Annotated in this window: 110 protein-coding genes (1 of these 110 cut by a window edge); 48 read left to right on the top strand and 62 right to left on the bottom strand. The window is 63.9% G+C overall.

What is annotated here, in order from left to right:
• The 9 genes from AC1DMA_RS17045 to AC1DMA_RS17005 all read right to left on the bottom strand — a co-directional run.
• The coding region (locus AC1DMA_RS17045; RefSeq protein WP_478128708.1) for a GTP-binding protein at nt 1-281 on the bottom strand (281 nt) is incomplete at its 3' end.
• Nucleotides 282-394: 113 nt separating this feature from the next.
• Nucleotides 395-2,497: an elongation factor G gene (gene fusA / locus AC1DMA_RS17040; protein ID WP_478128811.1), complete on the bottom strand. Its 2,103-nt coding sequence runs from the start codon at nt 2,495-2,497 to the stop codon at nt 395-397.
• Nucleotides 2,498-2,580: 83 nt separating this feature from the next.
• Nucleotides 2,581-3,054 (bottom strand): 30S ribosomal protein S7, encoded by a 474-nt coding sequence (gene rpsG / locus AC1DMA_RS17035; RefSeq protein WP_077002363.1) that lies wholly within the window; start codon nt 3,052-3,054, stop codon nt 2,581-2,583.
• A 143-nt stretch (nt 3,055-3,197) separates the two neighbouring features.
• Entirely contained in the window at nt 3,198-3,575 is a 378-nt protein-coding gene (gene rpsL, locus AC1DMA_RS17030) for a 30S ribosomal protein S12 (protein ID WP_028249584.1), read from the bottom strand.
• A gap of 174 nt (nt 3,576-3,749) precedes the next feature.
• Nucleotides 3,750-4,919: a D-alanyl-D-alanine carboxypeptidase family protein gene (locus AC1DMA_RS17025; RefSeq protein ID WP_478144931.1), complete on the bottom strand. Its 1,170-nt coding sequence runs from the start codon at nt 4,917-4,919 to the stop codon at nt 3,750-3,752.
• Nucleotides 4,920-4,967: 48 nt separating this feature from the next.
• The gene (locus AC1DMA_RS17020; protein ID WP_478128813.1) at nt 4,968-5,600 is read right to left on the bottom strand and encodes an alpha/beta hydrolase; all 633 of its coding nucleotides are present in this window, start codon (nt 5,598-5,600) and stop codon (nt 4,968-4,970) included.
• Between the two features lie 10 nt (nt 5,601-5,610).
• Complete coding sequence (locus AC1DMA_RS17015) at nt 5,611-5,964, bottom strand: (2Fe-2S) ferredoxin domain-containing protein (protein ID WP_478144930.1); 354 nt, start codon at nt 5,962-5,964, stop codon at nt 5,611-5,613.
• A 59-nt stretch (nt 5,965-6,023) separates the two neighbouring features.
• Nucleotides 6,024-7,139 (bottom strand): VanZ family protein, encoded by a 1,116-nt coding sequence (locus AC1DMA_RS17010; RefSeq protein WP_478128815.1) that lies wholly within the window; start codon nt 7,137-7,139, stop codon nt 6,024-6,026.
• Between the two features lie 5 nt (nt 7,140-7,144).
• The gene (locus AC1DMA_RS17005) at nt 7,145-7,573 is read right to left on the bottom strand and encodes a CopD family protein (RefSeq protein ID WP_478128816.1); all 429 of its coding nucleotides are present in this window, start codon (nt 7,571-7,573) and stop codon (nt 7,145-7,147) included.
• 302 nt (nt 7,574-7,875) lie between these two features.
• On the opposite strand from AC1DMA_RS17005, the gene hemB reads away from it, so the two are divergent.
• Nucleotides 7,876-8,880, top strand: coding sequence for a porphobilinogen synthase (gene hemB, locus AC1DMA_RS17000; protein ID WP_478128817.1), 1,005 nt, complete (start codon nt 7,876-7,878; stop codon nt 8,878-8,880).
• 97 nt (nt 8,881-8,977) lie between these two features.
• On the opposite strand, the gene AC1DMA_RS16995 is transcribed toward hemB, so the two are convergent.
• Together AC1DMA_RS16995 and AC1DMA_RS16990 are read right to left on the bottom strand one after the other, a co-directional pair.
• Nucleotides 8,978-9,346 (bottom strand): DUF4148 domain-containing protein, encoded by a 369-nt coding sequence (locus AC1DMA_RS16995; protein ID WP_478128818.1) that lies wholly within the window; start codon nt 9,344-9,346, stop codon nt 8,978-8,980.
• A gap of 208 nt (nt 9,347-9,554) precedes the next feature.
• Nucleotides 9,555-9,905 (bottom strand): alpha/beta hydrolase, encoded by a 351-nt coding sequence (locus AC1DMA_RS16990; RefSeq protein ID WP_478128819.1) that lies wholly within the window; start codon nt 9,903-9,905, stop codon nt 9,555-9,557.
• Nucleotides 9,906-10,056: 151 nt separating this feature from the next.
• On the opposite strand from AC1DMA_RS16990, the gene AC1DMA_RS16985 reads away from it, so the two are divergent.
• Nucleotides 10,057-11,010 carry a LysR family transcriptional regulator gene (locus tag AC1DMA_RS16985; RefSeq protein WP_478128820.1) on the top strand — a complete coding sequence of 318 codons (954 nt, stop codon included), beginning with the start codon at nt 10,057-10,059 and terminating at the stop codon, nt 11,008-11,010.
• Nucleotides 11,011-11,022: 12 nt separating this feature from the next.
• Here the strand turns inward: AC1DMA_RS16985 and AC1DMA_RS16980 are convergent, their stop codons facing one another.
• Nucleotides 11,023-11,709 (bottom strand): dienelactone hydrolase family protein, encoded by a 687-nt coding sequence (locus tag AC1DMA_RS16980; protein ID WP_478144929.1) that lies wholly within the window; start codon nt 11,707-11,709, stop codon nt 11,023-11,025.
• Nucleotides 11,710-11,711: 2 nt separating this feature from the next.
• Entirely contained in the window at nt 11,712-12,332 is a 621-nt protein-coding gene (locus AC1DMA_RS16975) for a DsbA family protein (RefSeq protein ID WP_478128822.1), read from the bottom strand.
• Nucleotides 12,333-12,404: 72 nt separating this feature from the next.
• Here AC1DMA_RS16975 and AC1DMA_RS16970 point away from each other — a divergent pair, with 72 nt between their 5' ends.
• Together AC1DMA_RS16970 and AC1DMA_RS16965 are read left to right on the top strand one after the other, a co-directional pair.
• Nucleotides 12,405-13,151: an SDR family oxidoreductase gene (locus tag AC1DMA_RS16970; RefSeq protein ID WP_478128823.1), complete on the top strand. Its 747-nt coding sequence runs from the start codon at nt 12,405-12,407 to the stop codon at nt 13,149-13,151.
• A complete protein-coding gene (locus AC1DMA_RS16965) occupies nt 13,152-13,808 on the top strand; it encodes a MarC family protein (RefSeq protein ID WP_478128824.1) in 657 nt (218 codons plus the stop codon).
• Nucleotides 13,809-13,816: 8 nt separating this feature from the next.
• On the opposite strand, the gene AC1DMA_RS16960 is transcribed toward AC1DMA_RS16965, so the two are convergent.
• Genes AC1DMA_RS16960 through AC1DMA_RS16940 form a run of 5 tightly spaced genes read right to left on the bottom strand, consistent with a single transcriptional unit; the run spans nt 13,817 to nt 18,015 of the window.
• Complete coding sequence (locus AC1DMA_RS16960) at nt 13,817-14,281, bottom strand: metallophosphoesterase family protein (RefSeq protein WP_478128825.1); 465 nt, start codon at nt 14,279-14,281, stop codon at nt 13,817-13,819.
• An 18-nt stretch (nt 14,282-14,299) separates the two neighbouring features.
• Nucleotides 14,300-14,989, bottom strand: coding sequence for an ABC-type transport auxiliary lipoprotein family protein (locus AC1DMA_RS16955; RefSeq protein WP_478144928.1), 690 nt, complete (start codon nt 14,987-14,989; stop codon nt 14,300-14,302).
• Between the two features lie 10 nt (nt 14,990-14,999).
• Nucleotides 15,000-15,986 (bottom strand): MlaD family protein, encoded by a 987-nt coding sequence (locus AC1DMA_RS16950; RefSeq protein ID WP_478144927.1) that lies wholly within the window; start codon nt 15,984-15,986, stop codon nt 15,000-15,002.
• 5 nt (nt 15,987-15,991) lie between these two features.
• Entirely contained in the window at nt 15,992-16,849 is an 858-nt protein-coding gene (locus AC1DMA_RS16945; RefSeq protein ID WP_478128828.1) for an ABC transporter ATP-binding protein, read from the bottom strand.
• Complete coding sequence (locus tag AC1DMA_RS16940; protein WP_478128829.1) at nt 16,849-18,015, bottom strand: MlaE family ABC transporter permease; 1,167 nt, start codon at nt 18,013-18,015, stop codon at nt 16,849-16,851. The genes AC1DMA_RS16945 and AC1DMA_RS16940 overlap by 1 nt, the downstream gene beginning before the upstream one ends.
• 165 nt (nt 18,016-18,180) lie before the next feature.
• Between AC1DMA_RS16940 and AC1DMA_RS16935 the strand changes: the two genes are divergently transcribed.
• The 3 genes from AC1DMA_RS16935 (at nt 18,181) to AC1DMA_RS16925 (ending at nt 22,449) form a co-directional block, all read left to right on the top strand.
• A complete protein-coding gene (locus tag AC1DMA_RS16935) occupies nt 18,181-19,692 on the top strand; it encodes a CoA-acylating methylmalonate-semialdehyde dehydrogenase (RefSeq protein ID WP_478144943.1) in 1,512 nt (503 codons plus the stop codon).
• A 146-nt stretch (nt 19,693-19,838) separates the two neighbouring features.
• The gene (locus AC1DMA_RS16930) at nt 19,839-21,467 is read left to right on the top strand and encodes a GMC family oxidoreductase (RefSeq protein WP_478144926.1); all 1,629 of its coding nucleotides are present in this window, start codon (nt 19,839-19,841) and stop codon (nt 21,465-21,467) included.
• 223 nt (nt 21,468-21,690) lie between these two features.
• On the top strand, nt 21,691-22,449 hold the full coding sequence (locus AC1DMA_RS16925) for a sulfite exporter TauE/SafE family protein (protein ID WP_478128831.1): 759 nt from the start codon (nt 21,691-21,693) through the stop codon (nt 22,447-22,449).
• Between the two features lie 36 nt (nt 22,450-22,485).
• Here the strand turns inward: AC1DMA_RS16925 and mrdA are convergent, their stop codons facing one another.
• The 4 genes from mrdA to AC1DMA_RS16905 all read right to left on the bottom strand — a co-directional run bounded on the left by mrdA (nt 22,486) and on the right by AC1DMA_RS16905 (nt 27,161).
• Nucleotides 22,486-24,462: a penicillin-binding protein 2 gene (mrdA, locus tag AC1DMA_RS16920; RefSeq protein WP_478128832.1), complete on the bottom strand. Its 1,977-nt coding sequence runs from the start codon at nt 24,460-24,462 to the stop codon at nt 22,486-22,488.
• 76 nt (nt 24,463-24,538) lie between these two features.
• Nucleotides 24,539-25,060, bottom strand: a complete 522-nt coding sequence (gene mreD, locus AC1DMA_RS16915) for a rod shape-determining protein MreD (RefSeq protein ID WP_478128833.1) — start codon at nt 25,058-25,060, stop codon at nt 24,539-24,541.
• Nucleotides 25,057-26,043: a rod shape-determining protein MreC gene (gene mreC / locus AC1DMA_RS16910; protein ID WP_478128834.1), complete on the bottom strand. Its 987-nt coding sequence runs from the start codon at nt 26,041-26,043 to the stop codon at nt 25,057-25,059. The genes mreD and mreC overlap by 4 nt, the downstream gene beginning before the upstream one ends.
• A gap of 74 nt (nt 26,044-26,117) precedes the next feature.
• Nucleotides 26,118-27,161, bottom strand: coding sequence for a rod shape-determining protein (locus AC1DMA_RS16905; protein ID WP_028249609.1), 1,044 nt, complete (start codon nt 27,159-27,161; stop codon nt 26,118-26,120).
• A 230-nt stretch (nt 27,162-27,391) separates the two neighbouring features.
• Between AC1DMA_RS16905 and gatC the strand changes: the two genes are divergently transcribed.
• From gatC to gatB, 3 genes are read left to right on the top strand one after another with little or no spacing between them, the layout of a single operon-like run.
• Nucleotides 27,392-27,691, top strand: a complete 300-nt coding sequence (gene gatC, locus AC1DMA_RS16900; protein ID WP_478128835.1) for an Asp-tRNA(Asn)/Glu-tRNA(Gln) amidotransferase subunit GatC — start codon at nt 27,392-27,394, stop codon at nt 27,689-27,691.
• A complete protein-coding gene (gene gatA, locus AC1DMA_RS16895) occupies nt 27,688-29,178 on the top strand; it encodes an Asp-tRNA(Asn)/Glu-tRNA(Gln) amidotransferase subunit GatA (protein ID WP_478128836.1) in 1,491 nt (496 codons plus the stop codon). The genes gatC and gatA overlap by 4 nt, the downstream gene beginning before the upstream one ends.
• A gap of 15 nt (nt 29,179-29,193) precedes the next feature.
• Entirely contained in the window at nt 29,194-30,681 is a 1,488-nt protein-coding gene (gatB, locus tag AC1DMA_RS16890; protein ID WP_478128837.1) for an Asp-tRNA(Asn)/Glu-tRNA(Gln) amidotransferase subunit GatB, read from the top strand.
• A 332-nt stretch (nt 30,682-31,013) separates the two neighbouring features.
• Here the strand turns inward: gatB and AC1DMA_RS16885 are convergent, their stop codons facing one another.
• On the bottom strand, nt 31,014-31,688 hold the full coding sequence (locus AC1DMA_RS16885) for a DUF4124 domain-containing protein (RefSeq protein ID WP_478128838.1): 675 nt from the start codon (nt 31,686-31,688) through the stop codon (nt 31,014-31,016).
• Between the two features lie 24 nt (nt 31,689-31,712).
• Nucleotides 31,713-32,396: an orotate phosphoribosyltransferase gene (pyrE, locus tag AC1DMA_RS16880; protein WP_478144925.1), complete on the bottom strand. Its 684-nt coding sequence runs from the start codon at nt 32,394-32,396 to the stop codon at nt 31,713-31,715.
• Between the two features lie 14 nt (nt 32,397-32,410).
• On the opposite strand from pyrE, the gene AC1DMA_RS16875 reads away from it, so the two are divergent.
• Nucleotides 32,411-33,214 carry an exodeoxyribonuclease III gene (locus AC1DMA_RS16875; RefSeq protein ID WP_478144924.1) on the top strand — a complete coding sequence of 268 codons (804 nt, stop codon included), beginning with the start codon at nt 32,411-32,413 and terminating at the stop codon, nt 33,212-33,214.
• Between the two features lie 6 nt (nt 33,215-33,220).
• Here AC1DMA_RS16875 and AC1DMA_RS16870 read toward each other — a convergent pair whose 3' ends face one another.
• Nucleotides 33,221-34,129, bottom strand: coding sequence for a LysR family transcriptional regulator (locus tag AC1DMA_RS16870; protein ID WP_478144923.1), 909 nt, complete (start codon nt 34,127-34,129; stop codon nt 33,221-33,223).
• 131 nt (nt 34,130-34,260) lie between these two features.
• On the opposite strand from AC1DMA_RS16870, the gene AC1DMA_RS16865 reads away from it, so the two are divergent.
• On the top strand, nt 34,261-35,526 hold the full coding sequence (locus AC1DMA_RS16865) for a flavin-dependent oxidoreductase (RefSeq protein ID WP_478144922.1): 1,266 nt from the start codon (nt 34,261-34,263) through the stop codon (nt 35,524-35,526).
• A gap of 26 nt (nt 35,527-35,552) precedes the next feature.
• Nucleotides 35,553-36,515 (top strand): tripartite tricarboxylate transporter substrate binding protein, encoded by a 963-nt coding sequence (locus AC1DMA_RS16860; protein ID WP_478144921.1) that lies wholly within the window; start codon nt 35,553-35,555, stop codon nt 36,513-36,515.
• Nucleotides 36,516-36,534: 19 nt separating this feature from the next.
• On the opposite strand, the gene AC1DMA_RS16855 is transcribed toward AC1DMA_RS16860, so the two are convergent.
• From AC1DMA_RS16855 to atzF, 14 genes are all read right to left on the bottom strand, one after another.
• Nucleotides 36,535-37,281: a GntR family transcriptional regulator gene (locus AC1DMA_RS16855; RefSeq protein ID WP_478128844.1), complete on the bottom strand. Its 747-nt coding sequence runs from the start codon at nt 37,279-37,281 to the stop codon at nt 36,535-36,537.
• A 10-nt stretch (nt 37,282-37,291) separates the two neighbouring features.
• The gene (locus AC1DMA_RS16850; RefSeq protein WP_478144920.1) at nt 37,292-37,957 is read right to left on the bottom strand and encodes a cysteine hydrolase family protein; all 666 of its coding nucleotides are present in this window, start codon (nt 37,955-37,957) and stop codon (nt 37,292-37,294) included.
• A gap of 538 nt (nt 37,958-38,495) precedes the next feature.
• The gene (locus AC1DMA_RS16845; RefSeq protein ID WP_478144919.1) at nt 38,496-40,106 is read right to left on the bottom strand and encodes an ABC transporter ATP-binding protein; all 1,611 of its coding nucleotides are present in this window, start codon (nt 40,104-40,106) and stop codon (nt 38,496-38,498) included.
• Nucleotides 40,107-40,125: 19 nt separating this feature from the next.
• Nucleotides 40,126-40,839: a biuret amidohydrolase gene (biuH, locus tag AC1DMA_RS16840; protein WP_478144918.1), complete on the bottom strand. Its 714-nt coding sequence runs from the start codon at nt 40,837-40,839 to the stop codon at nt 40,126-40,128.
• A gap of 21 nt (nt 40,840-40,860) precedes the next feature.
• Nucleotides 40,861-41,781, bottom strand: a complete 921-nt coding sequence (locus tag AC1DMA_RS16835; protein ID WP_478144917.1) for an ABC transporter permease — start codon at nt 41,779-41,781, stop codon at nt 40,861-40,863.
• Complete coding sequence (locus tag AC1DMA_RS16830; protein ID WP_478144916.1) at nt 41,778-42,863, bottom strand: ABC transporter permease; 1,086 nt, start codon at nt 42,861-42,863, stop codon at nt 41,778-41,780. Before AC1DMA_RS16830 ends, AC1DMA_RS16835 begins: the two co-directional genes overlap by 4 nt.
• Nucleotides 42,864-42,999: 136 nt before the next feature.
• The gene (locus tag AC1DMA_RS16825) at nt 43,000-44,121 is read right to left on the bottom strand and encodes a BMP family ABC transporter substrate-binding protein (RefSeq protein WP_478144915.1); all 1,122 of its coding nucleotides are present in this window, start codon (nt 44,119-44,121) and stop codon (nt 43,000-43,002) included.
• Nucleotides 44,122-44,233: 112 nt separating this feature from the next.
• Entirely contained in the window at nt 44,234-44,614 is a 381-nt protein-coding gene (hpxZ, locus tag AC1DMA_RS16820; RefSeq protein ID WP_478144914.1) for an oxalurate catabolism protein HpxZ, read from the bottom strand.
• A gap of 20 nt (nt 44,615-44,634) precedes the next feature.
• Entirely contained in the window at nt 44,635-46,059 is a 1,425-nt protein-coding gene (locus AC1DMA_RS16815) for an AtzE family amidohydrolase (protein WP_478144913.1), read from the bottom strand.
• Nucleotides 46,056-46,265 carry a DUF4089 domain-containing protein gene (locus AC1DMA_RS16810; protein ID WP_478128570.1) on the bottom strand — a complete coding sequence of 70 codons (210 nt, stop codon included), beginning with the start codon at nt 46,263-46,265 and terminating at the stop codon, nt 46,056-46,058. Before AC1DMA_RS16810 ends, AC1DMA_RS16815 begins: the two co-directional genes overlap by 4 nt.
• 10 nt (nt 46,266-46,275) lie before the next feature.
• Nucleotides 46,276-47,106, bottom strand: a complete 831-nt coding sequence (locus AC1DMA_RS16805; protein WP_478128569.1) for an ABC transporter ATP-binding protein — start codon at nt 47,104-47,106, stop codon at nt 46,276-46,278.
• Nucleotides 47,103-47,894 (bottom strand): ABC transporter permease, encoded by a 792-nt coding sequence (locus AC1DMA_RS16800; protein ID WP_478144912.1) that lies wholly within the window; start codon nt 47,892-47,894, stop codon nt 47,103-47,105. The genes AC1DMA_RS16805 and AC1DMA_RS16800 overlap by 4 nt, the downstream gene beginning before the upstream one ends.
• A gap of 4 nt (nt 47,895-47,898) precedes the next feature.
• Nucleotides 47,899-48,918, bottom strand: a complete 1,020-nt coding sequence (locus tag AC1DMA_RS16795; protein WP_478144911.1) for an ABC transporter substrate-binding protein — start codon at nt 48,916-48,918, stop codon at nt 47,899-47,901.
• 36 nt (nt 48,919-48,954) lie between these two features.
• Nucleotides 48,955-50,652, bottom strand: coding sequence for an allophanate hydrolase (atzF, locus tag AC1DMA_RS16790; protein ID WP_478144910.1), 1,698 nt, complete (start codon nt 50,650-50,652; stop codon nt 48,955-48,957).
• A 103-nt stretch (nt 50,653-50,755) separates the two neighbouring features.
• Here atzF and AC1DMA_RS16785 point away from each other — a divergent pair, with 103 nt between their 5' ends.
• The 7 genes from AC1DMA_RS16785 (at nt 50,756) to AC1DMA_RS16755 (ending at nt 59,421) form a co-directional block, all read left to right on the top strand.
• A complete protein-coding gene (locus AC1DMA_RS16785; RefSeq protein WP_478144909.1) occupies nt 50,756-52,126 on the top strand; it encodes an AmpG family muropeptide MFS transporter in 1,371 nt (456 codons plus the stop codon).
• A 109-nt stretch (nt 52,127-52,235) separates the two neighbouring features.
• Nucleotides 52,236-53,429, top strand: coding sequence for a beta-ketoacyl-[acyl-carrier-protein] synthase family protein (locus tag AC1DMA_RS16780; protein WP_478144908.1), 1,194 nt, complete (start codon nt 52,236-52,238; stop codon nt 53,427-53,429).
• On the top strand, nt 53,426-54,265 hold the full coding sequence (locus AC1DMA_RS16775; RefSeq protein ID WP_478144907.1) for a beta-ketoacyl synthase chain length factor: 840 nt from the start codon (nt 53,426-53,428) through the stop codon (nt 54,263-54,265). Before AC1DMA_RS16780 ends, AC1DMA_RS16775 begins: the two co-directional genes overlap by 4 nt.
• 7 nt (nt 54,266-54,272) lie before the next feature.
• Nucleotides 54,273-55,907: an NAD(P)/FAD-dependent oxidoreductase gene (locus AC1DMA_RS16770; RefSeq protein ID WP_478144906.1), complete on the top strand. Its 1,635-nt coding sequence runs from the start codon at nt 54,273-54,275 to the stop codon at nt 55,905-55,907.
• Nucleotides 55,908-55,980: 73 nt separating this feature from the next.
• Nucleotides 55,981-56,694, top strand: coding sequence for a response regulator (locus AC1DMA_RS16765; RefSeq protein WP_478144905.1), 714 nt, complete (start codon nt 55,981-55,983; stop codon nt 56,692-56,694).
• A gap of 40 nt (nt 56,695-56,734) precedes the next feature.
• A complete protein-coding gene (locus tag AC1DMA_RS16760) occupies nt 56,735-57,919 on the top strand; it encodes a sensor histidine kinase (protein ID WP_478144904.1) in 1,185 nt (394 codons plus the stop codon).
• A gap of 224 nt (nt 57,920-58,143) precedes the next feature.
• Nucleotides 58,144-59,421: an O-antigen ligase family protein gene (locus AC1DMA_RS16755; RefSeq protein ID WP_478144903.1), complete on the top strand. Its 1,278-nt coding sequence runs from the start codon at nt 58,144-58,146 to the stop codon at nt 59,419-59,421.
• Here the strand turns inward: AC1DMA_RS16755 and AC1DMA_RS16750 are convergent.
• Together AC1DMA_RS16750 and AC1DMA_RS16745 are read right to left on the bottom strand one after the other, a co-directional pair.
• Entirely contained in the window at nt 59,387-59,599 is a 213-nt protein-coding gene (locus AC1DMA_RS16750; RefSeq protein ID WP_478144902.1) for a zinc-finger domain-containing protein, read from the bottom strand. The two genes, AC1DMA_RS16755 and AC1DMA_RS16750, sit on opposite strands and share 35 nt — an antisense overlap.
• Before the next feature lie 5 nt (nt 59,600-59,604).
• Nucleotides 59,605-60,543 carry a branched-chain amino acid transaminase gene (locus AC1DMA_RS16745; protein WP_478144901.1) on the bottom strand — a complete coding sequence of 313 codons (939 nt, stop codon included), beginning with the start codon at nt 60,541-60,543 and terminating at the stop codon, nt 59,605-59,607.
• 247 nt (nt 60,544-60,790) lie between these two features.
• Between AC1DMA_RS16745 and AC1DMA_RS16740 the strand changes: the two genes are divergently transcribed.
• A complete protein-coding gene (locus AC1DMA_RS16740) occupies nt 60,791-61,777 on the top strand; it encodes a recombination-associated protein RdgC (RefSeq protein WP_478144900.1) in 987 nt (328 codons plus the stop codon).
• Here the strand turns inward: AC1DMA_RS16740 and AC1DMA_RS16735 are convergent.
• Nucleotides 61,774-62,265 carry a glycerate kinase gene (locus tag AC1DMA_RS16735; RefSeq protein WP_478144899.1) on the bottom strand — a complete coding sequence of 164 codons (492 nt, stop codon included), beginning with the start codon at nt 62,263-62,265 and terminating at the stop codon, nt 61,774-61,776. The genes AC1DMA_RS16740 and AC1DMA_RS16735 overlap by 4 nt on opposite strands.
• A gap of 298 nt (nt 62,266-62,563) precedes the next feature.
• On the opposite strand from AC1DMA_RS16735, the gene AC1DMA_RS16730 reads away from it, so the two are divergent.
• On the top strand, nt 62,564-62,974 hold the full coding sequence (locus tag AC1DMA_RS16730; RefSeq protein WP_478144898.1) for a hypothetical protein: 411 nt from the start codon (nt 62,564-62,566) through the stop codon (nt 62,972-62,974).
• A gap of 40 nt (nt 62,975-63,014) precedes the next feature.
• Here AC1DMA_RS16730 and AC1DMA_RS16725 read toward each other — a convergent pair whose 3' ends face one another.
• From AC1DMA_RS16725 to AC1DMA_RS16705, 5 genes are all read right to left on the bottom strand, one after another.
• Nucleotides 63,015-64,040, bottom strand: a complete 1,026-nt coding sequence (locus tag AC1DMA_RS16725; protein ID WP_478144897.1) for a diguanylate cyclase domain-containing protein — start codon at nt 64,038-64,040, stop codon at nt 63,015-63,017.
• Between the two features lie 99 nt (nt 64,041-64,139).
• Nucleotides 64,140-64,553, bottom strand: coding sequence for a PaaI family thioesterase (locus AC1DMA_RS16720; protein ID WP_478144896.1), 414 nt, complete (start codon nt 64,551-64,553; stop codon nt 64,140-64,142).
• A 696-nt stretch (nt 64,554-65,249) separates the two neighbouring features.
• The gene (locus AC1DMA_RS16715; RefSeq protein ID WP_478144895.1) at nt 65,250-66,359 is read right to left on the bottom strand and encodes a hypothetical protein; all 1,110 of its coding nucleotides are present in this window, start codon (nt 66,357-66,359) and stop codon (nt 65,250-65,252) included.
• Complete coding sequence (locus tag AC1DMA_RS16710; RefSeq protein ID WP_478144894.1) at nt 66,359-67,939, bottom strand: DUF3696 domain-containing protein; 1,581 nt, start codon at nt 67,937-67,939, stop codon at nt 66,359-66,361. The genes AC1DMA_RS16715 and AC1DMA_RS16710 overlap by 1 nt, the downstream gene beginning before the upstream one ends.
• A gap of 1,547 nt (nt 67,940-69,486) precedes the next feature.
• The gene (locus AC1DMA_RS16705; protein ID WP_478144893.1) at nt 69,487-69,708 is read right to left on the bottom strand and encodes a hypothetical protein; all 222 of its coding nucleotides are present in this window, start codon (nt 69,706-69,708) and stop codon (nt 69,487-69,489) included.
• A 511-nt stretch (nt 69,709-70,219) separates the two neighbouring features.
• On the opposite strand from AC1DMA_RS16705, the gene AC1DMA_RS16700 reads away from it, so the two are divergent.
• Nucleotides 70,220-71,362, top strand: a complete 1,143-nt coding sequence (locus AC1DMA_RS16700) for a hypothetical protein (RefSeq protein WP_478144892.1) — start codon at nt 70,220-70,222, stop codon at nt 71,360-71,362.
• 51 nt (nt 71,363-71,413) lie between these two features.
• Here AC1DMA_RS16700 and AC1DMA_RS16695 read toward each other — a convergent pair whose 3' ends face one another.
• On the bottom strand, nt 71,414-71,869 hold the full coding sequence (locus AC1DMA_RS16695) for a hypothetical protein (RefSeq protein WP_478144891.1): 456 nt from the start codon (nt 71,867-71,869) through the stop codon (nt 71,414-71,416).
• Between the two features lie 168 nt (nt 71,870-72,037).
• Entirely contained in the window at nt 72,038-73,429 is a 1,392-nt protein-coding gene (gene radA / locus AC1DMA_RS16690; protein ID WP_478128547.1) for a DNA repair protein RadA, read from the bottom strand.
• Nucleotides 73,430-73,520: 91 nt separating this feature from the next.
• On the opposite strand from radA, the gene AC1DMA_RS16685 reads away from it, so the two are divergent.
• Both AC1DMA_RS16685 and AC1DMA_RS16680 read left to right on the top strand, forming a co-directional pair.
• A complete protein-coding gene (locus tag AC1DMA_RS16685; RefSeq protein ID WP_478128546.1) occupies nt 73,521-73,916 on the top strand; it encodes an MAPEG family protein in 396 nt (131 codons plus the stop codon).
• Nucleotides 73,917-73,998: 82 nt separating this feature from the next.
• Entirely contained in the window at nt 73,999-75,927 is a 1,929-nt protein-coding gene (locus tag AC1DMA_RS16680; protein WP_478144890.1) for a hybrid sensor histidine kinase/response regulator, read from the top strand.
• Between the two features lie 101 nt (nt 75,928-76,028).
• On the opposite strand, the gene AC1DMA_RS16675 is transcribed toward AC1DMA_RS16680, so the two are convergent.
• From AC1DMA_RS16675 to AC1DMA_RS16665, 3 genes are all read right to left on the bottom strand, one after another.
• Nucleotides 76,029-76,175: a hypothetical protein gene (locus tag AC1DMA_RS16675; protein ID WP_478128544.1), complete on the bottom strand. Its 147-nt coding sequence runs from the start codon at nt 76,173-76,175 to the stop codon at nt 76,029-76,031.
• Complete coding sequence (locus tag AC1DMA_RS16670) at nt 76,168-76,653, bottom strand: helix-turn-helix domain-containing protein (RefSeq protein ID WP_478144889.1); 486 nt, start codon at nt 76,651-76,653, stop codon at nt 76,168-76,170. The genes AC1DMA_RS16675 and AC1DMA_RS16670 overlap by 8 nt, the downstream gene beginning before the upstream one ends.
• 62 nt (nt 76,654-76,715) lie before the next feature.
• A complete protein-coding gene (locus tag AC1DMA_RS16665) occupies nt 76,716-77,645 on the bottom strand; it encodes a LysR substrate-binding domain-containing protein (RefSeq protein WP_478144888.1) in 930 nt (309 codons plus the stop codon).
• A 71-nt stretch (nt 77,646-77,716) separates the two neighbouring features.
• Here AC1DMA_RS16665 and AC1DMA_RS16660 point away from each other — a divergent pair, with 71 nt between their 5' ends.
• The 14 genes from AC1DMA_RS16660 (at nt 77,717) to AC1DMA_RS16595 (ending at nt 89,851) form a co-directional block, all read left to right on the top strand.
• Entirely contained in the window at nt 77,717-79,411 is a 1,695-nt protein-coding gene (locus tag AC1DMA_RS16660) for an FAD-dependent oxidoreductase (protein WP_478144887.1), read from the top strand.
• On the top strand, nt 79,408-80,394 hold the full coding sequence (locus AC1DMA_RS16655; RefSeq protein ID WP_478144886.1) for a Bug family tripartite tricarboxylate transporter substrate binding protein: 987 nt from the start codon (nt 79,408-79,410) through the stop codon (nt 80,392-80,394). The genes AC1DMA_RS16660 and AC1DMA_RS16655 overlap by 4 nt, the downstream gene beginning before the upstream one ends.
• 94 nt (nt 80,395-80,488) lie before the next feature.
• A complete protein-coding gene (gene hpaR / locus AC1DMA_RS16650) occupies nt 80,489-80,920 on the top strand; it encodes a homoprotocatechuate degradation operon regulator HpaR (RefSeq protein ID WP_478144885.1) in 432 nt (143 codons plus the stop codon).
• Nucleotides 80,917-81,540: a fumarylacetoacetate hydrolase family protein gene (locus tag AC1DMA_RS16645; protein WP_478144884.1), complete on the top strand. Its 624-nt coding sequence runs from the start codon at nt 80,917-80,919 to the stop codon at nt 81,538-81,540. Before hpaR ends, AC1DMA_RS16645 begins: the two co-directional genes overlap by 4 nt.
• Complete coding sequence (locus tag AC1DMA_RS16640; RefSeq protein WP_478144883.1) at nt 81,537-82,289, top strand: fumarylacetoacetate hydrolase family protein; 753 nt, start codon at nt 81,537-81,539, stop codon at nt 82,287-82,289. The genes AC1DMA_RS16645 and AC1DMA_RS16640 overlap by 4 nt, the downstream gene beginning before the upstream one ends.
• A 37-nt stretch (nt 82,290-82,326) precedes the next feature.
• Nucleotides 82,327-83,787, top strand: coding sequence for a 5-carboxymethyl-2-hydroxymuconate semialdehyde dehydrogenase (gene hpaE / locus AC1DMA_RS16635; protein WP_478144882.1), 1,461 nt, complete (start codon nt 82,327-82,329; stop codon nt 83,785-83,787).
• Entirely contained in the window at nt 83,784-84,755 is a 972-nt protein-coding gene (locus tag AC1DMA_RS16630) for a tripartite tricarboxylate transporter substrate binding protein (protein WP_478144881.1), read from the top strand. The genes hpaE and AC1DMA_RS16630 overlap by 4 nt, the downstream gene beginning before the upstream one ends.
• Nucleotides 84,756-84,769: 14 nt before the next feature.
• Nucleotides 84,770-85,105 (top strand): aromatic ring-opening dioxygenase subunit LigA, encoded by a 336-nt coding sequence (locus tag AC1DMA_RS16625; RefSeq protein WP_478144880.1) that lies wholly within the window; start codon nt 84,770-84,772, stop codon nt 85,103-85,105.
• Complete coding sequence (locus AC1DMA_RS16620; protein WP_478144879.1) at nt 85,102-85,953, top strand: DODA-type extradiol aromatic ring-opening family dioxygenase; 852 nt, start codon at nt 85,102-85,104, stop codon at nt 85,951-85,953. Before AC1DMA_RS16625 ends, AC1DMA_RS16620 begins: the two co-directional genes overlap by 4 nt.
• 13 nt (nt 85,954-85,966) lie before the next feature.
• A complete protein-coding gene (locus AC1DMA_RS16615) occupies nt 85,967-86,371 on the top strand; it encodes a 5-carboxymethyl-2-hydroxymuconate isomerase (protein WP_478144878.1) in 405 nt (134 codons plus the stop codon).
• Between the two features lie 32 nt (nt 86,372-86,403).
• On the top strand, nt 86,404-87,204 hold the full coding sequence (gene hpaH, locus AC1DMA_RS16610; protein WP_478144877.1) for a 2-oxo-hept-4-ene-1,7-dioate hydratase: 801 nt from the start codon (nt 86,404-86,406) through the stop codon (nt 87,202-87,204).
• Nucleotides 87,205-87,213: 9 nt separating this feature from the next.
• Nucleotides 87,214-88,026: an aldolase/citrate lyase family protein gene (locus tag AC1DMA_RS16605; RefSeq protein WP_478128530.1), complete on the top strand. Its 813-nt coding sequence runs from the start codon at nt 87,214-87,216 to the stop codon at nt 88,024-88,026.
• A 12-nt stretch (nt 88,027-88,038) separates the two neighbouring features.
• Nucleotides 88,039-88,830, top strand: a complete 792-nt coding sequence (locus AC1DMA_RS16600) for a class II aldolase/adducin family protein (RefSeq protein ID WP_478144876.1) — start codon at nt 88,039-88,041, stop codon at nt 88,828-88,830.
• 43 nt (nt 88,831-88,873) lie between these two features.
• Nucleotides 88,874-89,851, top strand: a complete 978-nt coding sequence (locus AC1DMA_RS16595) for a 2-dehydropantoate 2-reductase (protein WP_478144875.1) — start codon at nt 88,874-88,876, stop codon at nt 89,849-89,851.
• A gap of 15 nt (nt 89,852-89,866) precedes the next feature.
• On the opposite strand, the gene AC1DMA_RS16590 is transcribed toward AC1DMA_RS16595, so the two are convergent.
• Entirely contained in the window at nt 89,867-90,769 is a 903-nt protein-coding gene (locus AC1DMA_RS16590) for a LysR family transcriptional regulator (RefSeq protein WP_478128527.1), read from the bottom strand.
• A 242-nt stretch (nt 90,770-91,011) separates the two neighbouring features.
• Between AC1DMA_RS16590 and AC1DMA_RS16585 the strand changes: the two genes are divergently transcribed.
• From AC1DMA_RS16585 to AC1DMA_RS16565, 5 genes are all read left to right on the top strand, one after another.
• Nucleotides 91,012-92,235 carry a M20 aminoacylase family protein gene (locus AC1DMA_RS16585; RefSeq protein WP_478144874.1) on the top strand — a complete coding sequence of 408 codons (1,224 nt, stop codon included), beginning with the start codon at nt 91,012-91,014 and terminating at the stop codon, nt 92,233-92,235.
• A gap of 15 nt (nt 92,236-92,250) precedes the next feature.
• Nucleotides 92,251-93,585 (top strand): MFS transporter, encoded by a 1,335-nt coding sequence (locus AC1DMA_RS16580; RefSeq protein WP_478144873.1) that lies wholly within the window; start codon nt 92,251-92,253, stop codon nt 93,583-93,585.
• Between the two features lie 19 nt (nt 93,586-93,604).
• Nucleotides 93,605-95,017 (top strand): amidase family protein, encoded by a 1,413-nt coding sequence (locus AC1DMA_RS16575; protein WP_478128524.1) that lies wholly within the window; start codon nt 93,605-93,607, stop codon nt 95,015-95,017.
• Between the two features lie 77 nt (nt 95,018-95,094).
• On the top strand, nt 95,095-95,520 hold the full coding sequence (locus tag AC1DMA_RS16570; protein WP_478128523.1) for an Lrp/AsnC family transcriptional regulator: 426 nt from the start codon (nt 95,095-95,097) through the stop codon (nt 95,518-95,520).
• 138 nt (nt 95,521-95,658) lie between these two features.
• On the top strand, nt 95,659-96,744 hold the full coding sequence (locus AC1DMA_RS16565) for an ornithine cyclodeaminase (protein WP_478128522.1): 1,086 nt from the start codon (nt 95,659-95,661) through the stop codon (nt 96,742-96,744).
• Nucleotides 96,745-96,801: 57 nt separating this feature from the next.
• On the opposite strand, the gene AC1DMA_RS16560 is transcribed toward AC1DMA_RS16565, so the two are convergent.
• Nucleotides 96,802-98,406, bottom strand: coding sequence for a tannase/feruloyl esterase family alpha/beta hydrolase (locus AC1DMA_RS16560; protein ID WP_478128580.1), 1,605 nt, complete (start codon nt 98,404-98,406; stop codon nt 96,802-96,804).
• Nucleotides 98,407-98,788: 382 nt separating this feature from the next.
• Here AC1DMA_RS16560 and AC1DMA_RS16555 point away from each other — a divergent pair, with 382 nt between their 5' ends.
• Nucleotides 98,789-99,298 (top strand): MarR family winged helix-turn-helix transcriptional regulator, encoded by a 510-nt coding sequence (locus AC1DMA_RS16555; RefSeq protein WP_478128521.1) that lies wholly within the window; start codon nt 98,789-98,791, stop codon nt 99,296-99,298.
• Nucleotides 99,299-99,322: 24 nt separating this feature from the next.
• On the opposite strand, the gene alr is transcribed toward AC1DMA_RS16555, so the two are convergent.
• Nucleotides 99,323-100,411, bottom strand: a complete 1,089-nt coding sequence (gene alr / locus AC1DMA_RS16550) for an alanine racemase (RefSeq protein ID WP_478128520.1) — start codon at nt 100,409-100,411, stop codon at nt 99,323-99,325.
• Nucleotides 100,412-100,581: 170 nt separating this feature from the next.
• Between alr and lplT the strand changes: the two genes are divergently transcribed.
• Genes lplT through AC1DMA_RS16535 form a run of 3 tightly spaced genes read left to right on the top strand, consistent with a single transcriptional unit; the run spans nt 100,582 to nt 103,290 of the window.
• The gene (gene lplT, locus AC1DMA_RS16545; RefSeq protein ID WP_478128519.1) at nt 100,582-101,886 is read left to right on the top strand and encodes a lysophospholipid transporter LplT; all 1,305 of its coding nucleotides are present in this window, start codon (nt 100,582-100,584) and stop codon (nt 101,884-101,886) included.
• A gap of 19 nt (nt 101,887-101,905) precedes the next feature.
• Nucleotides 101,906-102,808: a DMT family transporter gene (locus AC1DMA_RS16540; protein WP_478144872.1), complete on the top strand. Its 903-nt coding sequence runs from the start codon at nt 101,906-101,908 to the stop codon at nt 102,806-102,808.
• Nucleotides 102,805-103,290 (top strand): glutathione peroxidase, encoded by a 486-nt coding sequence (locus tag AC1DMA_RS16535; protein WP_478128517.1) that lies wholly within the window; start codon nt 102,805-102,807, stop codon nt 103,288-103,290. The genes AC1DMA_RS16540 and AC1DMA_RS16535 overlap by 4 nt, the downstream gene beginning before the upstream one ends.
• A 24-nt stretch (nt 103,291-103,314) precedes the next feature.
• Here AC1DMA_RS16535 and AC1DMA_RS16530 read toward each other — a convergent pair whose 3' ends face one another.
• From AC1DMA_RS16530 to AC1DMA_RS16500, 7 genes are all read right to left on the bottom strand, one after another.
• Entirely contained in the window at nt 103,315-103,728 is a 414-nt protein-coding gene (locus AC1DMA_RS16530; protein WP_478128516.1) for a carboxypeptidase regulatory-like domain-containing protein, read from the bottom strand.
• A gap of 86 nt (nt 103,729-103,814) precedes the next feature.
• Nucleotides 103,815-105,053 carry a glycolate oxidase subunit GlcF gene (glcF, locus tag AC1DMA_RS16525; protein WP_478144871.1) on the bottom strand — a complete coding sequence of 413 codons (1,239 nt, stop codon included), beginning with the start codon at nt 105,051-105,053 and terminating at the stop codon, nt 103,815-103,817.
• A gap of 41 nt (nt 105,054-105,094) precedes the next feature.
• A complete protein-coding gene (gene glcE / locus AC1DMA_RS16520) occupies nt 105,095-106,201 on the bottom strand; it encodes a glycolate oxidase subunit GlcE (protein ID WP_478128514.1) in 1,107 nt (368 codons plus the stop codon).
• Nucleotides 106,202-106,226: 25 nt separating this feature from the next.
• The gene (locus AC1DMA_RS16515) at nt 106,227-107,147 is read right to left on the bottom strand and encodes an SMP-30/gluconolactonase/LRE family protein (protein ID WP_478144870.1); all 921 of its coding nucleotides are present in this window, start codon (nt 107,145-107,147) and stop codon (nt 106,227-106,229) included.
• A gap of 209 nt (nt 107,148-107,356) precedes the next feature.
• Entirely contained in the window at nt 107,357-108,889 is a 1,533-nt protein-coding gene (locus tag AC1DMA_RS16510) for an ammonium transporter (protein ID WP_478128512.1), read from the bottom strand.
• A 27-nt stretch (nt 108,890-108,916) separates the two neighbouring features.
• Nucleotides 108,917-109,255, bottom strand: a complete 339-nt coding sequence (glnK, locus tag AC1DMA_RS16505) for a P-II family nitrogen regulator (protein WP_162565354.1) — start codon at nt 109,253-109,255, stop codon at nt 108,917-108,919.
• Between the two features lie 56 nt (nt 109,256-109,311).
• Nucleotides 109,312-109,465: the 3' portion of a TorF family putative porin gene (locus tag AC1DMA_RS16500; RefSeq protein ID WP_478128579.1), read on the bottom strand. It continues 719 nt past the right edge of the window; the window shows 154 of its 873 coding nt (coding positions 720-873); its start codon lies off the right edge, out of view; the stop codon is at nt 109,312-109,314.

The raw sequence follows: 109,465 nt of genomic DNA, 5'->3' as shown, positions 1-109,465 counted from the left end.
GTGATCATGTTCTTCACATAGTCAGCGTGCCCCGGGCAGTCCACGTGCGCATAGTGACGGTTGGCCGTCTCGTACTCCACGTGCGCGGTGTTGATCGTGATCCCGCGCGCCTTCTCTTCGGGCGCCGCGTCGATCTGGTCGTAGGCCTTAGCTTCGCCGCCGAACTTCGCCGACAGCACCGTCGCGATCGCCGCCGTCAGAGTCGTCTTGCCATGGTCAACGTGACCAATCGTGCCCACGTTCACGTGCGGCTTCGTGCGGGTGAATTTTCCTTTTGCCATTTTCTATCCTTGAAGAGCAGGCCCGTGTAGGGTTTTACGTCTGCACTGTGTTGCTGCTTCCCTCGCCACGGGCAACGAGGGGCACACAGTCGCAGACAACTGAAAATTCGAGCTTACTTGGCGCGGGATGCAACGATGGCTTCAGCAACGTTGCGGGGAGCCTCGGAATAGTGCTTGAATTCCATCGTGTAGGTGGCTCGACCTTGGGTCGCCGAGCGCAAAGTAGTCGAGTAGCCGAACATTTCGGACAAGGGGACTTCGGCCTTGATGACCTTGCCGCCACCGATCATGTCGTCCATGCCCTGGACCATGCCACGGCGAGAGGATAGATCGCCCATCACGTTACCCGCGTAATCTTCAGGCGTCTCGACTTCCACCGCCATCATCGGCTCGAGGATCACGGGGCTTGCCTTGCGGGCCCCTTCCTTGAAGCCGAAGATTGCGGCCATCTTGAATGCCATCTCGTTCGAGTCCACGTCGTGGTACGAGCCGAAATGCAGCGTGACCTTAACGTCTACGACCGGGTAACCCGCCAACACGCCTTGGCCCAGGGCTTCAATGACACCCTTTTCAACCGCGGGGATGTACTCGCGCGGCACCACGCCGCCCTTGATTGCGTCGACGAATTCGAAGCCCTTGCCAGCTTCGTTCGGCTCAAGCTTGAGCACAACGTGACCGTACTGTCCCTTACCGCCTGATTGACGGACGAACTTGCCTTCAGCATCTTCGACGGTCTTGCGGATGGTTTCGCGGTAAGCAACCTGCGGCTTGCCGACATTGGCTTCAACGCCAAACTCGCGCTTCATGCGATCAACGATGATTTCGAGGTGGAGCTCGCCCATGCCCGAAATAATGGTCTGCCCAGATTCTTCATCGGTTCGAACGCGGAACGATGGATCTTCCGAGGCGAGACGCTGCAGTGCGATGCCCATCTTTTCCTGATCGGCCTTGGTCTTCGGCTCCACAGCCTGCGAGATAACCGGCTCTGGGAACTCCATGCGCTCGAGGGTAATGACGGAGTCGGGATCGCAGAGCGTTTCGCCGGTAGTCACGTCTTTCAGTCCCACACAGGCGGCGATGTCGCCAGCGCGAATTTCCTCGATCTCCAAGCGCTCGTTAGCGTGCATCTGGACGATACGACCGATGCGCTCCTTCTTGCCCTTCACCGGGTTGTAAACCGTGTCGCCCTTGCTCAGCACGCCGGAATAGACACGCACGAATGTGAGTTGACCCACGTATGGATCGGTCATCAGCTTGAACGCCAAGGCAGAGAACTTTTCGGCGTCGTCCGGCTTACGATTTACTTCCTTTTCGTCCTCGTCGGTGCCTCCGACGGGCGGAATATCCAAAGGCGAAGGCATGAGCTCGATCACTGCGTCGAGCATGCGCTGCACACCCTTATTCTTGAACGCACTGCCGCACAGCATCGGCTGAATCTCGCCGGCAATTGTGCGCGTACGCAGACCCAGAGTGATTTCGGCCTCGCTGAGGTCGCCCTCTTCAAGGTACTTGTTCATCAGCTCCTCGGAAGCCTCGGCCGCGCTCTCGATCATCTTCTCGCGCCACTCCTTGGCCGACTCCAGCAACTCGGCGGGGATGTCGCGGAACTCGAACTTCATACCCTGCGAGGCCTCGTCCCAGAAGATTGCCTTCATCTTGCGCAGATCGACGACTCCCTGGAACTTGTCCTCGGCACCGATGGGGATCACGATTGGCACGGGATTGGCGCGTAGACGATCAACCATCATCTGACGAACGCGGAAGAAGTTGGCGCCGACGCGGTCCATCTTGTTCACAAATGCGAGGCGCGGCACCTTGTACTTGTTTGCTTGGCGCCAAACCGTTTCGGATTGGGGCTGCACGCCGCCGACCGAGTCGTACACCATCACGGCGCCGTCCAGCACGCGCATGGAACGCTCCACCTCGATCGTGAAGTCCACGTGACCGGGGGTGTCAATGATGTTAATACGGTGCTCGGGGAAGGAGTGGTCCATGCCCTTCCAGAAACAGGTCACGGCGGCAGACGTGATCGTGATGCCGCGCTCCTGCTCTTGCTCCATCCAGTCGGTGGTCGCCGCACCATCGTGCACCTCGCCCAGCTTATGGGTGACACCCGTGTAGAAAAGAATGCGCTCGGTCGTGGTGGTCTTGCCGGCGTCGATGTGCGCGGAAATACCAATGTTGCGGTAGCGCTCGATGGGGGTCTTGCGTGACATGAAATTACTCCATTAACGGATGAAAGCCCGCCCACCGCATCGGTGGGTCGGGCTTCCAGCCAGCCTGATTAGGGGACGACTCTTTAGAAGCGGAAGTGGCTGAAGGCCTTGTTCGCCTCGGCCATGCGGTGCACTTCGTCACGCTTCTTCATAGCACCACCACGGCCTTCGGTGGCTTCCATGAGTTCGTTGGCCAAACGCAGGGCCATCGACTTTTCGCCGCGCTTGCGGGCGGCCTCCTTGATCCAGCGCATCGAGAGGGCGAGACGGCGAACCGGACGCACTTCAACAGGCACCTGGTAGTTCGCACCACCAACCCGGCGCGACTTCACTTCGACCATCGGCTTCACATTGTTGATGGCGATCGTGAAGGCCTCCAGCGGGTCCTTGCCCGGGTTCTTCTTCTCGATCTGGTCCAAGGCACCATAGATGATGCGTTCTGCGACCGCCTTCTTGCCGCCTTCCATGATCACGTTCATGAATTTCGACAGCTCGACATTGCCGTACTTGGGATCCGGCAGGATTTCACGTTTGGGGACTTCGCGACGACGTGGCATATTTCTAACCTCTTTGCTTCAGTTGGCACCGGCTTCCGGCACCGCGAGAGCCGACTAGAGCCCTCACTTACTCGACCCAAAAGCGGGTCACTTCGCTCGATTGCCCGCCAAGGCAATTGAGCACCGCTGAACGACAGAAAGCGTTAAGCCTTCTTAGGGCGCTTTGCGCCGTACTTGGAGCGCGACTGCTTGCGATCCTTCACGCCCTGCAGGTCCAGGGAACCGCGAACGATGTGATAGCGAACTCCGGGCAGATCCTTTACACGACCGCCACGAACCAGCACGACGCTATGTTCCTGGAGATTGTGGCCTTCGCCGCCAATGTAGGAAATGACTTCGAAGCCATTGGTCAGGCGCACCTTGGCAACCTTGCGCAATGCCGAGTTCGGCTTCTTCGGGGTTGTGGTGTAGACCCGGGTGCAGACGCCACGACGTTGCGGCGAGTTCTGCATGGCAGGGCTCTTCGACTTGATCTTTTCGACCTCGCGACCCTGACGCACCAGTTGATTGATGGTTGGCATGAATGAATAAGTCCCAAAACACCCCGGCCAGATTCCTCTTCATGACGTGACATGGTGTAAGGAGGCCGGGAATAACGAAAACGTGAAACCCTTCGGATTTTTCCGAAAAGCCCGCGAGTATAGCAAGGCGGCAGATCCAGGGCAAATCAAAGACGATCGATTTCGCCGGGACTGCTACTTGATCCAGAGGCGGATTGCATCCCATGCACGGCCAAGGACACCTGCCTGATCAACTGCGCCAAGCGCCACCAGTGGCACGTCGGCGAGGGATTGATCTGCTAGCGTGATTTTCAGTGACCCGACCGGCTGATATTTGGCAAACGGGGCGACCAAAGGATCTGGACGGACCACTTGCGTCTTGATCTTGGTTGCGGAGCCTGCAGGAACTGCCACCACGATCGCCTCGGGCCTTCCCAGCTGGACAGTGCTCTCCTTGCCCTTCCAGACAGCAGGGGTCGCCACCGGTTGATTGGCCTCAAACAGGAGGACGTCATCAAACGACGTATAGCCCCAGTTCAAGAGCTTCTGGGATTCGTTGGCGCGCGCGTTTTCGCCGGAGGCCCCCAGCACGATCGAAATCAGGCGCCGCCCGCCGCTGAGGTTCGGGAAGTCGCGCTTGGCAGTCGCCACCAGGCAATAGCCCGCGGATTCGGTATGGCCTGTCTTGAGCCCATCGACCGTCGGATCGCGAAACAGCAGCAAATTCCGGCTGGTGTCGTTGGTGGAGGGTGTTCCCGGAAAGCGATACTTCTTGATCGCAAAGAAATGCATGTACTCGGGAAAGTCACGGATCAGTCGGGTCGCAAGGACGCCGAGATCACGCGCCGTGGTGGCTTGTCCCGGTGCCGCAAGCCCTTCCGGGTTCTTATAGACGGTGTTCTTTAGTCCGAGGACCTTGGCCTGATCGTTCATCGATTCGACGAAATGCTCGACGGTGCCTCCCACCGCTTCGGCCAGGACCATCGTGGCGTCGTTCGCCGACTGGACGATCATTCCCTTGATCAAATCTTCGGCCGGCACGTGCATTTTCGGATCGATGAACATACGCGAACCAGGCATCTTCCAGGCTCGAGCGCTGACTGGCAGTGGCTGTTCAAGAGTGATCTTCCTGGACTTCAGTGCATCGAAGACGAGATAGGCGGACATCAGCTTGGTCAGCGAACCGGGCTCGACAGGACTGTCGATGTCCTTCTGCGCCAGCATCTGGTTGGCCGTTACGTCCAGCAACAAGAAGCTGCGCGCAGCCACCTCCGGTGGTGCGGGCACTTGGGCGACCGCAGCTAGACAAAGGGAAGCGGCAGCGGCTACTGCAAACGCGCGCAGCGCCTTGACGAAGCGATTCATGAGGATGCGAAAAAGCGGACGCGGAAATTCGGGAATGCGAGGAGGAAGCTAGCCCGCGCGTAGGTGGCGGGTCACGAGATTCTTGAGCAGCGGCAATTGTCCGTGGAAGAAATGTCCGCCGCCCGGAACGACTGTCACAGGAAGTGCCTGCGGCCTTGCCCAGTCCATTACCGCAGCCAGCGGCACGGTGTCGTCCTGCTCGCCATGAATGACGAGAGCGCGTTCGTGCCACTCCGTCGGCAAACTGGAGACCGAAAATCGCGAGGCGGCCGTTCCGACGAGGACGATCTGGGAGATGTCCCGCGATCCCGAGAGCTTTTCGACGGCGCAACTCGCCACGAAGGCTCCGAACGAAAAACCGGCGATCGCCAAAGGCTCGCCAAGCGCCACTTGCTCGATCACGGAAAGCATGTCTTCGCATTCGCCGCGCCCTTCATCGTGGACGCCCTCGCTGGCCCCGATGCCGCGAAAATTGAAGCGCACCGCAATCCAGCCGCAGGCAACGAAAGCGCGAGCAAGCGTCTGGACGACCTTGTTGTCCATCGTCCCGCCAAAAAGCGGGTGAGGATGCGCGATGACTGCCACACCGCGCGGCGGGATTCCTTCAACCGCCGGGTCGCGGAGGACCTCGATGGCGCCAGCTGCGCCATTCAGCAGGAGTCTTTCAGTGTGCGAATTCATTGGCGGGAGATCAACGACCTACGTCCGGCGGGAGCAGCAGGCGCTCGACGATCTGGCCGTTTTTCAGGTGAGACTCGACGATTTCGTCGATGTCGTCCTTATCGACGAAGGTGTACCAGACGCCTTCCGGATAGACCACAGCCACAGGGCCGCCGGCGCATCGATCCAGGCAGCCCGCCTTGTTGACGCGGACCTTTCCCGGCCCGGACAATCCCGCCTCCTTGACGCGCGCCTTGCAGCGATCGAACCCGCCCTGGGCGTTGTGCTTGGAGCAAGAGTCTTCGCTGCTCTTGCGTTCGTTCAGGCAGAAGAAGATGTGGCGGCCGTAGTAACTCGCTGGCGCGGGGGGGCTTGTTCTGGACATCGGGTCATTGTAGGGAGCGCGGCAGCGCCGATGCATTCACGGGGACAAGGTCGCTCCGCCTAGGAGACTCCCCGTGAGCGACCCGACAACACCGCCAGGACATATCCCAAAGTGGCAAAGGGCCAGATCCATCCCAGCCACTGCGCCAGTCCATGGAATCGTATGAACCGCCCCTGCTCCCAAGTTGCGAGGGTCTGGGCAAAGTAGGCACTTTCCGGCGCCTGGTTCAACAGGCTGAGATGCACCACGACCGCCACAAGAAGCAATGCCGCGCAAAGCCGTCGCTTCGATGGCAGGAGAAGAACGCCCACGAAGAGCGCGGCCGCGATGCCGATCTGGACCGGCAGACTCAGCCAAGCCCACGCGTGCGTCGGACCGTAACTCAGGGCTGCCGACAAAGCCGTTGTCGCAATACCGACCAGCAGCGTCAGCGGCAGCAGTATTGCGCGGCGCACGATAGAGCGCGTGATCAAAAAACCGAGCAGGCAAGGCACCAATGCGCCCAGCATGACGCAGAGCATTTCCACGCCTGGGACCAGCGGCTCGAGCTCGAACTGGCGGACAGGCAGCCAGTCGATAAATGGCGTGTCCACAAGCCATTCGGAGATTCCGTTTTCGACACGCTCGAACACTTGCCCGAGGCCGAACGTTACCGCAGCGGGAAACAACAATGCGGGTGGCCAGAGTGCAAGCAGGACAAGGCCCCCGCGAGACTCTTCGACGAACCACGTGGAGCGGGTCCGATGCCAGTGCGCAACAGCGCCAAAGTGCTCGAATGCCACTGCGAGCACCGCTCCAAGAAGGGCTCCGGCGGTGTTCAGCCCCAGGTCGACGTTCGAGGGAATGCGCGCGGGCAGATAGCTTTGCAGAGTCTCCATTGCGAAGGAGACTGCCGCACCCACAGCTGTCGCGCGAAAAATGGTTGGGGCTGCGCCCGTTCCGGGCCGAGCGCGGACGATGGAGACGGCCGCCAGGAAACCCAATGGCAAGTAGCCCACGACGTTGATTCCAAAATCAAACGCTGTCCAGTATCTGGGCCATGGGGCAGCCAGGTATGCCCACGGAGCAATCCCCTGGTCGCGCCATTCGGAGAAAGGATAAAGGCTTGCGTAGACGATGAGCGCCGCGTACGCCAGTGTCAGCGGAAGGGCGACGGATTTGTGCGGCGCTGCCACGGGGCTCAGAAAGGCTTGACGACAACCAGCACTACGATTCCGAGCAAAAGAAACACCGGCAGTTCGTTGAACCATCGGTACCAGCGGTGACTGCGCCGGACATCGCCAGCCAGGAAGTGGCGCAAGAGCACGCCGCATGCGTGGTGGTAACCGATCACGAGAAGCACCAGCGCCAGCTTCGCGTGCATCCAGTCGTTGCCGGGACCGCGGCCAATGCCATAGCCGAGCCATAGCCAGGCGCCGAAGCCGATTGCCGGGACCGCGAGGAATGTAGTGAAGCGAAAAAGCTTTCGCGCCATGAGCAAAAGCCGCGCACGTTCCGAAACTGACTCGGGCGCGACCATCGCCAGATTGACGAAGATTCGCGGCAAATAGAACAGGCCCGCAAACCAGCTGGTGATGAAGACGATGTGCAGCGATTTGACCCAAAGCATGGTGCTGCAGTGTAGTGGGTGTGCCTGAAGGCAAAAAAAAGCCCGGCGCCAAAAACGCCGGGCTGGGAAGCCCTTTTGCTGTCACACATCAAGGCACCCGCTCAGGGAGGAAAAGCGGGGAGCGGCAAGCCGCCCAAGACAGAATTTAACAAAGGCAAAACAACCTATCAAGCTAACGGTGACTTTTTTCGAACATTCGGCTTGGAAACGCAACAAGAAGAGTTCGTTTTCGCGCGATTTTGTTTGGAGCTGACTCAAAGAGGCCAAAGAGTTCTCGGATGTCTTGGGGCACAATTTTCGACATGACCCTTCATGCCCCCTTCCCCGCAGGTCGGCCGCGCCGCCTTCGCCGGGACGCCTTCACGCGCAACCTGGTACGCGAGCACAGGCTCTCGGCGCACGACCTGATCTATCCCGTTTTCGTGCAAGAAGGGGAAAAGCGACGCGACGCGGTCCCCTCGATGCCGGGGGTGGAGCGGCTGAGCCTGGACACCCTTTTGCTCGTGGCCGAGGAATGCGTTGAACTGGGCGTTCCGGTGATCGCCTTGTTTCCCGTGATCGACCCAAGTCTCAAGACGCCGGGAGGCGATGAAGCTTGCAATCCGAACGGCCTGGTTCCGCGGGTGGTTGCGGCGTTGAAGGCAAGGTTCCCGGAACTCGGAGTGATGACCGACGTCGCGCTGGACCCTTACACCAGCCATGGCCAGGACGGCCTCCTCGACGAGACCGGGTACATCCTCAACGATCCCACAGTAGAAGTACTGGTCAAGCAGGCACTCACGCAATCGCAGGCAGGCGTGGACATCGTGGCACCAAGCGACATGATGGACGGCCGGATCGGCGCGATCCGCCATGCGCTGGAAGCGCGTGGCGACATTCACACGCGGATCATGGCCTACAGCGCGAAGTACGCCAGCGCCTTCTATGGGCCATTTCGCGATGCGGTCGGTTCGGCCACAAACCTTGGCAAGAGCAACAAGAAGGTCTACCAGATGGACCCCGGCAACAGCGACGAAGCCTTGCGCGAAGTCGCGATTGACATCGCCGAGGGCGCGGACATGGTGATGGTCAAGCCCGGGATGCCGTACCTCGACATTGTTCGGCGAGTGAAGGACGAGTTCCATGTGCCGACATTCGCCTACCAGGTAAGCGGTGAATACGCGATGCTCAAGGCGGCGGCACAGAACGGTTGGCTCGACCACGACGGAGTGATGCTCGAGAGCCTCCTGGCATTCAAGCGGGCCGGGGCTGATGGTGTGCTCACCTATTTCGCGCTCGAGGCAGCGCGGCTGCTGAAGCAGGGTTGAGAGGCAAACGAGGCTGCAGCAGGCACATAAAAAAAGAGCCGGTCGGCGCTCGCGCGCCGTCCGGCTCTTTTTTTATTTGCTCAGCAGACAGCCAGAATTACTTGGCCGTGGCTGCGCCTTCCTTTTGGGCTTGAACGCGCGGCTGAGCCTGATTGTTCATGGTCGAGATCACACGGCTGTTCACGCGCGAACCAGCCGATACGTTCTGGTCCGGAGCGCTCGCGGTGGCGATGGCTTGAGCGCGAACCGTGGCCGAATCAGCGACTGGCTTGAACGGCTCCGCACCACGGGAACCGCGGGGGATGTTCTGGTCAGCGGCGGAAGCGGCACGAATGGCTTCGGCACCGACTTCGTCGCGGCTCTTTGCCGAGACGCTCGTTTGCACGCCTTGGTACGTTTCGGCCTGAGCGCCTGCGGCAGCGAGGATCGAGAGAGCGGCAGCGGCGAGGATTTTCGAGGTCTTCATTTTTCAGTTCCTTTGATTCGTCGGAGTTTTTGAGCCAGGCTCGCTGTCGCTGGCCTGTGCGTTGAAGTTTCCGGTGAATCACCATGGGGAAAACACTGAGAAAAGAGACACGGCGTTTCCTCGGCGGAAACAATGTTGTGCCCTATTGCAGCCAGCCTGAAGCTGGACCCGCGCGCTTGCGAGATCCGGCTCCGTCGCGATCCGAGGATCAGAGACCAGCTTGTTGCGTCACCGGACGCACGATGTTGTATTGCGACGGAATGACGCTGTTCACAAAAGCTTTGCGATCCAGGTTCTGGTTCGCTTCGTGAGCCGTCGCGACTGCTTGGGCGCGGATGGCCGAGCGATCAGCAGAAGCGGTCAGTGCAGGTGCCACGCGCGACGACGTTGCTTCGGCATACGGGTTGTCGGTGCGGGCTGCAACGACGGCTTGCGCATTCACGTCGGCGCGGCTGTTTGCAGACACCGGTGCGTGAACGCCGTCATAGGTTTCGGCTTGCGCACCAGCGGCGGCGAGAATCGAGAGAGCGGCTGCAGCGATGATCTTCAAGGCGTTCATTTCAGTGTTCCTTCATTGACTTGGGAGGGATGTCGTTCATCCAGATCAGCCTTCGCTGTTCTGTGAGGTGGAAGCTTACGACTGAAGAGTAGGTATAAACCCCTATGAAAATGAACCGCCGTGTTCGTCAAACAGAAACAATAGGAATTGAATGGACGGTCTTGATCTACTCAAAACCTTTCGCGAAGTTGCCGCCCGAGGCAGCTTTTCGCGCGCGGCAACCGCGCTCGGCATGTCCAAGGCTAACGTCAGCAAGTACGTGGCCCATCTCGAAGAGCGGTTCGGCGTACGGCTGCTCAACCGCTCGACGCGCTCCGTCAGCTTGACCGACGCCGGCCACTTGCTGCTCGAGCGTAGCAAGCCGCTGATGGAAATGATCGAACTCACGCAAAGTGAACTGCAGGATCACGCCGGCCATCCGCGTGGACGGCTGCGGATCACGGCGCCGCACGGGCTCGCCCAGAGCACATTCCCTGACTTGGTTGGCGAGTTCATGTCCATGTACCCGGATGTGCACTTGAGCCTGCACATGAGCAACCGTGTCATCGACCTGGTCGAGGAAGGCGTCGACATCGCTCTGCGCCTCGGACGCATCCGAGACGAAAACCTGATCGTCCGGCGATTGCAGGTGATGGATCTGGCGCTTTGCGCCACACCCAGCTATTGGGCCAAGCGCGGCCTGCCCGAAAAGCCGGACGACATGCGCCAGCATGACGTCCTGACGTACTCATTGCTGGGCACCACGCCGAGCCTGCCGTTCGAGGTCGACGGAGAGCCCTACAGCGTTCCGGTGTCCAGCCGCATGGACGCCAACGACACCGCCTTGCTGACGGCCATTGCGCTCACCGGACTCGGCGCGGTGTGCGTTCCGATGGCGATGGCTCAGCCCCACATCGAGCGCGGTGCGCTCGTGCCGGTGTTGAAGGACTACATGCCGACCGATCTATGGCTGTATGCGGCATATACCCAGCGCCGCCACAACAGTGCCGCACTGCGCGCGCTGCTCGACTTCCTGGAGTTGCGCATCCGAAAGTCAGAGCGACCGATCAAATCGACGCGGCGCATTGCGCCCCGGCGCCGCAGCCCGGCAAAGGCGCCGAGCTGAGGCTCCCTGCGCTCAAACAGCGAGATGCTTGGCGAAGAAGGCGACGGTCCGTCGCCGTGCAAGCTTGGCGGCTTCGGCGTCATAGGAGCCGCGCTGATCGCAGTTGAAACCGTGTCCGCATTCGTAGACATGCACCTCGACGTCAGGATGCGCCTTCTTGAAAGCTTCAACTGTGTCGAGTGGGATCCAGTGGTCATTGCTGCCGAAGTGCGCGAGCACCGGCACATTCGGTTTGAGCGCGCTTTCCTCCGGCGTGGTCATTCCGCCGCCGTAGTAAGGCGCCGCGGCCGCGAGGCCGGACACCTTTGCCGCGGCGCGCCACGTCAGCAGGCCGCCCCAGCAATAACCCACGATGCCGACCTTGCCGGCCTTCGCTGCATAGTCGACTGCCGCCTGCAAGTCCTGCAGCACGCCCGGAGCCGGAAGGGCTTCGACGGCCGTCTTCAGCGCGAAGCCGGCCTTCATGTCGTCTTCCGAGTAGCCCAGCTCGACGCCCTGCTTCACGCGGTGGAAAGTCGCCGGCGCGACCGCCAGGTAGCCATCGGCGGCATAGCCGTCCGCCACGGAGCGGATGTGCGAATTCACGCCAAAAATCTCCTGAACGACCACCACGGCGCCCTTGGGCTTGCCGGACGGCTCCGCGACATACGCGGGAAACTTGAAGCCGTCTTTGGCGGTGAGTTCGATAAATTGACCCATGGTCATGCTCCTGCGGTTGATGGTTGTTGTTTGAGGGCTCGTTCGACGAACTCCAGGCGATCCTGGCCCCAGAAGATTTCGCCATCGACGACATAGCTGGGTGCGCCAAAGACCTTGGCGTCGATCGCCTGCTGTGTGTAGTCCTCGTAGCGCTCCTGCACGGCCTGGCTGAGCGACTGCTCGACCCGGCGCGGCGAAAGCCCGTGCTCGGTGACGAGCGCCTCGAGCACCTTCGGATCGGCAATGTTGCGCTCTTGCACCCACACAGCGGCAAAGATGGCGCCGCAGAGCTTCAACGCGACTTCGGTGCCGTCGTGGAGGTCTACCGCGATGATGAGCCGTGCCGCGTCGTCGCTGGCAACAGGAAAGAACTTGGGCTTCAGGTTCAGCGGAATGTCCAGGTGACGCGAAAAGCGGGCGAGTTCGACCAGCCTGTAGGCCTGCCGCTGCGGCGCGCGCTTGCCCAGAGGGAGGCCCCCGGAAACCGGAAAAACCGCGCCGACGTCGATCGGCCTTATCCGCACATCGGCATTGCAGGACTTTGCAATGTCGGTGAATCTCGCATGCCCGAGATAGGTCCATGGGCTTTGCGGCGTGAAGTAGTAGTCGATGCTGCGGCTCACGGGCGTCTCCTCGGTGTGTAATCCATGCGGTCGTTTTTAACTGAGGCACGGCTTCCGTGCAGGAGGTGGGATTTGAACCAGGTGCTTCTGATCACCGGCGGCAGCCGTGGAATCGGCGCCGCTACCGCCCTGCTGGCTGCGCAGCGAGGGTACGCGGTCGCGATCAACTACACGCGCAATTCGCTGGCCGCCGACGAGGTCGTCCGAACCATCCGCGCAGGCGGCGGAACCGCAATCACAGTGCAAGCCGACGTGGGCGATGAAGCGCAGGTGCGGGCCATGTTCGAGAAGGTGGACGCCAAGCTCGGCCCGCTGACCGGGCTGGTCAACAACGCCGGTGTGGTCGACATGCAGGCGCGAGTGGACGAGATGACGGTGGAGCGTCTGGAACGCATGATGCGCATCAACGTGATCGGCAGCTTCGTGTGCGCCCGCGAGGCCGTCCGGCGCATGAGCACGCGGCACGGCGGGAGCGGCGGCGCCATCGTGAACCTCTCCAGCGCCGCGGCGCGGCTCGGATCGCCGGGCCAGTACGTCGACTACGCGGCGAGCAAGGGCGCCATCGACAGCTTCACCATCGGCTTGGCCAAGGAGGTTGCCGATGAAGGCATTCGCGTCAATGCCGTGCGGCCTGGGCTGATCGACACTGAGATCCATGCGTCCGGCGGACTTCCCGATCGGGCTGCGCAGCTCGCACCGACTGTCCCCATGAAGCGCACAGGCAGCGCCGAAGAAGTCGCCAACGGAATTGTCTGGCTGCTTTCGGCAGAGGCGAGCTACGTCACGGCAACAATTCTCGATGTGACAGGCGGGCGCTAGATGGCCAACCAGACGATGGACCTGATCAAGCCGCTGATCACGCTGCTGGCCATCGTGAACCCCCTGGCGATCGTGCCGTTCTTCATCCACTATACGCACGGTTGCACCGAACAGCAGCGCAGGCGCACAGCCTGGGTGTCCGCTTTCAGTGCGTTCGTCGTGATAGCGGTCAGCGCGCTATTGGGGCTGCAGCTGCTTTCGTTCTTCGGCATCTCGATCGCGAGCTTTCAGGTCGGTGGGGGCATGTTGCTGCTGATGAGTTCCCTGAGCATGCTCAACGCTCAGCCGGCCGAATCGAAATCCACTAGCGACGAAATCCGCGCAGCCGAAGTGAAGGCTTCACTCGGCGCCTCCATTGCGGTGGTGCCGCTCACCATTCCGTTGCTGACCGGACCGGCGACCATGTCGACGGTGGTCATCTTTGCCGAAAGAGCGCAGCACGTCTGGGAACTCGCGGTCCTGGTCGGCTACGGCGTCGTGATCGGTGTCGCGACCGGCGTCACGTTTTCGCTGGCGGAGCCGATCGCGAGAGTGCTTGGCAAGACGGGCATCAACGTGATGACGCGTTTGATGGGGCTTATCCTCGCCGCCTTGGCGGTCGAAGTGATGTCCGTCGGACTCAGTACGCTCTTCCCGGTGCTTCGTCGGACCCTTTGAAGCTGCGGTTATCGCGCTACCAGTTCGACGATCCGAGACGTGACGGCGCCGCCATCCAACAGAAGTTCGGCCGCCGAGATCGGCAGCTTGAACCGCCTGGGTCCTGCGCTGCCGGGATTGATGTACAGGACGCCGTCTCTTTCCCGTGCAAGCGGCCGATGCGAGTGCCCTGACATCACCACACGCACGCCTGCAGCGGCGGGATCGATGTCCAGTTGCCCCAGGTCGTGAATCGCATACACGCGCACGCCATCGATTTCGATCACCGCCGTGTCCGGCACGTCCTTCGCCCACGGCGCCATGTCGTTGTTGCCGCGCACTGCGGTCACCGGGGCAATGGCGGCCAGTTCGTCGAGGATCCGTTGCTCGCCGATGTCGCCGCCATGAATGATGTGCTGACAGCCGCGCAGGAAGGCCAGCGCTTCGGGCCTCAGCAGGCCATGGGTGTCAGAAATGAGTCCGATACGCTGCATGCCGCGGCTCCGGTCGATTCAGCGAGCCTGCGCCACCCAGGCCACCAGATCTGCAACGACGGCATCGGTGGCCGCGGCGAGCGCTTTCACTCCTCCGGGCGCGTCGTTGCTCGGCGCGGGCCTCCGCGCCGCGAAACTTCGTTGCGCGAGGACGCGATCGCCGCCCGCGTTGCTGCGTATGAGCGTGGCATTCACGCGAACCCATCCTGCGCTCTTGTCCGGCGATTCGAAGAAATGGCTGAACTCCTCAAGCGATACACGCAGCGTGTCGGGCACCCGGCCTTGGGTGCGGGCGATCATCGCGCTCTCCTCCGGGCCGAGCACGGTCCGGTCCGCGGCCAAGGCGTCGCGCACGCGCTGACGCAGCAATTGGGCGGGCGGCTGGCTCCAGCGCGATTGACCGTAGGGGTGAACTTCGTTCGCATCGGCATAGCCAAGGCGGTAGAGCATCTGAGTGCCGTCCAGGCGTGACGAGGCGTCGAAATCGGCCAGTGCTAGCGTCGGCAGCGCCGGCGTGGCCGCTGGTGCTGCTGCGGGCGTTGTCGCCAGAGGTCCGGGGCCGAAATCGTAAAGCGTCGCACGAGCGGGCTTGTCGGGCAAAGCGCCGCACCCCCCCAAGGCGATGAGGGCCGCGAAGCTGCCGATCGCCAACAAGCGACCTGCACCAGATTCGGCCGCGGCGATCTTCAGTGCGTCACGTATTTTCATGATGGTGTCTTCAATGGCGGGCGGTCGAACCAGACGGCGACGTGAAGCCTGGCTCACCCGGTCCCGCGTCCACGCCGCCCGTACCGAACAGCAGCGATTGTGGGTTCTCGTTGATGCCCTCCGCCGCGCGCCCGAGGCGGCGCACGGCCCTCGAAGTGTCGTCCGCAACTCGGTTCACGCGTGGCAAGGTGGCCGTGTTGAATGAATCCACCGCCTGCGACAGAGCCTTCGTACCTTCGCCCAGTCGATCGATCGGCCCGTCCGCGGCATTGAGGCGGCCGACGGTGGTATTGAGATTCTTGGCAACGCGCGAAACATCACCGGCCGCAGCCTTGACGGTGATCATCGTGTCCTTGGTGCGATCCACCAGCGGCGGGAGCGCCTTGAGCGCCGGGTTCAGGCCCGTCTTCACTGTGTTGTCCAGCGAGCGCGTGAGTTCATTGGCACTGGCCGCCGCCTGCGAGATGTTCTCGAGCGCGTCCGCAATGCGCTTCTGGTTCTCGCTGCTGAAGAGCGTATTGATGCGGCCCGTCGCTTCCTCGACCTTGCCGATGATCGCCTCGCCCCGGTCCTGCAGTTGAGCAAGCAGCGATGGCTTGAGCGGAATGCGCGGCGGATTGCTGTTGTCGGGCACCAATGCCACCTGCGACTCTCCCTTGTCGTCGAGCGCAATGAAAGCCAGCCCGGTCACGCCTTGATAGCTCAGGGTGGCAAAGGTCGACGTCGTGAGCGGCACGCGTTCGTCAACGGTGATGCGCACGCGGACATTGCCCTTGACCTTGGGGTCGAAGTCGATCGATGCCACCTTGCCGACCGCGATGCCGCGATAACGGACCATCGCCTGCGGCTGCAGTCCACTGACCGCGTCGCGGGTGGACAGCTCATAGATGTTGCGCACGGTGTCGTCGCGCGTGAGCCAGACCACCAGGGCGACAAGCACCGCGATGAGGCCGAGCACAAAGGCTCCGGCGGCGAGGGCGTGGGCCTTGTTTTCCATGGCAGCTACCTTTCGAACGAGGGGGCCGCACCGCTGCCCGTGCGAGCAGCAAGCGGCGCTGGCGCGGAGTGGTCATGCAGCGCCTCCATGGCGCGCTGGCCACGGCCGCCGAGAAAGTATTCGTGGATGAACGGATGGGGATAGGCGATCACGTCGCGTGCCGTTCCGGCGACGATGACCTTCTGGTCCGCCAGCACTGCAATGCGCGTGCTCAGCTCGAAGAGCGTGTCCAGGTCATGCGTGACCATCACCACCGTGAGTCCGAGTTCGCGATGCAATCCGAGCAGCAAATCGCAGAAGCCGTCGGCCCCTTCGGGATCGAGGCCGGCCGTGGGTTCGTCGAGCAACAGCAATGGCGGGTCCATGATCAAAGCCCGCGCCAGTGCCACCCGCTTGATCATCCCGCCGGACAAATCGGCAGGGCTCTTGGACGCGTGCTTCGGATCCAGGCCGACCATTTGCAACTTGACCAGCGCGGCGTCCCGGATCAGATCGTTGGGCAGCAGCTTGAGCTCCCTCAGCGGAAACGCGATGTTGTCGAGAACGCTGAATGCGGAGAACAGCGCTCCGTGCTGAAAGAGCATGCCGACATTGGCGGCTTCCTTGGCGCCGAGTTGCCCCGGTAGATGTCCCAGCACGGTGACCTCGCCCTTGGTCGGATGCTCGAGCCCCAGAATCTGGCGCAACAGCACGGTCTTGCCGGTGCCCGATCCGCCCACGAGCGACAGGACTTCTCCGCGCTGGATCGTGAGGTCGAGATCGCGATGCACCACCTGTTCGCCATCCGGCGACTTGAAGACGGTCCAGAGCTTGCGGATATCAACCACAGGCGAGGACGCATTGCCGCTTGTTGCTTCGGCCATCAGCGAAACCCCACGCCTTTGAAGAGCACCGCGAACAGTGCATCGACGAGGATCACGACCGTGATGGACGCCACCACCGACGATGTCGTGCCCCGGCCGAGGCTCTCGGTGTTCGGTTTGACTTTCATGCCGAAGTAGCAGCCGATCAGCGCAATGAGAATGCCGAAGACGGCCGACTTCGCCATTGCCAGCCAGAGGTTGGACATCGGCACCGCGCGCGGCAGCGCCGACATGAAATATGCAGGAGAGATGTCGAGCGAGAGATCGGCAGCGATCATTCCGCCGGACAGCGCCGCCATCGAGGTCCACATGCTGATGAGCGGCATTGCGATCGCCAGCGCCAGCACGCGGGGCATCACGAGCCTGAAGCCGTGCGGAATGCCCATCACGCGCATGGCGTCGAGTTCCTCGGTCACTCGCATGACGCCGATCTGCGCGGTGATGGCCGAGCCGGAACGCCCGGCGATCAACACCGCGGCCAGCACGGGGCCGAGTTCGCGGATCAGTGACAAGCCAAGGATGTTCACGATGAAGGTTTCAGCCCCGTACTGCCGCAATTGCTGGGACGTAAGGTAAGCCAATACCACCCCGATCAGGAGGCCCACCAGCGCGGTGATCGGCAATGCCGTGGTGCCGAACTGATAAATCTGCCCCGAAAAGTCCCGCCAGGGGCCGCGATGCGGCGCCCGCACAAGCCTGCCGATGTCCAGTGTGAGTTGCCCGATGAGTCGTAGAAAATCGCGCGCCACGAACATCATGCGCGGGCCGTTGTGCGCAAAGGCCTTGAAACGATCGGCCAGCGTCAAACCGGGTTCGGCAGGTGCGCTGCAGGTGTACAGGGCGACCTGGTCCAGCACGGCCTTGTGCTGCGAGTCCATCTCGACCTTCGCCGGCCACGCCTGGTGCCAATGGTTCCAGAGCAATTGCGCGCCGATGTGGTCGAGCTGCTCGATCGGCCGCAAATCCCAGAGCCGATCGTCGTTGGCCGGAACGCCGGCGAGATTGCTCGACAGCGCGTCCCAGGTTCGGCGCGAAGACATCGCGAGCGCCGTCCAGCGGCCGCTGGCCACGGCCCAGTTTCCGTCGTCCTGTCGGCGCTCCTCCACGCGCGGCCTGATGCTTTCGGCATCTTGCGCTACGGCGGGCGACAGGGACTCGGAGGGCATGCTGTGGTGGTTGGGAAAGACAGTAGCGTGCAACATCGTAACCGCGCGAGTCGGCAGCAGGACTCGGGGCCAACGTTTGCCACAATCAATGGTTGAATCGATTTCCGGTCGATTTCCCATTCACGCAATCAGCCGGCCCGGCGCCGGTAGGAGAACGTCATGCAGATGAGCAAGACCCCCATCCATCATTACATCGGCGGCCGCGTCGCTGCGCCGAAGTCTACGCGCAGCCAGGACGTCTTCAATCCGGCGACCGGCGTGGCAACGGGCACTGTGGCGCTGGCCGGCCGCAGCGACGTCGACGCGGCTGTAGCCGCCGCACAGGCGGCGTTCCCGGCATGGGCCGACACACCGCCGATCCGCCGGGCCCGCGTGATGTTCAAGTTCCTCGAACTTCTCAACAAGCACAAGGACGAACTCGCTCATCTGATCACCGCCGAGCACGGCAAGGTCTTCACCGACGCGCAAGGCGAAGTCACGAGAGGCATCGACGTCGTCGAATTCGCGTGCGGCATCCCGCAGCTTCTCAAGGGGGACTACACCGATCAGGTCTCCACGGGCATCGACAACTGGACGATGCGCCAGCCGCTGGGCGTGGTCGCCGGCATCACGCCCTTCAACTTTCCCGTGATGGTTCCGATGTGGATGTTCCCGGTCGCCATCGCCGCGGGCAATACCTTCGTGCTCAAGCCCAGCCCGACGGATCCGAGCCCTTCACTGCGAATGGCCGAATTGCTCAAGGAAGCCGGACTGCCCGACGGCGTGTTCAACGTGGTCCAGGGCGACAAGGAAGCGGTCGACGCGCTGCTCGAACATGCGGACGTCAAAGCCATCAGCTTTGTCGGTTCGACGCCCATTGCCAACTACATCTACGAGACCGGCGCACGGCACGGCAAGCGCGTGCAGGCCTTGGGCGGCGCGAAGAACCACATGGTGGTGATGCCCGATGCGGACATCGAGCAGACGGTGGACGCGCTGATTGGTTCGGGCTACGGGTCGGCTGGCGAGCGCTGCATGGCGATCAGCGTGGCGGTGCTGGTCGGCGGTGTGGCCGACAAGATCATGCCGCTCCTTGCCGAACGCGCCAGGACGTTGAAGATCAAGAACGGCACCGAGCTGGATGCGGAGATGGGGCCGATCGTCACCCGCGCTGCCCACGAGCGCATCACGGGCTACATCGCCCAAGGCGAGAAGGAAGGCGCGAAGCTGGTAGTGGACGGGCGCGGCTTCAGCGGCAAGGCGGCTGGCGAAGGCTGCGACGATGGCTTCTGGATGGGCGGCACGCTGTTCGACAACGTCACGCCCGACATGCGCATCTACAAGGAAGAGATCTTCGGCCCGGTGCTTTCGTGCCTGCGCGTGCACGACCTGAAGGAAGCCGTCGACCTGATCAACGCCCATGAGTTCGGCAACGGCGTCTCGTGCTTCACGCGTGACGGCAACGTGGCGCGCGAGTTCTCGCGGCGCATCCAGGTCGGGATGGTGGGCATCAACGTGCCGATCCCGGTGCCGATGGCATGGCATGGCTTCGGCGGCTGGAAGAAGAGCCTGTTCGGCGACATGCATGCCTACGGGGAAGAAGGCGTGCGCTTCTATACGAAGCAGAAATCGATCATGCAGCGCTGGCCGGAGAGCATCGGCAAGGGGGCCGAATTCGTGATGCCGACGGCTAGATGATTGGCCCCCCGGCTTTTCACTGCGCTTCGCTTCGTGTAACTCCACCCCCCGAGGGGGAGGCACGGCTCGCCTTGGGGCGGCCCGGCGGCGGCCGCATACTGGCGCCCGCGTATAGACCACAACTACATTGAGACAAGCACGCCGCAATGAGCGACACCACATTCGACTACATCATCATCGGCGGCGGCACGGCCGGGTCGCTCATGGCCAATCGCCTGAGCGCGGACAAGCGACGCCGCGTGCTGCTCATCGAGGCGGGCAGGAGGGATGACTATCACTGGATTCACATTCCGGTGGGCTATCTGTATTGCATCGGCAATCCTCGAACGGATTGGCTCTACAGCACGGAGCCTGACGTGGGGCTCAACGGCCGTACGCTGCGCTATCCGCGCGGCAAGACGCTGGGCGGCTCGTCGAGCATCAACGGGATGATCTACATGCGAGGCCAGTCGCGCGACTATGACCAATGGGCGCGCATCACGGGTGACGACGAATGGCGCTGGAGCAATGTCCTGCCCGCCTTCAAGAAGCACGAGGATTACTACCTTGGAGCCGACGACATGCACGGCGCCGGCGGCGAATGGCGGGTGGAGAAGCAACGCCTGCGCTGGGACATCCTCGATGCTTTCGCCGAAGCCGCAGTACAAGCTGGCGTGCCTCACAGCACTGACTTCAATCGCGGCAGCAATGAGGGCGTCGGTTACTTCCAGGTCAACCAGAAGAACGGATGGCGCTGGAACACGGCAAAGGCGTTTCTTCGCCCGACCTGCTATGGCCGGCCGAACTTCGAGCTCTGGACCGGGGCGCATGTGTCGCGGCTCCTGTTCGAGCCGCAGCGCGACGGCAGCCCGCGCTGCACCGGCGTGCAAGTGTGGGATGGGCACGAAATGGTGGTTGCCCATGCCACGCGCGAAGTGCTCCTTTGCGCCGGCAGCATCGGCACACCGCAGATCCTGCAACTCTCCGGCATAGGACCCGCCGAGCTTCTGCGTCGGCATGGCATCGACGTGATGCTCGATGCGCCCGGCGTCGGCGCCAACCTGCAGGACCATCTCCAGATCCGCGCGGTCTACAAGATCCAGAACGCAGAGACGCTCAACGTGCTGGCCTCTTCGGTGTACGGCAAGGCAAAGATCGGCATGGAATATCTCTTCAAGCGAAGCGGCCCCATGAGCATGGCGCCTTCGCAGCTCGGTGCCTTCACGCGCAGTTCCCCGGCCTATGAATGGCCCAACCTCGAATTCCACGTGCAGCCGCTCTCGCTCGACGCCTTTGGGGAGCCGCTCCACAGCTTTCCGGCCTTCACCGCGAGTGTTTGCAACCTCAACCCGACCAGCCGCGGCAGCGTGCACATCAGGAGCCCGCGCTTCGAGGATGCGCCAGCCATCACCCCCAACTACCTGAGCACTGACGAGGACCGCAAAGTCGCGGCCGATTCGCTGCGCGTCACGCGGAACATCGCGTCGCAGCCCGCCCTGGCGAAATATTGCCCCGAGGAGTGGAAGCCCGGGCCGCAATACCAAACCGACGAAGAGCTCGCCCGGCTCGCCGGCGATATCGCGACCACCATCTTCCATCCGGTCGGCACCACCCGGATGGGCGCCGACGGCGACCCGATGGCGGTGCTGGACGGACGCTTGCGTGTGCGCGGCGTCGCAGGACTTCGGGTGGTCGACGCAGGCGCCATGCCCACCATCACCAGCGGCAACACGAACAGCCCCACGTTGATGATGGCCGAGAAGGCGGCTGCATGGGTGCGTCAAAACGACGCCTGATTCACAGCGTTTCCAGTTGTTGCAGTTTGACGGGTAATCCCCGATGCACTGCACCGGTGCGCCGAATAAAGTCACGGCACTCGCAAACGGGCCTGCCCGGTGCGCGGGGGACCGAGGAGACATCTTTCGTAGAATCAGAACAATCGACAAAAGGCATCCGGACGAGATGCCGTTTTTTTGAACAAGGCGCCGCTGGTCGGCGCCTTTTCTTTTGGTCCCTCTCATGGAAATTCTGGTGCTCACCCTGGCCTCGCTGTTCGCGGGCTTTGTCGATTCGATCGTTGGCGGAGGCGGATTGATCCTGGTGCCGGCACTGTTCAGCGTGCTTCCTGGCGCTGCGCCGGCCACCTTGCTCGGCACCAACAAGAGCGCCTCGGTCTGGGGCACAGCCGCGGCCACTGCGCAGTTTCATCATCGGGTCGGGCTGCGCTGGCGCACCTTGATTCCCGCTGCCGCCCTCGCCTTTTCCGGCGCACTGGTCGGCGCATGGGGCGTGACGGTGGTGCCAGGCGATTTCCTGCGCAAGCTGCTCCCCATCATTCTGGTGGTGCTGCTTCTCTATACCCTCGCGCGCAAGGACATGGGCCATCACCATGCGCCGAACTTCAGTGGCCGAGCAGAGTTGGCTGCAACAGCGCTGATCGGCTTCACCCTCGGGGTCTACGACGGATTCTTCGGCCCCGGCACCGGGAGCTTTTTCGTCTTCGTCTTCGTGCGCTGGCTCGGTTACGACTTTCTGAATGCGGCTGCGTCGGCCAAGCTGCTGAACACGATGACCAACCTGGGCGCCCTGCTGCTGCTCGGCCTCAAGGGACACGTGATATGGCGCTACGGCCTGGTGATGGCGGTCGCGAACGTCGCTGGAAGCGTGATCGGCGCTCGCGTCGCGATCAAGCATGGCGCGGGTTTCGTCCGAAAGGTTTTTATCGGGGTGGTGAGCGTGCTCATCCTGAAAACCGCATACGACGCTTTTCTGCGCTGAGCTCCCGCGTTGAAGCCTGCGGGTCGGCTTGCGATCTCAGGGAGCCGCTGACGCCGGAGCGGGAGAGCCGTCGGCAGGCCATGCGACCTCGCTGGCGACGCGCGGCTTGCCGATCGGAGCGGTGGCCTTGCCGACCTGGATGGCGGCGAGATCGGCCTCGCTCGGATACTGATTCATCAACCAGTAATCGAATACCCGGCGCGCAAGAGGCGCCGCCGCGCCTGCGCCCCAGCCGGCATTCTCGACAACGACCGCCACCGCGATCTTCGGATCATTCACCGGCGCAAAGGCCATGAAGAGCGCGTGATCGCGCTGGTGCTCTTCAAGTGCCTTGGCGTTGTACTTCGTGTTCTGCGCCTGGGTCACGGCCTGCGCCGTACCCGTCTTGCCGGCGGCCTGGTAGCCAGCGCCAGCAAACACACCCCGTGCCGTACCGGCGGTCACAACGGCAACCAGGCCGTCGCGCACCACGCCGATGTTCGCGCTCGTGAGGCCAATGTTCTCAGCTGGCGGCTGCTCGACGGGCTTGACCTGTCCAGTCACGGTGTCGCGCACCGCGAGTGCCAGATGCGGCTTGTGCTTCAGGCCGCCGTTCGCGACGATGGACGTCGCCTGCGCCAATTGCAGCATCGTGAACGCGTTGTAGCCTTGTCCGATGCCCAGCGAAATCGTTTCACCCGCATACCACTTCTTCTGCTCGGGGCGCTTGTAGGCATTGCGCTTCCATTCGGTGCTCGGCAGCACGCCGCGTACCTCGCCGCCGATGTCGATGCCGGTGATCTGTCCGAATCCCAGCGGCTTCATCGAATCGTGGATCAGGTCCACGCCCATTTCATTGGCCAGCGAGTAGAAATAGATATTGCTCGACAGTTGGATCGCGCGCCGCATGTCGACGCCGCCGATGTTGCCTTCGGGACTACCGAAGCGGTGGCCCCCAAAATTGAAATAACCCGGGTCATTGACCACCACGCTCGGACCGCGTTTGCCGGTCTGCAGCGCAGCCAGCGCCATGAAGGGCTTGTAGGTCGAGCCCGGCGGATAGGTGCCCCGCAGCGCGCGATTGAGCAATGGCTTGTCGATCGACTCACTGAGCTCCTTCCAGCTTTCGGTGTCGATCCCTTCCACGAAAAGATTCGGATCGAAGGTCGGCTTGCTGACGAAAGCCAGGATTTCCCCAGTCCTGGGGTCGATAGCGACCAGCGCTCCACGCCGGTCACCGAACATGTCCTCCACCAGCTTCTGCAGCTTGATGTCGATCGAGAGCATGACGGTGTTGCCCGGCGTTGCGGGATGCGCCGCAAGCCGCCGCACCGCGCGGCCGCCCGCCGACGTTTCCATCTGCTCGACACCGGTCTGGCCGTGCAGCGTTTTTTCGTAGCTCTGTTCGATGCCGAGTTTTCCGATGTACTCGGTGCCCTTGTAGTTGGCCAGGTCCTCGTCCTCCCAATCTTCCATGGCCGTCTTTTCGGCCTGGTTGATGCGGCCGATATAGCCCAGCACATGGCTTGCCAGTTCGCCGTTCGGGTAGTTTCGGAACAAGCGCGCCTTGATTTCGACGCCGGGGAAGCGATAGCGCTGCGCGGCAAAGCGGGCGACTTCCTCGTCGCTCAGGCGCGTGCGAATCGGCACCGAATCAAAACTGCGCGAGTCTTCGCGCAGGCGCTTGAACCGGCGCCGGTCGCGCGGCGAAATCTCCAGAACCTCACCAAGGCTGTCGATGGTTTCTTCGAGGTTGCCGACCTTCGAAGGCGTGATTTCGAGCGTATAGGCTGAATAGTTCGAAGCCAGCACGATGCCGTTGCGATCCAGAATCAGGCCGCGATTGGGCACCACGGGAACGATGGCGGTCCGATTGCTCTCAGCCTGCTCCGCCAAATCTTCATGGCGCACCACCTGCAGATAGACCAGCCGCATGCAAAGAAGGCCGAAACACGTCAGCACCACGAGGCCGATCACGACTACCCGGCGCTTGAAGCGCGAGAGGTCGGCGGCGACGTTTCTGATTTCGGTCATGACTGGATCAGCTTAGACGGGAGCAAGAACGAAAGCAATTGCTCACCTCGAAGTTCACTGGCGCAGGCAACTTCATCTAGAGCGGCCGGTTTGCGTCGGGTTCAGGCGCGCGGCGCTGCGGCGCCAGCAGGAGGAGGCTCACGAAAGGCCAGAGCACTGCCTCGATGACCGGCGCGATCAGCAGCGTCCAGCCGGGGAACACGCCGCCGCCGATCATCCGGATCGCGAGCTCGATGAGGTGGGACACCGCGAAGAGCGGCAGCACCTGCAGCGCCTGCGATACCACGGGAAACCACAGGAGCCGGCGGTGGATCATGATCGCGAAGAAACCGAGCGTCGTGTATGACAGCGCGTGCTGCCCGAGCATGGCCGACTGGTGCACGTCCATCAGAAGGCCGAACACGAAAGCAGCCCCGATGCCGATGCGCGCAGGCTGATGCACGCTCCAGAACACGATCACCAGTGCCAGCAGGTCGGGCGTCCATGCAGCCCGGCCGATCGGCACCATGTTGATCAGGAGCGCGACGACGAGGCTCGCCCACATGAACAATGGGCTGACGGGCAGCAGCAGCTGCTGTTGACCAGGGCGCATGATCATCGCGTGCGCCTCTCTTTCTTGTCGCCTTTGTCTGCCTTGGCGTCCGCCTTGGCATCGGCCTTGTCCGCCTTCTTCTTGGCGGCGGCGGCTGCTGCGGGCGCGACGGGGGCCGGCCGCGGCAAGGCCAGCACGCCCGCGGGTGCCAGCACGAGCACATAGCGCGCAGAGCTCACGTGTCCGACGGGCGCACTGTGAATGCGCGCAAAGGCGGATTCGGCACGGCGCTCGATGCGGTCGATCTTGGCGACGGGCAACCCCGGCGGATAAACACCATCGACCCCGCTGGTCGTGAGGACGTCGCCTTCCTGCACATCCGCATTCGCCGCGATGAAACGCAGTTCAAGTCCGCCCCCGTGCGCGCTGGCATCGCCGAAGGCAACGCTTCGGGCGCCGGTGCGCGTGTTCTGCACGGGAATGGAAAGGTCGCGGTCGATGACCAGCGTGACCTCGCTCGTGAACGGTTGCACCTGCGTGACCTGGCCGAGCACGCCGTTCTCGTCGATCACAGGTGAGCCCGCAGCGATGCCGCTGCTCAGCCCCTGGTCGATGATCAGCTTGCGGGTGTAGGGGTCGGCAGTGTCATAAAGCACCTCTGCCACCCGGCCCGGAGTCTGCGTGGTCTGGCGCAGTTCGAGCATCGCGCGCAGTCGCGCATTTTCCTTGGCGAGCGTGTCCGCCTGGCTTGCCCGCTCCGACTGCAGCGCGAGCGCCTTGCGCGCCTCTGCCTCGTTGTTTTGCGCGGTCTGCAGGTCTTCGAGGTAGCGTCCCCCACCGGCGACGAGTTGCACCGGCTTCAGCGCAAGCCATTGGATCGGATAAAGCACGGCGCCGATGCCGGTTCGCACCGGCTGCACGATGTTGAAGCGCGCGTCGGCCACCATCAGGAACAGCGCAAGCGCGCTGAAGAAGATCAGCTTGCTGAGCGCCGAAGGCCCCTGGTTGAACAAGGGCGGCGCGGTGCGATCTAGCGTCCCGAGCGGCATGACGAGAAGAGTGCCTTAAATTGAAAAAGCCGGCCCTGCGCAGACGCGGGCCGGCCATTTGCGCAACAGCCGCATTATTCGCTGGTAAAGATGCTTCCGAGCCGGTCCATGCGTTCCAAGGCGATGCCGCAGCCTCGCACCACGCAAGTCAGCGGATCTTCGGCCACGAGGACGGGCAGGCCGGTCTCTTCGGCCAGCAGCCGGTCGAGGTCGCGCAAGAGTGCGCCGCCGCCGGTGAGCATCATTCCGCGCTCGGCAATGTCGGCGCCCAATTCCGGAGGCGTTTGCTCCAGCGCGTTCTTGACGGCGGAAACGATGTTGTTGAGCGGATCGGTCAGCGCTTCGAGCACTTCGTTGCTGCTGATCGTGAAGCTGCGCGGCACGCCTTCGCTGAGGTTGCGGCCCTTGACTTCCATTTCCTTGACTTCGGAGCCAGGGAAAGCCGAGCCGATGCTCTTCTTGATGACTTCAGCCGTCGGCTCGCCGATCAGCATGCCGTAATTGCGGCGGATGTAATTGATGATGGCCTCGTCGAAGCGGTCTCCGCCGACGCGGACACTGCCCTTGTAGACCATGCCGCCCAGCGAGATCACGCCGACTTCGGTCGTACCGCCGCCGATGTCGACGACCATCGAGCCGCTGGCTTCGGAAACCGGCAGGCCGGCACCGATCGCGGCGGCCATGGGTTCTTCGATGAGATAGACCGACGTGGCGCCAGCAGCTTCGGCCGCGTCCTTGATGGCGCGGCGCTCGACCTGGGTCGAACCGCAGGGCACGCAGATGATGATGCGCGGGCTGGGCGTGAGCAGCGATCGCGGGTGCACCATCTTGATGAACTGCTTGATCATCTGCTCGGTGATCACGAAATCGGCGATCACGCCGTCCTTCATCGGGCGAATGGCTTCGATGTTGCCGGGCACCTTGCCCAGCATGGCCTTGGCTTCGCGGCCGACCGCCTGGATCACCTTCTTGCCGTGCGGACCGCCTTCATGGCGGATGGCGACGACCGAAGGCTCGTCAAGGACGATGCCCTTGTTGCGAGCGAAGATCAGGGTGTTCGCGGTGCCAAGGTCGATCGCGAGGTCGGTAGAGAAGTACCGACGGAAAGCTCCAAACATTGTGGAATCCTCTGGAGCACGGCATGCGCGTCGGCAGCCGTCGCCCTCTTGCTGGGTCGTTTTTGACGGGGTGGCTTGAAACGTTTTTGCGGCAAATGCCGCCGCGGTCGCGGGGGGTTGCGGCAAAGGCGGGATAATAACCGAATCCCTTGACGCTCCTAGCGTTTTGGCGCACCTTTTACAGGGTGCCATGGGCCTCGTTTTCACGTTCGCCAAGGCTTCTTTCTCCGATGTCCCTCACCACTTCCGATATCGCGCGCATCGCGTCCCTCGCGCGGCTCCAACTGGCTCCCGATGAAAGCGAACGCATGCGCGGCCAGATCAATGGCTTCTTCGACCTCGTCGAACAAATGCGTGCCGTCGACACCACCGGCGTCGAGCCACTCGCCCACCCCGTTGCGACCATCGAGGACGTGACCCTCCGGCTGGCCGAAGACGCCGTGACCGAGCCCAACAATCGCGAAGCCAACCAGCGCAGCGCGCCGGCCGTGGAGAACGGCCTGTTCCTGGTCCCCAAGGTGATCGAATGAGCGCCGCCCCGTTGCATCAATTGAGCGTGACCGAGCTCGCCAAGGCGCTGCGCGATCGCAAGGTGTCCGCCGTCGAAGCCGCCACCGAGCATCTGGCACGCATCGCGCAACACAAGGAACTGGGTGCCTTTGTCGCCATCGACGAAGAAGTGACCATGGTCCAGGCGCGCGCCGCCGACGCAAAGATCGCGGCCGGCCAAGCTGGCGCGCTAACGGGCGTGCCGATCGCCCACAAGGACATCTTCGTCACCGCCGACCTGCCCACGAGTGCAGGCTCGCGCATCCTCTCGGGCTATCGATCGCCTTTTGACGCCACCGTGGTGCGGCGCCTCGCCGAGGCCGGCGCAGTCACGCTCGGCAAGCTGAGCTGCGACGAATTCGCAATGGGTTCGGCCAACGAGAACGTGGCCGTACCCGCTGTCGGCTTTGATCATGCGGTGCCGGTGCGCAATCCATGGGATCCCACCCGCATTCCCGGTGGCTCGTCGGGTGGCAGCGCCGCCGTGGTGGCGGCACGGCTGGCGCCGGCTGCTACGGGCACTGACACCGGCGGTTCGATCCGCCAGCCCGCCTCGTTCTGCGGCATCACCGGCATCAAGCCGACCTACGGCCGCGCTTCGCGCTATGGAATGGTGGCGTTTGCCTCGAGCCTCGACCAGGCTGGTCCGATGGCAAGGTCGGCGGCCGACTGCGCACTGCTGCTCTCCGCGATGTGCGGACCCGACCCGGACCGCGACTCCACGTCACTCGATCGACCCGCCGAAGATTTTTCGCTTCGCCTGGACGAATCGCTTGAAGGCCTTCGCATCGGCGTACCCAAGGAATTCCTTGGCGACGGCGTCGCTCCTGGTGTGCGCGCAGCCATCGAATCGGCGCTCGCCGAGTACGAAAAGCTGGGCGCTCGCCGCATGGAGATCACGCTGCCGCGCACAGAGCTTTCCATCCCCGTCTACTACATCATTGCGGCCGCCGAAGCATCGAGCAACCTGAGCCGCTTCGACGGCGTCAAGTTCGGCCATCGCGCCAAGGACTACCGCGACCTCGCCGACATGTACGGCAAGACGCGCGAGGAAGGCTTTGGTGACGAAGTCAAGCGGCGCATCATGATCGGCACCTACGTGCTGTCGCATGGCTATTACGACGCCTATTACCTGCAAGCCCAGAAGGTCCGCCGCATGATCGCGGACGACTTCCAGCAGGCGTTCAGGCAATGCGACGTCATTGTCGGTCCCGCGGCACCTACGGTCGCCTGGAAGCTCGGCGAGCATGGCGGCGACCCCGTGGCGGACTATCTCGCAGACATCTTCACGCTGCCCGCATCGTTGGCGGGCCTGCCCGGCATGAGCGTTCCGGCCGGCTTCGACGGTGGCATGCCGGTCGGCCTGCAACTGATCGGCAACTATTGCGACGAGGCCCGGTTGCTCAACGCGGCACACCGCTTCCAGCAGGCCACCGACTGGCACCAGCGCGCACCGGCCGGCTATTGATGGCGAAGAATTGACATGAGCGAAATCAACACTTTCGAAGCCGCGCAGAGCGGACGTCCGACAGGGCCGCTGGTGCGCGGCTATGAAGTCATCATCGGCTTCGAGACCCACGCGCAACTGTCCACCGCATCCAAGATCTTCAGCCGCGCATCGACGGCCTTCGGCGCGGAGCCGAACACGCAAGCGTGCGCGGTCGACCTCGCGCTGCCCGGCACGCTTCCGGTGATGAACAAAGGCGCGGTCGAACGCGCCATCAAGCTCGGCCTGGCGCTGGGCTCGCACATTGCGCCTCGCAGCGTGTTCGCGCGCAAGAACTACTTCTATCCCGATCTGCCCAAGGGCTATCAGATCAGCCAGTTCGAGATCCCCGTCGTGCAGGGCGGCTCGGTGAGCTTCTTCCTCGGCGATGAAAAGAAGACGGTGCGACTGGTACGCGCCCATCTCGAGGAAGATGCGGGCAAGTCGCTGCACGAAGATTTCATCGGTCAGTCGGGCATCGACCTGAACCGCGCCGGCACGCCGCTGCTGGAAATCGTGACCGAGCCCGACATGCGCTCGACCGCCGAAGCCGTCGCCTACGCACGCGAATTGCACAAGATCGTCACCTGGATCGGTATCTGCGACGGCAACATGCAGGAAGGCAGCTTCCGCTGCGACGCGAATGTCTCCGTCCGCAGGCCCGGCGACCCGCTGGGCACGCGCCGCGAGATCAAGAACCTGAACAGCTTCAAGTTCATGCAACAGGCGATCGACTACGAGATCCGCTGGCAGATCGAAGAGATCGAAGACGGCCGCGAGATCCAGCAGGCGACGGTGCTCTTCGACCCCGACACGGGCGAAACACGCGCCATGCGAACCAAGGAAGACGCGGCCGACTACCGCTACTTCCCCGATCCCGACCTTCCACCGCTTGCGATCGCCGCCGAATGGATCGAGCGCGTTCGCGCGGAGATGCCCGAATTGCCTCGCGCGATGGCCGAACGCTACGTGCAGGCGCACGGCCTGTCCGAGTACGACGCCACCCAGCTCACCCAAAGCCCGGCGCTCGCACGTTACTTCGACGACGCCGCGAGCGCCGGCGCCTCACCCAAACTGGCCAGCAACTGGATCACCGGCGAAATCGCCCGCCGCCTGAACCAGCAGGACATCGCCATCACCGAAGCCCCCGTGAGCGCGGCGCAACTGGCAAAACTCATCCAGCGAATCAGCGACGGCACCGTATCGAACAACGCTGCACGCCAGGTATTCGACACCCTCTGGACCGGCGAGGGGCAGGACGTCGACGCGGTGATCGAAGCCAAGGGCCTGAAGCAGATGAGCGACACCAGCGCCCTCGAAAAAATCATCGAAACCGTCCTCGCCTCCAACCAGAAGAACATCGACGAATACCGCGCCGGCAAGGACAAGGCCTTCAACGCCCTCGTAGGCCAAGTCATGAAAGCCAGCCAGGGCAAAGCCAACCCCGCCCAAGTCAACGCCCTCCTGAAAGCCAAGCTAGGCTAGTGAGTCAGCCGCGGCGCGCATAAAACGTGAGCCCTTCTTCGCGAAACACCGCGGAACCGGCTCCGCCGGGCCGCTGGTGTTGCCCCCGGTAGGGGGTAGGCGAAGCGACACGAAGTGCGCATAGCCTGGGGGCGAGCAACAGAAACACCGCGGAACCGGCTCCGCCGGGCCGCTGGTGTTGCCCCCGGCAGGGGGTAGGCGAAGCGACACGAAGTGCGCATAGCCTGGGGGCGAGCAACAGGAACCCCGTGGAACCGGCTTCGCCGGGCCACCGGGGTTGCCCCCGGTCAGGGGGTGGAGAGCGACACGAAGTGCGCGAACCTGGGGGCGAGTTACGTTTTCCAAAGCGGCTTAAGCCGAGCCAACTCTTCATCGAAGCGCGCATTGACGCGCTTCTTCTCTTCTTCCTGTTCCGCAATGAACCGGTTCTGCACCTCGACGCTCCGGGCGTTGTCTTCGGCCTTGCGCCGGATCGAGCCCGGCGCCTTGGACGGGTCGGCCTTGTAGAACTCGAGTTCCTCATCGACTCTCTTGCGCTCGTCAGCCAGTTCGCTGAGGCGCTTTTTGGCGGCCAGGATCACCGCATCGATCTGCACCAGCGCCTCGGCGCGTTCTCGGTTGTGCGCAGCCGCATTGGGATAACGGATCAGCAATGCACGTTCGCGCCGCCGCTCTTCGATCTGGCGTGACGCCAGGAGCTGCGCCTGGCGCTCGCGCTCTTCGCGCTCTGCCTGCTCGCGCGGTGTGTAGGTCGGTTCGACCTTGCGCCGTATCGTGCCACTCGGGTTCAGTTCGCGCTGCTCCCGGTCGATGCAGTCGGGAATAGGCCGGTCCGCCGTGATGGTGTGGCCTCGCGAATCGACGCAACTGTAGATTCCGGCATTGCTGCCGGCGCCGCCAGTGCCGCCGGCCGGCGAGCGCGCTGCGCCGGCTTGTTGCGCCTGGACTTCGCCGGCAATGACCAGCGTGAGCGCCAGGAATCCAATCAGTGCATAGGTTCTCGCCAACGTGAGTCCTTCAGGCGGGTTGAATCAACGCGCGCCGTATCGGGTCCTGTATGCCAGCACCGCTTGGTGATGGGCGCCCAGTTCGCCGTCGGCGCGGCCTGAGAGGTACTGTAACAAGTCGTCCAGCGTTGCGATCGCAATCACGTGCAGTCCGAGTTGATTACGTACATATTGCACAGCGCTGTGGTCCACGTCCTGTCCGTTCTCGGTCGCCTTCTCTTGACGATCGAGCGCGATCGCCACCGCGTGCGCGGTTGCGCCGGCGGCCTGGATCGCAGCAATGGACTCCCGCACGGCGGTACCCGCAGACATCACATCGTCGACAATCAGCACGCGCCCCTTGAGCGGCGCACCGACAAGCGAGCCGCCCTCGCCGTGGTCCTTCGCTTCCTTGCGGTTATAGGCAAACGGCACGTTGCGTCCGCGGCGCGCGAGTTCAGCGGCCAATGTGGCGCCAAGAGGAATGCCTTTGTACGCAGGCCCGAAGATCATGTCGAATTCGAGCCCGCTGGCGATCAGCCGGTCTGCATAGAATCCGGCGAGTCGCGCGAGCTTGGCGCCATCGTCGAACAGGCCCGCGTTGAAGAAATAGGGACTCATGCGGCCAGCCTTGGTCTTGAACTGACCGAAGCGCAGCACCCCCGACTCCAGAGCGAACTGCACAAACTCCTGTGCCAGTTCGCCGCCCTCTTCAATCTCTCCAGCCATAGGGAATGTCCTTCGTGTTCAAACTGACCAGCCTCAACCTCAACGGCCTGCGATCGGCTGCCACCAAAGGCGTGGCCGACTGGGTGGCCGAACTGGCGCCGGATTGTATTTGCATGCAGGAAATCCGCGTGCAAGCGAGCGACATCGAAGGCAGGTTCGAGGAAATGGCGGGCTTGAAGGGCTACTTCCATTTCGCGGAGAAAAAGGGCTACGCCGGCACTGCGGTCTATGCGAAGCATGCCCCGAGCGACGTCATCGTGGGCTGGGGCGATCGCGAGTTCGACGCCGAGGGCCGCTATCTCGAATTGCGCTTCGACACGCCCCAACGCAAGCTGTCGATCATCAGCTGCTACTTTCCGAGCGGCTCGTCAGGCGAAGAGCGGCAAGCCGCGAAGTTTCGATTCCTCAAGGGCTTCTTTCCGCATCTCGTGGCGCTCAAGCGGGAGCGCGAATTCGTGCTTTGCGGCGACATCAATATCGCGCACAAGGAAATCGACCTGAAGAACTGGCGTGGCAACCAGAAGAACAGCGGCTTCCTGCCCGAAGAGCGCGCGTGGATGACCAACCTGCTGGACGCAGGCGCTGAAGGCGCCGGGCTCGTGGACGTCTACCGGATGCTCAAGCCCGAGACGACCGAAGAGGCCTACACGTGGTGGAGCAACCGCGGGCAGGCCTATGCCAAGAACGTGGGCTGGCGGCTGGACTACCACCTCGCAACACCGCAAATTGCCACGCTCGCGCGCAACGAATCGATCTTCAAGACGCTGAAGTTCAGCGATCACGCGCCGATCACGATCGAGTACGACCTCGCGCTGTAGCAGCGGCTATCGGGAGAGCGCCGGCAGCGCCTTGACAAGCGTTTCGCCGAATGACCGCATCGCTTCGCTCTCGTACGCGCCGCGCTTGGTGATGCGAAAGAAATCCATGCCGACCTTCGGCTTGACCAGCACATCCGTACGCACCCGGTGACGCCGGCATGCCGCGAGGGCGAAAGTGGGCATCACGGCAGTTCCGAAACCCGCCTCGACCATCGAGATCATCGTGCCGAAGAAGTTGAACGACTGCCGCTGCTGCGCATCGGCACGGCCGATCGCGCCGAGATGAACGTCGATGACTCTCTGGATCGGATTGTTCTGCGGCAGTGCCACCAGCTCCGCGGAACGCAGCGCCGACCATGACACCGTGCCCGTGGTCGACGAAACATCCTCCGATTCGGCCGGCGCGACGCGCATCAGCTGAAAGCGGCCCACGGGCGTCCGGTCGAGTTCTGGCGCCGCCTTGAAGAAAAACCCCAGGCCCATGTCCGCTTCGCCGCTGACAACCAGCTCTTCGACGTTGCGCAAGTCGGCGTCGAAGAGGCGCAGGTTGACCGACGGGTGGTCCTCGCGAAACTGACGGAACACCTGCGGCAACAGGTTGGACGACACCAGCGGCGTTGCCGCGATGCGCAAAGTCTGCCGAGCGGCATCGCCCTCGATGCCGAGCCGCGAGGTGACATCGTCGAGATCGGTGACCACGCGCTCGACCACCGGCAGCAAGCGGCGGCCGGCCGACGTCAGACTCACCATTCGCGTGGTGCGATCGAACAGGCGACAGCCGAGCTGGCGCTCCATCTCGCGCACGAGAGTGCTCAGCCCTGCCTGGGTCATGTGCGCTTGCTCGGCGGCTCGGGTGAAGTTTCCGATGCGGGCCACATGAAGAAAGGCGCGCATCTGACGGACCGACAGATTCATATGGTTTCATGATAGATCCATACGACATCTAAATTTCCCAAATGACCGTCACCTCGGTCTAATTCGCCTTTTGAGGTCCGGTGTCGGTGTTGACACCGGACTGGATAAGGGAGACAAGGATGAGCGTGAGCATGAGCAAGGACAAGCAACCCCAAGTGATCGTGCTGGGGGCTGGTATCGGCGGCTTGACCTTGGCGCTGAGCCTGCACCAGGCAGGCATCGCGTGCCGCGTGTACGAGGCGGTGCCCGAACTGAAGCCGCTGGGCGTCGGCATCAACCTTTTGCCACACGCGGTCCGCGAACTGACCGAGCTTGGCCTGGCCGGCGCACTCCAGGCCGTGGGCGTCCGCACGCAGGAATCGGTCTTCTTCAATTCGCACGGGCAACTGGCATTTCGCGAAGCGGCAGGCAGCGCGGCGGGCTACGACTGGCCGCAATACTCGATCCATCGCGGCGACCTTCACAGCATCCTTCTCGCTGCCACGCTGGAGCGCCTCGGCGCCGATTCCGTGGTCTGCGGCCACCGTTGCGCCGGCGTGGACCAGGACGACACCGGCGTCACGGCGCGTTTCACTGCGCCGAACGGGGCGCCACTGGCCAGCGCGAGAGCCTCCGTGGCGGTGGGCTGCGACGGCATTCACTCGGTGCTGCGCAAGCAGTTCTATCCCGATGAAGGCGCGCCGCGGTATTCGGGCGTCAACATGTGGCGCGGCACGGCCGTGCACAAGCCCTTTCTGTCGGGCGCGAGCATGGTGCGCGCAGGCTGGCTCGATCAAGGAAAGATGGTGATCTATCCGATCCGCAACAACGTGGACGGCCAGGGAAACCAACTGGTCAACTGGGTCGCTGAAATCCACGCGCCAAAGCCCGCGCTGCAGGACTGGAGCCGCCCCGGCCGCCTCGAAGACTTTCTGCCGGCGTTCGAGAACTGGCATTTCGATTGGCTCGACATCCCGGCGCTGATCCGCTCTTCAGACTCGATCCTCGAATACCCGATGGTCGACCAGGACCCTCTGCCGAAGTGGACGCACGGGCGCCTCACATTGTTGGGCGATGCGGCGCATCCGATGGTGCCGCGCGGCTCGAACGGCGCCGGCCAGGCCATCATCGACGCACGCTATCTCGCGGGCGCACTGCACAAGCGGGGCGTGGGCAACTCGGCCCTCGAGGACTACGACCGCGTGCGCGTGAAAGCCACCACAAACGTCGTGCTCACCAACCGCAGCAATCCACCGGACACGATCCTTCGCGAAGTCTTCGAACGGACCGGCGGTCGGCGCTTTGAACAACTGGACGAATTCGTGACGCAGCAAGAGTTGCAAACCATTTCGGACAACTACAAGCGCGTCGCTGGCTTCGACCCGGTCGCGCTGAAGGATCGTCCTTCATACCTTTGATTTTCGAAAACCAGAAGGAGACAACCATGCGCAAACTGACCCGATTCCTTGGCGCCTTTGCCATGGCTGCCAGCGCTGTCGCTGCCCATGCATGGCCCGATCAGCCGATCACGCTCGTCGTGCCGTACACGCCCGGCACAGGCATCGACCTCGTCGCCCGACAGTTGTCGGCGCGGCTTCCCGCGTTGCTGGGCCAGCCGGTCGTTGTCGAGAACATCGCCGGCGCCAGCGGCAACATCGGCAGCGAGAAAGTGGCGCGCGCCAAGCCTGACGGCTACACGCTCATGGTGCAAGTCAACACGCTGGTGATGAACAAGAGCCTGTACAAATCGCTCTCGTACGACCCTGTCGCCGACTTCACGCCGGTGTCTCTCACGTCGTGGGGCACATTGCTGCTGGTGACCAACCCCAGTGTGCAAAAGACCACTTCCGTTTCGCAGATGGTGGCCGCTGCCAAGGCCAATCCGGGCAAGCTGAACTACGCCACACCGGGCGTCGGCACACCGCACCATCTCTCGATGGCGATGCTCCTGCAAAGCTCCGGCGCGGAAATGCTGCACGTGCCCTACAAAGGCACCGCCGGGGCCGTGACCGATCTGCTCGGCGGACGCATCGACTACATGTTCCTGCCCGTGCATGTCGCGCTGCAGCACATCCAGGCCGGCAAACTCAAGGCCATCGCCACGGGCAGCGAAAAGCGCCTGCCCCAGTTGCCGGACGTACCGACGCTCGCTGAAGCCGGCATCAAGGGCGGCAACGTCGACATGTGGTACGGGGTGCTTGCACCCAAGGGCACGCCGCCCGCTGTGGTCGCACGACTCAACAAGGAAATCGGCGCTGTGCTCAAGCAACCGGAAGTCGCGAAAGCCTTCGAAGCACAGGGCATGGTGCCCGCGTCATCGACGCCTGAGGAATTCGGCGCGCTGATCAAGAAGGATGAGAAGCGCTGGGCCGAGGTGGTTCAGCGCGGCGGCATCACGGCAGACTGACGGCAGTCAGCGTCGATGGTCATCGCTCAGGCCGGCGGGCGCGGCCCGCGTGCCTCGCCATGTGCATTTCATGCAGCGTGATCTTGCGCACCTCCGACTGACTCGTCTCGATGTGCGCGCGCAGCAGCATGGCGGCCTGATCGCCACGGTTGGCGCGAATGGCCTTCAAGATCTTCGCGTGCTCGTCATAGGTGGCGTCGATACGCGGCTGCTTCGTGAAGTCGAGCCGACGAATGATGCGGATGCGGTCGGTCACGTCGCGGTGTACGCGCGCCATTTCGGCGTTGCCTGCTGCTTCGACCAGCGAGCAGTGAAAGGCCTCGTCCCACTGCGCGACCTGCACCGTGTCTGCGCTGCGCTGCGCAGTGGGCACGAGCCAGATGCCCGCGAGGCTGTCGAGCAGGCTGCGATCGACCCGATGATCGCTTTCGCACAGGCGATGCACCGCAGTGGTCTCCAGCACCATCCGCAAGTCATACAACTGCTCGAACTGATCGAAGTCGAATGGCAGCACCCGCCAGCCGCTGCGAAACAGAACTTCGACAAAGCCTTCCTGCTGAAGCCTGAAAAGCGCCTGCCGCACCGGCGTGCGCGACACGCCGAGTCGCTCACTGATTTCGTTCTCGGTAAAACGATCGCCAGGCACGAGGCTGAATTCGGCCACGTCACGCTTGAGTTGCGCATAGACCTCATCCGCGCGCGTACGGAACGCCGGTTCATGCAAAGCGGCTTGCGATGGAGCGATGGGGGATCGAACGGTCGGCACGTGGCAGATGTTAGTGCTTGCCGAGCGCAGCAAGCAACGAGGAACTCAGAGCCGTCCATCCGACGATGGCCCCCTGCGCACGAATCATTTCGAGCGCAGCCGCCTTGAAGGCGGGAAAGTAGCTTTCGGTGCAATCTTCAAGCAGAAGGCAGTCGTAGCCGCGATCATTGGCCTCACGCATGCTGGTCTGCACACACACTTCGGTGGTCACGCCGCCGAAGAGCAGATGCGTGATACCGCGCCGTCGAAGCATCTCGTGCAGCCCGGTCGCGTAGAACGCGCCCTTGCCGGGTTTGTCGACAACGATTTCTCCCTCGATCGGAGCGAGCGCATCGATGATCTGATTGCCCGGTTCACCCATCACCAGGATTCGGCCCATGGGTCCTTGATCGCCGATGCGCAAGCTCGGGTTGCCGCGATTGCGCTTGGCCGGTGGGCAATCGGAAAGATCCGGGCGGTGTGCCTCGCGGGTGTGAACGACAAGGCCGCCAGCATCTCGCCAAGCCTCGAGGGTTTTCTTGGTCGCCGGGACGATGGCTTCAAGCAACGAGACGTCGTTGCCCARACTCTCGCCGAAGCCACCCGGCTCGATGAAGTCGCGCTGCATGTCGATGAGGACCAGGGCCGTCTTCTGAAGGTCGAAGTCGTAAGGGAAGGGGGTGGCGGCTACCTGCATTTCGTGTCTTCGGTAGGTTGGGGGTGGCGGAGGCGGGCGGTGTGCCTTGAGCCGGCCGACGTCACCGGCCCTTCGGGCTGCCCTGCGCTGCTCACGGTACGCGGGGTCTCGCTCAAACTCGCCTGCGGCTCAAACAGTCGCGAGCCCTGATCCGCGTACCGCTGCGCTGCTCGGCGGTGCCTCAACGGCCGGCCCAAGGCACACCGCCCGCCTCCGCTGAGAGGGTGGGGGTGATTTGTCCGCTTCCCGCACTGCGATGGACTCGCAGGCTGCAGACGCTCGAAGCGCGCGCGTCCCCAGCGCAACCACTGAGCCCGGTATGCGGTGCGGGCTGTGCGACCCTTCTGCGCCGCCGAAGCGCGCAGAGTCAGGCGGATCAGGGCCGCGTGTGTCTGAGCGCAGCGAGTTTCACGCGGACCCCGCCTGAGTCGAGCACTGCAGGGAAGCCCGAAGGGCCGGCGCAGCGGGGTCGCACAGCCCGCACCGCATACCGGGCGGCCCCCCCAAGCAACAGAAACCGGCACAAACCCACGACGCCTCATGAAGCCACCACAGCGTGCTCCCCGCCCCCCATATGTGCCCCCAGCACATGCCTCTCAGCCGTAGCAGCAGGCGTCTCGAACACCACACGCCCTTCGCTCATCACCACGATCCGGTCCGCCATCTCCAGCAGCTCATCGAGGTCCTCGCTGATCAGCAACACCGCCCCGCCCCGAGCCCGCACCTGCACGATGCGGCTGTGAATCTCCGCCACTGCCGCGAAGTCCAAGCCGAACACCGGATTCGCAGCGATCAACACATTGATATCGCCCGCCAGTTCTCTCGCCAGCACCGCGCGCTGCACATTGCCCCCTGAGAGGCTGCGAATCGGTGCGCCCTCCCCCTGCGTCTTGACGCCGTATTCAGCAATCCATTCGCGCGCACGACTGCGCCATAGCGGGAAGTTGAGTACGCCAGCGCCCATCGTTTGCCACGCCAGCGGCGGTTGGTCGAAATCGCGAAGTGCCATGTTTTCCGCAACGCTGAGATCGCCGACGCAGGCATTGCGCAGCGGCTCCTCGGGCAGGCTGCGCACCTTCAGGCGCCGGTTCTCCTCGCGCCGTGCGCCGTAGGGTTTGCCCATGACCGTGACTTGCCCTGCGAGGCGCGGCCGTTGCCCCACCAGCGCCTCCACCATCTCTCGCTGACCATTGCCCGAGACGCCGGCCACGCCCAGGATTTCGCCGGCGCGCACGCTCAAGCTGAGATCGTGCACCGCCAGCGTGCCGCGATCACCCTGCGCACGAAGCCCGTCGATGCGCAATGCCACGGGTGCATCCGCCGGCGTGTCCTTCATGGCATGCAGCGCGCGCCCCGACGGCGCCGCCGTGTCGCTCTCCGGCGGCGGCGCTTCGCCTTCACCCATCATGGCGGCCGCGAGCCTCGCCGGGTTCGTGTCAGGCACCCTGCAGTGGTGCACCGCCTTGCCGCGACGCAGCACCGTCACGCTGTCGGCATAAGCCATCACCTCGCGAAACTTGTGCGTGATGATCAGCACGGTGCACATCCCGCTCAGCGCGAAATCGCGCACGTGGCCCAGTACCTCGTCGGCCTCTTGCGGTGTCAGCACCGAAGTCGGCTCGTCGAGGATCAGCAGGCGCGGCTTCAAATAAAGCTGCTTCAGCAGTTCGAGCTTCTGCTTCTCGCCAGCCGCGAGTTCCGAAGGCCGGACATCCAAGTCGAGCGCAAAAGGCGTCGTCGCCAGAAAGTCTTTCAGCTCGGCGCGCTTTCGCCTCCAGTCGATCATGGCCGGCGTCTTGCCGCCCGCCAGCAACAGGTTTTCCGCGACCGTCATGCCGGGTGCCAACGTGAAGTGCTGGTAGACCATGCCGATGCCGAGCGCCCGCGCGACGATCGGGTTCGCGATGTCCTGCTCGCGCCCATCGATCATGATGCTGCCCTCCTCGGCGCGCTGGAACCCCGCCACACACTTCACCAGCGTGCTCTTGCCGGCGCCGTTTTCTCCGAGCAGCGCATGCACCGTCCCCGGCTCGACATGCATGGTCACATGATCCATCGCCGTGAAGCTGCCGAAGCGCTTGGTGAGCTCGTAGGTGTCAAGCGCCAGCGCCCCAACGGCGGGTGGGCTCGGATTGACAGGGGCGATCATGCTCGGGGCCCTTCTCTTTCTACGTGGCCGAGACCGCGTCCAGCAACGCGACCGACCTGGCGTGTGCGCCGAAAACGCCACCCTGCATGGTGATCATCTTCAGCGCCGCGAGATGATTGCCGTGGTCCGTTGCAGCGGTGCAGTCCGACAACAGCAGGCACTCGAAGCCGCGATCGTTTGCGTCGCGCATGGTGGTGTGCACGCAGACGTCGGTCGTGATGCCCGCGAGGATCAGGTTCTCGATGCCGCGCGTGCGCAGGATGAGCTCAAGATCGGTCGCATAGAACGAGCCCTTGCCCGGCTTGTCGATCACCACCTCGCCGGCCTTCGGGGCCAGCGCTGGAATGATTTCCCAGCCGGGCTCGCCACGGATCAGGATTCGTCCGCAAGGGCCTTCGTCGCCAATCCCCACGCCGTTGGCACCGATGCGTCGCGACCGCCAGCGCTTGTTCGGCGGCAGATCGGCAAGATCCGGCCGATGGCCCTCGCGCGTGTGGATGATGTGAAAGCCGAGCTGCCGCAGCCGCGCCAGCGTCAGCGCGATCGGCTCTATGGGCGCCTGGACGAGCGACAGGTCATAGCCCATCACGTCCACGTACCCGCCCTTGCCGCAGAAATCGGTCTGCATGTCGATCACGATGAGCGCCGTGTTGTCGGGACGCAGATCGCCGTTGAAAGGCCAGGGATAAGGCTCTGCCGCGACAAACCGCTGCACTTGCTCGATTGATTTCATGAGAGGTTTGCTCGATGCTTCTCAACGTGTTGAAGACAGTTCACCAGGACTTCCGACGGCCACGCTGCCGGGCTTGCAGGTCAGCACGAGGATGAAGAGCGTGAGCACGTAGGGCACGGTATTGAACAGGTGGTACCCCCAGCCCACGCCCACCGACTGCAGCGCCGGGCCAATTGCGCCGGCACCGCCAAAGAGCAGCGCGGCGCCGATGCAGCGAAGCGGGCTCCAGCGCGCGAAGATCACCAGCGCCACCGCGATCAGGCCTTGGCCGCTGGAGATGCCTTCGTTCCAGCTGCCTGGATAGAAGAGCGTCAGCGATGCACCGCCCAATCCCGCGATGAAGCCACCCGCAGTGGTAGCCGCGATGCGCAGCCCCGCGACCGAGTAGCCGAGGGCGCGCGTCGCGTTCGCCGAATCGCCCGCCATGCGGATCAGCAATCCGATGCGCGTATGCGCGAAGCCCCACCACAGCAGCACAGCCATCACGATGCCGATCGGCACCAGGGAATTGATCTGCAATGCTGAGCGAATGACCGGGTTGTCGCTCCAGCTGCCCAACGGAATCGCCGGCAACTGCGGCGCCTGCGGCTGGATCAGCGGCTTGCCCAGATAGAACGCGAGCCCGGTTCCGAACAGCATCAACGCAATGCCGGTCGCGACATCGTTGACCCGGTCGAGAGAACACAAAAGCCCGTGCAGCAGCGCGAGCATCGCACCGACCACGCCGCCGATCAGCACGCCAAGCCACGCCGATCCAGTCAGCCACGCGCCACCGAATGACGCCATCGCCGAAAGCACGAGAACGCCTTCGAGGCCGAGATTGATACGGCCGGACTTCTCCGTCAGGCATTCGCCCAAGCTGACGAACAGAAAGGGCGCGCCGACACGCAGCGCCCCGCCGACGATCGCAGCGACGAACGCGATCCACTGGTCGGTCGTCATTGCGTGATTTCCTTCACGAGCACGGGCGCCGGCGTGCTTCGGGGCGCACGATTCTTGAACAAGGCCTTCCAGTCGATCATCCGCAAACCTTCGCTGGCCAGAATCAGCACGAAGGCCATGCCCTGCAACACAAGCACTGATGCATCGGGCAGGCCAAGCCGCCGCTGCAGCAAACTGCCGGCGGCGCCGAAGCCGCCGAACAAGATCGCGACGGGGATCACCGCCACCGGGTTGTGTCGGGCGATGAAGGACACGAGGATGCCCGCATAGCCATAGCCCGCAATCAGCGAAGCGTTGGCATTCGTATGAACCGCCGCAACTTCGACTGCACCCGCGACGCCAGCGCACGCACCGCCCAGCCCGCATGCAGCCAGGATCAATCGATTGGCAGGCAGCCCCACGAGTTGTGCGGTGCGCGGATTGCCTCCGACCACCCGCACCGAAAAGCCCGACGCCGTGAAGCGCAGCCAAAGCCCGGACACGACGCACGCGACCACGCCGATCGCGAGCCCCCAGTGCACGTCCGAACCGCCGATGCCGCCAATTCCCAGCCCGTCCGCGAGCGACCGAGTCGCCGGCTTGTTGAGGCTCGCGGGATCACGCAGYGCACCTTCCACCAGATGCTTGAAGAGCCCGATGGCGACGTAGGCGAGCAGCAGACTGCTGATCGTTTCGTTGATGCCGCGGTACTGCCGCAGCCAGCCCGCAAGCGCGATCCACGCTGCACCGGCCACCGCGCCCGCGATGCAAAGCGCCACTGTTCCCACAACGTTGGCCGGCAGCGGCAACACATACGGAAGCGCAGCGCAGGCCAGTCCGCCGAGCACCAGCGCACCTTCGCCACCAATGATCACCAGCCCCGCGCGCGCCGGAATCGCCACGCACAGCGCGGTCAGCATCAGCGGCGCCGCCCGCTGCAACGTGTTCTGCCAGGAGAACCAATCCCCAAAAGCGCCCTTGAACAGGATGATCCAGACATCGACCGGACTCACTCCGGCGAACCAGACGAACACGCCAAACAGCAACAGCGCCGCCGCGATGGCGAACACCGGCAATGCAATCTCGCGAAGAGTGTTGCGCATGATGATTTGCCTTCAGTCAAACAGCACTGTCAGCAGACACTTCCAGGAATACCGCGGAATCGGCTCCGCCGGGCCGCCGGTATTGCCCCCTGCAAGGGGGTTGGCGAAGCGACACGAAGTGCGCGAAGCCTGGGGGTCAGCCCACGGCCCCCACGACGCCTTCCACCAGGTAGTTCATCTTCTCCAGCTCGAGATCGGTCTGCTTGAACGCCTTGCCCGCGGGAATGACTACCGCGCCCTTGTTGTCCTTCAGCGGCCCCTGGAAGATGTCGAAGTTGCCCGCGAGCATCTTGCCCTTGATCTCGTCGGCGTTCTTCTTCGCGGCATCGGTCACCATGGAGCCGTAGGGCGACATCTTCACGTAGCCCTCTTTCAAGCCACCGCGCAGGAAGTTCGGATGCGGCTTGCCGGCTTGCGCTGCGTCGAGGACGGTTTTGTAGGCCGTCAGCCAGTTCCATTCCGCACCGGTCAAGTAGGCGTTGGGCGCGAGCTTGGCCTGGCTCGCGTGATAGCCGCAGACCATCTTGCCGCGCTTGGCAGCCGTCTCGACGATCACCTTGGGCCCATCGACGTGCATGGTGAACACGTCGCAGCCCTGGTCGGCAAGGCTGTTGGTCGCCTCGGCTTCCTTGACGGCCATCGACCAGTCGCCGGTGAAGATCACGCTGCAGGTGATGTTCGGGTTGACCGATCGCGCACCCATGGTGAAGGCATTGATGTTGCGCAGCACCTGGGGAATGGGCTTGGCGGCGACGAAGGCAATCTTTTTGCTCTTCGTCATATGACCGGCGATCACGCCGTTGAGGTACTGGCACTCGTCGATGTAGCCGAAGAAGCTGCCGACGTTCTTCGGATGCTTGCCTTCGGTCCACAGGCCGCCGCAATGCGAGAAGCGCACGTCCGGGTTCTTCGGCGCAACGGCCAGGATGTGCGGATCGAAGTAGCCGAAGGAAGTCGGAAACAGCAGCGTCGCGCCGTCCTGCGCGATCATTCCCGTCATCGTCTTCTGCACAGCCGCCGTCTCGGGCACGTTCTCTTCCTCGACCACCTTCACGCCGGCCAGTTTCTTGAGCTCAGCCGCCGCTTGCGCGTGCGCCTGGTTGTAGCCGTAGTCATCGCGCGGACCGACGTAGATCACGCCGACCGTCAGCGGCTTTTGCGCGCTTGCGAGTGCGCTCCATCCGCCGAGCGTGGTGGCGGACGCAAGCGCGGCAAGTGACTTGAGGGAATCACGGCGATTGAGATGGATGTGGCTCATGGTGCTGACTCCTGGGGAGTGGGGAGGGGGCTGAGGGGCTGAGGGGCTGGATATCCTGTCTTGGATACAAGATTGGGTGCATAAACCGTACCAGCGGTTTCGGGGCTTGAAATCAGCCCAAAAGGCTCACGTGCGCGGCGACGATGCGCCAGCCTTGGGCGGTGCGCATCCATGTCTGGCTCTGGCGCCCCGTCTTTGTGCTTCCTTCGCGGCGGAATTCGATGTTCGCGGTCGCGAACTCATCGCCGTAGGTGGTGATGACGGTGCGCAAGACTTCGCGCGCCAGGCCTTGCGACGGCCGCGAAGCACGGAAGTCCTGGATCTCGCGATACCCGTAGAGGTTTTCGGTCGCGCCATAGCGCAGCGTGTGCGGGCTGTCCCAGAACAATTCGTCCAGAACGTCGACCTTGTTGTTCACCAGCGCGTCTTCGTATCGGTCGAAGGCCACCGTGACCTCCGCCACCACATGTGGAAGGTTGATCGATAGCGTCATGGTTGTTTGTCTTTCCTCCTCTAGAGCGAGGCGATTGGCGCGTGCGAAACACCGGCGGATTCGAGCGCTGCTGCGACTCGAAGAACGATGTCCTCACGCCAGGGCGCCGCGATCACCTGGACGCCGATCGGCAGGTTCGGATGCGCACCCCAGACCGGAACGGCGCACACCGGCAGGCCGATGCATGAAATGGGTTGTGTCAGCACCCCCATGTTGGGACGCACCGGAAGGCGCTGCCCATTCAGTTCGAACCACTCGGCGCCAATCGGGGTCGCTGCGCAAGGTGTGGCAGCGGCGATCAGCACATCGAAGCGCTCGAACAAGCGCGCCGCCTGTTCGGCATAACGTCGGCGTACGCGCTGCGCTCGGGCGATCCAGGCCGCCGGCAGCAACGCGCCAGCCAGGAAGCGATCGCGCGACAGAGGCTCGAAGTCCTGCGCTCGCGTGCGGAGATCGGGAAGGTGCAGCGCCGCGCCTTCAGCGTTCGTGATGAGAAAGGCAGCGGCGCGTCCGGCCTCCACCATCGGCAGATCGACCGTCTGGCTCGCACCCAGGGCTTGCGCGACAGCGTCGACGGCGGTCAATGCCTCGGGCTGCGCACGCTCGCGAAAGTAGCCGCCGAGCACGCCGATTCGCAATCCCTGTACCCCACGCCCGACTGTGGGCGCAGTCGGCTCGACAGCCCGCTGCGCGCAGCCCGGATCGCGCGGCCCCCAAGGCTCCGGACCCTGCATGGCGTCGTAGGCAAGCGCCAGATCGCGTGCTGAGCGTGCAAATGGCCCGAGATGATCGAGGCTCGAAACGAAGGGATAGCTTCCGCTGCGCGGCAGGCGGCCGAAGGTCGGCTTCAATCCGAAGACGCCGCACAGCGAGGCCGGCACACGAATGGAGCCGTTGGTGTCCGAGCCCAGAGAAAGCGGCACCTGTCCCGCAGCCACGGCCGCACCAGACCCACCTGACGAGCCGCCCGCGATGCGCGACAGATCATGCGGGTTGTGCGCCGGGCCCACGTGGCTGTTCTCGGTTGTGAAGCCGTACGCGTATTCGTCCATGTTGAGCGCGCCGACCAGCACGGCGCCGGCGCTTTCGAGGCGCCGCACCAGCGCTGCATCTGCACGCGCCGGCGAGCTTTCGCGTTCGATCTTGGAGCCCGCAAGTGTCGCGAGGCCAGAGATGTCGAAGAGGTTCTTCACCGCGAAGGGCACGCCGAGCAATGGAAGCTCGCGCGTGCGCGCACCTCCGTCCGACGAGAGAGACGCGTCGACCTGCGCGGCGCGGCGCAATGCCCTTTCGCGGACCACGTCGGTGAAGGCATTGACCCGCCCGTCCGTCGCATCGATGCGATCGAGGCTCGCCTGGACCAGCGCGGAGGCACTCACCGAGCCCGCGCGTACGGCATCTGCCATCGCCGATGCGTCTTGCCGCAACAGTTCCGCGGCGGTCACGCTTCCTTCTCCTTCGGCGAAACCGGCACGAAAGTCACTGCCGCGTCTTCGTGCGCTTCGAGCGGCACTGCATCGACGATGGCCGCGAATTCCGCGGCGATCCCGAAGTAGCGCACCACCCCCGGCCGATGATCGGACCGCAAGCGCAGGCCCAGTGCGGCTGAAGCCGCGTCGACGTACGCTTCGATCTGTGCTGGCGTCATCATGAGCAGCCCCTCAACGGCGCACTTCGCGCTGGAAGATCTCGAGGCTCAGCTTCTTCATGCCGACGAAGCTGGATGAACTCAGGGTTTCGAGCGTGCGAGGGCGCGCGTCACCGTAGTCGAGGATCTCGGCGACCTTCGTCGGGCGCTTGGTCAACAGCAGCACCTGGTCCGCAAGGTAGACCGCCTCTTCCAGATCATGCGAAACCAGCAGCATCGTCGTGCCGGTCTGCATGAAAACCTCCTGCAGCTTTTCGCGGATGAAGAGCGTCATCTCGAAATCCAGCGCCGAGAAAGGCTCGTCGAGGAACAGCACTTCGGGGTTGGGCGCCAGCGCCCGCATGATCGAGGCCGTCTGCTGCTGGCCGCCCGAGAGCTCGTAGGGATAGCGCTTGAGATCGAACTTGACGTCGAACGAAGCGACCAGCTCCTGCATTCGCCGATCGACCTCTGCCTTGGAGCGGCCTTCGAGTTTCAGCGGATAAGCGATGTTGTCGATGGTGCGCATCCACGGAAACATCGCCTCCCGGTAGTTCTGGAACACGTAGCCGATCTTGGTGTCCTTGAGCGACTTGCCGTCGAACAGGATCTCGCCCGAATCGATCGGGATCAGCCCCGCGATCATGTTGATCAGCGTCGACTTGCCGCAGCCGTTGGGGCCGAAGACAGAGACGATCTTCTGCTTGGGGATGTCGAGGTCGAAGTTCTCGTACAACGGCCAGCCGGCGAAGTACTTCGTCAGGCCGCGAATGGTGATGTGCGTGCCGGCCGGCCCGGGCGTGAAGGCAGGCTTGGGCACATCGGCATACACGGGCCCGTTGATGACGTTCTCGACGGTTCTCATCGCCCGCTCCAGTGCACGATGCGCCGCTCGGCCACCAGAAAAAGGATGTTGAGCGCATAGCCGAGCGCACCCGCGGCGAGGATGGATGCGTACATGTCCTTGACGTTCATCACCTGCTGCGAATTGATGATCCGATGGCCGAGGCCACTGTCAGAGCCGATGAACATCTCGGCGACGATCACGATGACCAATGCCATCGACACCGCGGAGCGCAAGCCGACGAAGCTCGGCTGAAGGCTTTCCCACACCAGCACGTCGCGGAAGATCTGCCAGCGCGATGCGCCCATTACCTTCGCGGCCATCACGCGCTGCTTGCGCGCGTTCATCACGCCATAGGCGCTGTTGAAGACCACGATGAGGAGCGCGCCAAAAGCCGCGATGGCGACCTTGTTGACGTCCGACACGCCGAAGATCATGAGAAACAGCGGGATGAGCGCCGAAGACGGCGTGGAGCGAAAGAAGTCGATCAGGAATTCGACGCTGCGATACGCCTTCTCGTTGCTGCCGAGCAGCACGCCCAGCGGCATGCCCATGACTGCAGCGATCAGGAATGCCTGGAGCGTCCGCCAGACAGTCACCGCGAAGTCGGTGAGCAATGGCCCGCCCGCGAGCCCCGAGAGAAGCGTCGCGATGGTGTCCGCGGGCATCGGCAGCAGGATCGCCTTGATGAAGCCGAGACGGACCGCCAAGTCCCAGATGACGAACAGCACGACCGGCCCGATGAAGGGCAGCGCCTTGATCCAGTGCGATTCACGCGGCGGTGCGCTGGTCGATGCGGGGGTGCTCATCGGTTCACCCCTTGTAGAGCATCGAGTCCACCATCAGGCGCGACGAGAAGATGCCTTTTTCAGAGAACAGGTCGAAGAACTTCTGGAAGTGCGCGACGTCGGCCGGCGTGAACTCGTTGTACATCGTGTAGGCGGCCAGCGGCACTTCGCTCGTGAGCGGGCCTTCGATGGCGGTGTAGCCCTTGAGGTACTGGCGCGCGTCGCCGGGCTTGCTGCGGACATACGCAACGCCCTGGCCGTAGGCGGTGATGAATTTCTTCGCGGCGTCGGGGTTCTTCTTGATGAAGGCAGTGGTCAGCGAAGCCGAGCCGCCGAACCATGGGGCCATCGGATCGCCCAGCACGTATTTGGCGATCACGCCGGACTCGAGGATCTTCGTGCTGCCGTTCAGCCGGCCGATGGTGCCGGTGGGTTCGAGCGTGTAGCAGCCGTCGACCTGCCCCGCCGCGAGTGAAGCGACGTGCTGGCCGATGGGCAACTCGACGACGGTGGCGCCCGTCGCGCCGCCGCGCTCGAGCACCGCCTTGGCCAGCGTCACGTTCTGGATGCCGGGGCCGGACGCGACGCGCTTTCCCTTGAGATCGGCCATGGTCTTTGCGGTGCTGCCCGCCGGCACCAGCATTTCGTCGAGCACGTTCTTCGCATTGCTCGGGTTGGAACAGAAGATCTTGAAGCTGCCCGGCGCAGCGATCTCGCCGATGGCGATGTTGGCCGAGCCCGTGCCGTTGGCGCTGCCATCGCAGCGATCGGCCAGCATGGCTTCCATGATCTGCTGCGCACCGGCGAAGCGCTGCACCTCGACATCCAGCCCTGCGGTCTTGAAGTAGCCCTGCTCGACGGCCGCATAGAAGGGCAAGCCAGCGGCGATGGGCCAATAGCCGACGCGAATCTTGACTGGAGCCTGCGCTCGCACGATAGAGGGGGCCGCCGTGGCTGCGATGACGGCAGCCGCCGCCCCGGCTTGAAGGACTCGGCGCCGCGAGGCAGGCGTTGCGAGAGAAAGTGGTGTGTCGTTGCGGGCCATTGAAAACTCCGAAAGGTTGAAACTCGTTGGCGGGGCTCAGGCGGCCACCGGCACGCGCGATGCGATGTAGGCGCGCCATCCGCCGTATTGCGTGACATCAAGGGCACCGACCAGGGCGAGCGATTCGCAAAGAAAGCCCTGCACACTGCTTCCGTCCGCGAGCGTGAGGGTGCCGATGCCCAGCGGCGCCGGGATGAGCGCGACGAAGCTGCCGTATTGCGCAAGCGGCATCTCCCAGATTTCGACAGCAATCGCGGCTCCTTCGCCGGGCGCCACGCGCAGCAATCCAGGTTTGGGTGGGACCGTGCCGGGCAAGGCAAACAGGCGGTACTCGGGCGCCGTGTGTGTGGCCTGCAGCAGGCGAGCGCCCCGCTCCGTCAACTGTCCATTGAGCGGCATGCCCGACAGATGGGCGCCGACCACCGCCACCTTGATCACGGGCGCTGACGCAACGAGCGGCAGCGGCGCAGGCGTAGGCATCGGCTCGCCAGTCGCACCGAGTGGCAGTCCGGTCGCATGGTGAAAGCGCTGGCCGAGTTCGGCAAGCTGGAAGTCGCTGCCGCAGCGGCCAATCAGCGTGATGCCGAAAGGAAGCCCGTCGCCGCGGATGCTCGACGGCACCGAGATTGCGGCGTAGTCGAGCAGGTTCACGAAGTTCGTGTATTCGCCCAAGTTGCGGTTGAGGGCGACCGGATCGGCCTGCATGGCTTCGATCGTGTAGTGCGTAGGAGCGGTCGGTACCACCAGTACGTCGATGTCGTTCCAGATCGCTGCAGCGCGCTGGCCGAGCGCCTGCAGCTTCACCCGCGCATCGACATAGTCCGCAGCGCTGTAGCGCCGCCCCTGGGCGATGATGCCGCGCACGGGCTCGATCACCTCGGCTTCATGAGCGTCGAAGAAGCCGCGCACGGCTGCGTAGCGTTCCGCCACCAGCGCGCTGTCGTAGAGGAGCGCCGCGGCTTCGGCGAGTGGCGCGTAGTCGATCTCGACCGGTGTGCCGCCGAGCTCGCGCATTTGTTCGACGGCGCGAGCGAATGCGTCAGCAGAGAGGGCGTCGCCGAAAAACCGGAGCGTCGAAGGAATACCAAAGCGAAATCTTCGCGGCAGCGGTTGCGTCGTCAACGTGAGATCGCGCGAATACGGATCTTCGGCATCGAAGCCCATTGCCGCCTGCAGCACGCGGACGGCGACATTGACCGTTCGCGCGAAGATCGACACGCAATCCACGCTCTGCGCCGCCGGCACCACCCCACGCGCACTGACGAGCCCCCGCGACGGCTTGATGCCGACGATGTTGTTGAGTCCCGCAGGTACGCGTCCCGAGCCGGCGGTATCGGTGCCCAGCGCGAAATCCACCTGTCCCGTCGCCACGACATAGGCCGAACCGGAACTCGATCCCCCTGAAACGTACCGGGCGTCAAAGCTGTTCGGCACCGCGCCATAGGGCGAGCGCGTGCCGTTGAGGCCGCAAGCAAACTGGTCCAGGTTGGTCTTGCCCAGCATGGACGCACCGGCATCGAGCAGCCGCTGCACCGCCTGGGCATGCGCCGTTGGCGTCTGCGCGAACGCTGGGCAGGCTGCAGTGGTGGGCACGCCAGCCAGATCGATGTTGTCCTTGATCGCGAAGCGCAGGCCGGCGAGCGGGCCCGCACCGGCACCTCGCAAAGGCGTATCGAGGCGCGCGATCCATGCCCGTGCGGCGGGTTCGCTCACCTGCGGAACTTCATGCACCATCGTTAAGCATCCTGTCTTGTGTACAAGATGCCTTGCAAAGGGTATGCCAGCGTTTTCGAGCGGAACATGGGGGAATAATGAGAGACCTCGACGACGCCTCTCCATGTCCGCACCACCGGCTGCCGAAGCCACTCCTTCCCCGCCCTGGCGCGATGCGCTCAAGGTCTATCTCGAACCCGCCACCCTGCGCATGCTGGCGCTCGGCTTCTCGGCCGGCTTGCCGCTGCTGCTGGTGCTCGGCACGCTCAGTTTTCGCCTGCGGGAAGCTGGCGTCGACCGCACCACCATCGGCTTCCTGAGCTGGGTCGGCCTAGCCTACGGCTTCAAGTGGGTCTGGGCGCCGCTGGTCGACCGATTGCCGATCCCACCGTTGACCACGCTGCTCGGCCGGCGACGGGGCTGGCTCCTGCTGGCGCAGATGGCGGTTGTCGCCGGGCTCTGCGGCATGGCTTTCAACGATCCCCGCGACGGCCTTCCGCCGCTGGTCTGGTGTGCAATGCTGGTTGCCTTCGGTTCAGCCACGCAGGACATCGCGCTCGACGCCTTCCGCATCGAATCCGCCGCGACCCGCAAGCAGGCTGCCCTGGCGGCGGCTTATCAGACGGGCTATCGCCTTGCGATGATCTGGGCCGGTGCGGGCGTCCTGTGGATCGCCGCCTGGGCCGAGGTGTCGGGAGTCGCCGGCTATCAAAACGCCGCGTGGAAGTTCGCCTACCTGGTGATGGCCGGGTCCATGGCCGTGGGCGTGATCACCGTGCTCCTCTCGCCCGAACCCGTGCGCACGCAGCTGCCGCAGCCGAAAACGGTCGGCGCCTGGCTGGAAAGCGTCCTCATCGAGCCCTTTGCCGACTTCATCCGCCGCTACCGGTGGCAAGCGGTGCTGATCCTTTCGCTGATCGCCATCTATCGGATCAGCGACGTCGTGATGGGCATCATGGCCAATCCGTTCTACGTCGACATGGGCTTCACCAAGGACGAAGTAGCAACCGTCAGCAAGATCTACGGCGTAATCATGACCTTGGCCGGCGCCTTCGTGGGCGGCGTGCTGTCGATGCGCCTGGGCGTGATGCGCGTGTTGATGCTCGGCGCCGTGCTGAGCGCCGCGAGCAACCTGCTCTTCGCCTGGTTGGCAACGCACGGGCACGACCTGACGGCGCTGGTGCTGGTGGTGTCGGCGGACAACCTCGCGGGCGGCATCGCCTCGGCGGCCTTCATCGCGTACCTGTCGAGCCTGACCAACGTGAGCTATTCGGCCACGCAGTACGCGCTGTTCAGCTCACTGATGCTGCTGCTGCCGAAGTTCATCGCAGGCTATTCGGGCGCCTTCGTGGATGCCCATGGCTACAGCGCCTTCTTCACCGGCACTGCGATGCTGGGCGTGCCGGTGCTGTTCCTGGTGGCGCTGGCATCGCGGTCGTACAACAACGGCAAGACGGCCGCGTCCGCAGAGACTGCCAGCTCGGCGCCGTCGTGATCCCGCGGGCCTGCCCGGGTCCGGGATCGGCAGCGTATTGGCTGACGTCCGGTTCGGAAGCTAGCTGTTAGGCTTTGTGGTTTTCACGGTCGCTTTCCCGGTTTTCATCGTGTCACCTTCACGCATACCCCCACTGCACATCAGCGCCTTCACGGCGACGTCGTCCGTCGGCTCCGGCAAGGCGCCTCTTCTCGAAGCGCTCGAACAGTCGCGCAGCGGGCTCCGCGCCAACGACTTCGGCCCGACGCCGCTGCCGACTTGGATCGGACGGGTCGAGGGCGTCGAAGAACTGCGACTCCCCGAGCAGCTCGCAAGCTGGGATTGCCGCAACAACCGCCTGGCTTGGATGGGGCTGCAGGCCGATGGCTTCATGGACGCCGTGGCGCAAGCGCGCAAGCGCTACGGCCCCGCGCGCATCGCGCTGATCCTTGGCACATCGACGTCGAGCATCGGAGAAACCGAAGCGGCCTACACGCGGCTCGATGACGGTGCGTTCCCTGCCGACCAGCGGCGGCCCAAGGTCCACACGCCGCATTCGCTCACGATGTTCGTGCAGGAGGCGCTGGGCCTCGAAGGGCCCGCGGAGACCATCTCCACCGCTTGCTCCTCGAGTGCGAAGGTGTTCGCATCGGCCGAACGCCTGATCCGGCTTGGGCTGGTGGATGCAGCGGTGGTAGGCGGCGTCGACACGCTTTGCGGCAGCGTGCTTTTCGGCTTCAATTCACTGGAGCTGGTTTCGCCCGAACCGTGCCGCCCCTTCGACGCGAACCGCAATGGCATCAGCCTGGGCGAGGCCGCAGGCTTTGCACTGGTCGAGCGCGGATCGGGCAGGCTTGAACTGCTGGGCTACGGCGAGGCGAGCGACGCGCATCACATGTCCACGCCACACCCCGAAGGACTGGGCGCCGAGAAGGCGCTCGACGATGCACTCGCACGCGCAGGGCTGAAGGCAGACGCCATCGACTACATCAACATGCACGGCACGGCCAGCACCAAGAACGACGAAGTCGAAGGCGCGCTGGTCGCGCGGCGCTTTCCCGAAACCACGCACGCGAGCTCGACCAAGGGCTTTACCGGTCACACGCTCGGTGCGGCGGGCATCGTCGAGGCCGTGATCAGCCTGCTGGCGATCGAAACGGGCCTCAAGCCCGGCACCGTCAACACCGCAACGCTCGATGCCGAGTGCGGACCTCAGATCAAGCTGGAGCCCGCGCGCGGCGAAGTGCGCTATGCACTCAGCAATTCTTTCGGATTCGGCGGCAACAACTGCTCGCTCATCTTCGGCAAGGGAGAAGCAGCATGAGCGGCGTGAATGGAATGAAGACCCCGACACTCTTCATCGAAGGTCCGGCCTTCTGGGCGCCGACCCTGCCCGGCTGGGACACCGCCCGCGCGGTCTTCCGCGGCGAAGCCAGCCCCGTCGATCCGCCCGCCAAGCGGCCGTCACCGCAAGTCCTTGCCCCTGCCGAGCGCCGCCGCGCGCCCGACACCGTGGCGCTTGCACTCGAAGTCGCGGCTGCGGCGACCGCCAGCGCCGGCCGCAATGCCGCCGACTTGCCTTGCGTCTTCGCATCGGCGCACGGAGACCTGGGCATCAATGACTACATGTGCGGCACGCTTGCCGCGGACCCCAAGCTGCTGTCGCCGATCAAGTTCCACAACTCGGTGCACAACGCGGCGGTGGGCTACTGGACGATCGGCACGGGCTGCATGGCCGCGAGCAATTCGCTCACAGCCTATGAAAGCACTTTTGCCGCCGGCCTGCTCGAAGCCGCGGCGCAATGTGCCGCCGACCAGCGGCCCGTGCTGCTCGTCGGCTACGACATGCCGGCCGTGGGCGCGCTTGCGTCGGTGACCACCAGTCGGGGCTTGCTTGCAGTGGCCCTGATCGTTTCGCCGATTCAATCCGAGCGCACCGTCGCGGCGCTCGACTGGTCGCTCGCCGCAGGCGCCGCCATGATGCCTACGGTACAAACGGATGCCGCGCGTGCGCTCGATGCGAACGCGATGGCCGATGCATTGCCCTTCTTCGAGGCACTCGCGCGCGACGATGCAGAGTCGCTGAGCCTGCCGCTATCGGCCAAGCTGTCTTTGCAGCTTCAACTGCAGCCCGCGTTGCAACTGGCTGGGCAAAGCTGAGGCACTCATGAGCAATCCGCCCTCTGAACACGACGTCGTGATCATGGGTGGCGGCCTTGCCGGGCTCACGCTCGCTCTTCAGCTCAAGCAACGCTTCGCCGACACCGACATCGACATCGTGGTGCTGGAGCGCCGGACACATCCGGTGCCGCATGCGACGCACAAGGTCGGCGAATCTTCGGTCGAGATCGGGGCGCACTATTTCGACACCGTCCTCGGCCTCAAGCCGCACATGCACGATGCGCAGTTGCGCAAGTTCGGCTTCCGGTTCTTCTTCAGCGAAGGCCGGCGGGACATCGAAAACGTCACCGAGATCGGCGCGAGCCGCTACCTCACGGTGCCGAGCTACCAGATCGACCGCGGCATCTTCGAAAACTACCTGGCCGAGGAAGCCGCGCGCCGCGGCGTGCGCTTTATCGACAGCGCGACCGTTCGCCGGATCGAGCTGGCCGAAGACGCGCGTCGCCCGCACCGCATCGAGTGGTCGCGCAATGGCGAATCACGCGCCATCCATGCGCGCTGGCTGATCGACGCCTGCGGCCGCGCAGGCATGCTCAAGCGCAAGCTGGGATTGRCACAGACCAACGCGCACGACTGCAATGCCGCGTGGTTTCGCATCGGCGCGCGCATCATGATCGACGACTGGTCCGACGACCCGAAATGGCGCGCGCGCTGCGAACCGCGAGCACGCTGGCTCTCCACCAACCATCTCGTCGGCGCAGGCTACTGGGTCTGGCTGATTCCGCTGGCATCGGGGTCTCATTCGGTCGGCATCGTTGCCGACCCGCGCCTGCATCCGCTGGACCGGATGGACACCTTCGACAAGGCCATGCAGTGGCTGGGCACCTGGCAGCCTCGCCTTTTCGACGATCTCGACGGCAAGCGCGATCTGCTGCAGGACTTCGCGTTCTTTCGAGGCTTTTCGTATGGCTGCAAGCAAGTTTTCTCCGGCCAACGCTGGGCGATGACGGGCGAGGCCGGGCTGTTTCTCGATCCGTTCTATTCGCCCGGCAGCGACTTCATCGCCGTGGGCAACACCTACATCACGGACTTGATCGCGCACGACCGAGCGGGCCATTCCGTGGAAGCACGTGCGCAGCTCTATGACCAGATCTATCACTCGTTCTATGAGAGCACGCTGGCGCTCTACACCGACCAGTACGCGCTCTTCGGCGATCCGGAAGTGCTGCCGGTCAAGGTGATCTGGGACTACACCTATTACTGGGGCGTGCTGTCGCAGATCTTCTTCCAGCATCGGCTCACGGACCTGCCCGTCCTGGGTCGGCTGCGCGACGAGCTCCAGCATTGCCAGAGACTCAACTTTTCGATGCAGGAATTCCTGCGCGCATGGTCCGGCGTGAGCTCCCGCCGCAACGAGGCGGTGATGCTCGACCAGGCAGCGCTGCCTTGGTTTGCCGAACTCAATCGGTGCCTGACGGATCGGCTGGACGATCCGGCCTTCGAGGCGCGCATCAAGGCTTCCGCGCAGCAGTTGAGAGTGCTGGCGACCGAGATTCTGCATCGCGCAACCAGCGCGCACCCAGGCCTCGCTGCCGACACGCTGCGTGCCGCACTGGCCGAGAGATCCCCGCCGCCGAACTCTGAGATCGCGCAGGAGCCCATGCTTTTTGCGCCGGGATGAAAGCCCCGCCCGTTTACCCAACTTTACGAAGCGTTCAAGCCTGCTTGGCGGCGCAGGAAGAACCTAGCAAACCATGAGTACCCCACAACTCCTGATGATCGAAGACGACACTCGACTGGCCCAGATGGTCGGCGAGTACCTGACCCAATCGGGTTTTGGCTTCAGCCATGCGGCCGACGGCGCGAGCGGGCTCGACCTGCTGCAGCAACGCACGCCCGACCTCGTCATCCTCGACCTGATGCTGCCCGACACGGACGGGCTGGAAATCTGTCGCCGTATCCGGGCGCTGCCCAATGGGCTTGCCAAGGTGTCGGTGCTGATGCTCACCGCCAAGGGCGACCCCATGGACCGCATCATCGGTCTCGAGATCGGCGCCGATGACTACCTGCCCAAGCCCTTCGAACCGCGCGAACTGCTCGCTCGAATTCGCGCCGTGCTGCGCCGCCGCGGCGAAGGCGCCGCCGATGCGAGCGCGCCTTCGGTGATGCGCTTCGGCTCGCTCGAAATCGATCGCAATGCGCGCACGGTCACCGTGGGCGGCGCCCCGGCGGACCTCACCTCCTACCAGTTCGACCTGCTGGCGGCGATGGCGGAGCGTGCGGGCCGCGTGCTGACGCGCGACCAGATCATGGAAGCCGTGCGCGGCCGCGAACTCGAAGCCTTCGACCGTTCAATCGACGTGCACATGGGCCGCATCCGCGCCGCCATCGAGGTCGATGCCAAGAATCCGAAGCGCATCCTGACCGTGCGCGGTGTCGGCTACGTGTTCGCCAAGCAGCAAGACTGACCCGCTCGGCCCCAATCGCCCTACTCGCCCTGCTCTGTCGATGCTCCTCAAGCTCTATCAGCGCCATCTCTACGTCCGCATCTGGCTGGCGGTGGTCGCGGGCGTGTTCATCCTCACGCTGACGGCCAACTGGATCGTGCGCGAGGCCGCCGAGTACGAGCGTGAAAGGCTCGCGCCCGTACCGCGCGATGTCGTCGTGCTCGACGATCAGGATCACGCGATCGGCGGCGGCAAGGCGACGCGCGTGCCGGGCCAGGGCCTGGAATTCGACGTGACGCTGAACGATGGTCGCTCCCTCACGCTGCGCGTCGCGCCGCGCGATCGTCCGCCCTCGCCGTCGGCCTTCGCACCATGGCGCTCGCCATTCGGACTGGGCTGGATGGTCGCACTGGTGGGCGTCGCGGTCGCGCTCGGCGTCTATCCGATCGTGCGACGGCTCACCAAGCGGCTCGAAGAGCTTCAGCGGGGCGTGCAGCGGTGGGGCGAAGGCGACCTCTCCGTGCGCGTGGCCGAGGACGGGCAGGACGAGGTGGCCGATCTTTCCAATCGCTTCAACGCGGCGGCCGCGCGCATCGAGCAATTGGTGCGCTCGCACAAGTCGCTGCTCGCCAACGCGTCGCACGAACTGCGGTCGCCGCTCACGCGCATTCGCATGGGCCTGGAGTTGATGGGCGACCGGCCGAGTCGCGCGGCGCGCGATGAAATCTCGCGCAACATCGGCGAACTCGACCAGCTGATCGACGAAATCCTCCTGGCGAGCCGGCTCGACGCGAAGGAAGCCGACATGGGCACGGTCGAGACGGTCGACCTCACGGGCCTCGCCGCCGAGGAATGCGCGCGCGTGGATGCCGATCTCGAAGTCATCGAAGGCACCGATGGCGATGTGCTCACGGTGCGCGGCGTGCCGCGACTGCTGCGCCGTGCGATCCGCAACCTGCTTGAAAACGCCCGCCGCTATGGCGCCGGCGAAACCAGTGTCGAAATCGGAAGCCGGAACGGGGCCGCTGAAATACGCGTCAACGATCGAGGGCCTGGCGTGCCTGCGGCGCTGCGAGAACGCATCTTCGAGCCCTTCTATCGCCTGCCCGGCGCGAGTGAGCGCAACGGTGGTGTCGGGCTTGGGCTGGCACTGGTGAAGTCGATCACAGAGCGCCATGGAGGGCATGTGCGCTGCGAGGACAGGCCGGGCGGCGGCGCCAGCTTCGTGATTACTTTGCCGCACTAGGCTCGCCCCCAGGCTCGCGCACTTCGTGTCGCTCTCCACCCCCTACCGGGGGCAACACCAGCGGCCTGGCAAAGCCGGTTCCGCGGTGTCCCTGGTGCTCGCCCCCCCCGGGGCTGGGCGCACTTTGTGTCGCTTCGCCTAGCCCCTGACCGGGGCAACACCAGCGGTCCGGCTGCGCCGGATCCGCGGTGTTTTTGGGGTTGTTGCTCTCTAGAATCGCGGCCATGCAGAGATCGAACATTGTCCGGCCCGCGGCCATGGTCTGGGGGCTTACGGTGTTCATGCCGGTGGGGGCTACCTATGCGGCGGCGGTTCTGCTTTTGATTGCGCTGCTTTGTGCGGGAGGGCTTCGCGAACGGGCGGGAAGGCTTCGGGCGAGTCCGTTCTGGTGGCCGGTGGTGGTCTATGTGGCTTGGACGCTGATCGTGCTGGCACTGGGGCGGCACTATCCGCAGACGGGGTCGAATCTGGGGCACGGGCTGCGGATCGCGGCGACGGTGCTGATGGCGATGGCGCTCAAGCGGGACGAAGCAGTTTGGGCGCTGCGAGGCTTCTGGCTCATCGGGCTCTTGAACTTCGTGCTGATCGCGCTGTATTACACGGTCGGGCTTCCGGTACTGGAAGTCTGGCGCGGAGTGCTGATGCCCGTCGGAAACAAATCGATCAGCAACGCGCTGCTCTTCACGATCATGGGCGCAACGGCCGCTGTATACGGCATGCAGGCGACGAGGGAACGTCGATTCGTCCGTGTCTTGCCGGCGTTTGTGCTCACGCTAGTGGTGGCGGTGGTCATCACGCTCGCGCTGGTCTCTCGCACTTCGCTGCTGGCGTTGATCCTGGCCATTGCTGCAGCGTGCGTGCACCAATGGCGCAAGCGCCTCGGAGTGCTCGCCGGAGCGATTGCGCTTGTTGCCGCAGTGGGTGCAGTGGGCATCTGGAACACGCCTTCTGTGCACCAGAAATTCGTGCTGGGCCTGCAGGAACTCGAGGCGGCAGAAGCGGGCGCTGTCTCAGAAGGAAGCTGGGTCGTGCGCTACTACATGTACCGCGATACGGCCCGCATGATCGCGGACAAGCCGTTAATGGGCTGGGGCATCGGCGGTTGGACGGAGCAGTGGCACTTGCGCGGGCCCAAGCTGCTGGCCGACTACAACATGCCGCACAACGATCTGCTCTGGATGGGCTCCCAGGCGGGGATCCCCGGCTCACTGAGCTTGCTGGCGATCATCCTTACAGGCGTCTGGGTTGCCTGGCGCCGGAACGACCTGACCGGACGCCGCGCATTCGTCGCGATCCTGGTGCTGTTGATCGCGACGAGCCTGAACTCCGCGCTTCGCGATGCGCAGATCGGGCTGTCGATTTTGTGGGTGACGATGGTCTACCTGCGGCTCGCGCAGGAAGCGGGCGACCCGTGGCGGGAACTGGTGCCGCGCCGGATCGCCTTGAAGCTCGCAGGGCCCCGGGGACTCAGTGGTGGTTCCCCACCACCTCGCCCGCTTTGAGGCGGTAGACGGTGCCGCAGTACGGGCACTTGCCTTCACCGGTACGCGCAACGTCGAGATAGACCTTCGGGTGCGCACTCCAGAGCTGCATGTCGGCCTTCGGGTTCGGGCAGAACACGCCGCCCTGATCGTTCAGGTCCTTGGCGAGCAGTTCGATGACGGCTTTTGGAGAGGACATGGTCTTCAGACTTTCGTGAGCCAGTGGGCGTATTTGGGATTGCGTCCGTTCACGATGTCGAAGAACGCGTTCTGGATCTTTTCCGTGACCGGGCCGCGCGAACCCTTGCCGATTTCGATGCGGTCGAGTTCGCGGATTGGCGTCACTTCGGCCGCCGTGCCCGTGAAGAATGCTTCATCCGCAATGTAGACCTCGTCGCGCGTGATGCGCTTCTGCACCAGTTCGATGCCGAGGTCCTTGCAGATGTGCAGGATGGTGTTGCGCGTGATGCCGTTGAGCGCGCCGGCCGAGAGATCAGGCGTGTAGACCACACCGCCCTTGACCACGAACACGTTCTCGCCCGCGCCTTCGGAGACGAAGCCACTCGCGTCCAGCAGCAGGGCTTCGTCGTAGCCGTCGTCCAGCGCTTCCATGTTGGCGAGGATCGAGTTGCTGTAGTTGCTCACCGCCTTGGCTTGCGTCATCGTGATGTTGACGTGATGGCGCGTGTAGCTCGATGTCTTGACGCGAATGCCGCGCTTCATGCCTTCTTCGCCGAGGTAAGCACCCCAGGACCATGCGGCGACCATCGCGTGGATCCGGTTTCCCTTGGGGCTCACGCCGAGCTTTTCGGAGCCGATCCACACCAGCGGGCGCAAATAGCAGCTGTCGAGGTTGTTGGTGCGCACCACCTGCTTTTGCGCCTCGTTGAACTGCTCGGGCGTGAAGGGGATCTTCATGCGCAGGATCTTGGCGCTGTTGAAGAGCCGCTCGGTGTGGTCCGCCAGCCGGAAGATCGCCGTGCCATCGACCGTCTTGTAGGCGCGCACGCCTTCGAAGACACCGCAGCCGTAGTGCAGCGTGTGGGTCAGCACGTGGATCTTGGCTTCGCGCCACTCCACGAGATCACCGTCCATCCAGATCTTGCCGTCACGGTCGTCCAGTGAGGGGGGCAGCGCGCTCATGTTCTTGGTCCTCAGGCGTAGGGGGTATGTCGCAAAAGCTTTCGATTTTACGACCGCGACCGTCGGCGCCGCACCGACAATGCTCAGCTTTGCCTTCCCCGCGCTGCGCGCGACCCATCAAACTGGCGCAGCCAAGCCCAGGGCAGCCGCGGAACCGGCTTCGCCGGGCCGCTGGCTGCGCCCCCTTGAGGGGGAGCGCCGCAGGCGCATGGGGGGTGTTTCCATTCCAGCCAAGAAAAGGGTTTCAGTGTCCGTCTTCAAGAACGTCATCGTCTACCGCATCGAGCCCACGTGGTCGCAGTCGCTCGATCAGGTCGAGAAGTGCCTCGACGCCCAGCGCTTCGTCCCCTGCAGCCCCTCCCAGGAAAAGTCCACCGGCTGGGTCGAGCCTCGCGGCGAAGACCACGGCCCTCTTGCCGAATCGATCGGCGGCCAGTGGCTGCTCGAATTCATGATCGAAAGCAAGACACTGCCGGCTTCTGTCGTGCGCCGCAAGGTCGACGAGCGCGCCGCGCAGATCGAGGCAACCACCGGCCGCAAGCCCGGCAAGAAAGAGAAGAAGGAACTGAAGGAAGACGTCACGCACGAGCTGCTGCCGCTGGCGTTCACGCGCCATGCGCGCGTCGCCGTGTGGATCGATCCGACTGCGCGCCGGCTCGTCGTCAATTCAAGCAACGCAGCGCGCGCGGATGAAGTCGTGACCAATCTCGTGAAGGCGCTCGACGGCTTCGCTGTGGCACTGGTCAACACGCAGGTCGAGCCGGCCGTCGCGATGTCGAACTGGCTGTCGACCCAGGAGCCGCCGGCCGGCTTCACCATCGATCGCGAATGCGAGCTGAAAGCCAGCGACGAGTCGAAGGCCGTGGTGCGCTATGCCAAGCATCCACTCGACATCGACGAAGTGCGCCAGCACATCGCCGATGGCAAGCGGCCGACGCGTCTTGCCATGACATGGGACGACCGCGTGTCCTTCGAGCTCACCGAAGGCCTGCAGATTCGCAAGATCGTGTTTTTGGAAGGCACGCTCGACGACGCGCCGGCTTCCGGCAAGGAAGACAACTTCGACGCCGACGCTGCAATCGCCACTGGCGAACTCGGCCAGCTCGTGCCGGAATTGATCGACGCGCTGGGCGGCGAAATGCAACTGGGCGCAGCGCCCGTCGATGCGACGCCAGCGGCGAAGGCCAAGCCAGCGGTGGAAGAAGCTCTAGAGGACGAGTCGGCGCCGTTCTAAACGGGCGGGCGCAGTGCGTCCGCCGCGCCGGGCTTGACCGCATCGGCGCTGCGCCCATCTGGCAGCCCCTCGGCCGCGTTGTCCTCCGCCGTCTCGGCCACCTCGGGCCGCACCAGCGTCCACTCCGTCAGCTTGCCACCGACAAAGGTGGCATCGACCCATGATCCGCCCGCGTCCGTCCAGCGGAACACTTCGGGCTGCGTGTCCTTCGGTGTGCGCAGTTCGCCGATGGCGCGCGTCATCGCGACCACGTGAAGCAGGGTTGCCTTCGGCTTGAGCTTGGCGTTGAGCATCACGGCGCTCGCCACCGTGCCGATGGGCCGATCGGCAGCGCGCCTCAACACAGTGATCGCGCGATTGATATTCAAGAGCACGAACATCACGATGGCGCCGACGGCCAGCGCCACGCCGGACCAGCCATAACTGCGATAGGCCAAGCCGATCAATACGATGCCGACGACGGGAACGAGGATCTTGCCGAAATTCATGGCACCGATTGTCGCCCGAGTACGGGGCCGATTTCGACAGCGGAATCAGTCGCTCTCTTACATCCACGCCGAAGAAAAAACAAAACAGTACAAGCCCGCAGAAGCGCAAGCACAAACTCTCTTCATGACGAAGTACTGCGACGCGTGTCACTCCGCGAACAGTGATCGAGCCAAATATTGCTGCGTTTGCCACGGCAGGTTTTCGGGTGTGCGCTTCGGGGCGCACACGACTGCGAGCGCGGTTGCGGATTCGCTACCACCACCACAAAGGCCGCGAGCCAGAGCGCGTGGAGCACGATTGCCTTCAACGCCATCGCCCACACCAACGCATGGGCGCGAGCGCAGCATCTCGCAGCACTCGACAGCAATGCGTGCTGGCCTGCTGCTGGTCTTCCTCGTGCTGCTGCTGGGGCCTTTCACGCATTGGAATTCCAGCGCGTCTCCGGAGCGCTGGTCATCCATCAGAAGTTCGGTCGCATCGAAGTGGAATTGGATGGCCGCGTCGGTCACGGAGAACGTCAAGCCACTCCTGACGGCTGCCCTGGCTGTCGAACAGCCAGAGGACGACGCCGTGGGCGCCGTCACAGGGGATGGCGCGCGTCCTGCCGATGCACCTTCATCGCGTGCGGGATCTCGATCCGCCAATTCGGCACCGACGATTCGATGCTCCGAAGCGCAAGCGGCGCTGTCTCTTTGCCCGAAGAACTAGCCCTGCCGCAGTGCGCCGAGAAGCGGCTTGCCTCGCCGAGCTAGCGCGGCTGCAGCCCAATGCGAGTGACACCGAATTTCTCAAGCGCTTTCGTGAACGCGAACGATCGCTCGAATTCGGGTCGATTGTCTGGCTCCGAGTTGACGCTCCAGCAAATCTCAAAGTTGTCGACAGGCTTTGCCGCCCGGCCGGCGTAGAAGCTCGTGTAGCACTCGCTGACCCTCTCGAGCGCATCTTGTGCATAGCGCTTGGCGTTCGCAGGGTCCGGCCAATGGACTTGCGCCAGCGCGCACCGAAAACTCAGCGCGATCCGCTCGTCGAGGATGGGCTCGGTATTGAAGGCGCGAAAGAGATCGCGCAAGCGGTTGCAGAACCCCAGCGCCTCGGTCAGATCGCCCCGGACCAGGAACAAGAACTCGTCGCCCGCCGCGTACTTTCTGTAGAAGCGGCGTTGCGTCAACGGCACCTTGCCGAGCGACTCGCTGCCGATGGGGGAATCGCCAAACTTCTTCTTGTACATCTCCTCGTCCCTGCGCATGCTGACGTGGATCTTCTGCACGATGCCCCTGAGCAACCGGTCGCCGCGTTCGAATCCGAACTTCTGGTTGACGCTGCTGAAGTCATGGATGTCGAGGAGGATCAAATGGCCTTCGCGCTTCAAACCCTGCGCCTGCGCAAACATCGCGAAGTCTTCTTCAAGACGATCCTGCCGAGGTATGCCGGTGACGACGTCGAGCGTGAAGCTGCGATTGATCGAAGCCAACATCAGCTTCAGATTCTCGATTTCATCGTCCTTGCGCTTGCTCTCCACCTTTTCCGCGAACCAGAGCCTGTCGACCAGGAACCATGCACAGCCCGCCGCAAGCAACATCGAGAAGATGAGCAACGGCCACGAAAGCAAGAGCACCGAGCCGTCGACATGCACGACGGTGTCGGCCGGGACCAAGAAGAAATCGATCAGCGTCTTGCGGAAATCGTCACTCAGCTTGGCAGCCCCCAGGAGCAAGCTTGCTGCCGGGCCCACGACTGCGAGAACGAGTTTGGGGTTGACCGGCCTGAGATTCATGCGGGGCTCCAACGTTGCGTGATGGATCGGTGAGGCGGACCTTGGCTACTTTATATCGACGACTCACTCACCCGCCCCGGCCCGCGCTGCCTCGGCGCTTCAAAGATCAGCCAGTACTCCGGTCGAAGTGGCTTCGGCCGCCAACTTGCCTGCGGGGTTGTAAAGCGAGGCCTCCATGAAGGTCACCCGCTTGCCGCGTCGGATCACTCGTCCTTCTACCCATCCCTCACCGGGGGCGACCTTTTCGTAGAAGCTGACCTTGATCTCCAGGCTGAAGACGGTTTGCGTGTGGCCGGTGTCGTGGATGACTGCATGCGCCATTGCCGCATCGAGCCAGGCTGTGATGAATCCGCCTTGGGCGATCGTGCCGTTGGTGTGGCAGTACTCGGGGCGAACCGTGAATGCGGCCTTCAGCGCCTTTCGTTCCGGGTCCCATTCGGTCACGTGGAAATTGCCCATGGATTCGCTCAGGGCCTTGCCTGAGCGGATTCGTGCGTCCTGGTCGTCGTTCATGGGATGCGAATGCTGGTGGAGGTAGGGCATTGTCGTGCCGGAGGGCGGCTAGCCGACGGGGCGGGGCGGCACGAACTTTGGACGTCCAGCCAGCGCGCGCGCAGCGCATCGAACTCTGCATAGCGAAAGGCGAGCACCCTCGTCGGCTCCATCGCCTGCACCCAGGTGGCCGAGGATTCGCCCGACAGCAAGTCCAACAGCGAGCCGGGTGAAGCGCCCGACGTCTGCGAAGTCGCGGGTGTGCTCCTCGCCCCGCGTCGATGTAGCATTCGCGCACAAGGCTCTCGATCATGTGGAAGCACCACTGGGCGCGCTGCCCGGCTTCGAGCAGCCACGTGGAGGTCGCGATATCGCGTGGCTCGATCAGGGCTGAGACGGCAAGGCTCATTGCTGACGGAGGCGAAGCGGCGGATGTCTTCGCCGAAGCGTTGTTGAGAGGTGGGGGGGCATTGCGGGAATCGTCGGACGAACGAAATAGACGGTGTGGCGCGCCGCGCCAGACAATTCGAAGAGCGAGAGCCGACATCGAGCCCCGCACTCCGGCAGCGGCCGCGTTTCCGCTGGTCGATCAGCAGGCCGTGCTCGCTGCGCGCACCGCATTGGCGACGATCAGTCGCGAAGCCACCCACGTGGCGCGAACTGTTAAATAGACACGAGGGTGGTCAACTTGTGTCCAGTTGATCCTGCCAGTAGTACCTAAACGCGAATCGGTTGATCCGCTATCCCCCACCTAAAGACGTCTTCTCCAATTTTCATCCAATCGTCCGCGTTAATTGACGTCTGGATTCGCTCCATTTGTTTTGCATCGGACAGCTTTCTGCAGTGGTCCAAGAAGCGAGGCACAGTGTTTTCTCCCAGCCCCTCCGAGATCAAACAGTTACAAGACTTATGGCTTGTGTGGGGGCAGTTGTCGTTGCAGGTTACGCGGTGATTGGGTCCGCTATCCGTAACGACGCTTTTCCAGTACTCTCGCCGCGCCACCACGCCGTCCGTTCCAGTGGAGAAAAAACCCAAAACACCTTCTTTTAGATCTGCATATCGACGCGAATCCGGACGTGTCGCAAGTATGCTTTTAAGCTGTTGCAGCTTATCGCAAACTTGCGTGGCCTCGGGGAGGTCGGCCAAAATGGAGTCTTCAACCAGATTCAGTGGCAATAGATTCTCTACCTCACGGCACGGAAGTTCGACGTGCTCACAAATCCACTGCGCCGTATCCGCGATTTGGCCGCAAGTGCGGCTGCTTAATCCGGAGGTGGCTTTTGGGTGATCTAGGTCGGAGTCTGTAATTGTCAATACCAGCGCGCGTCTTTCGGCAACCGTCGCTCTGAAACAAGGGGCAATTTCATTCCCACCACCGTTTCGGAGCGAGAGTGTTATGCCTACTCCGCCAATTTTTGCATTGCGCCTGTAGTGTTTCGCAGACAATCGGAAGACCTCCCCATCGCGAAGGTTCTCTGCCAACAGTTCAGATTCCTGAAAAGGCACGCCTATGAGAGTTCTGATTGGAACTTGCCAGCCGTCGGCGCATTTTTCTACATGCATTCCGGTCGACCGAATAATCACCCGTTTTGAAATGCATGCACGGAGTGCCCCATGCTCTGCGACTCTCGAGTAAGCCCTAGCCGCCGCCGCCTTCGCCGGGCCACTTATGTCTTGTTCACCCAACCACTTCAGAGTCTTGCTTGAGCCATATAGAAGATGTCGTCCGTGAAATGACGCTGAAGCGACAGCCTCAAGTACGGAGCAAATTTCTAAATTTGGAGTTTCAAAGGTTTCAGGAAGGTCGTCCGCCAATTCAATCCACATTATCTGACCTCTGGCTCGAAAAAGCCGAATGGCCAGTTTTTTAGTATTCCTCGCTCATCAAATTCAGAGATTCGAATCGAAGTTGAAGAAGCATTGTTTTCTGAGGATTCAAACAACAGTACGCTGACATTGTGCGACGCAAGCTCACCCGCTTCGATGAGTTGACCTAACCTGTTGACGATCTGCTGACTATGCGTCTCCACGATAATGGGGACTGCGGTTTGGCCTGCCAGGTTGCTGACAGCTCCTGCGAATACATCTGCAAGTCTTGCTTGATAGTCAGGATGAAGATGCAATTCCGGTTGCTCCAACACGACTACGCTCGCCGGTTTTGTGTGGCCTACCCGACGATTGATGGCCCACAGCTGCGCAGCAATGGGGAGAACTTGGGATATGCCAAAACCCATGTCCGCGACGTTGTAAGCTTGAGCGTCATTGGCCCCCTGTGCCATAACCATCAACTGATCACCTTCTCGATTGGGATATGCATCGATATCTAGATTTTTCTTGATCCACGCTCTAAAGTCATTTAATTGATAACCGGTAAGACTATCCAGAAACATTGGAAGATTTCGCCCCTCCGGATCTATTTCAGAAACGGAGAGATCCACTCTGCGGTAGTAACGTTCTGCAGTAGCGCGCAATGGCTTCAGGTAGCGAACGCCCGCAAAATACGTCGAGAGGCCTGCATCAAGTTGTTGCAAGATGCTGGTGACATGTCCTGCAAGCTGTGCCTTATGCAACTGACGCGCCATAAAGATCCGCGAAGTTGCGCTGGCCATGTACGATTTCCAGCTATGCGGTCCGGGAATTTTTGGCAATGCAGCAGCTATTTGTTCGACTGTACCGACTGGCACCTGCTTCGCGAGTCTACGCGCCGTCGCCGTGCTCGTGTTTCCGTGAACAAATCTCCGGATGACCTGTGCGGCGTTGTCTATCCAAGGATTGTTCGCCGGTACCCACTGATAGGCATCGGAGTTGGAGCCGTCTTGCTGTCGTGTATAAAAGATAAGTTTGGGCAGAAAATCTCCTTGAAAGCTCATCAAAAGATGGTCTTTTGACGGAAGATTCTGCACCTCACCATTGACTTTTATGTAATTTCCTTCCTTTACAGTCAAGGGGAAATTTATCTCAATGGTACCCCCAAATACACTCACGTGGAGAGCTTTGGCAAATCCGGTCTTGCTGTCAGGGTTCTCCGCGAGCGTTAGCTTAACGCTCGCTTTCTCTATTTTTGCGCGAGACGCCCTGCTCCAGTAGGAGCTGCTTTCATCATCCCAGGGATCTACATCGGCGTCCGCGGCGGGAAACTCCACATCAAACATAAAGCTAATATCCGTTTCGCCCTCGCTGACGGCTCGCCCGATTGATCCAAAATCAACCAAATCACCGAACCATAGGACCGGGGAGCGTTTGCGCCTCTCGGCGCTCTGGCGCAATAGCGGAAATACGCGCGCAAAGGTGCTCTTGCCAACACTATTTTTTCCGAGCAACACGGTGATGGGTGCCAACCGCACATTCGGTTTAACCGACTTTAATCGTCTGAGATTTTCAATTCCAATTGATGTTATTTTTGTCATAGATTGAGCGGGTGAATCGATTCGGGGCCTCAAGGCTGCACAGGATGCGAGGAGCAGCGCCGGCCATTTAGGGCTCTACTGTGTAACACTGAATTTCCGATTATGTGTGCAGTCGCGGAACTCCTTGGCCTGTCAAAGATTACGTGCGATAGACGTCATCTTCATCAACGGCACTTGGCTGGTCCGCCTTGAGACGCCTCCGGTCTTTCGCTTGCGGCTTGTGGCGCGCGGAACCTTGTTCGAATGTCAGCATGTCCTCAACGGACCCCTGCAGCGCAGCGGGAGCGGCCGTTGATGGACATCCGAATTCGCGACGGGCCAGTGGTAGCCTGCCGCACTAGTGATTCACTCGCAGAGCCAATCGAGCTATGTCGCCCTCTTCCCCGTGACAGCAGCGCTGGGAAGATGCCTCAAGCGCGATGCAGGCTCCTCCTTGCGCCTCGGCTCGCACGGCCTCTGCACCATCTTAAAAGGCACTCTGCAGGTGCCCATAAGCCAGCATTGCTCAAAATCTCCAGTTCGGCCTGGTGTAATCGGTACTGGTTGAACCCGCCAACACCGGCCCTCGGCCTTCACACCATTGGAGTCCATGTCGTGATAGCGATCGACGAGGCGGCGGCGATCCTCAATCGAACTCTTCGCTATATCGTTCATGTCGCCCAAGCTGCCTCAGTCCATTGCCTCTCCATGACGTTTGAAATTGGGCTGATGCCCTCCTTCGAGAGATCGGCCGCAAGGAACCGTTGTTCAGTTGCCTACGTACTTCGTCCTCGTCCGGAAAGTAGGCCGTCGCAATCCAAGCCTCGTCGTGCCTCGAGAACGCGCGATGTGCCGGCACAAACTTCAGGCCGATGAGCATTTGTTTTCCGTCAGAGCAATCACCGACTACGGTGCGAGCAGCGCCGAGCCGTTTCGCGCTGACGTGCGTGACGTTGTTAAGCGCTTCCGGCAAACAGGTGAGAAGCCTGTGAGCTTCTTTTGGGCGCTGTCTGTGCAAGTGATCCGCCTGTAGCCCCATGCGAAGGTCGGGCGCCCGGCTCTCCACCTTTAGCAGCCGCAATAGCTCTTCGCAGAGGGGCGGAAGAACTATGTCGGCCACGAGTGCGGCGACGTACGCTTGGCGCTGGATTGGAAGATTTACGGCCGCAAAATAGTCGTATGACGCGGAACGAGCCAATGCAGCCACATGTTGTTGTGGGTGCGATGGAACGCGTTCTGGAGGAAATTCCATGAGTGGGTTCAATTCTGCCAGCTGCACCGCGAACATCAGGAAGCCACACTCAGTCTTCGGCCGCCACGCGACACGCTGCGGAGCTACTGGGCTTGATGGTCTTCGCCTTGCGATTCCAATCGGCGCTTCTGTCGGCGTCGATGGTCGGCCATTGGCACCGTGAAAGCCGAGATACTCGCGAATATCGAACGCCAAATTCCGCGTGCTGACGATCGACGGCGAGACGTGGCTTAAGGCAACCGGCCTTGCGGCACTCATGAAGCCGCGCGAGAGCACGAATGGCTACGAGGGCAGCGAGTTCATCTAGCGAGCAGCATCAGTCCTCGAAATCGGACTCCCTAAATTTGGGCGGAAGCGAAGGGAAGGCGGACACGGCAATTGAGTGCGCACGTAACGTCGCAAGCGCATCAAGGCGCAGGCATAGCAATGCGATTCCTGCGCGAACCCCAGTGGCCGGACCTTCCGTGCCTTTCAGCACGTCGCGCGCCAGCCATTTGAACGCGTCGCTCGTCAACATCGGCGTCACGAGGTCGCGCACGCGCTTCCTGTTCGCCCCACTAATAAGACTCACGCCGCTTAGCTTGAGCGCAAATTCAATACGAACTCGACGAACCCAAAGTGATCGCATCGAAAAGTTCGCGCCATAGCAGGCCGACCCAGTAAGCCATCGTCACCTTCGCGCCGAATGTGCCAAGCGACTTTTCCGGGTCCAGAAGATCATCTTCCTTCTCCTCGCATGGCAACAATGCGTTCGCGAGCAGTTGCGAAAGAGGGGCATAGACTTCGCCGCCCCCAAAATGACCACTGCTCTGTTCGACTCATGGACCAGGTCAGTGAAGAGCCGCTCGAACTCGGCGTGCTGATCTCGCGCGGCTTGATTGGGCAAAAGCCGCCCGAACATGGATCGTGACAGGATGGCCTAATAATGACAAAAGAATCGCAGACACTCACCGGCTAACGCTTGCCAATAAAGAACGCCATTTGAACCACTTGGGGCTTGGAACGCGTCCATAACGTAGACTGCGCAGCAACAACAAGAGGAGACATATATGGCGACTGCCAAATCTGGGCAGAAGACGGCGACGAAAACTAGATCAGGAACCGCCCGATCCGCTTCCAAGGCTTCCACGGAATCCGCAAAGGGCAGGCCATGGACATTCCCCAAAAACACACTCGAAGACTCGATACGCGTTGCGCGAGCGATTGAGGAAAAGAATGGGGGCAACCCCATGCCTGCGGATTCGCTTGCCATAGCAGTTGGCTTTCGGCAAGCATCCGACTGGCGGTTTCTTGATCTTCTGCGATCGGCGAACCAGTACGGCCTTGTGGAAGGCACCCAAAAGACGCCGGTCCAGCTTGCTCGAATCGGCCAAGACGTCGTTGCGCCGAGTACGCCGCATCAGCGAACCGAGGCGTTAACGGCAGCATTTCGAAACGTGCCCGACTTTGCCTCCGTTGAAAAGTTTTATCAGGGCAAACGCATTCCTGAAGATGAATTCTTCTTCAACACACTGACGCGAGAGTTCGGGGTGCCTCGGGAAAGGGTGGACCAGTTCGCCATCGTCTTCGTGGAGAACCTGAGGTTCTTGCGCGCGTTCTCGTCAAACGTGTCCGGCGGCGACGAGTCCAATCTCGCGGTCGAACCGTTCGCTTCGACGCAACCCGAAAAGGTTTCGAGCCCTGTAGTTCTTAAGGAACCACGCTCCCGAGAATTTTTAGACACTTGCTTTGTGATGATGCCGTTCGGGGAGTGGTTTGATCGCTACTACCAAGAAATCTATGCTCCTGGTATCAATGAGGCTGGGTTCGAGGCGATCAGAGGCGATGAACTCTTCCATACCGGTAGCGTGATGGAGCAAATCTGGGAACAGATTGAAAAGGCGAAGATTCTTCTAGCCGACTTGTCCGGAAAGAATCCGAATGTCTTCTACGAGCTTGGCTTGGCACATGCAGCTCGGAAGCCTGTGGTTTTCACTGCTTCAAACCTTGACGACGTGCCTTTTGATCTGCGCCACCTTCGCGTAATCATCTATGACATTCGAGAGCCTGAATGGGCTTCACGCCTGCGTGCCAGCGTTGCTGACTACCTACGGAACGCAGCAAGGGAACCCACAAAGTCCATCCCCCACCCATTCCGTGGAAGCGCTGAGGAAGACGCTGCGGCTGTTCGCGCGATCAAGAGAGCTGCCTGACGCCTGAGCGGCCGACCCAGCCGCAAGCTGCGACCGGGCTTTTACTAGTCTTCAGTGCAGCGCTTCGCGCACCGACTGAATCGCATCGGTCACAGTCTGCATGCGCCGCACCATCTCCGCGTTGACCACCTCCATCAACGCGCTCAACTCGATCGGCTGGATGCGAAACTCCTCGATCTCCTGAAGGTAGCTCGGCGTCAGAAGACTTTGCACGCAGGCGTACGCACGATGCGCCGCGCGCAAATTGTTGAACTCGTCCTCGACAAGGAGCGCGGCGTTGCGGGCCGCTTTGTTTTCGGCTGACTTCTGAAGCGCGAAAGTTGTCGCCGGTTGGGATCTGGCGGCTTTCCGCCTTTTGGAGTTGGAGCTATCGGAAGAACTCGTGATTGTGCGATCAGACCTAGCCATTTTTTTGGCCTCCCTAGTGAATGCAGTTTTCCCTAAACCGCCGCACCCGCTTCCAAACGAAGGCGGCGGCTCGAACGGGTTGGAAGACCGGGCATTCACTACGAAAACCGGCAGGACTCGCGTCCTCCCGCTCGAGCCGCCAAAAAAGCAGAACGAGCGAAGAAGCCGCAGACCCAGAGGGGACTGCGGCTTCCGCCGTAGTGAATAGCTTCGGGCTTCCAAACCCGGTCACGCCGTTGTCGACGTGGCTTGCGCAGTATGCCAGCGCTACTGCATCTGTCTCACGATATCCAACGCCTCTTCAATGCGATCCACCGCATGAATCGTCAGCCCCTCAATCTCTTTCGCCCCCTTCCGCGGCGCATTCGCCTTCGGCACGATCGCCACGCTGAATCCCAGCTTCGCAGCCTCCCGCAACCGCTCCTGCCCACGCGGCGCCGGCCGCACCTCACCGGCCAGCCCCACTTCCCCAAAAGCAATAAACCCCTTGGGCAACGGCTTCCCGCGCAAGCTCGACGTGATCGCCAGCATCACCGCCAAGTCCGCCGCCGGCTCACTGATCCGCACCCCACCCACGGCGTTGACGAACACGTCCTGATCCATGCAAGCCACACCCGCATGCCGATGCAACACCGCCAGCAGCATCGCGAGCCGATCCCGATCCAGCCCCACCGACAAGCGCCGCGGACTCGGCCCGCCGTTGTCCACCAGCGCCTGAATCTCCACCAGCATCGGCCGCGTGCCTTCCAGCGTCACCAGCACCACGCTCCCGGGCACCGGCTCCGCATGCTGGCTCAGAAAGATCGCGCTCGGATTCGCCACACCCTTGAGCCCGCGCTCTGTCATCGCAAACACACCGATCTCGTTCACCGCCCCGAAGCGGTTCTTGATCGCCCGCACCAGGCGGAAGCTCGAATGCGTGTCGCCTTCGAAGTACAGCACCGTGTCGACCATGTGCTCCAGCACGCGCGGGCCGGCGAGAGCGCCTTCTTTCGTGACGTGCCCGACCAGCACGACTGCCGTGCCGCTGGCTTTGGCAAAGCGCGTGAGGTGCGCCGCGCATTCGCGCACCTGCGCCACAGAGCCGGGCGCCGACGTGAGCTGATCTGAATAGACGGTCTGGATCGAATCGATCACCGCAATCGCCGGCCGCGTGGCGTCGAGCGTGGCAATGATCTTTTCGAGCTGGATCTCGGCCAGCACCTGCACCTGCGATCGCTCCAGGCCGAGTCGGCGCGAGCGCAATGCAACCTGCGCGCCGCTTTCTTCGCCCGTCACATAGAGCGCGTTTCGGCCGGCGTGCTGCAACGCATCCACCGCCTGCAGCAGCAGCGTGGACTTGCCGATGCCCGGGTCGCCGCCGATGAGCGTGACGCCGCCGTCGACGATGCCGCCGCCCAGCACGCGGTCGAGTTCATCGATGCCCGTGGGCGTGCGCGCGATGTCGGTGGCTTCGATCTCTGAAAGGGTTGCAAGCTCGGCCGATCCGGCAAGCGCGGCGAATTGAGTGCCGAAGCGATTGTTGGCGGTGCCGCCGGCGGGCGCCGCAACCTGCTCGATCAATGTGTTCCAGGCACCGCAGCTCGGGCATTTGCCGAGCCATTTGGCGCTCGTGCCGCCGCACTCGGTGCAGACGTAAATCGTTTTTTCTTTGGCCATGCCGTCAAGTGTAGGGAGGCGCAGGCGCGCCACTCCGCGCACAATGGCGCGCGAGACCCTCTGCTCGATGGCAATCACCCCGGAGCTTGATATGACCTCCACCTTGAAGCTCGTGATCTACATGGCCGTACTTGCGTGGCTCACGTCGCTTGTCGCGGGCCTCGTTCGAGTCAGAGGATGGACCTTCTCCGGCACCATGCTTGCGTTCGGGAATCGCGACAACCTGCCAGTGGCGACGCCGTTCGCAGGACGGGCCGAACGCACTGCCCGGAACACCTTCGAGAACTTCGCGCTCTTTGCCGTGATCGCGCTGGTCGCACATGCAGTGGGGGCCACCAATCCGAAAGTTGCCCTGGGGGCGGAAATATTCTTCTGGGCTCGCGTGCTGTACATCCCGGTGTACTACGCCGGAATCATCTATTTGCGCACTGCGATCTGGACGATCAGCATCGTGGGTCTGGTGATGATGATCATGGCCATTTTGTAGGCGCAACCCGCGCCAGGCGCGCGGAAGATGCAGCGCCGCAAAAGTCGCCGCCGCAGCGTCCCGGCGCTAGACTCACCCGACCATGACGGCCAGCCTCGATCAGCCTTCCGGCCAGGGGTTCACACCGCAGGCTTCGGCCGGCGAAGCGGATGGCTTGCAGCCTGTGGCAGCTCTCGCCGAGGGGGCCCTGCTGGATCGCGAATTGGAAGACCGGCTGCGCCGGCGGCTGTTCGTGCTGGGCCATGCGGCCGTGCGCCAGGGCCTGATGGCGGTGGTGGTGTTCGCAGCGGTCTTCTCGGCGCTCACCGGCCCGCGGCTTGCCATTTTTCTGTGGGTGGCACTGGTGTGTGGCGTGCTGATGGTGCGCCTGTACTTCCTCGAAGAGAACCTGCGGGTGTACCCCGCGCCCCAATACGCCGAACGCCAACCGGCCGGCAACTGGCGCTACTTCGCGCCCTACACCGCGACCAGCGTGGTCTGGGGGCTGGGGCCGTGGTTCCTGATGCCGCTGGGGCCGATCCCGACCGAGTGGCTGGCGGTGCAGGCGGTGTTCGTATCGGGACTGATGACGGGCGTCGTTCCGGTGGTGGCGCCGTCGCGCAAGGCCGCCTACATGTGGCTCGTGCCGCTGGCGCTGGGCATGGCGACACGCGCCGCGGTCCAGGGCGGAGCGGTCGGTTGGACCCTGTGCACCTACATCCTGCTGTACGCGATCGTGGCGTGGCGTTTTGCGCGCCAGCAAGGCGAACTGCTGCGCGCCGGGCTGCGTTCGCAGATCGAGAAGGAGGAGCTGTCGCGCCAGCTGATGGCTCAGTCGCACGACCTGGAGCGGCTGAACGCCGAGCGCAGCCGCTTCTTCGCATCGGCCAGCCACGACCTGCGCCAGCCGGTGCACGCACTGGCTTTGTTCTCCGAGGCGCTGCGGCGCGAAGTGCAGGGTACCCCGGCGCAACGGCTGGCCGACCAGGTGGTGGAGGCCACGCGGTCGGTGAGCGGTCTGCTCAACGGATTGCTCGACATTTCCAAGATCGACGCTGGCGCGGTGCAGCCGGTGTTCGCACCAGTGGCGGTGGATCAGATCTTCCTGCGCCTGTCCCAACTGTATGAAGAGCGCGCGGCCGCGGCCGGGCTGCAGCTGCGCTTTCACCCGATCCCGTGCGAGATCGTGAGCGACGGCGATCTGCTGCTGCGCGTGCTGTTCAATTTCGTCGACAACGCCTTCAAGTACTGCGAGCGCGGCGGCGTGCTGGTGAGCGCGCGGCCGCGCGGCGGGCGCATCAGGCTGGCCGTGTGGGACACGGGGCGCGGTATCGGCGCCGCGCACCTGTCGCGCGTGTTCGATGAGTTCTACCAGGTGGACAACCTGCATCGCGACAGCGTGCGCGGGCTCGGAATCGGGCTGGCGATCGTCAGGCGGCTCGCCGTGCTGCTGGAGGGTGAGGTGGGCTTGCATTCGACGCCGGGGCGGGGCAGCGTGTTCTGGATCGAGCTGCCGCTGCGCCCCAGCGCCGCGGCGCAGGCCGGTGCGCTCGCCAACGTTGCCGGTGCGCCTGTGCCCTCCGTGGCGAGCGCTGATGCAGCGACGCCCGAGCGACCACTGCACGTATTGCTGCTGGATGACGAGGCAGCAGTCTGTGAGGCCATGCGCATATGGCTCGCGCCCTACTGCGCTGCCATCCACACCGCGCAGACGGTGGACGAGGCCAGCGTCGTAGTGGCGCGCGAAGGCGCGAGGCTCGACGCGATGCTGGTGGACTTCCGGCTGCCCGGCGAACTCGACGGGATCGGCGCTACGCACCGCCTGCGCGCGCAGGCCGGACGCATGCTGCCTGTCATCCTGATCACCGGCGACACTGACCCGGTGCTCGTGCGTGCCGCCTACGACAGCGGTCTGGTGGTGATGTTCAAGCCGGTGCAGCCCGAGCAGTTGGCGAAGCGACTGCGAGAGCTGTGTGCAGCGCCGGCCGATGCGGGCGTCCCACCTTTCGACGGCGCGCGTTTGTCAAGCTGAAGTGTTTCTCATTGATTCAGCCGATCGCACTCGGTGCAGACGTCGAGTGCAGGGAAGGCGCCCTCATTCGCGCACCGGGTGCGGGCAAGCTCCCGCGCAGGTCACGCCAGCACGCGCCGCAATGCGCGAATGCGCTGCAGCGCGATCGCAGTGCCTCCGCCGAACAGACAGGCTCGTTGACGCAGCAGCGTACCGTCCAGAGCCTCGAGTGCGCGCGCGATGCGGCGGTGACGGGGCCGTTCAAACAACAGGGTCGCTCCCGAGCGCAAGGCGCAGGGCTTCAATGAGACTGCTCTCGCTGGCCGACAAGGTCGAATGATCGATGTGCCGCCAGTTGCGCTCGTAGATGCTCAACGCTTCGCGCGGGGTCAATTCCTGCGGGCCATGAACCTGCCACGCGAGTTGCTTGAGCCAGGGGTAGTCGGCAATGCGAACGCGCGCGGGAAGCCATCCTCGGTGATTCGCCGCGGAAGAGTTTGCAGAATCCTCTAGCGGACTGATCAGTGCCCGAAGGCCGAGCACTCCCAGGACCTTGACGTATGCGCCGATGGTGATCGCGGGCTCGCCTTTTTCGATCCGGTGCAGGGTCACGCGCGAAATGCCCGCAGCTTCGGAAGCGGCCACCGCGCTGATGCCCAGGTCCTTGCGGCGTCGGCGCACGGTGGCACCGATGGCAGCCAGAGCCTCGGCGGATTGGGTCGTGAGTTCGGGGCTGCGAGCGGGCATAAGTGTTTCTCATTATGTGCAAACATGCCTTTTTGTCAATAATGAGAAACGTTTCTTGGTGCTCAGTGGCTCGCGCCGAATTCGCGCGTCAGCAGTTCCGCGAAGGCCTCGGCCGCTGGCGACAGCGATCGGCCGCGCTTGACGATCACCGCGATGTTGCGCGCCACCGTGGGTCGCACAAGTCGCCTCGCCACCAGATTCGGGTAACTCGCATGCGCAAGGATCGACGCGGGCAGCACCGAAGCGCCGAGTCCGCTCGCGGCCATGGCAAGTGCGGTGCCCAGCAAAGTCACCTCGTGTGCAATCTTCAGTTCAACGCCCGCCTGCGCGGCGGCGCGATCGATGCTGCCGCGCACGCCGTAGCCCGGCTTCACGGTGATGAGCGGATGCGCGGCCAGTTGTTTCCATGAGATCTGCGGAGATGACGACAACCGCACGCCACGGTCGACGATCACGCTCAGGTGGTCGCGCAAGAAGACGCGTTCTTCCAGCCCGGCGACCTTGCCGTCGAGCGTCCCGACGCCGAAGTCCACCTGCTCGCTCTGGATGCGTTCGACAAACTGACCGGGCGCGCAGTCGTCGATATTGACCTGCACGTCCGGATGCGTGCCGAAGTAGCGCTGCATGGCCTTCGGCATCAGGGTCTGCGCAATGGTCGACGTGGCAGCCACGCGCACGCGGCCATGCCGGCCGCTGGCGAGATCAGACATCGCGGAACCGAGCGCGTCCAGCTCGGCCAGCACGCGTTCGGCGAAGACGATGGCCTGGTCGGCCGCCTCTGTACTGCGCAGGGAACGCGTGGTGCGATCGAACATGCGCAAGCCCATGCGTTGCTCGAATTCGCGCAGCAGCACGCTGACGGCCGGCTGTGTCAGCGCAAGCTGGTCCGCCGCGCTCGACAGTTGGCCGCTGTGATACACGGCGACGAAGGCGCGCAACTGCCGCACGGAGGGCAGGCCGCGCATAGATAACGGTTTTTTATGAATCGCCATGAAAGCTTCATTTTTTAGCCGATGCACATCGGCTTTTAATGGACGGCTGAGACTTCTGGAGACAAAGAGCGATGAGTGAAGAACTCCAAACGCAGGTGCTGATTGTCGGCGCCGGCCCGGTCGGACTGACGCTGGCGATGGATCTGGCGCAGCGCGGCATCGACGTGCTGGTGGCCGAGATCCGCCATCGCGGCGAACCGCCGAACGTGAAGTGCAACCACGTGTCGGCCCGCTCGATGGAGATCTTTCGCCGGCTGGGCGTTGCCGCCAAGCTGCGCGACAGCGGCCTGCCTGCCGACTACCCGAACGACGTGGCCTACCGCACGACGATGACGGGCGACGAGTTGTCGCGCATTCCGATCCCCGCGCGGCGCGACCGCTACACCGCGACGGGCGGCCCCGACACGGGGTGGCCGACGCCGGAACCGCCGCACCGCATYAACCAGATCTATCTGGAGCCGGTGCTCTTCGCACATGCCGAAGCGGTGCCGGGCCTGCGCATCCGCAACCGGACGCGCATCGACGACTTCACGCAGGATGACGACGGCGTGTGGGCGAACGGCGTCGATCTCGACAATGGGCAGCCGGTGCGCATCCGCAGCCGCTACATGATCGGCTGCGACGGCGGGCGCTCGATGGTGCGCAAGAAGATCGGCGCGCAGTTGCACGGCACCGATGTGGTCGGCCGCGTGCAATCGACCTACTTCCGTGCCCCGGCGCTGCTTGGACTGCTGAAGCACGCGCCTGCCTGGGCTACGTTTTCGCTCAATCCGCGGCGCTGCGGAAACGTCTACGCCATCGATGGACGCGAGACCTGGTTGCTGCACAACTATCTGCTGGCGGACGAGACGGACTTCGAGGCGGTCGACCGCGACTGGGCGATCCGCGAGATCCTGGGGGTCGGCCCGGAGTTCGAGTACGAGATCATCTCGAAGGAGGACTGGATCGGGCGCCGTCTGGTGGCCGACCGGTTCCGCGACCGGCGCGTGTTCATCTGCGGCGATGCCTCGCACCTGTGGATTCCGATGGCCGGCTACGGCATGAACGCAGGGATCGCGGATGCGATGAATCTGTCGTGGGTGCTCGCGGGCCGTTTGCAAGGCTGGGCCACGGAGGCCGCGCTGGATGCGTACGAAGCGGAGCGCCAGCCGATCACCGAGCAGGTGTCGAACTTTGCAATGAACCACGCGATCGCGTTGCAACGCCAGCGTGAGGGCGTGCCGCCGGGCATTGAAGCGCCGGGCGTGGAAGGCGACGCGCTGCGCGAAGCCACCGGGCGCGCGCTCTATGACCTGAACGTGCAGCAGTATTGCTGCGGCGGGCTCAATTTCGGCTACTTCTATGATCGTTCGCCGCTGATCGCTTACGACGGCGAACCGGCGCCGGCCTACACCATGGCCACCTTCACGCCATCGACCGTGCCCGGCTGCCGCACGCCCCATCTTTGGCTCGACGATGGCCGATCGCTCTACGACGCGATGGGCCCCGGCTACACGCTGTTGCGGCGCGATCCGAATGTCGATGTCCGTTCGATCGAAGCCGCTGCAGCTTCGCGCGGCGTGCCGTTGACGGTGCTCGACCTTCGTTCCGCCGACGCCGCAACGCTCTATGACCGCAAGCTGGTGCTGTCGCGACCTGATCAGCACGTGGCGTGGCGCGGCGATGCGGCACCTGCCGATCCGATCGCATTGATCGACCTCGTGCGCGGCGCCGAAACGGCCCCCGCACTTCAAACCGAAGAGAAAGACAAGGAGACCGTCCAGTGAACCGCCGTCAAGTCATCCGCCGCATCGGCACCCTGTCCGCCGCCGTCTGCGCCGCCGGGCCATCTTTGGTCCTCGCGCAGAGCGACCGTCAGATCACCATCGTCGTGCCTTACGCACCGGGCGGCACGACCGACATGCTGGGCCGGCTGATCGCGCAGCAGCTCGGCACCGCGCTCGGCCGCACCGTCATCGTCGACAACAAGCCGGGCGCCGGCACCGCGATCGGCGCCAGTCAGGTCGCCCGCGCCGCACCGGACGGCAATACGCTGCTCGTGGCGACCAGCACAACGCTTGCCATCAACCAGTGGCTCTACAAGAAGCTGCCCTATGACCCGGCCAAGGACTTCGCGCCGGTGGGGCTGATCGGCGCGGTGCCGCTGATGGTGGTGGTGCATCCTTCGGTGAAGGCGAATTCGCTCGCCGAGCTGGTGGCGCTCGCGAAAGCCAAGCCCGATGCGTTGAGTTACGGATCGGCCGGCAACGGCAGTCCGCAGCACCTGGGGCCCGAGATGTTCAAGGCAGCGACTTCCATCAAGCTCAGCCATGTGCCCTACAAAGGCAGCGCGCTGGCGCTGACCGATTTGCTCGGCGGTCAGATCCAGCTGATGTTCACGGACATCGCGCCGGCACTGCAGCACGTGCGCACCGGCAAGCTGCGCGCGCTCGCCGTCACTTCGCTGAAGCGCCAGAGCGCCGTGCCTGAAGTGCCGACGGTGGCCGAATCCGGTATTCCCGGCACGGCCGGATTCGAGGCTGTGGCATGGCAGAGCATCGTCGCGCCCGCGGGCACCCCGGCGGAAATCACCGAACGCTACAGCCGCGAAATCGCGAAGATCCTCGCGCAGCCTGATCTGCGCCAGAAGCTGGAACGCGAAGGGCTCGAATCGCGATCGAGCACGCCCGCCGAGTTGGCCGCCTACATGAAGACCGAAGCCAAGCGCTGGGGCGAAGTGGTGCGCCTCTCTGGCACGACGATCGATTGATCGTCCCGAGAGGATCGTCCCGGGGGGATGCGAGGGTTAACCCGAAGAGGGGTCACAAGGCAATCATTTAACATGTTAAGTAAATGAGGGCTTCATGACGACCACCTTCACGCACCGCAATCTTCCGCGTCTGCTGCTACAGGCGCGAGAGGCCGTGATGGCCCACACACGGCCGAGCCTCCGCGAGCATGAACTTTCCGACCAGCAATGGCGCGTGCTGCGCGTGCTCGGCGAACACGGCTCTGTCGAAACCGGCCGCGTGGCGCGCGAAGCCTTCATCCTCGGACCCAGCCTGACCGGCGTGCTGGCGCGCATGGAGCGCGACGGGCTCATCACGCGCAGTCGCGATCCGGAGGATCAGCGCCGCACGGTCGTCGAGGCCACCGCCCAAGGCCGCAAACTCGTCAAGCGCCTTTCCACCAGCATCGAAGCGCACTACAGGTGGATGGAAGAAAGATTGGGCGAGGACAAGCTCGAAGAACTCTACGCGCTGCTAGACGAACTGATCGCATTGGAACAACCATGAGCTTTTTGCCATCCGGCACTGTCTACGGCGTGCTGCTGAACTTCCGAAAGGAAGTCGAAGCACTGGCGCCGCAGATGAACCAGCCGCCCTACAAGGCACCGCCAAAGGCGCCTGTGCTCTACGTGAAGACCGCCAACACCTGGAGCCCCCACGGCAGCGCCATCGCGGTTCCGGCGCGTGTGCCGGACGTCGAAGTCGGCGCCACGGTCGCCATGGTGATCGGCGCGGACAACGATGTCGAAGGCTTCGTGCTGATGAACGATCTCTCGATCCCGCACACGAGCTTTTTCCGGCCCCCGGTCAAGTTCAAGTGCCTCGATGGATTCCTCGGCATCGGCCCCGCGATGCGCGACGCGCAAGAGGTCGCCGATCCGTCCGAGTTCAGGCTCGAAGTCCGCATCAACGGCGAGCTGCGGCAGTCGGTGGATTTCTCGCAAACTGTGCGTAGTGCTGCGCAGCTGTTGGCCGACGTCGGCGCGTTCATGACGCTTCAGCATGGCGATGTGCTGATGCTGGGTTGCGACGCCGGACGTCCGCTCGCACGTGCCGGAGACCGCATCGAGATCAGCGGTCCGGGATTCGAGCCGCTCGTCAACACGCTCGTGAAGGAAGAAGCATGAAGCGCGCACGCATCTTGTTCGAAGGGGCGGTGCACGATGCCGTCGAGAAGGATGGACAACTGCTGCTGGCGGACGGCCGGCTCGTCGCGCCGGACGCGGTGTCGTGGATGCCCCCGCTGGCACCGACGCCGCGCCCTCGCACCATCCTCGCGCTGGGACTGAACTACGCCGACCACGCCAAGGAACTCGAGTTCAAGGCACCTGAAGAGCCGCTCGTCTTCGTGAAGGGCGAAAGCACGCTCATCGGCCACCGGCAGCTCACCTCGCGGCCGTCGGACGTGCAGTTCATGCACTACGAGTGCGAACTCGCGATCGTCGTCGGCAAGACCGCGCGCAAGGTACGGCGCGATGATGCCTACGACTTCATCGGCGGCTACACCGTGGCCAACGACTACGCGATTCGCGACTACCTGGAGAACTGGTATCGCCCCAATCTGCGCGTGAAGAATCGCGACACCTGCACGCCCATCGGCCCCTGGCTGGTCGACGCCGCCGACGTGCCCGATCCCATGTCGCTGGCGCTGCAAACCACGGTAAACGGCAAGGTCACGCAATCGGGCAACACGCAGGACATGATCTTCGATGCGCCCTTTCTCCTCGAATACTTCAGCAGCTTCATGACGCTGTCGCCGGGCGACTTGATCCTCACCGGCACGCCCGACGGCGTGGTGGACTGCCGGCCTGGCGATGTCATCGTGACCGAGATCGAGCGCATCGGCGCACTGGTCAACACGATCGCAGCCGCCTGAGCGGCACACCCCAACGAGACACCCAACGAGACATTCAATGCAGATCGATCACCTCATCAACGGCAAGCCGGTCGGCGGCCGCGACTATTTCCAGACCGTGAATCCAGCGACACAGGAAGTGCTGGCCGAAGTCGCCTCGGGCGGTGAAGCCGAAGTGAACGCCGCGGTCGCAGCCGCCAAGGAAGCCTTTCCGAAGTGGGCCGGCATGCCTGCGCCAGAGCGCGCAAAACTGATCCGCAAGCTCGGCGACCTGATCGCCAAAAACGTGCCGGAAATCGCCCAGACCGAGACCAATGATTGCGGCCAAGTCATTGCGCAGACCGGCAAGCAACTGGTGCCACGCGCAGCCGACAACTTCTACTACTTCGCGGAGATGTGCACGCGCGTCGACGGCCACACCTACCCGACGCCGACGCATCTGAACTACACGCTCTTTCATCCGGTGGGCGTCTGCGCGCTGATCTCTCCATGGAACGTGCCCTTCATGACGGCAACGTGGAAGGTCGCGCCTTGCCTCGCCTTCGGCAACACGGCGGTGCTCAAGATGAGCGAACTCTCGCCGCTCACTGCAGCGCGTCTCGGCGAACTCGCACTCGAAGCGGGCATCCCCGCGGGCGTGTTGAATCTCGTGCACGGCTATGGCAAGGAAGCCGGCGAGCCGCTGGTGGCGCATCCGGACGTGCGGGCGATTTCATTCACGGGGTCGACAGCGACGGGCAACCGCATCGTGAAGAGCGCGGGCCTGAAGAAGTTCAGCATGGAACTCGGCGGCAAGAGCCCCTTCGTGATCTTCGACGACGCCGATCTTGACCGGGCGCTCGACGCCGCGGTGTTCATGATCTTCAGCAACAACGGCGAGCGTTGCACCGCGGGTTCGCGCATTCTGGTGCAGCAGTCGATCTACGCCGATTTCGTCTCGAAGTTTGTCGAGCGCGCCAAGCGCATTTCGGTGGGCGATCCGTTGGACGAGAAGACGATCGTCGGCCCGATGATTTCGCAGGCGCACCTTGCCAAGGTGCGCAGCTACATCGAGCTCGGCCCCAAGGAAGGCGCGACGCTGATGTGCGGTGGCCTCGGAGCGCCCGAATTGCCGGACCGCGTCAAGCGCGGCAACTACGTGCTGCCCACCGTGTTCGCCGATGTCGACAATCGCATGAAGATCGCGCAGGACGAGATCTTCGGACCCGTCGCGTGCCTCATTCCGTTCAAGGACGAAGCCGACGCGATCCGGTTGGCCAACGATATCCAGTACGGTCTGTCGAGCTATGTGTGGACCGAGAACATCGGCCGCGCGCATCGCGTTGCCGCTGCGGTCGAAGCAGGCATGTGCTTCGTCAACAGCCAGAACGTTCGCGACCTGCGCCAGCCCTTCGGCGGCACCAAGGCCTCAGGCACCGGGCGCGAAGGTGGGACGTGGAGCTATGAGGTTTTCTGCGAGCCGAAGAACGTCGCGGTCTCGCTCGGCTCGCATCACATCCCGCATTGGGGTGTGGCATGAACGGATCGCGCCGCACGCTGGTGCAGGGTATCGCGGCAGTCGCGGCCCTGCCCTCGCTCGCGTTTGCGCAGGCATGGCCCGCAAAGCCTGTTCGGATCGTGGTGCCCTTCACGCCCGGCGGGACGACCGATTTCGTTACCCGGCTGGTGGGCCTCGAACTTGCCAAGTCGCTCGGTCAGCCGGTGATCGTCGAGAACAAGCCCGGCGCCGGCACGGTGATCGGCGTCGATGCAGTTGCCAAGTCGCAGCCCGACGGCTACAGCTTCGTCTGCGTGGCGAACAGCTTCGCGGCAAACCAGACGCTGTTGAAAAAACTGCCCTACGACACGCTGAAAGACCTCCGTCCTGTCGCGCTGATGGGCATGTCCGAGCACGTGCTCGCGACCCATCCGAACAGCGGCATCAAGACACTCGCCGACCTGCGCACGCAGGCCAAGGCAAAGCCTGGCACGCTGAGCTTTGCGTCATTCGGAAACGGCACTTCAGCGCATCTTTCGGGCGAGATGCTCAAGATGCAGATGGGTCTGGACATCGTCCATGTGCCCTACAAAGGCCAGGGCCCTGCGTTGTCGGATTTGCTCGGCGGGCAGGTGACGATGATGTTCGGCAACTGGCCCGAGTTCCGCAGGCACATCCAGGCCGGCAAGCTGGTCGCGCTGGGCATGGCAACAGCAAAGCGCTCGCAATATGCGCCCGACATTCCCACGTTGGCCGAACAGGGCGTGCCGATCGAATCCAACTCATGGAATGGACTGCTGGCGCCTGCGGGCACGCCCGAAGCGGTCGTGCGGCGCGTGAACGACGAAGTCAATCGCGCGCTCGCAGGGCCGGTGGTGACCGAGGCATTCCACAAAGGCGGCATTGCGTCGCTATCGGGCTCGCCCGACCAGTTCGCGGCATTCATCCGCGCAGAGGTTGCAAAGTACGGCGACGTGATCCGCAAGGCCGGGATCGAAGTCGAAGGCTGAAACAGGAGAGCGCGATGAGCCTCTACGCCATGCAGAAGTTCTTGTTCGCACTGAATCGCGAACCCGAGGTGCAGCGCCTGTACGAGGAAGGCGGCGCAGCGCGGGCCGCACTCCTGGACGGCTACGACCTGAACGCCGAGGAGCGCGAGGCCATCGATGCCGGCGACATCGGCAAGCTCTACGTGCTGGGCTGCAATGGACAACTGCTGATGCACTTCGCGCCGCTGCTGGGAATGCCGTGGGCCGACTACATCGCTGCGATGCGCGACGGCGTCCTCAAGTACGGCCCCGTCCGCGCAGGCATCTACGCAATGACAACTTCGCACGACGAGAAAGTGGCTGGCGTATGAGTCTTGTCTTTGCTGGCGTGTGCAGTCACGCCCCTGGCATCACGGGCCGCGCGCATCTGGCGGATCCGGCGATCAAGGATGAATTCCACGCGCAGTTCCGCCGCATGGGCGAGGCGCTGCACGCGGCGAAGCCGGATGCGGTGATCGTGATCGCGGCCGAGCACTTCGCCAACTTCTTCATGAACAACATGCCGGCCTATGCGATCGGCATGGCGGACAGCTACGAAGGCCCCATCGAGGATCCGAAGTGGCTCGGCATCGAGAAGACGAAGGTTCCTGGCGATGCGGCGCTGTCGCAGCGGCTGATCCGCGAGGTGATGCAGACCGTCGACGTGGCTTACGCGGAAGAATGGAAGTTCGATCACGGCATCATCGTGCCGCTCCACTTCCTGACGCCGAAGTTCGACACGAAGGTGATTCCCGTGAACATCAACTGCCAGGGTCCGCCGCTCACGCCGCTGCACCGCGCATGGGCCTTCGGCGAAGCACTGCGCCGAGCGTGCGACAAGGCGCCCGAGCGCATCGCGATCATCGGCACCGGCGGTATTTCGCACTGGCCGGCAACGCCCGACTCGGGAAAGGTCAACGCCGAATGGGACGCCGAGTTCATGCGCCGCTGGTGCGCCAACGACCGCGAGGCGCTGCTGTCGCAGGACGACTACAACGACGAGGCTACCTACCGTGAAGCGGGCCAGGGCGGCTTCGAGATTCGCACCTTTATCGCCGTGGCGGCTGCCGCGCGCGGAAGGGGCGAGATCTTCCACATGAAGGCGATTCCGATCTTCGCGGTGACCTGCACGGCTGCCGTGATGTCGATTGCGCCTTCGATTGCGACTTCGATTGAATAGACGGGACAAAGCCATGCCGCATACCGTGATCCAGTACACCGCCAACCTCGAGGCTGACGCCGACATCAGCGGCCTCTGCCGCTCACTTGCCGCCGTGCTTGTCGCGCAAAAGGACCCGGAGGGGAAAAAGATCTTCCCGACCGGCGGCACGCGCGTGTTGGCCTATCCGGCGCACCACTATTCGGTGGCGGATGGCGAAGACGACTACGCCTTCGTCTACATCAACGTGCGCATCGCGCAGGGCCGCAGCCACGAAGCCAAGACCAAGGCCGGCGATGCACTGATGGCCGCCACCCGCAAACACTTCGAGACGATCTTCGACAAGCGGCACATCGGCATCACGCTCAACATCGACGAGAGCCCCGGCCAGGTCTATGACGCCAAGCACAGCAACCTGCATCCGCTTTTCAACAGATAAACAAACAACAGGCCTACCCGGTCGCCAGCCACATGCTCGCTCAAGACGTCATCCAGCAACTCGCCGCCGAACTCCATGAAAGCGAGAAGTCGCGCGTGCAGGTCGAGCACTTTTCCAAGCGCTTTCCGCAGATGAGCATCGAAGATGGCTATGCAATCTCGCGCGAGTGGGTCAAGGCGAAGATCGCAGAAGGCCGCATCGTCAAGGGCCACAAGATCGGCCTGACATCGCGCGCGATGCAGCAAGCCAGCCAGATCACCGAGCCCGACTACGGCACGCTGCTGGACGACATGTTCTTCGAGCAGGGCGACATTCCGTTCAAGCGCTTCATTGCGCCGCGCGTCGAGGTCGAACTGGCCTTTGTGCTGGGCAAGCGGCTGAAAGGCCCGAACGTGACGATCTGCGACGTGCTCGCCGCCACCGAATACGTGGTGCCGGCCATCGAGATCATCGATGCGCGCATCGAGCAGTTCGACCGCCACACGAAAGCCATGCGCAAGGTCTTCGACACCATTGCCGACAACGCGGCCAACGCCGGCATCGTGACGGGCGGCCGGCCGGTCAAGCCCGACGCGGTGGACTTGCGCTGGGTGAGCGCGCTGCTCTACAAGAATGGCGTGATCGAGGAATCCGGCGTGGCCGCGGCCGTGCTCAACCACCCCGCCACCGGCGTTGCGTGGCTTGCCAACAAGCTCGCGCCGTGGGACGAATGCCTTGAAGCCGGCGAGGTCGTGCTCGGCGGTTCCTTCACGCGACCGACCACGGCCTTGGCCGGCGACACTTTCCACGCCGACTACGGTCCACTCGGCTCCATCGCCTTTCGCTTCATCTGAAAGCTCGACATGCAAACACCCCCGAATCTCTTCAAGCAAGCCCTCATCGAGAAGCGCGCTCAGATCGGCCTCTGGCTCGGCCTTGCCGATGCCTACAGCGCGGAGATCTGTGCGGGCGCCGGTTTCGATTGGCTGCTGATCGATGGCGAGCATTCGCCCAATGGCCTGCAGAGCATCCTGCAGCAGGCGCAGGCGATCGCCGCCTATCCGGGCGTCAACGCCATCGCGCGCGTGCCGCTGGGCCATGGGGAATCCGGCACAGCGCTGATCAAGCAGTACCTCGACCTCGGCGTGCAGACGCTGCTGGTGCCGATGGTCGACACGGCCGAGCAGGCGAAGGCGATCGTCCGCGCAATGCGCTACCCGCCCCTTGGCATCCGCGGCATGGGCGGTGCGCGCGCATCGGGCTGGGGGCGCTTTCCGAGCTACGCAAAGGACGCCAACGACCGCGTCTGCCTGCTGGTGCAGGCTGAGTCGCGCGAGGCGCTGGCCAACCTGGATGCGATTGCGGCAGTCGACGGTGTGGATGGCGTCTTCATCGGCCCGGCCGACCTGTCGGCGTCGATGGGCTTCGTCGGCAACGCGGGCCATGCCGAAGTGCAGGCAGCGATCGAAGACGCCATTGCGCGTATCGGCCGCGCGGGCAAGGCTGCCGGCATCCTGACGCCGGACGAGACGCAAGCCCGCAAGTATCTGGAGCTGGGCGCGCTCTTCGTCGCGGTGGGGCTCGACACCAACCTGCTGGTGCGCACCACCACCGCACTCGCGGCTCGCTTCAAAGGCGATGCCAAGGCGACGCTGGCGGTCGGCGGGACCTACTGAAGGGAAGCGATCATGAACACACGAATCGACACGCCGTTGTCTGTCCCTCACCATTTGGAGATGCATCCGGACGAGCGCGCCGCAAGGCTCGAACTCGCTGCCTGCTACCGCGTCTTCGCAATGCTTGGTTGGACGGAGATGATCTACAACCACATCACCGTGCGGCTGCCCGACAGCGTGACCGGCGGCGACAAGCAGTTCCTGATCAATCCGTTCGGCCTGCACTACAGCGAGGTGACCGCAAGCAATCTCGTCAAGATCGACCTGCAGGGCAAGGTGCTCGACGGCTCGACGCATCCGGTGAACCCTGCCGGCTTCACGGTGCATGCCGCGATCCATGACGGGTTGCCCGACGCGCACTGCGTGATGCACACGCACACGACGGCCGGCGTCGCTGTCGCATGTTTGCAAAGCGGACTGCAGCAGACCAATTTCTATACGGCCCAACTGCACGGCATGGTCGCGTACCACGACTTCGAGGGCATCACGATCCACGCCGATGAAGGCCCGCGACTGCTCAAGAGCATCGGCAACCGCAACGCCGTCATCCTGCGCAATCACGGCCTGCTGGCATGGGGGCGGACGCTGCCGCAGACCTTTGCGATCCTCTGGACCTTGCAGCGTGCCTGCGAGATCCAGATGGCGACACTCTCGATGGGCGCCGCGATCCCTGTGTCTGAAGACGTCGCGCAAAAATGCACGCGCGATGCACTGCAGTTCAACCCGAACCACGGTGCGGGCAAGGACGTCTTCGATGCGCTGGTCCGGCAGGTCGACCGCATCGATGGTTCGTACAAGAACTGACCCGAACCTGAACTCGAATCCGAACCGGAGCCCGAACTCGATCATGAAAGTCTGCATTTATGGCGCCGGCGCAATCGGCGGCTGGATGGGAGTCAAGCTCGCGCAGGCGGGCTGCGAGCTCGACGTCGTCGCGCGCGGCGCAACGCTCGATGTGCTGAAGCGTGATGGCCTGTCGCTGGTGAGCGGCGATTCGCGCGTCTCGGTGCCGGTCAATGCAAGCGATGACCCCGGCAAGCTCGGCATTCAGCAACTGGTGGTGGTCGCGGTGAAAGCGCCGGCGCTGCCTGCTGTTGCAGAAAAGATCGCACCGCTGCTCGGGCCGGAGACCATCGTTCTCACCGCCATGAACGGCGTGCCGTGGTGGTTCCTGCAAGGGGGCTTTGGCGGCAGCGTGGCCGGCGGCCAGTTGCAGGCGGTCGATCCGGGCGGAAAGATCGACGCCGCCATTCCCGCCAAGCACGTGCTCGGCTGCGTGGTCCACGCGAGTTGCTCACTCGATGCGCCCGGCGTGGTCAGGCACCACTTTGGCAACGGCCTCATCGTCGGAGAGCCTTCGGGTGAGGCCACACCGCGAGCGGAGGCGCTGCGCGATCTGCTGGTGCGCGCGGGCATCGACACCAAGCTCTCGCCGCAGATCCAGAAAGACGTCTGGTACAAGCTGTGGGGCAACATGACGGTCAACCCGATCAGCCTGCTGACCGGCGCCACCACCGACCTGATCCTCAATGACGACCTGGTGCGCGGCCTCATCTCCACGATCATGCTGGAGGCCCGCGAGATCGGCGCGCGCATCGGCGTGCCCATTGCCGAGAGCCCCGAAGACCGGCATGCCGTGACACGCAAGCTCGGCGCATTCAAGACTTCGATGCTGCAGGATGTGGAAGCGCGCCGAGCGGTGGAACTCGACGCGCTGGTCTCGGCGGTGCGAGAACTCGGCCAACTGGCGGGGGTGCAGACGCCGTTCACCGATGCGCTTCTGGGGCTCGCGCGTTTGCGGGCGCGGCAGTTGGGCCTTTACTGATCCAGCGGCCCCTGACTAATACTTGTCAGGCCGACTCACCGTCTCAAGGCAATGGACGAAGTATTCCGCCGCGGGCGTCAGCGGCACATCGGCGCGCGTGAGGATCAATAGTTCGATGTCGCTCGGGCTGAAGATCCCATTCCGGATAGCGACAATGCCAGCGGCATCGCTGTGCCCCAACACCGGCGCGGGCATGATGCTCACGGCGTCGGTGCTGCGCAGTAGCGCCACGGTCGACATGGCCTCGCACACGGCCACATGCGTCGGCGGCGCCACGCCGGCGAGGCTGAACATCGCTTCGACGCGGGGCTGCTGACCGTTGCCGATAGGCTGCGTCAATACCCATTCGCAAGCAGCCAGCGCTCGCGCGGTGGGATGCTCCAGGAGCGGATGCGCCTCTCGTACCACGATGCGTTGCGGCGCCCGGAAGACCCGGCGGATCCGGAACTCGTCGCCCTGCATCTCGCCCACGTCGGCCGCCACGGCTGCAATGTCCAACGTGCCTTCTCGCAAGCGCGGCAGTACCCGCGTCATCAGCCCTTCGATGACCTGCAGCTGGACATTGGAATAGCGCTGCCGAAACCAGCCGAATGCCTGACCCAGCCCGCTCGACGTCAGAAACGGCGTGATGCCCACGCGCAGCGTGCCGAAATCCTCGCCGGCGGCTTGGCGCAACTCCTCGCGCGCGAGTGCGGTCTGCCTCGTGATGACTCGGGCGCGCTGCAGCAGCCGACTGCCAGCGGCGGTGAGCGCGATGCCACGCGACTGCCGCAACAACAGTGGCAAGGCGGCTTCATCTTCAAGCAGCCGCATGGACTTGGTGACGGCAGCCTGTGAGAGATTCAGCGCCCGTGCGGCGGCGCGGATGCTGCCATGCTCCACAACGGCGACAAGGCACTCGAGTTGACCCAATTTCATTGGAACGACAACCTCCGGTTAGTTCACAAGTCAATTCCGACGGGAAATTGTGCAGTCATTCCAACTGCGCAATGCATCGAGACAGGTGTGAATTCAGGCGCTCAGTGCATCACCACCCTCTTTTGCCAGTCTGGAGTCCCCACAGACAACAAGCGGTGGTCATGAACAGAATTGGTTGCCTTTTGGTTTTCTGACGGCCTGCATAGCATCGTCTTATCAATCACCGACCTGGATCGAGCCCGATGTCCGCCGCCCTTCTTCTCGAACGCATGCACGTGCAGGCCCCTGAATTCGTGGCCTTGCGGCGCGACATTCACCGACATCCTGAACTGGGGCTCGCAGAGCACCGCACCTCCGCCTTGATCGCCGAGCGGCTGCAGGCCTGGGGCTACGAAGTGCATCGCGGACTGGCCATCACCGGTGTCGTCGGCACCTTGCGCCGCGGAACGGGCCGCCTGCGGCTCGGTCTGCGGGCTGACATGGATGCGCTGCCGCTGCAGGAGGAGTCGGGGCTCGATTGGGCCAGCACGCACGCGGGCGTCATGCACGCCTGCGGCCATGACGGCCACACTGCAATGCTGCTGGCCGCAGCATGGCAACTGGCCAACGAGGGCGACTTCGACGGCACGCTGAACCTCATCTTTCAGCCGGCGGAGGAACACCCCGGCGGCGCAAGGCTGATGATCGAGCAGGGCCTGTTCGAACGCTTTCCGTGTGACGCGATCTTCGCCATGCACAACATGCCGGGCGTCGCGACGGGAACACTCGTCTTCCGCGACGGCGCGACCATGGCCTCGTCGGACGACGTGACCATCACCGTGTGCGGCAACGGCGGGCATGGCGCCATGCCGCATCTGGCGGCCGATCCGGTGGTGGCGGCATCGAGCATCGTGATGGCCTTGCAAACAGTGGTCTCGCGCAACGTCGATCCGCAACAGACCGCCATCGTCACCGTCGGAGCGATCCATGGCGGCCAGGCCAACAACGTCATACCTCAGGAAGTCACGATGGAGATCGGCGTGCGTGCGCTCGACGCGGCGGTGCGCGATCGGCTCGAGGCGCGCATTCGGGCGCTGGCGGTCGATCAGGCGCGCAGCTACGGCTGCGAGGCGCAGGTGAACTACAAGCGCGACTATCCGGTGCTCGTCAATACACCGGCCGAGACAGCATTCGCGCGCAGTGTGGCACTGGAACTCGTGGGCCCCGAACGGGTGGTGCAGCAGGGCCCGGCTGCCAACGGCAGCGAGGACTTCGCGATCATGCTGGAGCACTGCCCCGGCAGCTATCTGATGATCGGCAATGGCAATGGCGACAGCAAAGGCGGCTGTTCCGTTCACAACCCCGGCTACGACTTCAACGACGACAACGTAGCCGTGGGCGCCGCCTACTGGGTGCTGCTCGCGCGCCGCTTCCTGAGCGCGCGCCATGGCGGATTGCACTCCCCTTCTTCCTCACGCGCCGTTTGAACCTAGGAGCCGCCCATGTCCTTCGGTACCGCCACGATCGATGCCACGATGCCCTCCAACGACTCCGACCCGCAGCGCGCCGCACACACCGGCAAGATGCCGCGCGGCGTCATCGCCGCCACGGTCGCGGGCAATGCGCTGGAGTTCTACGATTTCGTCACCTATGCGTTCTTCGCCGTCTACATCGGCAGGGCCTTCTTTCCCGCCTCTACGCCGACGGGGAGTCTTCTTTTGTCCGTCGCGGTCTTCGGCGTGGGCTTCTTCGCACGGCCGATCGGCGGAGTGCTGATCGGCGCGTTCGCCGACCGTGCGGGCCGCAAGCCCGCGATGCTGCTGACGATCGCGCTCATCACCGTCGGCACGATGGGTCTTGCGCTCACGCCTTCGTATGCCAGCATCGGCCTCGCCGCGCCCGTGATCGTGGTGGTCTGCCGCCTGGTCCAGGGCCTGGCACTGGGCGGGGAAGTGGGTCCTGCGAGCGCCTTCCTCATCGAGGCCGCGCCCGACGGCCGGCGCGGCCTGTACGCCAGCTGGCAACTCGCGAGCCAGGGCCTGGCTGCGGGCGTGGCGGGCGTGATGGGCCTGGCAATGACGACCCTCCTCACGCCCGTTCAGATGGGTGACTGGGGCTGGCGCGTGCCCTTCCTGGTTGGCCTGCTGCTGGTGCCGGTGGCGGTCTATCTGCGTCGGCGCATGCCCGAGACGCTGCACCGCGAATCCCGGCCGCGCGGCATCGATACCGCCGTCCGAGGCGGACGGGCGCGCTGGCGCGGCCTCATCGCCATTGCCGTGCTGGTGATGGTCGGAGGCACCGTCTCCACCTACGTGCTCAACTTCATGACGACCTACGCCATCACGACTCTGAAGATGTCGCCCGGCATCGCGCTCAGCGCGACGGTGGTGGGGGGCTTCGTCACTGCCGGCTTCGCGCTGGTGGGCGGCTGGCTGGCAGACCGCCATGGCCGCCGCAGCACGATGCTGTGGCCGCGCGTGCTTACCGTGGTGCTCGCGGTGCCGGCCTTCATGCTGCTCACCACCCATCCCGGCGTCGGCATGCTGTTGGCCGTGTCCAGCGTGCTTTCTGCGCTCACCGCCATCAGCGGCGCGGCGTCGATGACCGCCATTCCCGAACTTCTTCCGGCCAGCTTCCGCGCCACCGGACTCGCCATTGCCTACGCGGTCGGCGTGTCCCTGTTCGGCGGAACCACGCAGTTCATCATCACGTGGCTCATTGGCGCGACGGGCAATCCGGTGGCGCCGGCCTGGTACATGGCGGGTGCCAGCGTCGTGAGCGCACTCGCCATGCTGGCGTTGCCCGAGAGCCGCGGCCGCAAGCTGGAACAAGACTGACATCCCAGGAGCCTTTCCCATGAACCTCGAAGCCTGGCGCCTGAGCGCCACCGAACTCGCCGGCCGCATCCGGCGGAAGGAAATCTCTGCACTGGAAGCGACCGACAGCGTGCTGGCGCGCATCGCGGGCACCAACCCCGTCGTCAACGCGCTCACCGAGGTACTGCACGACAGCGCCCGCACGGCAGCGCGCGAGGCCGACGCGGCGCAGGCGCGCGGCGAGACGCTCGGGCCACTGCATGGCGTTCCGCTCACCATCAAGATCAACGTCGATGTGGCGGGCAGTACCGGCAGCGGCGGCATCACCGCGCTGAAGGATTTCCGGCCCGAGATCGACGCGCCGCTCGTGAACAATCTCAGGCGTGCCGGCGGCATCATCGTCGGTCGTTCGAACACACCCTCGTTTTCGCTGCGCTGGTTCACCGACAACGAGGCCCATGGCCGCACGCTCAATCCGTGGGATCCGGCCGTGACGCCCGGCGGCTCCAGCGGCGGGGCCGCGGCGGCGGTCGCCCTGGGCATGGGGCCCATCGCACATGGCAACGACTACGGAGGCTCCATCCGCTACCCCGCATGGGCCTGCGGCGTGGTGGGCCTGCGCCCCACGGCCGGGCGGGTGCCGGCCTTCAATGCCAGCGCCAAGGATGACCGCATCGTCACCAACCAGCTAATGTCGGTGCAGGGACCGCTCACGCGCACCGTCGCCGACGCGCGGCTGGCATTCGAGGTCATGGCGCAAGGCGACGCGCGCGATCCGCTCTGGGTGCCGGCACCGCTGGCCTACCCTGACAGTGCCCGGCCGGTGCGAGTGGCGCTGTTCAAGCAGCAGGCGGGCGCGAAGGCTGATGCCAGCGTGGTGCGCGCCCTGGAACAGGCCGCGCAATCGCTGGCCGACGCCGGCTACCGGGTGGAAGAAGCAGCCCCGCCCTGCGTCGAAGAAGCAGCCCGTCTGTGGCGCTCGATGCTCAACGACGACCTGCGCCGCGGTGGGCGCCCGGCGATCGAAGCCATGGGAGATGCGGCCGTGCGCAATGCATTGCGCTTCCAGATGGGCGACCTCGAATCGATGGACCGGGACGCGTATCTCTCGACGTTCCAGCACCGCCTGAGCATTGCGCGTGCATGGTCGCTGTTCTTCGCCGATTACCCGATTCTCTTGATGCCGGTGTCCTGGGAGCGGCAGTTTCCCATCGACGACGATCAGCGATCGCAATCCCGCTATGAGGAGATGCTCGAGGCCCAGGCGCCTTTGCTGAGCACCGCGGCGCTGGGCCTGCCGGGCCTGTGCGTTCCTACAGGGCTTGCCGATGGCCTGCCGGCCGGCGTGCAGATCGTCAGCACGCGCTACCGCGAAGATTTGGCGCTGGCCGCTGGCGAAGTCATCGAACGCGCAGCCGCCTTCTCGGCGCTGGAGCATCTCGCCCCGCGCTGATTCGCTCTCGACTCCCTGCCCCCCAAGCTGCCGCCGCCGCAAAACCGGAGGGGCACGCCTGATCGCCTGCCTTCTTCATGGTCCTCGACAATCTCGACCGCCGACTCATCGCGCTGCTGCGCCGAGACGCGCGCACGCCCCTCGCAACGCTCGCTTCGAAGCTGGACACGTCGCGCGGCACGGTCGCCAATCGCCTGCGCAAACTCGAAGACGAAGGCGTCGTGACCGGCTACACCATCAGCCTTCGCCCGGACGCCGAGCCGCATCGCATCCGGGCGTGGATGGGCATCCGTGTCGAGGGCAACCAGGCCCGAAGCGTGATCGCCACCTTGATCGGCGAACCTGGCGTGAGCGCACTGCACGACACCAATGGCCGTTGGGACATGCTGGCCGAACTCAGCGCCGGATCGATGTCCGAGCTCTCGGACCTGCTCGAACGAATCCGGCTGGCCAGAGGTATCGCGCACAGCGAGACCAACATCCTGCTGGCCACTTACCGCTAGCCAACAAGGTGGCAATCCGCGCTGCCACTGTGGCAGCACATCGCGCAGAGCGCAGCAGTCTGCAGCCTTCGGATTGACCCCTTCCGTTGGGAAACTACTTTTCAGACAGGAATCTTTTCAACCCTTCTGGAGGTACCCATGCAGCACACGAGTTCCCGCTATCCGACCATCACCTATCTCAGCGCGCCCGAGATGATCCGCCTTGTGCAGCAGCTCGGCGTCCCGGCATGCATCGCTGGCGTGGCCGAGCGCATCGAACGCGAGTTTTTGCGCTGGAACGAATTCGACAAGAGCGCACGCACGGCCTGCCATTCGCCCGTGGGCACCATCGAGCTCATGCCAATTGCCGATGCCGAGCAATACGCCTTCAAGTACGTCAACGGGCACCCCGGCAACTACCGCCTCGGGCTTCCGACGGTGATCGCCTTCGGCGTGCTCGCCGACGTCCACACCGGCGCGCCGCGCCTCTTGAGCGAATTGACGCTGACGACGGCTGTTCGCACGGCGGCGATGTCCGCCGTCGCCGCGCGCGCACTTGCCAGAAAGGACAGCCGCCGCATGGCCCTCATTGGCAATGGCGCGCAAAGCGAATTCCAGGCGCTCGCCTTCCGCGACCTCGTGGGCATTCGGGAGCTTCATCTGTACGACGTGGATCGCGCCGCCAGCGAGAAGCTGGCGTCGAACCTGCGCGGCCAGGGCCTGCAAGTGCGCATCTTCGACAGCACCGCGCATGCTGTGCGCGGGGTCGACGTCGTGACCACGGTGACCGCCGACAAGACGAACGCGACCATCCTCACTTCAGAAATGGTCGAGCCGGGCATGCACATCAATGCGGTGGGTGGCGACTGCCCCGGCAAGACCGAACTGGCGCGCGGCGTGGTCGCAGCCGCGAGCGTCTTTGTCGAGTTCGAACCGCAATCGCGTATCGAGGGCGAAATCCAGCAAATGCCTGCGGACTTCGCGGTGACCGAGCTCTGGCGCGTGCTGGCCGGCGTAGTTCCGGGACGCGTCGACGAGAAGCAGCTCACGCTTTTCGATTCGGTCGGCTTTGCGCTGGAGGATTTCGCGGCGCTGGCCTTCATGCGCGAGCAGGCGTTGGCGCTCGGCATGGGAGAGCGGATCGAACTGCTGCCCGAGCCAAGGAATCCGAAGGATCTGTTCGGGTTGTTGCGCGCGCCCGCCCAAGTCACGGCACACGCGAGCGCACCGGGGCAGCTTGCGTGACCCCGGTGCTGCACCCATGCGAGGGCAATGGCGTATGGCCATTCGCATGGCTATCCGTCACTGGCAGCTGAAGCTCTCCGCCTTCTCGACATCCCCCGTGCCCTTGTAGCGCGCAACCTTCGGGTATGCGCAAAGCGGACGAGTACGGTCTGGCGCCCAGCTTGCAGGAACGTCGGCGTTCACCCCACCCGCATTGCCCGCGCCGCGAGCGGATGCGACCACTGAATCGGCGGCCTGGCCCTTCTCGACCCAGTTGACGAGCGGCGTGAGCATGTCGAACTGGTCGGTTGCGGGACCGCCGCTGCAATGGTTCATGCCCGGGACGCGATAGAAGCGCGCGAAGTTCGAAGCATCTCCCGAGTTGGCTGCGGCAAGTTGGTCGTACCAATGCTGGGTGTCGTCGCTCGAGAAGATGGGATCGCTGGTGCCGTGATAGGCCATCACCTTGGCGCCGCGCTTCTTGAGCCGGCTCAGGTCCGCGGGATTCGGCGGCGTCATGAATGACAGCGAGTTCTCGGTGTAGAGCGCGCTGGTCGCGGTGATCTTCGCGAGGATGGTGTCGATGCTGGTGGTGAGCGTGAAGTTCGGGCCATTGAAGCCTGCTTGCGTTTCCGGCGGCACCTGCCAGATGAAACCCACGGCACCCGAATCGAGGTTCAGCGAGCTGTTGAACTTCCACGAGGCCCAGCCGTTCGTGTTCACCCCCGAATCGAACGGAAAGCTCGAATAGAACTTCTGTCCGTTGCCATCGAGCGCGCCCGCGAAGAGCTGGCCGATGCGCTGCTTCTGGTCCGCGCTCAGGCAAGTGCCGTCGCGGGTGCCGCTGCAGGTGGGGACGTCGCGATTCAGGTTGAAAGCGGCCTGGCAGGCGCCGGTGTCCTGGACCAGCCCGTCGGTCGATCCGTCGAGCGCATCGCATTTGGCCAACACGGCATTGGAAACCAGCGTGCGTTCGGCCTGCGTGAAGCCGGTGCCCAAATCGCCGGGCGTGGTCGCCAGGGCGTTGTAGTTTTGCGCACCGACGATGTTGGCCGACGCCGCGAGCGGAAGCCGGAAGCCCGGGTCGCCGACGAGGAAGCCGTCGTAGTCGTCCGGATAGCGCGACATGGCGACCATCGTGTGCCGCCCGCCATTGGAGCAGCCGCCAAAGTACGACCGGTCCGGACCCTTGCCGTAGGCCGACGCGATCAGCGCCTTCGCCATCGGCGTGAGCTTTGCGACGGCCTGATAGCCGTAGTCCAGCCGTGCTTGCGGGTCGATGCCGAAGAACGGTGTCGGCGCCTGATGGCCGGCATCCGAACTGATGACGGCGAAGCCCATGTTCAAGGCGTTGTTCAAGCCGCCGCCTCCGTTGATAGCGCCGGTTGCGGTGGCAACGCTGCCGTCCACGCCGCCATTGGCCTGATAGAAGAAGCGCCCATTCCAGTTCTGGGGAAAGCGCATCTCGAAGCCGATCGCGTAGTTCTGTCCGTCGACCGAACTGGTGCGCGCGTACATGCTGCCGCGCACCTGGCAATGGGCGTCGATCGGTTTGCCAGCGACCTTCAGCGTTCCGGCGGCAATCGAGTTCGCGGCGGTGATGGTCGTGTTCGCAAAGCTGAAGCCGGCGAGCGCGGCGCAGTTGCCAAGCGTTGCGCCAGTGGCCACGCCGAGGACCGGCAAGGTTTCGACCGGCGTCGAGTTTCCGGTGTTGGTGTTGGTGTTGGTGTTGCCGGTGCTCGTATTGCCGGAGCCGTTGCCGGCCGTGGTGCCGCTTCCCGTCGTCGTCCCGCCCGCAGGCGAAACCAGAGAGGAGATACCACCGCCACTGCCGCCGCCGCCGCAAGCGGTCAACAGAGAGGCGGCAACGATGGCCGAAAGCGATACAGAGGTCTTCAAGAATGTCTCCTTTGACGCATGCTGACGGCGCCATTTAGTTAGTCTATTTAACTATATTTGGCAATCAGTCATGGTTTTCCACTACAGAGTGTACGAAAGACTGGCGCCTCAAATCCCCATGAAGTTCAGTCACTGAATCAATACGAGTCGCGCGACAATGCCGGCGATGCCCAAGAACAGAAGCACTCCGCAGGACGCCACGCCGGCCGGCCGGCTGGTCGAAGCCTCATTGCACCTCGTGCTCGGCTACCAGCTCGCGCAGGCGTCGATCGTCACCAATGCGGTTTTTGCGGGTCGCATCGGAGCCTCATTCGATCTGCGCCCAGTCGAATACACGGTGCTCAGCCTGATCCATGAAAACCCCGATGTCTCGGCCGCGCGGCTGGCCAAGGCGCTCGCGGTAACGGCGCCCAACATCACTGCATGGATCGAGAGACTTGAGCGCCGGGGCTTGATCCAGCGCACGCCGCACGCAACCGATCGTCGGGCTCAGTACCTGCGGACCACGCCGGAGGGCGCGGCGCTCGCCGGCCAGGCCACCCGATCCGTGCTCGAGGGCGAGCACGAAGCGCTAGGCAATCTTTCAGTGGCCGAGCGCATGATGCTGATCGAACTGCTGCACAAGGTGGCGATGTCGCGCGGCGCCGCCGCGGAAGCGCACCGGGCGCCGACCTGAAGAGTCTCTGAATTGGCCGGTCGGTCAGTCGACCACGACCGGCACGCGCGGAGCGATCGCGCACATGAGCTCATAGCCCACGGTATGGCCGGCCTGCGCGACCTCGTCGATCGACAACATCGCCCCGCCCGAGGCGCGGCCCCACAAGGTGACTTCGCTGCCGAAGGCCGCTGCGGGCACGGGCGTGAGGTCGATGGTCGCCATGTCCATGCTGACGCGTCCCACCATCCGGGTGCGCACGCCATTGACCAACACCGGCGTGCCGGTGCCGCAATGACGCGGATAGCCGTCGCCATAGCCGACCGCCGCCACGCCGATGCGCATCGGGCCTTCGGCTGTGAACCTGGAACCGTACCCCACGCTGTCGCCGGCCTCCAGCGTCTGCACAGAAATGAGTTCAGTCGACAAGGTCATCGTCGGCTGCAACTGCCAGTGCTCAATGTCGTGCTCGGGAAAATCCGGCGCACTGCCGTACAGCATGATGCCGGCGCGGACCCAATCGGCGCGTGTGCTGGGCGCATGGCGGAGGGTGGCGGCGCTGTTGGCGATCGAACGCTCGCCGGGCAGGTCCCGCGTGGCGCGCTCGAAGGCCTCCATCTGGTGGCCGATGCCGCGCTCGGCGTCCGCGTCGCTGAAGTGCGTTATCAGCGATATCTCGTCCACCTGCGGCAGCGCGTTCAGGCGCGTCCATGCCGAACGGAAGCGATCCGGCGGGAAGCCCAGGCGATTCATGCCTGAATTCATCTTCAGGAAGACCCGGTGCGGCACCTGTGTCTTGTGGGCCGCGAGCCAGTCGATCTGCGCATCGCAATGCACCACGTGCCAGAGGTCGAGCCTGGAACAAAGCTCGAGATCGCGCGCATCGAAGACGCCTTCGAGCAGCAGCACCGGGCCTCGCCAGCCCAAGGCACGCACGCGCTCGGCCTCCGCCAGATCGAGCAGCGCAAACCCGTCGGCGCCGCGAAACGCCTCGAAGACACGCTCGATGCCGTGTCCGTAGGCGTTGGCTTTGACGACGGCCCAGACGCGCGAGTCGAGCGCCGCACGGCGAGCCCGGTCGAGGTTGTGCTGCAGGGCGGAAAGATGAACAGTGGCAAGGATCGGACGCGGCACGATAAAAACCCTGAAAAAGCAGAAAACACTCACAAAAATGTGCCCGGCGCTACGGGGACATCGCGCCATTTTGACATCGCACCCCCATGCTATAACCGCGCAGCCGCCGCTGAAGCGGCCCCTCTTCCACTATCGCCGGACCACTTTTGTTACCGGCCAGTCAGCCATCGATGAAGCGCGGTTTCTATACGATCATGTCGGCCCAGTTTTTTTCGTCGCTGGCCGACAACGCGCTCTTTGTCGCTGCCGTCGAACTCATGCGAAGCAGCGGCGCGCCCGAATGGCAGCGCGCCGCACTGGTCCCCATCTTCACCGTCTTCTATGTAGCGCTCGCGCCGCTCGTGGGTGCCTTTGCGGACGCCTTGCCCAAAGGCAAGGTCATGTTCATCAGCAATGCGATCAAGGTGGTCGGCTGCGTGACGATGCTGTTCGGCTCGCATCCGCTTTTTGCCTACGCGATTGTCGGGCTCGGGGCGGCTGCGTACTCGCCGGCCAAGTACGGCATCTTGACTGAGCTTCTTCCGGCTTCGCAGCTGGTGAAGGCCAATGGATGGATCGAAGGCTTGACCATCGCATCGATCATCCTGGGTATCGTGCTCGGCGGTCAGCTGGTGAGCCATGCGCTGGCCAGCCACTTGCTGGCGCTGGACTTCCCCTTCATCGACACCGGCGTCAACACGCCGCCCGAAGCCGCGATCGCGACGCTGATCGTGGTCTACGTGGTGGCCGCATGGTTCAACACCCGCATTCCGGACACCGGGGTCGAGATGCGGCCGCTGCGGGCCAATCCGCAGCATGGCGTCCTGCGCAACATGGCCGCGCTGCTGCCCGACTTCTGGCACTGCAATTCGCGTCTCTGGCGTGACAAGCTCGGCCAGATCTCACTGGCGACCACCACCCTGTTCTGGGGCGCGGGCGGCAATCTCAAGTACATCGTGCTGGCCTGGGCCTCGCTGGCGCTCGGCTACAACACGGCGCAGGCGTCGTCGCTGACGGGTGTGGTGGCCATCGGCACCGCCGTCGGCGCGATCGTCGCTTCGGTGCGCATGCGGCTCGACATGGCGACGCGCGTGATCCCGATGGGCATCGGCATGGGCGTGCTGGTCATCGGCATGAACTTCATCGGCAACATCTGGCTGGCCGTGCCCTTCCTCATCTTGCTGGGCGGCCTGGGCGGCTTTCTGGTGGTGCCCATGAATGCGCTGCTGCAGCATCGCGGCCACAACCTGATGGGCGCCGGCCGTTCGATCGCCGTGCAGAACTTCAACGAGCAGTCCTGCATCCTGGTCCTCGGCGCCTTCTACAGCGCCTGCACGGGCATCGGCATGTCGGCCTATTCGGCCATTACCGCCTTCGGCGTCGTGGTGGCGGGCTTCATGTGGCTGATCAAGCGCTGGCACCAGAACAATCTCCGCCGCTACCCGGAGGAAGTCGAGCACCTCCTCGCCATCGCACGCAGCGACAAGCATCACTGAGCGCGGGTCCGGAACAGCCTTGCCCGCTATTGCGCTGATCTTCAACGCCTTCGTCTGGGGCGTCTCGTGGTTTCCGTTTCGGCAGATCGAAAGCCACGGAGTCCATCCGGTGTGGGCCACCTTCCTGATCTATGCCGCGATCACGGCCGTGATGGCACTGCTGCGTCGCAGCATGTGGCACGCCTTTGCGCGCTTTCCCTCGCTCGTGCTGCTGGGCTTGGCGGCGGGCTTCACCAACGTCGGCTTCAACTGGGCGGTGACCCAGGGCGACGTAGTGCGCGTGGTGCTGCTGTTCTATCTGATGCCGCTGTGGATCGTGCTGCTGGCGTGGATCTTCCTCGGCGAGCGGCCGACGGCATCGGCACTAGCCCGGGTGGCGCTCGCGCTCATCGGCGTGGCAGTGGTGCTCAAGACGCCGGAGACCGACTGGCCGGTGCCCTCCAGCCTGCCTGACTGGCTCGCTGTCGCGGCGGGATTCGGCTTTGCCGTGACCAACATCCTGCTGCGCCGCCTGCGTGCCGCACCGGGCGAGTCGCGCGCGCTGGCCATGTTCGGCGGCTGCGCACTGGCAGCCGGCCTGACGGCCGTTGCAGGCACCATCGTGGGAGCGATGCCGGCGCCTGCGCTCGGCGGTTCCGGCTTGTGGGCCTGGGCGCTGGTGCTGGGCTGCGGATTCGTGTTCGCCAACGTCTGCCTGCAATACGGCGCCGCGCGCCTTGCGGCCAACGCGACCTCGGTGCTCATGCTGTCCGAAGTGCTGTTTGCGAGCGTGTCCTCCGTTGCGCTCGGTGCGGCGACTCTCGACCAGCGGATCTGGATCGGCGGCGCACTCATCGTGCTCGCGGCGGTGTGGTCGGCGTTTGCGCGAAATCCGGTCGCCGACGATGATCGTCCCACTGTTTTCCGGAAGGACATGCCATGACCAGCGTCTATGACTTCGAAGCCCGCCAGATCGACGGCAAGCCGGTGTCGCTCGCAAGCTTCAAGGGCAAGGTACTGCTGATCGTCAACACGGCCAGCCAGTGCGGCTTCACGCCGCAGTTCGCAGGGCTTGAGGCGCTGTACGAGAAATATGCGGCAAAGGGCCTGGCGGTGCTGGGGTTCCCATCCAATCAGTTCGGCCATCAGGACCCGGGCACCAACGAGGAAATTGGCGCCTTCTGCACGAAGAACTACGGCGTGAGCTTTCCGATGATGGAAAAGATCGACGTCAAGGGACCGGACGCGGCGCCGCTCTACAAGTGGCTCGTCAAGGAAGCCCCGGGACTCCTCGGCAGCACGGCCATCAAATGGAACTTCACCAAGTTCCTGATCGGCAAGGACGGGCAAGTGATCCGGCGCTATGCGCCGCTGGACAAGCCCGAGTCGATCACGCGCGACATCGAGGCCGCGCTGGCGGCGTGACGCGCGCAAAGAGCACGTGCGGGGTCAGAACCGAAAATCGGCCGTCTTCGACCCGTTGCCGCCGAGCGTCACGACCTGCGTCTTGGTGACGCCCTCGCTCTCGGCCTCGACGGTATAGCGCCCGGCCGGAAGGTCCACCAGGCAGATGGGCCCGGTGGCGCGCATCGCCAGCGCCGTTGTGCCGCCGGCATCCTTGACCGTCACAGCCACGTCCGCCAGATAGGCACCGTTGGACCGAGCAAACAGCAGCGACAACGGATGGTCTTTCATCGACGCCCGGAGCGCGACGGATTCGTCCGAGCCGACGCCGCCGCACACATATTTCGCGCCACCATCTTCGGTGACGTGAGCGGCGGACTGGGCTTGCACCACCCATGGCACGAGTGCGCACACACATACGGCGGCGCCGCGCGCAAGATTCCGGAAAGAGGCAGCCATCACATCACTCCCGTCATGAACATCCGGGAATGCTCGCGGCACAACGTCTGCGCCAGGGTCGGACCAAACCCCCTGTCGCTGTCCGATCAGGGTGCCGATGCGGGAGCGAGCGCTTCGTCGAGCAGTTCGACCCAATGCCGCACGGGCACTTCGCTGCCGCTTTGCAGATGGGTGATGCACCCGATGTTGGCCGACACGATAGTCGTCGGCTGCAACTGGTTGAGGTGACCGAGCTTTCGGTCGCGCAGCGGATAGGCCAAGTCCGGCTGCAGGACCGAATAGGTGCCCGCCGATCCGCAGCAGAGGTGCGCCTCGGCCTGCGCAACCTGAATGTCGAAACCCAGGATGCGCAGGTTCTTCTCGACCCCGCCGCGCAGCTTCTGCCCGTGCTGCAGCGTGCAGGGCGGGTGGTAGGCGACCACGCCCGATGGCGCGCGGACGCGCGGCTTCAATGTCTCGACCATGTCCGGCAGCAGTTCGCTCAAGTCGCGTGTGAGGGCGCTGATGCGTTCAGCCTTTGCCGCGTAGGCCGCATCGTCCTTCAGCATGTGGCCGTATTCGCGCACTGTCACGCCGCAGCCCGATGCGTTCATGACGATCGCCTCGACCTCGCCACTGTCGACCTGCGGCCACCACGCGTCGATGTTCGCGCGCATCTGGGCCTTGCCGCCCTCATGGTCGTTGAGGTGAAACTTGACGGCACCGCAGCAACCCGCCGAGGGCGCCACCACCGCCTGGATGCCGGCGGCATCGAGCACGCGCGCCGTCGCGCTGTTGATGTTGGGCGACATCGAAGGCTGCACGCAGCCGGCGAGCATCAGCATCTTGCGCGCGTGGGCGCGCGCAGGCCACGCACCGGCCGGTTGCGGCGCTGGCACCTTGGCCTTGAGCTTGGCAGGCAAGAGGCCGCGCACCGACTGGCCGAGCTTCATCGCAGGCGCGAAGAGCGGTGACGGCAACGCTTCCTTCAGCGTCCAGCGCACGGCGCTTTCGAATGCGGGCCGCGGCACCTTCTCGTCGACGATCTTTCGGCCGATGTCGACCAGATGGCCATACTGCACGCCGCTCGGGCAGGTGGTTTCGCAGTTGCGGCAGGTCAAGCAACGATCGAGGTGCAGTTGCGTGCTGCGCGTCGGGGCCTTGCCTTCGAGCACTTGCTTGATGAGGTAGATGCGCCCGCGCGGCCCGTCGAGTTCGTCGCCGAGCAACTGGTAGGTCGGACAGGTGGCCGTGCAGAAGCCGCAGTGCACGCACTTGCGCAGGATCGCTTCGGCTTCGCGGCCTTCGGGAGTGCCCTGGAATTCGGGTGCGAGTTCGGTTTGCATGCTGGTGCGTGCGTGTACGTGTCAGTGCATGGGGTTGCGCATCAATGCGCGGGATAGAGCCGGCCACGATGGAACACGGCGTGCGGGTCGAACTCCTGCATCAGTGCGCGATGAATGCGCTCGACCGGAGCGCTCAACGCGTCGAACTTGTCGAGCACGCGCTGGCTGTGTGCGTCCGAAGCCCTGAACAACGTCGCATGGCCGCCGGCTGCACGCGCGGCAGCTCGCAGCCGCGGGCGCTGGTCCGGCGGCGCGAGATACCACCGCTGGCCGCCGTGCCATTCGATCAGCGGCGTGCCGTCCACTTGGAGCACTGGCGCGGTCTGCGGCACCGATATCCGCCAGAGGTCGTTCGCACCCTGCGCCGAGGCGAACCACGGATGCGTCTGATCGCGCAGAGAATCCCAGCCGGCGCCCGTGCGTGCGTTGTCCTGTCGCTCACCGCCGAGGTGCACGCACGCGGCCTCCACCGCCGCCGCCGCGCCGCGCAAGCGCAGCGACAACACGCCCGCGCCGTCGCGTTCACGCCAGACGCTGGCGTTCAGCGGCAGCGGACGGCCACCCCATTCGTTCAGCAATCGCATCGCATCGGCCTGGCTGCATTCGAAATCGAGCGTTGCCTCGGCCGGCGCCAGCGGCAGCACCTTCAGGCTTACCTCGGCGATGAGGCCGAGCACGCCCAGCGAACCGGCAAGCACGCGGGAGACGTCGTATCCCGCAACGTTCTTCATGACCTGTCCGCCAAAGGTGAGGACCTCGCCGCGACCATTGACGATCGTGGCGCCGAGCACGTAATCCCGCACCGAGCCGACGCTCGCGCGCGCAGGCCCGCTGAGTCCGGCAGCCACCATGCCGCCCACCGTGCCGCCGGCACCGAAGCGCGGCGGCTCGAAAGGCAGGCACTGGCCTTGCGCCGCCAAAGCGGCTTCGAGCTCGACGAGCGGCGTTCCGGCGCGCGCCGTGACCACCAATTCGCTGGGCTCGTAGCTCGTGATGCCCGCGAGTCCTCCAGTGAGCAGCGGTTCGCCCTGCGGCATCTCGCCGTAGAAGTCCTTGGTTCCGTGGCCGCGGATGCAGAGAAACGTGCCGTCGGCGGCGCTCGCGGCGGCGCGTATGCGCTCGGTGATCGGGCAGAGGGCTGGATCCATGCGGGCGATCGTACCGCCGGCGCAATCACTCTTCGAAAAACTGGACCGGCAGCCCCGGCGTCGCAACGCGAATCGACAGCACATGCCCCGACGCGGGCCGCTTTTCGAGCTCCGCCGCCGGCCTGCCGCGTCGCGCCGTGGTCACGAACAGCGTGCGCAGGTCGTCCCCGCCGAAGCAGGGCATGGTCGGGCATTGGACGGGCGTGGGCAATGACAACACGCGCTCACCCGCGGGCGAGAAACGCAGCAACTGGCCGCCCTCGAACATGGCGACCCAGTAGTGCCCTTCGGCGTCGATCGTCGCTCCGTCAGGCCGGCCCTCGTAGCGCACGGGCGACTCCGGCGTCCAGCCATCGGGCTTGTCGGCGAACTGCTGGAACACGCGAGGATGCGTCATGGTGTTGGCGCGCGCGGCCCAATTCCACGCACGCACGCAGTGCGCCGCGGTATCGGCCCAATACAGCGTGGCGCCATCGGGCGAGAAGGCCAGCCCGTTCGCCGTGGTCGCTTCGTTGGCCATCTGCCTGAGCGTCGGCGCGCGGCCGGCGCGTGCGTCGAGGCAATAGAGCGCCGCGTTGGGCCGGTCCTTGGCCTCATTGAGCGTGCCGGCCCAAAAGCGACCCAGCGGATCGCACTTGCCGTCGTTGAAGCGCATCGTGCGAACGTCGTGGTCGGCACCGGCGATGGCCTGCAGCGTGCCGCCCCATTCGCGCGCGCGATAGACGCCGTCGCGCAGCGCAATCACCAGCCCGCCGCGCCGCGCCGGCGCCATGCAGCCGGGCTCGGTCGGCATGTCCCATCGCTCGACCTTCGGATCGGCGATGTCGCCGCGCGTGCGCAGAACGGCGCGGCCGGGGATGTCCAGCCAATAGAGCGATCGTTCCGCCGGATGCCAGAAGGGCGATTCGCCGAGCTGGCTCAAGCTCTCATTCAGTGTGGTCCACATCTAAAAAATTATGCTCGCCCCAAAAATTATGCTCGCCCCCAGGCTCGCGCACTTCGTGTCGCTCTCCACCCCCTGCCGGGGGCAACACCAGCGGCCCGGCGAAGCCGGTTCCGCGGTGTTTCTGGTGGGGGCCCCGCTTCGCTGGGCTTTTTTTTTGCGCAAAAAAAGGCCCGCGTTAGCGGGCCTAATATCCAGAGGAGACGCTTGGGTTAACGGTTGTAGGCGGTTTCGCCGTGGGCGGAGATGTCCAGGCCTTCGCGTTCTTCTTCTTCGGTGACGCGCAGGCCGATGGTGAGGTCGGCGATCTTGAAGGCGATGAAGGCGACGACGGCAGACCAGACGACGGTCAGCAGGACGGCTTTGAGCTGGATCCAAAATTGGGCGCCGATGCCGTTGGAGATGACGCTGGCGGTGACCCAGTCGCCGACGAGGCCAGGGCCGCCGAGCGCTTGGGTGTTGAACACGCCGGTGAGCAGTGCGCCGACGATGCCGCCGACACCGTGCACGCCGAAGACGTCGAGCGAGTCGTCCGCGCCGAGCAGTCTCTTGAGACCGTTGACGCCCCACAGGCAGGCGAAGCCGGCAATGAAGCCGATGATGATCGCGCCCATCAGGCCGACGTTGCCGGCGGCGGGGGTGATGGCCACGAGGCCGGCGACGGCGCCCGATGCGGCACCCAGCATGGAAGCCTTGCCACGCATCAGCGCTTCACCGATGCACCATGCCAGCACGGCGGCGGAGGTCGCGGAGAAGGTGTTCATGAAGGCGAGCACGGCGCTGGTGCCTGCCTCGAGCGCGGAGCCGGCGTTGAAGCCGAACCAGCCCACCCACAGCAGCGAAGCACCGACCATCGTCAGCGTCAGCGAATGCGGCGTGAACGATTCCTTGCCGTAGCCGATGCGCTTGCCGACCAGGAAGGCGCCGACGAGGCCGGCGACGGCCGCGTTGATGTGCACCACCGTGCCGCCCGCGAAGTCGAGTGCGCCCCACTGCCAGATCAAACCGGCCTTGGCGTTCATCGCGTCGACCACTTCCTTGCTCGAGTAAGCGTCAGGACCCATCCAGAACCAGACCATGTGCGCGATCGGCGCATAGCTGAAGGTGAACCAGATCGCCATGAAGAGCAGCACGGCCGAGAACTTGATGCGTTCGGCGAAGGCGCCGACGATCAGGCAGCAGGTGATGCCGGCGAAGGTTGCCTGGAAGGCGGCGAACAGCAGCTCGGGGATGTACACGCCCTTGCTGAAGGTCGCGCCGGGCGCGAACACGCCGGTCGACGCATCGAAGATGCCCCTCATGAAGAGCCGGTCGAATCCGCCGATGAATGAATTGCCTTCGGTGAATGCCAGGCTGTAGCCGTAGATCAGCCACAGCACCACGATCATCGAGAAGGTGACCATCACCTGCATCAGCACCGACAGCATGTTCTTGCTGCGGACGAGGCCGCCGTAGAACAGCGCCAGGCCGGGGATCGTCATCATGATCACCAGCAGCGTGGAGACGAGCATCCAGGCGGTGTCGCCCTTGTTGAAGGAAGGCGCGGGTGCAGCAGCGGGCGTTGCTGCAGCGGCGTCGGCCGGTGCTGCGGCAGCAGCGGCTGCGGCAGGTGCTGCTGCGGTGGCGGCAGCGGCCGGGGCGCTCGCCTCTGCAGCGGGCGCTGCCGGCGGCGTCTGCGCGAAGCCGGAGGTGCCGGCGGCAAGCACGCTCAGGCCGAGCGCGAGTGAAACAAGGAATTTCTTCATTTCGGTATGTCTTTCATGCCTTGTAGTTCAGAGCGCTTCGCGGCCCGTTTCGCCGGTGCGAATGCGGACGACTTGCTCCAGGTCGTACACAAAAACCTTGCCGTCGCCGATCTTGCCGGTGCGTGCGGCGGACTCGACCGCCTCGATCACTCGCTCGACGAGTTCGTCGGCCACGGCGGCCTCGATCTTGACCTTGGGCAGGAAGTCGACCACGTACTCCGCGCCGCGATACAGCTCCGTGTGGCCCTTCTGCCGACCGAAGCCCTTGACCTCGGTGACGGTGATCCCTTGCACGCCGATGGCCGAGAGCGCTTCGCGCACTTCGTCGAGCTTGAAGGGTTTGATGATGGCTGTGACCAGCTTCATGATGTTTCTCCTGATGGATGGAAGCGGCGCGGCCATGGGTGCCGCGCCTGCGGCAGCTACAGCGTCTTGGTGAGCATGACGATGAATCGGGTGACGTTCGGCGAGAAGGTGGTCTGGCCGATGGGTCCGAAGGCAGTCCCGGTGGGGATCCCTGGACTGGCAACCAGGTTGAAGGCGCTCTGGTTGTTGCCCCCCTGCACCGAGCCGGCC

Source organism: Variovorax sp. 05N34 (genome assembly GCF_056397405.1).
The sequence above is the reverse complement of the archived record's forward strand: the minus strand, read 5'-3'. Positions and strand labels throughout refer to the sequence as shown.

Coding starts and splice junctions, on each gene's coding strand:
- fusA (WP_478128811.1), bottom strand. CDS start 2,497: ATGTCACGCAAGACCCCCATCGAGCGCTACCGCAACATTGGTATTTCC.
- rpsG (WP_077002363.1), bottom strand. CDS start 3,054: ATGCCACGTCGTCGCGAAGTCCCCAAACGTGAAATCCTGCCGGATCCC.
- rpsL (WP_028249584.1), bottom strand. CDS start 3,575: ATGCCAACCATCAATCAACTGGTGCGTCAGGGTCGCGAGGTCGAAAAG.
- AC1DMA_RS17025 (WP_478144931.1), bottom strand. CDS start 4,919: ATGAATCGCTTCGTCAAGGCGCTGCGCGCGTTTGCAGTAGCCGCTGCC.
- AC1DMA_RS17020 (WP_478128813.1), bottom strand. CDS start 5,600: ATGAATTCGCACACTGAAAGACTCCTGCTGAATGGCGCAGCTGGCGCC.
- AC1DMA_RS17015 (WP_478144930.1), bottom strand. CDS start 5,964: ATGTCCAGAACAAGCCCCCCCGCGCCAGCGAGTTACTACGGCCGCCAC.
- AC1DMA_RS17005 (WP_478128816.1), bottom strand. CDS start 7,573: ATGCTTTGGGTCAAATCGCTGCACATCGTCTTCATCACCAGCTGGTTT.
- hemB (WP_478128817.1), top strand. CDS start 7,876: ATGACCCTTCATGCCCCCTTCCCCGCAGGTCGGCCGCGCCGCCTTCGC.
- AC1DMA_RS16995 (WP_478128818.1), bottom strand. CDS start 9,346: ATGAAGACCTCGAAAATCCTCGCCGCTGCCGCTCTCTCGATCCTCGCT.
- AC1DMA_RS16990 (WP_478128819.1), bottom strand. CDS start 9,905: ATGAACGCCTTGAAGATCATCGCTGCAGCCGCTCTCTCGATTCTCGCC.
- AC1DMA_RS16985 (WP_478128820.1), top strand. CDS start 10,057: ATGGACGGTCTTGATCTACTCAAAACCTTTCGCGAAGTTGCCGCCCGA.
- AC1DMA_RS16980 (WP_478144929.1), bottom strand. CDS start 11,709: ATGGGTCAATTTATCGAACTCACCGCCAAAGACGGCTTCAAGTTTCCC.
- AC1DMA_RS16965 (WP_478128824.1), top strand. CDS start 13,152: ATGGCCAACCAGACGATGGACCTGATCAAGCCGCTGATCACGCTGCTG.
- AC1DMA_RS16960 (WP_478128825.1), bottom strand. CDS start 14,281: ATGCAGCGTATCGGACTCATTTCTGACACCCATGGCCTGCTGAGGCCC.
- AC1DMA_RS16955 (WP_478144928.1), bottom strand. CDS start 14,989: ATGAAAATACGTGACGCACTGAAGATCGCCGCGGCCGAATCTGGTGCA.
- AC1DMA_RS16950 (WP_478144927.1), bottom strand. CDS start 15,986: ATGGAAAACAAGGCCCACGCCCTCGCCGCCGGAGCCTTTGTGCTCGGC.
- AC1DMA_RS16945 (WP_478128828.1), bottom strand. CDS start 16,849: ATGGCCGAAGCAACAAGCGGCAATGCGTCCTCGCCTGTGGTTGATATC.
- AC1DMA_RS16940 (WP_478128829.1), bottom strand. CDS start 18,015: ATGCCCTCCGAGTCCCTGTCGCCCGCCGTAGCGCAAGATGCCGAAAGC.
- AC1DMA_RS16935 (WP_478144943.1), top strand. CDS start 18,181: ATGAGCAAGACCCCCATCCATCATTACATCGGCGGCCGCGTCGCTGCG.
- AC1DMA_RS16930 (WP_478144926.1), top strand. CDS start 19,839: ATGAGCGACACCACATTCGACTACATCATCATCGGCGGCGGCACGGCC.
- AC1DMA_RS16925 (WP_478128831.1), top strand. CDS start 21,691: ATGGAAATTCTGGTGCTCACCCTGGCCTCGCTGTTCGCGGGCTTTGTC.
- mrdA (WP_478128832.1), bottom strand. CDS start 24,462: ATGACCGAAATCAGAAACGTCGCCGCCGACCTCTCGCGCTTCAAGCGC.
- mreD (WP_478128833.1), bottom strand. CDS start 25,060: ATGATCATGCGCCCTGGTCAACAGCAGCTGCTGCTGCCCGTCAGCCCA.
- mreC (WP_478128834.1), bottom strand. CDS start 26,043: ATGCCGCTCGGGACGCTAGATCGCACCGCGCCGCCCTTGTTCAACCAG.
- AC1DMA_RS16905 (WP_028249609.1), bottom strand. CDS start 27,161: ATGTTTGGAGCTTTCCGTCGGTACTTCTCTACCGACCTCGCGATCGAC.
- gatC (WP_478128835.1), top strand. CDS start 27,392: ATGTCCCTCACCACTTCCGATATCGCGCGCATCGCGTCCCTCGCGCGG.
- gatA (WP_478128836.1), top strand. CDS start 27,688: ATGAGCGCCGCCCCGTTGCATCAATTGAGCGTGACCGAGCTCGCCAAG.
- gatB (WP_478128837.1), top strand. CDS start 29,194: ATGAGCGAAATCAACACTTTCGAAGCCGCGCAGAGCGGACGTCCGACA.
- pyrE (WP_478144925.1), bottom strand. CDS start 32,396: ATGGCTGGAGAGATTGAAGAGGGCGGCGAACTGGCACAGGAGTTTGTG.
- AC1DMA_RS16870 (WP_478144923.1), bottom strand. CDS start 34,129: ATGAATCTGTCGGTCCGTCAGATGCGCGCCTTTCTTCATGTGGCCCGC.
- AC1DMA_RS16865 (WP_478144922.1), top strand. CDS start 34,261: ATGAGCAAGGACAAGCAACCCCAAGTGATCGTGCTGGGGGCTGGTATC.
- AC1DMA_RS16860 (WP_478144921.1), top strand. CDS start 35,553: ATGCGCAAACTGACCCGATTCCTTGGCGCCTTTGCCATGGCTGCCAGC.
- AC1DMA_RS16845 (WP_478144919.1), bottom strand. CDS start 40,106: ATGATCGCCCCTGTCAATCCGAGCCCACCCGCCGTTGGGGCGCTGGCG.
- biuH (WP_478144918.1), bottom strand. CDS start 40,839: ATGAAATCAATCGAGCAAGTGCAGCGGTTTGTCGCGGCAGAGCCTTAT.
- AC1DMA_RS16835 (WP_478144917.1), bottom strand. CDS start 41,781: ATGACGACCGACCAGTGGATCGCGTTCGTCGCTGCGATCGTCGGCGGG.
- AC1DMA_RS16825 (WP_478144915.1), bottom strand. CDS start 44,121: ATGAGCCACATCCATCTCAATCGCCGTGATTCCCTCAAGTCACTTGCC.
- hpxZ (WP_478144914.1), bottom strand. CDS start 44,614: ATGACGCTATCGATCAACCTTCCACATGTGGTGGCGGAGGTCACGGTG.
- AC1DMA_RS16810 (WP_478128570.1), bottom strand. CDS start 46,265: ATGATGACGCCAGCACAGATCGAAGCGTACGTCGACGCGGCTTCAGCC.
- AC1DMA_RS16805 (WP_478128569.1), bottom strand. CDS start 47,106: ATGAGAACCGTCGAGAACGTCATCAACGGGCCCGTGTATGCCGATGTG.
- AC1DMA_RS16800 (WP_478144912.1), bottom strand. CDS start 47,894: ATGAGCACCCCCGCATCGACCAGCGCACCGCCGCGTGAATCGCACTGG.
- AC1DMA_RS16795 (WP_478144911.1), bottom strand. CDS start 48,918: ATGGCCCGCAACGACACACCACTTTCTCTCGCAACGCCTGCCTCGCGG.
- atzF (WP_478144910.1), bottom strand. CDS start 50,652: ATGGTGCATGAAGTTCCGCAGGTGAGCGAACCCGCCGCACGGGCATGG.
- AC1DMA_RS16785 (WP_478144909.1), top strand. CDS start 50,756: ATGTCCGCACCACCGGCTGCCGAAGCCACTCCTTCCCCGCCCTGGCGC.
- AC1DMA_RS16775 (WP_478144907.1), top strand. CDS start 53,426: ATGAGCGGCGTGAATGGAATGAAGACCCCGACACTCTTCATCGAAGGT.
- AC1DMA_RS16765 (WP_478144905.1), top strand. CDS start 55,981: ATGAGTACCCCACAACTCCTGATGATCGAAGACGACACTCGACTGGCC.
- AC1DMA_RS16760 (WP_478144904.1), top strand. CDS start 56,735: ATGCTCCTCAAGCTCTATCAGCGCCATCTCTACGTCCGCATCTGGCTG.
- AC1DMA_RS16755 (WP_478144903.1), top strand. CDS start 58,144: ATGCAGAGATCGAACATTGTCCGGCCCGCGGCCATGGTCTGGGGGCTT.
- AC1DMA_RS16750 (WP_478144902.1), bottom strand. CDS start 59,599: ATGTCCTCTCCAAAAGCCGTCATCGAACTGCTCGCCAAGGACCTGAAC.
- AC1DMA_RS16745 (WP_478144901.1), bottom strand. CDS start 60,543: ATGAGCGCGCTGCCCCCCTCACTGGACGACCGTGACGGCAAGATCTGG.
- AC1DMA_RS16735 (WP_478144899.1), bottom strand. CDS start 62,265: ATGAATTTCGGCAAGATCCTCGTTCCCGTCGTCGGCATCGTATTGATC.
- AC1DMA_RS16725 (WP_478144897.1), bottom strand. CDS start 64,040: ATGAATCTCAGGCCGGTCAACCCCAAACTCGTTCTCGCAGTCGTGGGC.
- AC1DMA_RS16720 (WP_478144896.1), bottom strand. CDS start 64,553: ATGAACGACGACCAGGACGCACGAATCCGCTCAGGCAAGGCCCTGAGC.
- AC1DMA_RS16715 (WP_478144895.1), bottom strand. CDS start 66,359: ATGTGGATTGAATTGGCGGACGACCTTCCTGAAACCTTTGAAACTCCA.
- AC1DMA_RS16710 (WP_478144894.1), bottom strand. CDS start 67,939: ATGACAAAAATAACATCAATTGGAATTGAAAATCTCAGACGATTAAAG.
- AC1DMA_RS16700 (WP_478144892.1), top strand. CDS start 70,220: ATGGCGACTGCCAAATCTGGGCAGAAGACGGCGACGAAAACTAGATCA.
- radA (WP_478128547.1), bottom strand. CDS start 73,429: ATGGCCAAAGAAAAAACGATTTACGTCTGCACCGAGTGCGGCGGCACG.
- AC1DMA_RS16685 (WP_478128546.1), top strand. CDS start 73,521: ATGACCTCCACCTTGAAGCTCGTGATCTACATGGCCGTACTTGCGTGG.
- AC1DMA_RS16680 (WP_478144890.1), top strand. CDS start 73,999: ATGACGGCCAGCCTCGATCAGCCTTCCGGCCAGGGGTTCACACCGCAG.
- AC1DMA_RS16670 (WP_478144889.1), bottom strand. CDS start 76,653: ATGCCCGCTCGCAGCCCCGAACTCACGACCCAATCCGCCGAGGCTCTG.
- AC1DMA_RS16665 (WP_478144888.1), bottom strand. CDS start 77,645: ATGGCGATTCATAAAAAACCGTTATCTATGCGCGGCCTGCCCTCCGTG.
- hpaR (WP_478144885.1), top strand. CDS start 80,489: ATGACGACCACCTTCACGCACCGCAATCTTCCGCGTCTGCTGCTACAG.
- AC1DMA_RS16645 (WP_478144884.1), top strand. CDS start 80,917: ATGAGCTTTTTGCCATCCGGCACTGTCTACGGCGTGCTGCTGAACTTC.
- AC1DMA_RS16640 (WP_478144883.1), top strand. CDS start 81,537: ATGAAGCGCGCACGCATCTTGTTCGAAGGGGCGGTGCACGATGCCGTC.
- hpaE (WP_478144882.1), top strand. CDS start 82,327: ATGCAGATCGATCACCTCATCAACGGCAAGCCGGTCGGCGGCCGCGAC.
- AC1DMA_RS16630 (WP_478144881.1), top strand. CDS start 83,784: ATGAACGGATCGCGCCGCACGCTGGTGCAGGGTATCGCGGCAGTCGCG.
- AC1DMA_RS16625 (WP_478144880.1), top strand. CDS start 84,770: ATGAGCCTCTACGCCATGCAGAAGTTCTTGTTCGCACTGAATCGCGAA.
- AC1DMA_RS16620 (WP_478144879.1), top strand. CDS start 85,102: ATGAGTCTTGTCTTTGCTGGCGTGTGCAGTCACGCCCCTGGCATCACG.
- AC1DMA_RS16615 (WP_478144878.1), top strand. CDS start 85,967: ATGCCGCATACCGTGATCCAGTACACCGCCAACCTCGAGGCTGACGCC.
- hpaH (WP_478144877.1), top strand. CDS start 86,404: ATGCTCGCTCAAGACGTCATCCAGCAACTCGCCGCCGAACTCCATGAA.
- AC1DMA_RS16605 (WP_478128530.1), top strand. CDS start 87,214: ATGCAAACACCCCCGAATCTCTTCAAGCAAGCCCTCATCGAGAAGCGC.
- AC1DMA_RS16600 (WP_478144876.1), top strand. CDS start 88,039: ATGAACACACGAATCGACACGCCGTTGTCTGTCCCTCACCATTTGGAG.
- AC1DMA_RS16595 (WP_478144875.1), top strand. CDS start 88,874: ATGAAAGTCTGCATTTATGGCGCCGGCGCAATCGGCGGCTGGATGGGA.
- AC1DMA_RS16590 (WP_478128527.1), bottom strand. CDS start 90,769: ATGAAATTGGGTCAACTCGAGTGCCTTGTCGCCGTTGTGGAGCATGGC.
- AC1DMA_RS16585 (WP_478144874.1), top strand. CDS start 91,012: ATGTCCGCCGCCCTTCTTCTCGAACGCATGCACGTGCAGGCCCCTGAA.
- AC1DMA_RS16580 (WP_478144873.1), top strand. CDS start 92,251: ATGTCCTTCGGTACCGCCACGATCGATGCCACGATGCCCTCCAACGAC.
- AC1DMA_RS16575 (WP_478128524.1), top strand. CDS start 93,605: ATGAACCTCGAAGCCTGGCGCCTGAGCGCCACCGAACTCGCCGGCCGC.
- AC1DMA_RS16570 (WP_478128523.1), top strand. CDS start 95,095: ATGGTCCTCGACAATCTCGACCGCCGACTCATCGCGCTGCTGCGCCGA.
- AC1DMA_RS16565 (WP_478128522.1), top strand. CDS start 95,659: ATGCAGCACACGAGTTCCCGCTATCCGACCATCACCTATCTCAGCGCG.
- AC1DMA_RS16555 (WP_478128521.1), top strand. CDS start 98,789: ATGCCCAAGAACAGAAGCACTCCGCAGGACGCCACGCCGGCCGGCCGG.
- lplT (WP_478128519.1), top strand. CDS start 100,582: ATGAAGCGCGGTTTCTATACGATCATGTCGGCCCAGTTTTTTTCGTCG.
- AC1DMA_RS16535 (WP_478128517.1), top strand. CDS start 102,805: ATGACCAGCGTCTATGACTTCGAAGCCCGCCAGATCGACGGCAAGCCG.
- AC1DMA_RS16530 (WP_478128516.1), bottom strand. CDS start 103,728: ATGGCTGCCTCTTTCCGGAATCTTGCGCGCGGCGCCGCCGTATGTGTG.
- glcF (WP_478144871.1), bottom strand. CDS start 105,053: ATGCAAACCGAACTCGCACCCGAATTCCAGGGCACTCCCGAAGGCCGC.
- glcE (WP_478128514.1), bottom strand. CDS start 106,201: ATGGATCCAGCCCTCTGCCCGATCACCGAGCGCATACGCGCCGCCGCG.
- AC1DMA_RS16515 (WP_478144870.1), bottom strand. CDS start 107,147: ATGTGGACCACACTGAATGAGAGCTTGAGCCAGCTCGGCGAATCGCCC.
- AC1DMA_RS16510 (WP_478128512.1), bottom strand. CDS start 108,889: ATGAAGAAATTCCTTGTTTCACTCGCGCTCGGCCTGAGCGTGCTTGCC.
- glnK (WP_162565354.1), bottom strand. CDS start 109,255: ATGAAGCTGGTCACAGCCATCATCAAACCCTTCAAGCTCGACGAAGTG.